Below are 85,654 nucleotides of genomic sequence, written 5' to 3' on the forward strand. Positions count from 1 at the left end.
CCGATGATGGCGATCAAGACCGTCAACGCCCTTTCCCACTACACCGACTGGACCATCGGCCACGTCCACGCCGGCGCCCTCGGCTGGGTCGCGATGATCACCATCGGCTCGCTCTACCACCTGATTCCCAAGGTCTACGGGGTCGAGAAGATGCACAGCGTCGGCCTGATCAACGCGCACTTCTGGCTGGCCACCATCGGCACCGTGCTGTACATCGCCTCGATGTGGGTCAACGGCATCACCCAGGGCCTGATGTGGCGCGCGGTCAACGAGGACGGCACGCTGACCTACTCCTTCGTCGAGTCGCTGGTGGCCAGCCATCCGGGCTTCATCGTGCGCCTGGTCGGTGGCGGGTTCTTCCTCACCGGCATGCTGCTGATGAGCTACAACACCTGGCGCACGGTACGCCAGGCGCGCCCGGAAGGAATCCTCGCGGCGGCCCGCATGGCCTGAGCCGCGACAGCGCGTCCCTTCCCTTCCCGAGCCTCGCCCGCCACGCTGCGGGCAAGGCTCGACAGCCGACGAGGAGAATCATCATGGAATTCAGCTGGAGCGAGATCCTGCTGGAGCTGCTGGCGGTCGCCGTGCTGTTCTTCGGCGTGCATTGGAGCCTGCGCCACGCCAAGACCCTGGACCAGGCGAGCATGCTGCCGTTCGCCGACGACGAGGAGGTGGCCCGCCGGGTCGAGCGGGAAACCGGCAGGAGCCGCACCGGCTGCGGCTGTCCCGGTCGCTGCCAGGGCGACTGCCGGCACTGGGACAAGAATTGGCCGGCATGACGCCGGCCAGTCGCTTCAGGGCTTTATCTTCTTCAGCTCGTTGAGCAGTTCCAGCAACTGCGCGAGCTTTTCCTCGCCGAACCGCTCCTGGATGCGCTGGTAGTTCTTCTCCATGTCGCCGCTCATGGAGACGAAGCACTGCTGGCCCTTTTCCGTCAGGTTCACGTAGACCCGCCGCTGGTCCTTGGGCGCCTTCCAGCGCCGGACGATGCCGTCGCGCTCCAGGCGCGCCAGCACGCCGGTCATGCTCGGGCGCAGGATGCAGGCCTGGTTGGCCAACTGGTAGCTCTCCATCTCGCCCTGCTGGCGCAGGATGCGGATCACCCGCCACTGCTGCTCGGTGAGGCCGTGCTGGTTGAGGGAGGGGCGGAAGAAACTCATCGCGGCTTCGCGAGCCTGCAACAGGGTCAGGGTCAGGGAGGGTCTTGGCGTTGACATAGGGTCCGAGCTTGGATGACTGGTTTCGAAAGTGCAGAAGAGTAGCGGAAAAAACACAGGCTGCATGCGGGTATGCAGAAGGAAATCAACGGTTTCCGCCGTGCAGGGCCAAGCCCAGCGCGAGCAGGCTGCCGACGCCGCAGACGGCCATCACCAGCGCCATCGGCAGCACGCCGGGCAGCGCCAGCCAGCCGACCGCCAGGCTGGCCAGGCAGCCGAGGCCGAACTGCCCGGACACCGCCACCGCCGAAGCCGCCCCGGCCTGTCCGGGATACAACGCCAGCAGGCTGGCGATGCAGTTGGCGCCGAGCAGGCCGGTGACGCTGACGAAGCACAGCAGCCCGGGCACCAGCGCCCACAACCCGCCCCGCTCGCCGAGCGCCGCATAGCCGAGGAGGAACAGCCCGGACACGCAGGCCAGCAGGCTGCCGGCCCGCAGCAGCGGCCGCGGACCGTGGCGGCGCACCAGGCGCGCGCTGCACCAGGTGGCGAGCATCACGCCGAGGATGTTCAGGCCGAAGAACCAGCCGAAGCGCTCCGCGCGCACGCCGAAATGCTCGATGAACACGAAGGGCGCGGCGCTGATGTAGGCGAACATCCCGGCGAACGCCAGCCCCATGCACAGCACGTAGCCCAGCGCGCGACGGTCGCCGAGCAGCCGCCCATAGGCGAGAAAGGCCTGGGCCAGGCTGCCGCCGCGGCGCTCCGGCGGGTGGCTTTCGGCGACCCGCCAGACCGCCAGCAGGCAGAGCCCGGCGAACAGCGCCAGGACCACGAACAACGCGCGCCAGCCGGCCCAGAGCATCAGGTAGCCGCCGAGCAGCGGCGCGGCAAGCGGTGCCAGCATGGTCACCATGTGCATCAATGCCAGCATCCGGGCGGCCTCGCCCAACGGATAGAGGTCGCGCACCATGGCCCGCGCCAGCACCGACGCGGCGCCGCCGCCGAGGGCCTGGAGCACCCTCAGCAGGACCAGTTGCCCCGCGCTGTCGGCCAGCGCGCAGGCCAGGCTGCTGAACAGGTACAAGGCGATACCGGCCAGCAGCACCGGGCGCCGGCCGAAACGGTCGGACAAGGGGCCGTAGAACAGCATGCCGACGCAGAAGCCGACCAGGAAGCCGCTGATGCTCCGCTGCACCTGGGCATCGCTGGCGCCGAGATCGGCGGCGATCGCCGGCAGGCTCGGCAGGTACATGTCGATCGACAGCGGGCCGAATGCCACCAGCGCCGACAACAGCAGCAACAGGCGTCGTTCGCCGCTTCCGAGCTGAATCCTCGATGCACTCGCAGGCACGCTCGCACTCCTCTTCTTCGCCTTTCGGTCCAGACGACACCGCCGTGCATGCGGATGCAAGTTCGCCGTCCGGGAAATCCCCACGACGCGACCTCGTTCACCCTGGCAGCGCGCGGGGCCTGGCTCCTTTCGCGGGCCGACAACGTTAACAGATTAACCAAATGCGCAGAAGGCGAAAGATTCCAGGCCGACCTCGCTCTCCAGCGCCGTACCCTCCATGATCGGCAAGCATTGAAAGGGACAGAAGCTAGCGAAGCTTCCGGGAGGATCGCCAATACTTCATTAACAAGTTAACAATATGCTAAAACTCACCGTGCAATCGGCGTCACCCATACCTACAAGAACAACAACCAAGGGAAGAATCGATGATCACGGCATGCCCCCGCCCGTGCGCCTGGCGCAGCTATGCGCTTGGCCTCGGCCTCCTGCCCCTCGCCGCGCAAGCGGAATTCCTCGCGGACAGCAGCGCCCACCTCGACCTCCGCAACTTCTACCAGTTGCGCGACTACCGCCAGCACGATGCGCCCCAATCGCAGGCCGGCAACTGGTCGCAGGGCTTCGTCCTGCGCCTGCAATCCGGTTTCACCGACGGCCCGCTCGGCTTCGGCCTGGACGCTACCGGGCTGCTCGGCGTCAAGCTCGACTCGGGACGCGGGCGTAGCAACGATGGCACGCTGCCGTTCGGAGCGAATTCGAAGGAGCCGGTGGACGACTACAGTCACCTCGGCCTGACCGCCAAGCTGCGCTATTCGCAGACCCAGCTACAGGTCGGCATCCTCATGCCGCAACTGCCGGTGGCGTTTCGCGACGACGTGCGCCTGTTGCCGCAGACCTTCGACGGCGCGCTGCTGACCTCCAGCGAGATCGAGGGTCTCACCCTCACCGCGGGGCAATTGTGGAAGTCGCGCACCCGCGAGTCGGCCGGCAGCGACGACATGTACATCATGGGCCGCGACAAGGCCCACGCCAGCGACGAGTTCAATCTCGCCGGCGCGACCTACGCCTTCACCCCTCGGCTCAGCGCCAGCTATTACTACGGCCAGCTCAAGGACATCTACCAGCAGCACTATCTCGGCCTGCTGCACACCCTGCCGCTGGGCGAAGGGCTGTCGCTGCGCAGCGACCTACGCTACTTCGACAGCGGCGAAGACGGCGCGGCGATCTCCGGGCCGGTGGACAATCGCAACCTCAACGCCATGCTCACCCTGCGCGCCGGCGCCCACGCCTTCGGCATCGGTGTCCAGAAGATGATCGGCAACGACGCCTTTCCGGTGCTCAACGGCTACACCACGCCCTACGTGGCCAACCTCATGGCCTACCAGACCTTCACCCGGCCGCAGGAGAAATCCTGGCAACTGCGCTACGACTACGACTTCGCCGGCCTCGGCCTGCCCGGCCTGAACCTCATGACCCGCTATGTACAGGGCCGCGACATCGACCGCGGCGCCGGCCGCGCCGACGACAGCGAATGGGAGCGCAACACCGACCTGTCCTACGTGATCCAGAGCGGACCGCTGAAGAGCGTCGCCTTGAAATGGCGCAACATCACCTACCGCAGCCGCTACGGTGCGGACCTGGACGAGAACCGCTTCATCGTCAATTACACGCTGAAGCTCTGGTGAAGCGCGGCCCCTTGGGGCCGCAGGCACCTCAATCCTCGAGTCGCAGTTGCAAATGCTGCTTCTTGCCCAGGCTCAGGCGCAGCCCGTCGACCTCGCCCGCCAGCGGCGCGTCCGGATCGCTGACCGGCGTGCCGTCCAGGCGCAGGCCGCCGCCGCCGGCGAGGCGGCGGACCGCGCTGCGGGAGGGCTGGATCGCGTGCTCCAGCAGCAGGTCGGTCAGCGACAGTCCCTGCGCCAGGCGCGCGCGGGATAGCTTCATCACCGGCAGGCCGCTGTCCCGCGTACCGTCGGCGAACACCCCGCGCGCGGCATCGGCGGCGGATCGCGCGGCGTGCTCGCCGTGCGCCAGGGCGGTGGCGGCATTGGCCAGGACCACCTTCGCTTCGTTCAGCTCGGCGCCCTGCAAGGCGCCCAGGCGGCGCACCTCATCCATCGGCAGTTCGCTGAACAGGGCGAGGAAGCGACCGACGTCGCGATCGTCGCAGTTGCGCCAGAACTGCCAGAAGTCGAACGGCGCCAGGCGCTCGGCGTTGAGCCATACCGCACCCTGCGCCGACTTGCCCATCTTGCGCCCGTCGCTGGTGGCCAGCAGCGGCATGGTCAGGCCGAACAGTTGGGCGCCGCCCTGGCGTCGCGACAGCTCCACGCCGTTGATGATGTTCGCCCACTGGTCGGCGCCGCCGAGTTGCAGGGTGCAGCCGCGCCGGCGCGACAGTTCGACGAAGTCGTAGGCCTGCAGCAGGGTGTAGCCGAACTCGAGGAACGACAGCGAATGCTCGCGGTCCAGGCGCTGCCTGATGGCGTCGAAGGTCAGCAAGCGGTTGATCGAGAAGTGCCGGCCGACCCGGTCGAGGAACTCCAGATAGCCGACGCCGTCCAGCCATTCGGCGTTGTTCACCAGGCTGTCGTCGTGCAGTTCGACGTAGCGCGAGAAAACCCGGGCGATGCCGTCGATGTTGGCCTGGATCTGCGCCTCGGTGAGGATCGGCCGGCTCGAATCGCGGAAGCTCGGATCGCCGATCCGGGTGGTCGCGCCACCGATCAGCAGCAACGGGCGGTGCCCGCCCTTCTGTAGCCAGCGCATCAGCATCAGGCCCTGCAGGTGGCCGACGTGCAGGCTGTCGGCGGTGGCGTCGAAGCCCAGGTAGGCGGTTGCCGGACCGGCGGCCAGGTGCGCGGCGAGGCCGTCGCGGTCGGAGCACTGGTGGACGAAGCCACGCTCTTCGAGCAGGGCGATCAGGTCTTGCTGATGGGTCGGGACGGACACGGGTATCTCCTTTGGCACGGTGGATGCCCGAGGAGACAGGTTGGGAGGGAGTTCACCGGGCAGCAACCATAGCCATATATATCAATGAGTTAGGAAGAATATATTTCCGCACCAGAAAATCAAAACAGGGTTTGCAGACGAGCAAAACCAGGGGGTATGGTTTCTGATGCGGAAACTATTTTTGACGGACGCGCCCTAATCAGCCTCCGGCAACGGATACCTGGCCTTGATCTCCTCGACCTTGGCGACCCAAGCAGAGTAGTCCGGTTCCACGCCGGCCTTGATAGCGTCGAACTCGGCCTCGGTCTTGAGCGGGTCACTCTCCAGGCGGTAGGCATTTGCCCGCGCCGCGGCTGCGGCATCGTACTCAGCCTGCCAGCGTTCTTGCGCCTGCTGTTCAGCGGTCTTTACCTGGCTCCAGTCGATCATCGCGGTAACTCCACCGGGCCGTCGGCCTCGATCAGCAACGGTTCAGGGAAGCAAGCGGCGGCACTGGCATCGACGGCAAGCGGGAACCGCAGGATCAGCTCCAACCGGCCGGCACGTCGCAGTACGGGACCAGCGAACCACTCCGACCTGATAGCCTCGGCCGGCAACTCGCCGCCCTCCGGGAGCGGAGCGAAGTCGAACGCCTGGCCGTTCACGGTGAGTACATCGCCAGCCCTGCTCAGTGACAGGCGCTCGTCGCGTCGCGGCAGCGGAGCAAACGGTGACAACTTGATGATCATCAGAACCACCTCCCCACAACCATAATGCTCAACCCGTTGGTGCCAAGGTCTTCATTCAAGTAGAAAGTAACTTGGTCCCCGCCCATGTAGCCGCCCCTAACCCCCGCCGCAGCCGATGGCCAGCCGCTGAACGGTATCCAGTTGACGATGAGGCTATATGAGGATCCTCCGATGAACTCAGCCGCCAACTGCACTGTGTTGGGCCCTGCTTGGTAGTTGCTACCAGACCCCGTGATTTGGCGTATGCAAATCTGAGTTCCATCTGCAAACCGAACGAATTCGCCGTTTGCGTTGCTACCACGTTGAATCACCGCCCCTGTCGGTATTCCGCTCGACTGCGAAACGGCGCCGAGAATGCTGTCTCGCGAGTACAAAGCCCCAGTTGAACCCAGGGCAGCTCTAATTGCAGCACTCCCAAGCCCAAGGGACGTGCGCGCGCCAGCGGCAGTTGCAGCGCCTGTGCCGCCAAGCGCAACCGGCACCGTGTCGCCGTCGGCGAACTCGCGGAGACTGCCGTAGCCGTTGCCGTCGGCCTGGAGTTTCGTCGGGCGTATATCAGCCATTGAACAGCACCTGTAGGTTGAGAGTTGCGCCGCCGGCGGTATAGGCCGGCAATTGGCCGTCAGGGTTCATCGTGAGCCGAAGCATGGAACCATCGGCGAGATACCCAGGAACAGCCGCGGGGATGCGGACGTTCATCGGGTATGCCACCACGACGCCCGCGCCGTTGGTCACGAACTGGTCGTATCCGGTGCTGCGCCGGACGAAGTAGATCGCGTTCGGCTCCAGCACCGCAGGCAACTGCGCGACGACCTTGTGGGTCTGGAGCGCAGCCATTACCAGGCCGTCCCATTCCACTCGGCCGGGATCGGCTGGCCGTTGAAGCGCACCAGGCCCGACTCCTCACCAAACTTGTCCAGCGTCGACTTGTTCGCGTGCGTGTGCGCCTGGGAAACGGCAGTGTCGATCTGCGCCGGCGTCGACGTCGGGCGCCCGTTGATCGCGTCCCAGTTGAGCTCGACGTCCATCGACTCATACTCGGCCACCTTCAGCCAGGCGCTGGTCGCAGGGTTCCATGCGTACAGCGCAGCTCCGGATTCGACTGTAGGGTCCGCGCTCGCATCCTGAACCAGGACGAAGATTGCGCCCTCAGGCTCCAGGGCGTCGCGCGCGGCGATATCCACAACGAACAGGATCGGCGCGCCGGTGCCGGGCAGGCTGGCCAACGCCTCGTTGATCAGCGCATTGATCATCGCGCTGTTGCCGATCGAGCGCGCCACACCCGCCGAGTTCGTCAAATACGATTCGGCGAAGTTGCTGTTCTCCACGAAGTAGAAGCTGTCCGGCTCCAGCGTACCCGGCAGGGTCGCCACTTTGAAAAATCGAATCTGGGCCATTTCATCACCAATCAGTCGCGCCCCATTGGGCACCGTCTACGCCATCCCTCCCGGGAGGCCCTTGGTCACCCGCAACAACCACAAGCACATCTGCCGGCGGCGTCACTGTGACCGCGTATTCCTGCATCTCGCTGAGCACAAGCGGCTCGCAATCAACATCGATCGCCAGCGCCCAGGGCTCGGCGGCGTCATCCATCGCACCCTCCCCCGCGGCTCACACTGATCGGCCCGCTGTAGTAGCGGTGGACCGTGCCATCCGGGTATGTCACGTCCACGTCGTAGACCGCCGCCGACCATTCCAGCGCCGCGGTAGCCGATGCCGATATCTCGCGCGAGATCGTTCCGGCGCCAGCGAACTCCAGGCCAGAGCCGAGCGACAGCGTCAGCAGCACCGTCCCGCCTGGCTCGGCGCGGATCTGCATCCGCACCTCGGCGCCAGTGAGGTCAACCGGTGGCTGGTAGATCAGTTGCCCGCCAACAGGCGCCAGCCCAACGGCTGACAGCAAGTTGATCTCGATCGTGTCGTCGTCGATGGACGCGACCCGGTGAGGCAGTTGCCGAAGCCGAGCGCGGTTCAGTTCGGACATGCCCTGGACGCCATCGATCCAGGCCAGCCACGTGCCAGGCAATCCGTGCCCAGGGATGGTCAGTCGGACGGGAGCGGTCGGCGCGATCTGAGTGATCGGCCGGTAGACAAGGCTCGGTTGCATGATCCGCATCGTGTCGCGGAACGTCGCCCCGCGCTCCACGCGCAGGGGTACACAGGCCGGCGTCATGCGGCGTCTCCTTTGGAGGAAATCAAACGTAGGAATAGAAGGCGTTCGGGTCGTTGCGTATAGCGTCGCCGGTGAGAGGGTTGTAAGAGCCCTTACCCCACGCCTCAAGCTGGACGGCAGAGAAGCCCCCAACATCCACGTCACTCTGACTTGTGCCGTGCACGCCATGAGGGGTGAATGCCGCGCCTGCAAATCGATATCGCTCATCAGGCGTGCCTACTGCGCTATGCCGGACTGCAACGATACCGAGCAGCTTGTTCGAGTACCTCTGGACAGGCCATGCGTACTGCACACCGAACGACGACAGGTGCCCATCCAGCCCTTGAGAAAATAGCTGGATGCGAGAGCTCCAGTTCAAACCGCGTGCATATGTGTCGCCCACATCTGGCGTGTATATGTACTGATCACTCAAAGTCACGCTCTGCGAGCCAGTGCCAACAGTCTGCCCATCAATGCTATCGGTGATGAGCGCAGTCCCAGGACCGCCAGTCCCGAAAATTGACCCCGACTGCACAACGGTATTGTGAAGAGTTACGGTCGCCTCCCCTGCCTCCGACCGCAGTGTATATACAACTGTCATATCGTCGGTCTGACTGAACGCAACGTGATCACCTGCAGCACTTGCGGCGCGCTGTATAGCTGAGACCAGATCGACCCCTATCCGCACGAACTCCAAGCCACCGGACATTCCGTACCAAGCCGTGGCAATCGCTTCAGCTTGCAGGCTAGCAGTCCAGCCTCCCTGGAGTACGCGTGTATCGACCGGTATTCCAGGGGGATCGCTTGTTCCTGAAACGTAGGAGCCGCTCGCACTGTCCCACCAGAACCGCGTATGAGTATTCGGGTCAACGTCTGGCTTACTGCTGGACAACGTTGCAAACTGAACCTGGCTCCATGTAGCCACGACAACCAACTCAGCTTTGAATCCGGCCGCTCCGCTTGCGCTAATGCGCACCTCCACCATGCCGCCGGCAATCACCGAGCCGTCAACAGTTTCTTGATAGTCGACGCGGAATACTCGGCGCGTTCCGTCGTGATTTACATCTAGGACTTGAAATGACATACCTGCTGGCTGGACGGGGATACCCAGTGCAGCAGGCGCGATAGCGTTGCTTGTGATCTGCCCAATGAATCCCGTTACACCATCCCGAACAGAGCAGGTTGCGGATGCTGTTCCGAGAAATGAATTGAACGTAACCTCAACCCCGCAACGGACGGTGTAACCACGGATGAATGCCGGCTGGAGTGATACCCCTCCGTATGCCTCGGCTAATCCGGTTCCGCGCATGATCGCTCGGTTGAGCCAGCGCTCGTCAGGATCCTCGGTTTCAACGTTCGGAACAGGCATCCCTACATTCCAGAGCGCAGTATCGTTTGCTGTCCTGACCGCAGGCATCTTCATCGTGCGCCCGCTTGGTAACGTCAAGGTCGAATCAACGGCGTTGATTGGTTGTCGTATTAGGCCGTGCCATGGCCACCCCCACACCTGCGGAGCTTCATCGAGCGGGCTATTGGGAAACATCGTTCGCGTACTCCATCACCACTTCTGCGCCTGACGCGTCGGTCATGACGATCTTCTTCACGCTGCGATACCGGAGCCACGCCAAGCCATCGCTGGTGGGGATTGTCTGCAGTTCGTAGTATTCGCGCTGGCCGGCATCCTCCTCGATCAAGGGACTAGCAATACCGCCGCCACCGCCGATCTGCTTCCCGACAGGGTTGTAGTCAGCCCGTCCGCGCTTTGCATCCAGAGCCCCGCGCGGATCGATTTTCCGCAGCGACCGCGCCTGGCGCTCCGGCTCGATCAGCCGGTTGAGTGCCGCGGTCAAGCCCTGGTCGCCACGCCGCTCCGCTTCAACCCGTTGGCCGCCGGCGCGGCGGATCGCTTCATTCCTCGCGCCGAGGCTGCGGCGCTCATCTGAAAGAGCCATACGCTATCTCCTACGCGTTCAGCACATCGCTGAACACCAGCATCGACAGGGTGAGTTCGTCAGCATCGAAATAGATGCGCGCCCACACCTCGCCGTTGAGGTCATTTGCATTGATCACGAACCCATACGACTCCTGCGCCGCCCACTGCCTGGAGGTGCCCACGATCGACATACCTCCGGGCAATTCACCCGACGTAACCCTGATTTGCAGTTGTTGCCCGCTCGGAGCCCAGGTTCTGATGTTCAGGTCGAACTGTCGGGATGTGCTGGGATCGATTCCAATTGCGGCGGTGCCAAGCTCGGGAATTGCGAACAGACGGGCATCAACAAATGAGTGTTGAGGCCCGAGGAGGAACTGGCCGTCGGTATTGACATGCAGCACCTCGCTCGGAGCGCTGCCACCGCCACTACCCAGCTTCACCCAATCGGCACCGCTCGCGGTGCCCTTCGCCAGGTATAGCGCGCCGTTGTTCGTGTTCACGTAGTGAGCACCGATGCTTGGTGGCGGGTCGAGCGGCTCCCCGGCGCCGGACAGGACGTGCGTAACAGTTGCCATCAAATGTTCTCCATGATCAGGTTGTTGCCGGCGTCGTCGACCAGCGTTGCGCCGGTTTCGTCGACAAGGGTGCCGCCAGACGCCCCGGACTCCAGAGCCTGGATGCGCGCCTGGAGCGTCATGAGGTCGCCGGCCGTGACGGCGGCATAGATCGCCGTTCCCGCCGGCCAGTTGCCGTCGGAGGTTCCTTCCTGGGCGCGCTCGATCGTCACCACCCCACCGGCGCGGGTGGTTGCTTTCACGATTTCATGCTGCGCACCGGCGTCATCTGCGAGCGTCAACAGCACCCAGCTTCCTCCGGATAGCGGCAGCAGCGCGGCGGCAGCATCAGGCACCGTCAGGCTTAACGCGCCAGGCGAAAGGCCGGCGCTCAGCGTCGTCTTCCAGTTGTTGATCCAAGCTCTCGCCATCGCTACATCTCCAATAGGTCGTCAGGCACGGACACCCGGTAAGTGGCTGCAAGCTCCGGCGAATGCTCGTCCCTGTAGGTCTCCGGAATATCTTTTGCAGTCAACGAGAAGCGCCGCGGGAACAGTTCGGCGCCGGGATCGCGATTGCTCCAGTTGCCCGAGAAACCATCCGCCTCATCGTCATACGCGGGACTTCCGTTTCGCCCCCCGAGTTGCGTCGAGAGCTGGCCGCCGCCCGACGGCGGGCTGACGGGATCGGGCGAGCCAGCCGGCGGAACAAGGGGGTCTGCTGCGCCACCGCCGCCTCGCATCACCGCGATAGAGATCGTGGTCAGGGCGCTTCCGGATGCAAGATCGAGCCGGTCGACAATGCGTCGACACTTGCCCACCGCGCGCGCGCCCTGATCATCTAGTCGGATCGTATGCACCAGGTCGATCGGTAGAACCATGCTGGTGGGCACGTCCCACGTCACAGTCGTCCCGCGGTGTGCGGAGATGAGCGTCGTTGCTCCCTGAGCGAGCAGGCAGTTCAGCGCAGCCAATCGCCGGCTGTCGTCCTTTTCATCGCTATGGCCTGTGTTGCCGCCCGTGATGGGGTCGCTTTCCCAGCGCTCGGCCCTGTCCGACTCGATCTCGAACGAGGCACGCTGCCGACCAACAATCGGACCGGTCGCCGCAACGCTCGGCTGAACCTCCATGACCAACCGATAGCGCTCGGTAACGGACTGCACCCAGCGCCGGCCAGCAATCCAATTTCCGCCGAGCAGCAGCTCGGCGAAGTTGTTGCCCCATGCCGCCGGCGGATTGCAGTAGACGCCCGTGGGCGGCAGTGGATACCAGGTCGCATAGAACAACGTCTGACCGCTGCTCTCGGTCGCCGAGGTGATCATCTCGACATCAGGTAACTCGGTGTCATCGCCGCGCCAGTTGCAAAACCCTGCCTCGCCGACCGCGTTCCCTGTGCCGGGGTGCTGCCAACCATACGAGGCGTTGAGCTGCCAGAGCCGGCTGAATCGGTAGTCGCACTCGATCTCGACCCTGTTCGTCTGCGAACTCAGGTCGGCCAGCTCGACTGCAAGCGTTCCGTACACCGTAGAGCCTGGGCCGAACTCGAAGGCAGGCGCCACAGCAAGCCATGATGTGACGCGGAGAGCACCATATGGCGAGCAGTCCAAGCTCCCGGTGACGCTGGTCAAACGCTCCTGGGCGTAGTCCCACCGCGAGCGTCCATCGACCGGCTCGAACACATCTGCGGACCAGGCGCCGGCGACCAGGGCGTCTACGGCCGCAATCTCCATGGCCTCTACACGCTGCTGCAACTGGTCCGTGCAACTGATGTCCAGGACGCGCCGAACAGGATTCCAGGCTGGCTGTGTAACTCTCCCCGTAAACCGTCGCCCCTGACTCAGTTCACCCGCGGTCTCCGTTGCGTAGTCGATGGTTACGGTACGACCGATCCAGTCCGTAGGGACAACAGGTCCGTCGCCGAGATAGATCGAAAAGGACGCGACGCCAGCCGCCCCCTCTTCACGATCGACCTCGATCTCCCCGGTCAGGAGCGGCGTAACGTCGTCATCGCCAACGCGCACGATTGGGCGCCATGTGAAAGCGTAGCCAGGGATGATCGGCTCAGGACCAGGCACAGCGGAGTGAGCGGCCGAGTTCAGCGCAGCGCTATTGAGCGGTCCACCGTTGAGCATCAGATTTCCTCAGCGACAATTTGCCAGGTCCGGCTGTTGTTCGAAGAATCAAGCGCTTCAGGAGGGATGGATGCGAAGACGTGGAACAGCGGCCACCACTCGACGCGGTAGAGTTGCGCGCCTGGGATCTCCGACACAGTTACCACCTGGCCGACGGACGACACGTCCGTTCTGACCCACTCACGACCGACCAGCGCCAGCCCCCACGGACTGGCATCGGGGCGAACCTCTCCAGGGATTGTGAATACTCGGTCGACGGCAGTGCGGCCGGAAATGCCAAGCGACGCATTGCATCGCAGCTCCAACGGGTTGTCGAAGTCGAGTCCAAGCATCCCCGTGCCGATCCATCCTGAACCGCTGATGGTGATCGCTGTCTTGCGCCAGTGCGTCATCTGTACTGCCGCACCTCCGCTGAGCCTCAATCGCTCGACGCCGCCATCTACAGCTTGGTACTGACACTGAGGGGCGCCGCCGTGTATCACGATCGGTACGCCCCCCAGCATCACGTTCGGAATGATCATTCCCAACTCCATAAAAAAGCCCGCGCTTGGCGGGCTCGGTCATTTTGGGCGTGTCCGCCCGAACTTCGAGGCGGCCTTGCGTATATCTCGGAGCGTGTCGTGTGTCCCGAAAACGGTGAAACCGGCATCGTCCCCACCCAGGTTGAGGGTCAGCGAGCCCAGGTTTTGCATGGCTGCCGACGGATTCGCCTGCTGAAGCGTCGCGGTCGGAATCTCGGGTATCTCGGGGAGAGTTCGTTGATACCTCTGCGACATCTGCAGCGACTGCACCGCGTTGAAGATGCGCTCTCCTCCGCGCATCATCATCAACTCCGGCCCACGCTCCCCAACCCACGCCATGCCAGGGGGGGCGCTCTGCGTACCAGTGGCAAACCCGGGTATCTTGGGGGTGATGCTGGGCACGCCCGGCAAGCCCATCTCCGGAGGCGGAACCAGCGTGATAGGTATCACGAGCTGCTCAGCCAGTCCGGCGGCGATGTCGGCGACCTGCTGCTTCAAGGTCTCCGCGCTTTCGAAGTCCATTCCGAACGATACCTCGACGTTTTGCACAGCCGCGATGCGCTCCTCGAGGTCGGCCAGGTTCAGGCGGTTGACGTCATCCGCAGCCTTGGCATTACCAGCCTCGACCTCTGCGGCCTTGTTGGCGATGCGCTCCACCTCCTTGGCCACGCCTTCGAAGCCGTAGCTGTTCGCGCCAGCGTCCTTCAGTTGCTGAAGGATCTGAAGCGCGCGGCGAGCCTCCTCGATCGCCTTTTGGTTGTTGCCAGCGGTCAGGGCGTTGCGAGCCGAGGCCTGGGCCGCAGTGGCATCACCGAAGGTCTGCGTTCCGGAGGTGGGCGTCTCCTGGATGCCCTTCACCAGATCGGCAAACTCCTTGCGGACATCTGCCTGCCGCGAAAGCGCGTCGTTGAGGTTCTTGGTGGACTGCTCAAGGAGGGCCTTGGTCCGAACAACCTCAGACTGGAGATCGGCGACGTTCTGTTCCCGAGCCCGCTTCAGAGCATCGTTCTGGCGCTTCACGATCTGCTCTTGTCGAGCCTTCTCGGCGGCGAGGGTGGCTGTGAGGCTGCCCTCCCCCTTTTTTACCAGCGTATTCGCCGTGTTGATTCCCTTCGCAACATCGTTCAACTGGTTCGCAACCCAGTCGACGACGCCTGTTTCCTTCGCGCGACGCCCCCAGTATTTCTGGGTTTCGGAAAAGATCCGGTTCAGCCCCGCACCAATCTCCGGGGCAAACGACGCCATCTCCTCGCGGAGCTTCGGCAGTTCCTTCCGCAACGCGATAACGATCTGCTCCGAGGTCAGTTCACCGGCGGCAGCCATCTCGCGAAGCCGGCCGACAGTCACTCCGAAGGAGTCCGCCAGGGCGCCAGCAATGCGATCCGAGGACTCCAGAACGGTATTGAACTCTTCGCCCCGCAGAACACCACTGGCGATGGCCTGGGAGAACTGGGTAATGACCGAGGCCGACTCCTCGGCAGATGCCCCACCGATTTTCAGGCCGAGCGACACCGCCTCTACGGTTTCGAGGGCGGCTCGCTGATCCATGCCCGCATCCCGAAGCGGGCGCTGCAACCGCGAATAAAGGCCGATGAGGTCGCCGACATCGCCCTGGACATCATCAGCGATACGGTCGAGTTCGATCTGCGCGGTGTTGAACTCTTCCTGCGAGCGGGTTGCCAGGCGAAGCCTGGAATCAAGCCGGCCAACAGTGTCGGCCCCGTTCGCAAGCTTCGCCGTTGCAGCGCCTACCGCGGCGGCGAGACCTGCAACCGCCAGTGCCGGGCCGCTCCCGCGGAGAGAGCCGATGCTCGACAGCCGCGAGCCGGCACCAAGCGAGTTGAGTTCGCTCTTGGTCTCCGCGATCTGCTTCTTGAGCGCCCGCTGCGCAACGGCAAGCTCCCTTGTGGATAGCGTTCCGCTGGACCGAAGCAAGCGATATTGCTGGTTCAACTGCCCGATGGCAGCCTGCAGTTCGCGCACCCTGGCTACTCCCAGGGTGCTACGCGCTTGCTCCAAGTTGTAGCGGCGCTGCTCGATCGCGCTCTGCTTGATCGCTGCGGTCTGTTGCCGGAGGCTGGTGGTGGCCGCATCATTCCGGCCAGCCTGGAGGTTTCGATCCAGCTCCCGCTGGAGCCGCTGCCGTTCGGATGTCAGGCTCCTCGTATCCAGCCCGGCCTGCTTCAACTCCCGGCGCATCGCGGAAAGCCGAGCTATCTGGACCGTCTCTGCCCGCTCCAGGCTTCGCAAGTCCGAAATGGAGTCCCGGTAAGCCTGCTGCAATTCGCGGCTCGGCCTGATCGTCGATGCCAGTTCGTTGCCGAGCGTGCGGATCTGCTCGCGCGCCGAGCGCGCCTGGCGTTGCGTGTCCTCAAGGGTGCTTTCGAGAGCAGTGAAATCGTTTAAACGCTTGAGAGGTTGCGCGACTTGCCTGACCAGTTCGGCATATTCCTTGCGGAAACCTGACACCTCGCGCAGCGCATCATCGAGGTCAGCAGTCAGCCGGATCTTTACGTCAGCCATTTCATTCAGCCTTCAGCGCGGTCAAGAACAGCGACCAGGGATATTCAAGGACTTGGTGATGCCCAAGCCTCACCAGAACGCAAATGGCGCGCTCCAAACTCCTCAAGGCTTGTCGCGGAGTTTCGTGAGACGGCCCAGCATTCCGAAAAAATGCGGGTTCACCTCTTTGCATGCATCCAGCAACTTGGCGAGTTGGCTCGGCCGGAGATCGTTAATTTGGCTCTCCGTAACCGATGTCATCAGGCAAAGATCGGACAGCCTGATATCTTCGAAGAGGACATTGCTGACGAGGTCTTGATCACTGACCTCCTGCATTAGCTTCCGAACATCCGAAACACTCAGTTCGCGGACGATCACTTCCACCTCGCCAACTTTCACAACCTTGCTTGCGGTCATCTCGGACATTTCAATCCTCCAGAAAGCACAAACCCCGCCGAAGCGGGGCTGGTTAGAATTTTGGGGTCAGTTCTTATGGCCCGACTGATAGGAGCCTCGCACACATCCATCTCGGTCAAAAGAAACCGTAGTCTGGTCAACATACTTGTCATTCCAGTAGGTGACAGCACCCGCGCCGGCGGTACTGCCGTTGCGGTTCACCTTCCCGTAGATGCTTTCCACATCCTCCCTGGACATTCCAGGGACGACCTTGCCCTGGACCTTGGCCTTGCGAAGGTCACGCTCAGACAACCCTGTGGAACACGTAGGGCTTGGCGACGAACCACCGACGACGGTCACTCCGCTGCCGCCCTGATGGCTACCTCTATAGGTACGGCCTGATGGCTGCTTGGGCTTAGCCATGACAGCCGAAGCACCTGACCCGCTTGGACGCTGGTTGGTGGCGGAGACCACATCGTCCAGGGATTGGTTTTCTGGGCAATTCTGCTGGGTAAAAGTGACTTTTCCGTCAGGGCCGACACACTTGAAGACCGTCGCCGCATGGACAGAACTGACCGCAAGAAGCAAAGCGAGAACGGGGAAAATCCGTTTCATAGCGACTCTCCATAGGAACTGCTTCACACTCTAGCACCGCCGCGCCAACACCAAAACCCAGGGCCTAGTTGGGTTTTGATAGCCCAAATGTCAGATCGGAGTCAGGGATTGCTCGCCCGGCGTCCCTGCCGGGCATGAATGGCGTCACACCGTCGCCAGTTCCTTCTTGATGTTGAAATACTTCGACTTTCCAGCGCCGACCTTAGTCGGGTCCATCAGCACCTTAGCAGTGGCCTCGGCAGCGAGGAAGTCTTCGGTATTGAGCCAGTCCTGTTGGCTCGACGGGTTCAGGCGGCACCGGAAATAGCGCGCCTGGATACGGCGCTGGGTACCGGCTGCGTTCTCACCCTCGAAGAGGCATTCGAACGTCTTGCCGCTGTTGGTCAGCGCTTCGATCACATCAACGGTGGCGGACTTGTAAGTCACCTTGATCGGCGTGGCCGCAGAGATCGCACCCCCTTCAACGATTTCGATACCGGCGCCGGTCATGTTCCAGTCGTCGAACTCTTCGTAGGTCGTGGTGCCGTCATCACTCTTCACGCTGGTGATCTCCAGCGGCATGAAGTCGAGCGCGATCGTGCCTCCTGGAACGGCGGTGTGCGCTTCGTCGGTGTGGGTGGCAGAAGGAACATTGGTGGCGTCCCCCCACACCAAGGCAGCCAGGATGCTGGTCTTGAGCTCGCGGAAGTTGATCGACAAACCGACCGAAGTGATGCGCGAAACGGCATCGTACTCACCGCCCTGCGGGGTGGTGGTATCCGGCAAAGTGATCTCGTTGGTCTCGATGGTCTGCTGGATAGTGGACACCAGGCCAGCGAACTGGAAGGGGGTGGTAGCGCCGGACTCGCGGATCTTGAAGGGTCCGCCGATCACATACGTCTCTTTCTCGATAGCCATATCAGGCCTCCTTCTTGATCACGCCTTCGCGGCGCAGGAATTCAACCTGGTCAGGGCTGACGTTGATCTTGTCGCCGGCCGCCTTCTCCTTGCCCTGGTGCCAATGCACCTTGGCCAGGGTGACCTCGACGGCCTTGTTCAGCGCAGCCGGCGGCGCGGCGTCGACCGCGGCCGGCACCTGGGGATCGCTCTTCATGGGTTACGCCTCGATGATGGTTTTCAGATAGACAGGGATTCGAATCACAGCAGCGGCCACTCCATCACCCGGCGGGTACGGCTCAGGCGCCCCCAACGTCAGCCCGGTAATGCCGCGCTCTCGGGGCAGCCAACGCAGGAAATGCCCCTTGGGGGCAGGCATCAGGCACGCCAGAAGATCTAGCTGCAGGTCCTCCAGAGCCTCCGCATAGTGGTCATACCCGCCGCGCACCGCGCCTACCACGTCGAAGCCGCGATGAAAGCGAACGCCAGCGTCGAGATGCTCCGGCGGCTGCTCCTTGCCCGGCTGAACGACGATCAGCGGAAAGCCCTCATGCCGCTCCTTGACCAGCTCGTTAAACCACCCAGAGAGCACGCGAGTGCCCGCGTCCGTCCGGTATCCCTGGTTTGGCGTGATGGTTTGCAAGCGCGCCAGCAAGGCCAAGCGGCCGATCGTGAGCACGTTCGGCTTCATGCTTCCTCCTCGATCGTTGCTGCCGTCAGCAACCAACCGTCGTTCGCAATGAGCTTTTCGACGAGATAGCGCGACGACCCGATAACGAAGAGGTCGCCACGCGATGCCGTGGGAACATCCTTCGCCAGCCAACTGATCCCAACCTTGTCCGTGATGAAAACCCCATCAGGCCCGTCGTAACTGAGGTTTCGATCGACCTGCAGAGGTATCCCCTTGATCGGGGGGCGACCGATGCCGCGGAACTCGCCCACGGCATCAGATAACCGCTCTTGCCCACGCTCGTGGAGCCGTTGGATCAGCCGGCCAAAACGGCCCGGCGCGCTCATTGTTGGATCAGCATCGCCGACGCGAAGCCGTCAACGGTGGGCTCGGTGATCTTGCCGAACGCCACCGAGTCGGCAGTGGCAGCAGCTACCAGCTCCCCATCGAGCACGCTGCACTTGGCACCCTGGGTCAGGCCAGCGGCAGCAGGCAGGCTCCAGACGCCGCCAGTTTTTCCGGCGAACGGCTCGCCCGCGGCGGCATCTACCAGCGGCACCACCACCAGGTCTCCGATCACCGCAGGTACGCCGGACTGAACGCCGCCAGCGGGCGCAATGAGAGTCAGGACGTTGCCGTCCTCCACATAGTTCTTCGCCATGGTTGATTCTCCTAATGGCAGAAACAGAAAGCCCCGCTAGGTGCGGGGCTCGGGAGTTGGCGCCGATCAGGCACCGTTGGATTTCTGCAGCCCGCGGAAGTCCAGCGGCGCCACGCCAGCGTCGATGCGCACCTTGCTGGCCACGCCGTCGACAGTGAAGCCTTCCTGTTGCTCCAGGTACGGGGTATCGACGCCGTCCAGGTAGGCCACTTCGATGGTGTCAGAGCCTTTCTTGGCAGCCATGTACCAGGCGGTCGCCGAGGCATCGTCCAGGCGCGGCTCGCCGATCACCTGCGCGAATGCGCGAATCGGGTTAACGATGCCGCTATTGACGTCGGCGCCCGGCACGGACTCGGAGTTGATGATCTGGTTGGCCTTGTCCTCGAGTGCCACCGGAGTCAGAACGAAGCCCGGACGGATGTTCAGGGTGCGCCCCTTGCCCTTCTCTACCTGGGCTTTCTGGGTGGCCATCTGGGTCTTGGCCTTGCTCAGGCTGTCGATGGAAAGCGCCGAAGCCGCGCCAGTGAGCAGGTTGCTGTGGTCGGCATGGAACAGGGCCTTGCCATCGCTCATCGCCGGGTTACCGGTCAGAACCGCATAGACCAGGTCGCCGATGGTGGCCTTGGCCGCCTGGCCCAGCTTGAACGGGATATCCGAGAGCATCTGCAGGTCGTCGTTGATGATCGCCTGACGGGTGATGCTGAACAGCTCTCCGTAGGTAGCCAGGATGATCTGCTCGCCGCGCTCGCCAAGGGTGACGTACTTGTACTCGGCGCCCTCACGCACCTGACGCAGCGAGGAAAACTCGCCCAGCCCGACGCGGCGCGCCGGCTTGAAGTCAGTGAGAATGCCGGGCTTGGTCCACAGCGGGAAGGTTTCTTCGGCCTCTTCCCAGCCCGCCAGCACCGACTTGTTGGCGACGTCCAGAAGGATCAGGCCGAAGTCGCTGGAAGTGTGGGTGAAGGCCAAGCCGACCATTTGCGGGGCGTTGAGCGAGGCCACGCCGATCCCGCGATCGACCAGCGAGGCACGGGCCAGTTCGCGGAGCGTCATGCCGTTGTAGGCGTTATCGGCCTGGCGCTCGCCGCGACCGATGCGGGCCAGCACGCTCGCGCGCACCGAGTCGCCCACCAGGTTGCCGTTGCCGGCATGGATGTGGGCGCCAGCGCCAGGGGTGGCGGCCGGCTTGGTATCGGCGCCAATGGCAGCCAGCAGCTTCTCGCGTGCCTGGTCGACGGTGATGGTCATGTCGTTCAGGCAGGTGGCGAGCAGTTCGGCGTGGCCGCTGGCAAACGCGCCGAAGGCAGCAGTGATTGCGCTGCGGCGACCAGATTCCTCGGCGAGGATCCGGGCGCGAATATCGGCCTCGGTTGGGGCGGCGGCCACGGGAGCCGCCGGCGCGGCCGGTGCCGGAGTCGGCGCGGGAGTGTTGGTCGGCGCGGCGGGGGTCTGGGCGCGCGGGGCCAGTAGAGTTTTCAGAGCTTCGGGCATGTGGGCGAACTCCTGCATGCGTTTGGAGGAAAGGTGAGCGGCCGCTTGCAGCGGCTCAGTGAGCTGGTCGGCGAAACCGGCAGCGACGGCCTCTCGGCCATTCATCCAGGTCTCCTCCTTGAGGAGCGCCTTGATGTCGTCGGAGGACTTCCCGGTCTTGTTGGCGTAGGCCATGACCAGGGTGTCCTCGACCTTGTCGAGCAGTTCGGCATAGCGGCGCATGTCGTCCGCATCGCCGCCCTGGATGCCCCAGGGCTTATGCACCATCATCATGGCGTTCTCGGGCATGTAGATGGTGTCGCCGGCCATGGCGATGACCGAGGCCATCGAGGCCGCCAAGCCATCGATGTACACGTCGACGCTGGCCGGGTGGTTGCGCAGCAGGTTATAGATCGCCGTCCCCTCGAAGACATCGCCGCCCGGGGAGTGGATGTGCAGGTTGATCTTGTTCAGGTCGCCCATTGCCTTGAGGTCTCGAGCGAACTGCAGCGCGGTGATGCCCCAGACGCCGATCTCGTCGTACAACAGCACCTCGGCGACGCCGCGACCGGCAGCCTTAATGCTGTACCAGGACTCATGCGGGGCGTTGGCCTCAGTCAACGCCGCCGCCATCGGCAGCATCAGGATTTTATGGATCAGGGTTTGATGGCTGCCCATCGGCGCCTCCATTGTTGCTCTCGTTGGGGAAATCCGGCCCAGGCACGGGTAGGCCGGCGCCGTATCTGTTGACGAGCCCGCGAGCCTCGTCGGCGGTAAGCATCTTCCCGACGCCCAGGTACACCTTCTGCACCGCCTCAACCGGGTCCATCCCGGACTTGACCAGTTGGTGGTAGGCATCCGAACTGAAGACCAGGCCGGCTGCCCGGTTCGCCTTGATCTCCGTCTCACGCGACTTCTTCAGCTCGCGCGGATCTCGACCACGAGCGCGGGCAACTTCCGCCTCATCGGCGAAGCCGGCCTTGACCAGCAACTCCCATGCGTTGGCCTCATGCATCGGGTTAATCCATGGCATGACCGGCCCCTGGTAGACCGCCGCGTAGAGAGTGCGGTGATCAACGTCGGCGGGCAGGCGCTCCTTCCGAGCCAACAGGTACATCTGCAGCCAGGACCGATAGACAGGCCGGCACCAGTAGTCGATGAACTCGTGCTGCAACAGGTCGTAGCCCAGCCAGCCCTCGACCAGTTCCTGGCGCTGTGCCGAGTAGGTGCCGTCGTAGGCCCTGGACACCGAGGAGTAGGTGCTGCGAGTGCCAGCGCCGATCATCCGCAGTTGGCCGTTGCGGAAACCTTCAAGGAAGGGGTTCGGCCGGTTGCTCTCGATCATCCCGACGTCTTCACCTGGCTCGAGGTCGTCGAAGACCATGCCGGGGGCGATGGGGATCGTTCGGTTCTTCCGGTCCTTCCCGGGCTCCACCGTGTAGCTGTCGGGGTTGCCCTTCTTGATATACATCGCCAGGGCAGCACTGATGCGCGCCGCCACCCGCTCGCTCTCCTCGTAGTCCTTCAAGTCGGCAAGGCGGATCAGCACTGCGTGCAACATCGGCACGCCTCGGTTCTGGCCGATCCGCTTGCGGTAGGCGATGTGGATGATCCGTTCCGCTTCGACGCGCTTCACCGCCAGGCTGCCGCCCAGCGTCTGCAGGTTGCCGGGGTGATCCTTGAGCAGGTGATAGGCCCTTTTCCGGCGCCAGGTGTCACGCTCGATACCCTGGACAATGCCTTTCGACAGGTTGTTGTAGCTGAAGGGCAAGTAGTCGGGCTCCAGCAGCTCCAGGGCAAAAGGCACCGACGTGGCGAACGTGTAGTTCGGGACTCGGCCCATCAACTTCTGCGCCAAGCCCTCGCCATCGCGCAACCAAGTGCGGCACATCAGCCGCTCTACCTGGGGCCGCGTCAGCTCACCAGAGGTCTCCGGCGAGAGTGACCACTCGGCCCACGCACTGCGGATTTCCATGGCCAACTCGGCATGCACCGAGCCATCCAGGCGCAGCGGCAGCGGTTCCACGCCGATGCCACTACCGCCCACCACCCTCTCCTCTAGGCGATCGAGCAAGCCGGTAACCAGATCGTGATCTTCGTCCAGTTTCCGGCACTGCTCTCGCATGGAGACCGCAGACTTCTGTAGCGAGGTGTCGGCGCCCAGCGGTTGACGCTTGGCCTTGTGGGTTCGCCCTGGCCTGGCAGCCTCATACGCCTGGATTGCCTCGCGGGCGGCCAGGCGCCGAGCCACCAGGTCGGGGGCCCAGGGTTTCAGTAGACGATCGATCAGGTTCATCAGCAGAACTCCGCCAGCGCCGGGCCTGGACGGCGACCGGCGGCGCGGTCCCGATCTGCCGCCGCGCGGCGCTCCCACTCCCGGCGTCCGGCGCGGATCTTCTCGATATCCTCCATGGTGTGGGTGCGTCCGTTGAAGATCACCGTCCGCCCTTCCAGCACGGCGGCCTCGGCCTCCAGGTATTTGTCGAGCATCTGCTGCGCTGTCAGAGCCATGGTCCGCTTCCAGTGTTGAGCCAGCCCTGAGAGGTGCTGGCATGGTTTTCGTTCGAGGGTTGCTGTTGGGCGACCTGCTCCGGCACGGGATCAACGCGCGCTCGCTCAAGTTGGTCGAGATCGAGGCCGAAGCGCTGCTGGCTGATGCGCAGCGCGGCAAGGGCGTACACGAAGCAATCCAGCGCCTCGTTTCGGCGCCCGCCGGAATCCCAGCGCAGGACGCGGACACCCTTCGCCATCACCGGCTTCTTCTTCTCGGCAGTGATCTGCTTCAGTTCGTCCTCGTCACAGATGTCGCTGTCGATCGGGAAGTGCACACAGCCAGGGGTCGGTTGCCACGGAATGGGTACATCAATACGCAGACGGCTGTAGATCAGCTCCTTCGCGTTGTCGGTGCCCAGTTCGGTCTTGTAGACCTTGCGCTTGCGTCGCTTCGGGAAGTTGGCGATTGGCTTGCCGTATGTACTGGCTCCGAAGGTCGGAACCACCCAGTGCACGCCATGCTTGACGCTCTCGGCCTCTACCTCATCGGCATAGTGGCCGCCGGCATCCCAGCACCAACGCTCGACATGCATTGGAACGCCGTCAGCCCGAGTGAACTGCCGGTGGATCTCCAAGCCGACCTTACGCCGTAATTCCTCACTGGCCGGATCGCCGGTCAGAATGAAACGGTGAACAAGCCATGCCTCCTCGCCAAGACCGAAAGCCCAAACGCGGCCCTCGTAGCGGTCATCCTGGGTGTCGATTCCACCCATCAGGACAAGCGCTTGCGGCGGCACCTTCGGGTAGTTCTCGCGGCGGGCATAGAGCGTCTGCCACTCCACGCGGTCGCCCTGCTCCTCTTCCCACACCTCGCCGCGCGTGGTGTTGATGAAGGTAATCAGCTTCTCGCGGTCGCCCTTGACCTTGAGCCACTCGTCAACCAACGACACCCAGGTCGTCCAGGTGCTGTAGATCGCCCAGCAGTAGAAGCTGACCGAGCGCGGCGTGCGGATCGGCTCGTTGTCTGGGCCGAACCAGTCGATGCTGTCGCGCGTCCAGATGCCGGTCTCGTCGCAGATCCAGCGGCCTTTAGCCTGGGCCACCACCATGTCGCGGTGTTCAAAACAGGCTGCACAGTGCTCGCAGACGTACCAGGCGCGCTCGGCCTCACCCAGCTCGTTCTTTTCCCACTTCAGGCCGAACTCACAATCCTTTCCGCCAAACTTCAGGTGCTGCTCCCGCTGACAGTGAGGGCAAGCAATATGCAGGCGCAGCCGGTGCGGAGACTCTTCCGCCGCCTTAGTGATCTGGCAACTGCCAGCGACCCCAGGCGTAGACCCCCGGATAGACTTCGGGTAGACCGCACCGTCCAGGCGCTTGTCACCTAGGAATGTCGGCGAACCTTCGCCCTCGACGTCGGCGTCGAACTTCGACAGTTCGTCGTAGATCACCTCGTCGGGCGACTTCTCCCGGTAGTTCCGGGAGGCCTTGCCACCGCGGATCCAGAGGTTGCGGCGGTTCGCGAACACCTTGTTGTCCAAGGTGTTGTCGCTGTGCTTCCGACCGAACCAGGGCGCCAGTTCCAGCATGACCGGCACGTCGCGGATCAGGCCATTGACGTGGCTCTTGCTGATGTCCTCGGCGTCCGGGTCGGTCGGACTCCACATCATCACGTTGCGGCGCTTGTGCTGGATCTTGTAGCCGATGTTGGCCAGCAACAGCTTCGTATAACCGATCCGGGCCGACTTCACGAAGTTGACCACTCGAATCAGGTCGTTGCCCATCGCGTTCAGGATCGCGATCTGGAAGGGTGCAGTCTTCCAGCGGCCCTCGTTGTAAGAGGACTCGGCCGACATGTAGAAATGCTTGTCGGCCCACTCCACCGCCGTCATCGGCGGCTCTTTGAACATTCCCTGCAAACCCAGCTTGACCGCAGTGCGCAGATCACTGATCCAGGGTTGCAAGGTACTCATCAAGGATTCCCGGGATGTCGTCGCTGAACTCAGCGGAAAGGTTTCGCGCCAAGGCGATCTCCCGCTCGAAGGACTCCATCACCAAGGGATCAGCATCCGGGTGGCGGCGACTGACCGTTTTGCAGACGGTCTCCAGCGCCGAGCCAATCTTGGCGGCGATCTTCGCCAAGGCGAAAGTGGCGAACGGGACCGGGACCAGGAGCTTGTCCTGGATCTGGTTCTTCTGCTCTTGGGCGTAGGCCTGGGCCTTGGTGAGCCGGAGTCGCTCCTGTGTCAGCTTGGCTTCAGCGTAGGGATCGAGACCTTCCGGTAGCTCCCCCTCAGGTTGTTGTTTCCGAGCGGCGTGCTGGATGCGGTTTTCGACCACATCCGCCACCGTGTAGAAGGCCTCTCGACCTATTCGCTCGATTGGTTGAACGCCCCATTTATCAAAGGCTTGCGGAGAAATCCCGAGGCTCGCGGCCATCTCGGACTTGTTCAACCATCCGCGCTGTTTGGTTGTTTCGTTTTTGCTCATGACTAAACAACAACCAACCTCCGAAAAATGGTCATACATATTTGGCGCGCGGGGCTCGAATTACCCTCTGACGGGGGCACCCCCGGGAGGACCCGCGACGCACCACTTTGGTGCACCCGTCAGCGCCTCGCGGCGAACCGAGCAGCCACGCCGCGCATCGCCACCTCGAACTCACGCGGCAGGTTCTCGTCGGCATACTGCTGCGCGATCTCGAAGAAGCTCAGCCGGCGGCGATACGAAGGGCGTGACACGAAGGCCATGATGATCGAGACGGCATCCCGGCCTCGGCCTGTGCGCTCAGCAATGCCAATGGGCTGGCCCTTGCGGGTCATGACGAAGTAGCGGCGAGCATTACCCTTCGCCCTGCTCCGTCTGCTATCGGTCGCGTTTGCGTTGTACCCAGCCTGAGTGAATCCGCGGATGCCGCTCAATGCTCTGGTGACCTGTCCGCGCTTGATGTTCCCGTAGCGATCAAGATCAGCACCGGCGCCTGGCACCACGTACTTCCCTTCGGGCAGGATCCCCTTGGCCCTGAGCTGAAGCTCGGCCGGCTTGTTCCGACGCGGCCCACCGTAGACCTCGGGGGCAATCCACACCGATGCAGGCTGCGCCCCGTCCGCTTCGTCCTTGAACCAAACCCGCGCTTCGAGCCGGTCTTTCCTGGCTGGCACCATGCGCAGGCTGTTCAGGGTGTACGGGGTCGGGCGGTCGAACACGACACGCATCTCGGCCCGCAATCGATCCATCAGGCCTTGCGCGGTCCGCGTAAGCGCAGTGGCTGTCGCGTAAGGAATCTGCCGCTGCTCAAGCTCAGTCAGGTCGGCGAGCTGCTGCTGGAACCCTTCCGGCTTGATGCTGATCATCTTCGGCAATACCTCGGCAGGCCGGCGATATGCTTACGCAACGCCGCGATTATCAGTTCGCGTCGCTCGACTCCGGCTCGGAGATCAGAAACAACTTGTCCATCAGCGGCAGCAAGGACGGCTCTTCCTGCATCAGCGCTGCCGGTGGCTCCGGGAGCCTGGTGCACTCCGCCTGCGGGGCAGCGGGCTTTGACGTACACGACGCGAGCACCAGTGCCGATAGCATCGCGGCGCAATTGGTTTTCTTCATGGGAAGCCTGTAGTGCTGCTTGGTATGTGCGGGCCAGGGCGTCGGCCTGAGCCTGGGCCTGGCTATCGCGCTTGGCCTGCTGGGCCATTGCGGTGATCGTCTCGGCGGATTGCTCGACGGCGGCCTGCAGGTCATTACGCTGGGCGGTCACGTGATCGAGGCGCCAGAACACCAGCGCAGCTACCAGGGCGACCACCAACCATGGCCGCCAGGTCACTGGTCGATCCTCCGACCAACCTTGAACATGAACGTCGGCTCTTGATCGAGCATCGAGTTGACGATGCCCTCCATGACCGAGAACAGGGAGACGACAAGTTCAAGCGGCGCCCACTTGGCGAACGCCAGCGGGCAATCGCTATCGACATCCCCCAGCCACATCGGAATGCCGTAATAGCTCCCATGGTGCGAGACGCCGATCTGTCGAGCTTCGGCTTTCGTCGTGAACCCGAGCATCATTCCCCCTTGAGCGCAGCACGCGCCCATTCGAGACGCGCCACTCGATCCTCAGCACCGTTGCAGCCGCTGTTGATCTTCAGAGTGATCCGCTCGAATCGGCCTTGGTCAGCCAGGTCATTTAAACCCCGCGACTGCCAGAACCAACCCGCGGCAATTGCTGCCCAGGTCCGTTGCTCCAGCAGTTCAGGCTGCGCCACCAGCGGCAGCGCCAGGGCGCGGGCAGCTTCGGCGTAGTTGTCGTGGCCCGTAATCATGATCAGGCCGCGCCCCCGGTATCGATACCCATCGCCCGTATCCGGCGACCCGTTGCCCATCCGGTTTGCGTACACGCGGTTCGCGATGCGCTCGGGCTGGCGGGCATACTGGCGAGCCTCTACCGGCGTGAACCGCTTCGGCCAGGTCTTGAGCAGCCCCTCGGCGGAGTAGTTCAGGTTCTCGATCAGACGCTTGAGGCTCTGGCTTTCGTGCCCAACTTGGGCCAGGAACATCGCCACGCGCTCAGCCGTGTTGATCTCGAACCGAGCCATGGCGCCGTTGATGTGCTCGACCCAAGTCGAGGCAGTAGCGGCACCGCAGCCGGTAGCGCGGTCGAGTTGATCGGCAGTGATCTTCATTCGCCAGACCCTCGACGCGGCAGCTTGATCCCAGCGTAACGGTCGGCCAGGTCACGGATCTTCTCGACGCCCAAGAAGCCGATCCAGCCACCAATGAAGGTGGCCATGCTCTGCGGCACGCCAAAGAACTCGAAGCCGCTGATGATCGTCAGCGCCAGCCCCCCGCACAGCGCGCCCTCCAAGAGCGCCTGCCGGCGCGTGCCGCCGCCGTAGATGATCCTGGCCATGGCCATGGCCCACGACAGCAGGGAGGCGTAGATGATCGGCGCATGCTGGCTCAGCCAGGCGAGCACAGCCGCCCAAGTGTCGGGTTTGTCAGGCATCTTCATCGTCTCGGTTCCCCTCGCCGGGGCGGAAATGAAAAAGCCCAGCGCGAGGGCTGGGCCAGGGATGGGTGCAGGTACGGCCTTTCAAGGGGGCCGCGCGCCCCGCAGCGCAATGCGCCACCTGCAGAAACGAAAAAGCCCAGCACGGGGCTGGGCTCTGAAATAGGTGCGGGTGGATAGGGGCCACTACCCCGTGCGCATCCTGCGCTCCACCTGCATTGATCGACTATCGTCCTCGGACAGACTCCAGCATCGATCTCATCTCTTCGATGATCTCTAGGTGCACCGCGTCTGCCACCGCCTCAGCCTCTTCCTCGGAATACAAGAAATCGCTCCTCAGCGTCAGGCCATGCATAACCACGAAACAGGCCTCATGGCCGGCATCGCGTATAGACCAGGGGACTGCGTCCCCCTCGAGCTTCACGACCTTGATATCTGGACTTCTCATAGGACCACCTCTCGGCTTCGAGATGGTCATTATCGCAAGGGTGAAGGCCTTGTGGGTCGGTAACCCGTCACTTTGATGTGGCAGGTGAGACTGCCGTCTACCGAGTTTCGACCTTCGGAAACTAAAAGGCCCGGGAGAGGGGATCTTCCGGGCCATCCACCTCTGTCGAGGAATAGCCCAGGTGGAAACCACGGCATCGGCGGGGGCCTGATGATGCCGCGCCAGACCTGACAACGCAATAAAAAAGGGTTATCGGTTTTACGTGTTGTTGCAGGCAAAGCGCAGCCTTAAAGCATATTGGCATTAGCTTCGGCTTTAAGTGTTGTTATAATGAAGACTCACCCCCATTGCAGGAGAGAGTCATGCCAAACCCCAAGGAAACCGCAATCCCGCCATCAGCTGCTCAGGTAGCGATGCTTGAGGCCTTAACAGCGAATCGGGGTAGTAGTGATTTGGCCGGCGAGATAGCTTCGCTGCGTAACGAAATCTCCGAGCTCCGTGCAGCCCTTGTCCCTGTTCCGTCACTGATCATGACTGGCCAGCACGCTCTTGATGAGTTCAAGCGGATAACGCGAGGAGCTACGCTGTGAACATGCAGACAGTCGGCGCCGACCGTTATCGGGTCGAGCCTACGGGCAGAGGGTTCTGGCCGTTCTGTGTGCGCGCCGGGGATGGAGAGCGAGAGCTATTCATAGGGCACCGAAAGGCCTGCGAACGAGTTGCCGCCGAACTTGCGACGGCGTTCGAGGATGGCAAGTTTGTTGGAAGTCGGGACGCCCTGGCCGCCCAGGGGGCGGCCGGTGCCTGAATCGCTTTCCCTTCTGCACCCATTGAACGTAAAGATCGTGGAGTTCCTTGAGGATGAACACGATCTGCAATTCAAGGTTGAGTTTCCGGCACCCGAGTTCTGCACCTCCTGCGGAGCTATCGGCCAGTCGATTCGTTTCTCCAAGAAGCTGACCAAGTACGTTGACCTGCCCATCAGGGGCAAGCGCACGGTGCTCTGGGGCATGCGTCGACGGTACAAGTGCAAGACATGCAGCAAAGTGTTCTCGCCGGCCCTGCTGGATTTCGACGAGAAGCACCGCATGACGAAACGCTGCCATGCCTACGTCATCAAGCACGCCATGACCAGCACGAACTCAGCTGTGGCGCGCGATCTCGGCGTGGATGAATCAGTGGTGCGCAGGGCCTTGCGCGACTACTGCGCCGAAAAGGAGGCTGGATACAGGCCCATGCTTCCGCGTGTTCTTGGCATTGATGAACTACTTGTCGGCGGCGAGTACAGGTGCGTCCTGATCAACCTGGAAGAAAGAACGATCATCGACGTCCTGCCTAACCGCAAGAAGATCGTGATCCATAATTACATCTCCAACATGCGCGGCCGGGACAGGGTCCAGATCGTCTGCCAGGACATGTTCCATCCGTACAAAGACGTGTCGCTAGAGCTGTTCCCTAACGCCACTGTCATCGTCGATAAGTTCCACGTTGTGCGGTACGCCAACGATGCAATGGACCAGATACGAAAGCGGATCAAGCGAGGCCTCACCGTTCCGCAAAAGCGCACCCTGAAAGGCGACCGCAAGCTAATGCTGATGCGTAGGCGTGACCTGGACGTTTGGGCGCACCTGAAGATCAAGACGTGGTTCGATCAGTTCCCCGAGCTAGGCACCGCCTACAACCTCAAGGAAGGCTTCTACAACATCTGGAATAGCAAGACCCACAATGCAGCCAGGCAAGCCTATGACGAATGGCGGCAGCGCATCCCCGCTGAGCAAGAGAAGGACTGGAAGGTCGTCACAACCATGATGACCAACTGGGGCGAGTACATCTTCAACTACTTCAGGTTCATTCCCCAGCGGTACACCAACGCGCTAACCGAGTCGATCAACCGCTATCTGCGCGACGTGAACCGTAACGCGCGCGGACTGAGCTTCGAGATGTTCCGCGCCAAGATCATGTTCACCCTAGAGCACAAAGTGAAGCCGCCAGAAACCAAGCGGCTAGCGCCGTTCCTGGCCAGGGAAATCATGGCAGTCGAGCCCATCGAGGACGAGCTGGTGGATTACGGCGTTCCGATATTCAGCATCTTGCAGCTGTACGCGGAGCCGGAGACCAGAGCCATCCGCGAGGACGACTAACAACACACTCAACCACCCAACCGTGGGGTATTCAGAAAGGGGCTAACAACACCCTTTCCCGAATACCCATAAAAAACCCGGCGCCAGGGCCGGGTTTCGAGTGCGTCACGCTGCGTTCACAGCAATTCACGCTGGTATGAAAACACCCTTCATTCCGCGCGTAAAACTATTTCTTCAAGCGCTCTCGCGGAACCGCTCCAGGGCGCTGTCGACCCAGCCCACAGCCAGCTTCAACGTCTCCCTCACCTTGGCCTCGCCGATCTGGTGTTCACGCGCGATGCGCAGGGCCGGCCACTTCGCGCCGTAGTAGAGCCACACGAAGTCGCCGGCCTGCGGCGCCCTGTCGATGAGTCGAGCAATGACCCGGTCGACGGCCAAGGCCATATCGTCAGTGACGTGGTAGGCCTTGGGGCTCGACATTGGCATGGCTTGGCTCATGATAGCGGCGGCCGGCGACACATACCCGGGAACCCCCATCCCATCCATGCGCCACCACCCCCACTGTTCGAGGAGATACTCGGTATCGCCCAGCAGCTTGTCCACGTAGGTTCGAGTTCTGCTCATGCCGCCCCCGGACCGTTCAGGCCAAACAGATCGCGCAGCAGCGTTTCCACCGCCGCGCCCTTCGCATTGCCGTCCAGCAACCAGAGCCGGCCATAGTCGTGAAAACCCAGAGTGCCGCGGTCGCCGTGCCAGTTGGCGATCATGACCAACAGCGCAGCCAAGGCAGCAGCACCGCCCACCTTGACCTGCGCCAGCTCCTGGCCGGCCACCTTGAGAAACTCCCGCTCCAGCCTGGTCATGACCTTGCGGGGTGCCATCGGTTGTACGTTGCTCATGCTGCTTGCTCCCGCGCGCCCTCGTAGTGGACCCAGTTCCGGGCCTTGTGAGTGCTCGCACTGAAATACTGGTTGGATGCCTTGTCGAACCACAGGTCCAAGATGCCTTCATCTCCGGTGAGGCGCTGCTTGCTGATGATCAGGCGCACATCGCTCTGGTCCTTGTAGTCGTCTCCCTTGGCCATCTCTTTGCGCTTGTTCCGCCAGACCGTGCACACGTTGTCGGCTAGGTCGGTGAGGATGGCGCCACCGCGAACGTCGAGCTTGCCCGGGGGCTTACCCTCGTCGTCAGCCTTCCGCGGGTGGGCGACCAGATGGACGTGGACGTTCATCTCGTGAGCGAACCCCACCAACGCCTCCATGGCCTGCTTCTGGCCGTTGTAGTCATCCTCGGCCATGCCGAGCTTCGCCAGGCTGTCGACGATGAAGTGGTTCACCCCGTACCGGCGCGCGGCATACCGAAAGTCCTCGAGCATTTCGCCCGTCTTCGCGGTGCCCAACTGGTCGTAGATCCATAGCTTGCCGTCGAGCCAGTCGAGAATCGCGTCGATGTAGCCCCTCGAAGGACAAGACATCCCGGAGGCCTGCCGGACCATCCGCTGAAGCGTTCGCCGCGCCGGCATCTCCATCGAGGCGATGCAGAACCGGTCTTGGCTGCCCTTGCGGTTCATGCCGTGGAAGGCCAGGTAGTTCAGCAACTGCGACTTCCCGTGTCCGCTCCAGCCGGTCCAGATCGTGACCTCCGAGGGCCGGAAGCGGATCTTGTTGGCGTAGGCGCTCCAGGGCAGCTCCATGCCGATAGTTTCCGGGTTCTGGTCGTAGAACTCAGCCTTGACCTCCTCCGAGTAGGAGCTCACCGACTTCAGGCGCTCCGGGTCGAAGTTCTTCGCCTTGGCGTAGCACTCCGCAATGTCGTCGGCGCTGTAGTACAGGGCATCCAGGGCTTCGTTGAAGTCCTTGCAACCCAGTTTCACCAGGCGACACCGATCACGCCCAAGGCGCCGAACGATCTCCTCGGTCGCCTGGTGGCCAGGTTCGTCGTCGTCAAGGCACAGGTAGATCACGTCGAAGCGCTGCAGGTTGTCGAACTCGTACTCGATCCAGCGTTGCTTGCCGTCCTTGCCGCCACCGAAGGGCACTGACAGCGCCGGGCGCCCGTACTGCCAGGCGGTCATCGCGTCGATCTCGCCCTCGGTTATCGTCACCTCCCGGATACCGTCCGGGATGGCCTGCCAGCCGAACAGGCAAGGTTCGGTATCCGACGACGTGGTGATTTTCTTCTTGCCGCCAGGACGTTCCACGCCGAGTTTCTTCCAGTGGATCAGCGAGCCATTGCGCAGGTACGGAAACACGATGTTCTGCCCGTCCTCGGCGATCTTGAACGCCTTGATGGTCTCCTCGGTCAGTCCACGGCCCTTCAGGTACGCCATCACCACCGAGTCCACCTTCGGCGTCGAGCACCTTGGCTTGTCCGGTCGCTGGTATGACTTCCGGCTCTCGACCGGCCGGATGAGCTTGGGCTCCTGCACGCCGAGGTAGCCCCTCGCTTCGCTCAGCGCCGTCGCCATGTCGCAGTTGCGCGCCAGCCGCCAGAGGTCCAGCAGGTCGCCAGACTCACCGGTGGCGAAGTCGCACCACACGCCAGCCTTCTCGCCGACGAGGTGAACCCCCAGACTCTTGCCCTTCTCGCCCGATGCATCGCCAGCACGCCACTCGGCGCCCTCCCGCTTGCCGCCAGGCAGCAGGTGCCGTGCAACATCGGCAGCGCGATCAGCGAGGCGCTTGGAAATATCCGACGGGGTCAGCATGCGCCCTCCCCGTCCGGCAAACGCTCAAGGGTGCTGAAGTCGTGGGTCCGAGTGGACAGCACCGTGTCCGTCATCTGCGGGTGCCAGAACTCGTGATCCTCGAGCTGGTAGCCCCTGGGCGGGATGAACGGGTAGCGCTTGCTGCCCACCGCCGGCTTCCGCGGAGTTGCAGATGGTGCGCTCTCCTTGCGCACCCAGTTGCGCCAGGTCGCCAGCCAATCGACCTTCGTGGCCCCCTTGCCGGCAGCCGAGCACCAGTAGTCCCTGAAGCCCTCCCCAACCTTACGCATGTCCGCCTCGCTGAACTCCGGGCGCTCAGTCAGCGCCCAATCCAGCCAGTCATCCGGCAAGGCCCAGTCTTCCGGCAAGCGGGAAGCACGCTTGGGCTTTTCCGTCGGTTGATCATCCCCGGCCTCAGGGGAAGGGCGACGCTGTTGCGGCGCCTGCTCTTGATCTTTTAAATATCCCTGTCCCTGTCCCTGTCCCTGTCCCTGTCCCTGTCTGTTGCGATCACTACCCGATTCGGGGTCGATTTGGGGTGTGATCGGGGGGCGATCACTACCCGATTCGGGTGGCGATCCCGTGGCAAGAGTTATTACACCCTTCTTCTTCAAGGTGCGCGATTGCGGGGCGATGCTTTTTAAAGCAGCAACCGCCTCGACCAGTTGCCCCTGAAGCCCGCTGATATCTACCTCCACACCCCAGCGACGAGCATTACCGGTGGCGCCCGAGATGGCATTCAGCAGCTTCTCAACCCAAGACTCCAGCGCCTTCTCAGCAACAACTGGATGGTACAGACGACCATCGCTGCACTTGACCCAGCCGCGAAGTACATGGGCCTTCACCTTGTCCCAACGAGCGCACTGGGACAGGTGTGCGAGCATCCGATCATTGTCGGGAACGCTGGCGGCCGGAACCTGGTGCCAACTGGCAAGCCAGAGAGTCATAGCAGCGGCGCGCTCGTCCCCAGAACCAAGCACCCAAGTCTCGGAAGTAAGCAATCGCTGAACGTCCAGTGGCATGAATGCGAATGTCGAGAGGTCGCAGTCAGTTGGGGTCAACGGCTCCGGCAGAGGGTGTAATGCATCAGGCGAGACCGAACTCATTCGCGCCCCCTTCTCAGCCGCTCAAGGTATCCCGGGCTGTGCAGTGGCTGCTCGAACCACAGCGGGTTACGTCGATCAACCTGTCCTGGGTTTCGGGCCTCCACGGCCATATCACTGTCCCATGTCGACCATGCCTCGCCATCTCCCTCAATAGCTGTGATCAGGTCTATCAGTTTGGAACAGAAGAAGCTCCTATCCGGCGAAAACCGGCTTTCGGAAAACATCTCTTCAATACGCCCCAGATAGACTTCTGGTTCCTCTACCTCCGCGTAGTAGGCCACCTCGTAATCATGAGGGGCAGCGGGCGAACTAGAGAGTTCCTCGGCAACCTTGTGCGGGGAACCATGGCTCCAACCAAGCAAGTACACACCAGGCATGATTGGGCAGTGCAGGACGAAAACAAAACCGAAATCTCTACTCATTCGCTCAACTCCCGTGCTTGAAGCAACTTCTCCATGAGCCGCTCAGCCAATACTTCATCGATATCTTCCGGGCGCCAGCCGCACAGCCGCTTCACCAACACCATCAGGGCGAAGCGCGCCTTGATGATCTCGAACTGGATATCGGCGATGTTTAGGGCAACCTCGGCTACTACAGGGGGATCGAACTGGCCCAGCAGCTCGAAGGCAGTGTCGATTGAGCACCAGATCTTGTAGGCAACCTGGTCGCTGCCGAACTGCTCGAAGGACTGCTCGTTGAGCATCACGGGATCGGACTGGTGGGCGACCTTGCTCATGCCAAGCCCTCCCTCTCCAGGCGCTGCACCAAGGTCCGCATCTTGCGCTTGAGGTGGGTGGTCAGGTTGCGCCTGCTGCGGAACTCAACGATAGGCAGGGCGTGGCGGTGAATCTGGATGGTGTTGGTCATGGCTCAGTTCACCCTATGGACTTTGAGGGTGTTCGGCTTGAGGCCCAGCTCTTCGGCTTTGCGCTTCGCCTCTTCGGGATCAATGCCCAGCCGCTTGGCCATCCCTTCCAGTTCGTAAACGGGCTCTCCGTCGTCGGTATAGCCATCCGGAACGGCAGGCATCAGCCCCATCTGCACAGCCATGTCGTGCATTTCCTGGCGGAACGACTCCGGGGCTGCGTCGTACATGCGCTGAAACGCAGTTGCGGCTTCTGGGGTATGCGACAAGCCGGACTTGCACATGCTGGTGTAGAGGCGGCCAGCGGCTAGAAACTCAGGAGTCACCTGCTCGGTGGTATTGCGCTTGCTTTTCTTGCTCATGACTTCACCTTCGGGGCCAGCCGGAACCGGCCCGGGAAATAGGGATGGGTAGCTTGGGTCTCGGTAACCCGCTCGCACTCGCTGACGAAGCGCTTGAAGACCGCAGTGATATCGCTGGTCGCCCAGACCGCGTACTGGCTGCCCTGGGCGTTCTCGTGGCCGTTGCGGACCATGCCCCAGGGCTTCGGGCTGATAGGCATCTGCCGAACCACTGCGTCCACCACGGTGGCCGACAGGCCATAACGGTCATTGATCACCTCACGGATGCGGGTGATCGGCATGCAGTTCTGCGGGCAGTGGTCCCAAACGCGGGATTCGGACAGGTCCTCGACCCGCTGCTCGACGCGCTCAATAGCGACCTGGTGCTGGGCCTGCTGTTGCTCGATCTGCTGCTGTCGGCGCTCGAGTTGCACCTGAATCTGCGCATGAGCCAGCATCTGCTCAGCCTGGGTCATCGGCGCACGCAGAGCCTTCAGCCTCTCCAGAACACTGCGGCGCACCCCCTTGGACTCCCGCATGCCGACGAGCATGCATTGGTCCAAAGTGAGCTCGTAACACTCCATCAAAACGCCGCTCTGGGGGTGTGCAATTTTTTTGCATACCCCAAGTTCATCGCCGAGCTCATCCTGCACCCGGGCGATGAACTGGTCATTCCTGACGCGGGGTTCATTCGCAGCGGCCCGCGCCTCGTTGATGATGTCCCGCAGATCGATACTGGTCATGGTGGCGGCCTGGCCGCCGATGGTGGTCAGGTTCATCGCTCTACTCCCGCCATCTGCACCAGTGCGTTTTCCGTTTCGCCGGTCAACTCGGAGAGACGGCGAAACACATCCTTGTGGAAGAACACGAAACCAGCACCTCGAACCTGGGCGGCAGTCAGGCCCATCAAGGCACCGATTGCACGCTGCGCCTGCATCAACCGCTTGCAGGGATCAGGCTCGCGCTCCACGCGACCAAGGAAATCGTCGAGAATCTGCTGCGGGCCTGGCACGTGCAGGCCGCTACTGAACGTCCCGCACAGCCTTGACGGAGTGTCCGGGACCAGCCCTCTCCTCGAGCGCAAAGACTTCTTGATATCGAGCTCAGTCATGGCCGCACCTCCCGGTAATGCCGGACAGAAGCCCGGCGAGGTCGGCGCGTGCTCGCTTGGCGTCGTGATCCAAACGATCAGGGGTGGCGTATTCCGGCGCGTACTCGCCACGGCCTACCCAGCAACGGTTGCCGGGGAAGCGGTCGTTCAGCAGATCGGCGCCACGCTGGGCCTCTTCCTCGGTCGAGAACGGGGCGACCATCTGGGCTATCGCAATCCCGCCCTTCTGAATGGCAGGCGTGGAGATGAACCAGAACAGAATTCCATCGCCTGAAGACGCACGCTGAAACGTGTCGCCGGTATCGAAGCTGCCAGGGTTCACAGGTCACGCTCCCGATAGGCGGCGCCGATCTGCTGGTTGTAGCGGTAGAGAAAATTCCCGGTGCACAAGATGATCCGCTCGATCAGGTCATGAATCTCCGTCACAACGGGGTGCCCTCGACCACCCAGAGCAGGAACGACCGAGTCCATCAGCAGAGCCCGAAGTTGCGTCATATCGCTCCGAGCGTGGTTGAATAGATCGAACTCATTACGACTGAGCTCGACCCGCTCCATCACCTCCCCGTCGACAGGAAGCGGAGGACGAGAGGCCTGTGCCTTCGAGAGATCAGACATGATCACCTCCCAGCGCATCCTTCACCTCGCGCTCACGGGCTTTCCATTCGAGGTAGCTCTCGCGATCAGTCCTTTCGACATCCTCGCGGAGCCCAGGGACCAACTCGAACAGGATGCTGTCGACCTGCTTGCGATGTGCGCTGATCTCGTCCAAGGCTTCCCGCTTGGAAAGTCCAGGGTTGACCTTGAAGAAGCTGTTCTCCGGGTCAATAGGGCGAGCTCTCAGAAGCGCGTTCATGCCGCACCTCCCGCTGCATCCAAGCCCCGCACGCAGCTACTGTGCATCGCCGCCACCACCTCGGTGAGCAGCGCGATAGCTTCCGCCTCTGAGTCGTTCATAGGGTGATCGACGTCCCTGGCCATGCGCCTGAGCAAAACGCAGAGAGCGTTGAGCGACTCCTCGTATCGCTGCATCACCTCTACGATGGGAACCCCCTCGCAGACCTGGAGCGCACAGAGCCCGCTGGGAGTCAGGAGAAAGCCGACCTCCTCGGTGGTCACGGGCTGTTGCGCCTGGCTTGACGTTTTGATATTTTTGAGTTGCATGTTTATGTCTCCCTTGAGACAAAGAAGTACCTAGGCAGTCGCTGCAACGACTACCGACTAAGGGCCTCGCGAAAGCGGGGCTTTTGCTGTCTGGAGACAGGGAATCCCTATCCTCCACACATTCTGAAAAGCGCAGCCCAGGTCAGGGCGGCTTTGAGGAAGGGGCGCGAGCGCGCGTATCAGACTTTTTCAAAGTGCAAGCTCCCGAATTTCGTTGAACAGCGCAGACAGCCTGCACCCGTTTAGAAATATCCCAAGCGCCCATGTAAACGAAGGCCCTGAAGAGGCCCTGCCGATGGTCACCCTGACCAGACTCCGCGCAGGAACGCTCATAGGAATAGTGGGTAGCCAGTGCCCCTTTTTCGGGCGCCTCACCCCGGATTTCTGTGCAGAGCTTCCGCCAGCAGAGAGCTCCTGGGCTTTTAACCGGGTTTAATGATTCGGACCGTGGCGGTTTAGCATGCGAAACTGATCCGCTTGGCAGGCATCGAGATACCCCTCGGCCGAACACCGCAGGCCAAATGCTCACGGAGCCACCTCGACACTGGATGCCTGAACAGCGGTATCAGCGCACTGCCGGATGTGGGAATCGGACGGCAGAATGGGCTCAAGGTCGGCGGAGCTTGCGGTCTTCTCAAGACTCTCGGCCAACTCAATGATCAAAGCGCCGGTGGAAAACCGGATATCCTTACCATGCGATGCCCTATTGATGGTGGATTGGCTCGATCCAACGGCTTTTGCAATTGCCTTTTGCGAGAGGCCAACTGAGCCAAGCCTCGCCAAAGCTTCGGGAATATTCATCCTGCACGACCCTATTCATCTATGCATTGACAAACATACACAAACGAATAGGGCATCGCAATACAATCTCTCATCGTCTTACAAGGGGTGACTTTCGCCATGACGCTCGCGGAGCGGCTCAGAGAGCTAATGTCAGAAAAAGGATGGTCTGAAACCGAGCTAAGCCGGCGCGCTCATGTGCCGCAGCCAACAGTTCACCGCATTGCTAGAGGTGACACCGGTCAGCCAAGAAGGGAGACCGTCACCCGCTTAGCAAAGGCGCTGGGGGTCTCGGCAGAGTGGCTTTGGTCGGGAAGCATTCCATTTACGCCAAGCGAGCAAGAAATTCTTGAAGAGAACGAACTGCGGGAACTAGATATTGAGGATAAAGAGCGCCAAGAGCTTGAGAATGAAGACCTTGAAGATTTTGATCCGCGCCAGACTGAGCTCCAGCTGAAACTGACAGACAGCAATGGCCTTCGACGCGGTTATTCAATAAGGCCTTGCATTGCTCTGGAGGGGAGCAGGCATAAGCCAAGCAGCCTCCAGCAGCTTCTGCTTAAGGTGCTCTCGGATGACCTGGGTGATCTCTTTAGCGCAGCGCAACGAAGCCGCCTAGTGAAGATCACGCTTGAGTTCGAAGACCCACTCACCCATTCAGAAAAGGTAGAGCGGATTCTCAAGATTCGAAGGCGATAGCCACCGGATACCTATCAAGCCCGCATTGCGGGCTTTTTTTTCTCTCGAAAAATTCAATAATGCATTGACATGAAATTCATATATGAATACATTGAATTGCACACACGGGAGACAGCAATGCATCCACAAACCATCACCGCACACGGTTTCACCGGCTTCCTCGGCAAAGGCCTGTCCCTGCGTGAGCTTCAGTGCGTCCTGGGCATCGCTGCGGGTCGTACCTCGAAGGAGTTGGCCCGCGACCTGGGCATGCAGCCGGGCACGGTGGGTAAGCGCGTCTTGGCGGCGACCACCAAGCTCGGGGTAACCCGACGTGCCGCCCTGGTAGCTGAAGCCATGCGCCGCGGGCTTATCTCGCCCGCCGTGATCGCCCTTGCCTTCCTCGTCGCCGGTCAGCCACTGCTCAACGATGACCACATGATGCGCAGCCGCCGTGGCGGCGAAAGGAAGATCGAAACTCGCCTGACTGCTCGCCGCGATGGCGTGGCCTGGGTGGCGTGATCATGGCCTGGGACAGAAACGACCCGCTCAACATCCTGGCGCTACAGCTCGACGGTGAACTGCGCGCCGCAGCCGACTTCTGCCATGGCTACAACGGGCCGGCACAGCGCGCTTTCGCCCGGCACATCCAGGGCCTGGGCAAGACGCTCGACGAGCTTACCGTGGCAGACCTGAAGGCAGCGGCCGCATCTGCGGACGCAGAACTGAACGACCTGCAACAGAGAGGGCTGATCTGACGCAGCGGCGAGCGCTTCAGGTGGAGTGCTGTCCGGTGCGAAGGCATCACGTGGCTTGGCCGGGTTTGGCCTGGCGTGGCAGAGAACGGCTTGGCTTGGCGTGGCAGGGGCTGGAAACCCAGCGTACAGCCGCTTCGACTGAGGCGGTTGTGCGGTGGATACCTGCAGATGGGTAAAACCGGCAAATCGCCGGTTTGAATCGCGGAGAACGAGATGAACTTGACCCTTGTTCACAGTCGGGACTATGCTCGGCCCGTCACTGCAAATTCAGTGGCCGGGTTTGGCGACCCGACAGGCTATGGCGCGACAGCGCCAACCCAACATCAGGCGCTTTTTTTGTGCCTGCCGTTTGGGCGTGCACCGGCTACCCGGTGTCTCTCTATGGCAGATCGCGTGGGGAGACCTTCGGGTCTGCCGGGTTCCATAGCCCCGGTTCGCCAACCCCGCGCGGTCTGCCACCCTATTCCGTTTGGCGACGGTCGGTGGCAGCTCCCTAATCAGCTATGGAGTTCCCCCACAATGGCAAGCCCTACCCAAGTTGCGCCCGAAGCATTCGACCTGGCCGCCAAGGCCTACGATTCCATCGAGCTCGCCGTCAGCACCCTCTACGACCTGTCCGCCATCTTCCGGGCGATCTACCAGGCCGAACAGTTCCCGTCCCACAACAAGCGCCTGGCCGGTGTTGGCCAGTATTTGGCCGACGACTGGGGAAGTCTGCTCGATGGCCAGGTAGGCGAGTTGAAAGCAATGCTCGAAGCCACTCGCGAAAGGAGGGCTGCAGCATGAGCCTGATCACCACAACCAACGCCGTCACCATGTCGAGCCGCGAGATTGCCGAATTGACTGGAAAGCGCCATGACAACGTCATTGCCGATATTCGCAAGATGCTCCTTGAGCTCGGATATCAGATCGACGCCGACGGAAGATCTCCTGACTTTTCAGGAGATGTCCCGGACGCTTATGGGCGGCTCCAGCATTGCTTCAATCTGCCCCGCCGCGAGGTCGAAATCCTCCTGACGGGCTACAGCATTCCGCTCCGCGCGAAATGCCTGGATCGACTGCACGAGTTGGAGGCACGGGCCAAGCAAACGCTCCCGGCCCTCCCCGGTGACTACATCCAGGCACTGGAGCACCTACTGGAATCCAAGCGCTCTGAGCAGAAGGCCATCGAAGAGCGCGACCACGCCATCGCCACCAAGGCAGAGATCGGTTCCCGGCGAGAGGCCACTGCAATGGCATCGGCTTCAGCCGCCGTCCGCGAGGCACGTCGTCTTGCAGATGAACTCGGGCGTGGTACCCGGCAGGCGACGGTCAAGGCAGTAGAGAACCTCACCAAGACTCAATTCGACCCGCAGGCCTGGCGCAAATTGCGTGCATGGTGCGATTCCCACGGAGTCCAGCCCAACTATGTCGAAGACCCTCTCTATGGCCGTGTCCGGGCGTGGCCTGCGGATGCCTGGAAGGAGGTGTACGACATCGACCTGGACGGACTGTTCGGTTATCACCAACACCGGATCACCGAAGGGGGTGCAAGTTCGGCATGCCCCTGACGCACCAATAAACCCATAACCCAACCGATTTTGGCAAAGCCACAAATGCCGGCGGGCCCTTGCTCGCCCTGGAGAAACTATGAAACGAGCAGCCGTTGTAACCGAACTGCCGGCCAGCACCAGCCGGGACATGGACAAGTTCGTTGTCCGACTGCCGGACGGACTGAGGGCCGAGGTGGAAGCTGAAGCCAAGCGAGACTCGCGCAGCATGAACTCCCTGATCGTCGTTGCCCTGCGCGAGTACCTGCATGGTCAGCAACAGAAGCGGGCTCTGCTCAATGCGTTGACCAAGGCAGCAGGGAGCAACTGATCATGAACTCCATCACTATCGTTCTCCGCTCGGGCATGGGCATGCAGATCGACTCGGTACGCCCATACCTGCGGAATGGAATGCCCATAGCAATCGGGCGCGCAGGTGCGGTTATCTCGCACTTTGCTGACGGGGACGCACACCTGGCGCTCCGCACCATCGCCGAGTTCCCCTGTCCCGAACAAGACAACCTGCCGGCGGCGAACATGCGACAGATCGCACTGGCGGCGCTGAGCGGGGCTGGAGCGAGTTCGGAGCCGGGCAATCCTGGCGGCGAACCTGTATCCGGACCGGGTAATGCCGGCGAGCGACCCCACCCCGCGCCGGGATCGGGCGACAGCAAACTGGCCGAAAGCCTCCAAACTCTGGTGCGCTGGCTTGATCGCGTGGCAATCGAGGACGGCTACGTCGGCGTGCCGGTGATCGAGGCCGTCGAGGTGGTGGTCACCGAGATGAAGCGCCAGCAACAACCAGTCGATCCGGCCTTCTGCCGCTGCAACCACTGGTTCGCCGGGGACAGCGTCGAAGCGGCCTTCATTCGCCAGCATGGCCAGTGCCAGGACTGCGTCGAGATGGACCAGATGCTGGAGCGGGAAGTGCAGGCCGAGAACGCCAAGCGCTACCTGTGGCTGCGCAACACGGCTCTCTACGCATCGGACCTGGCCCGCGAGGTCAATCGCATGGACAAGAGCGTCGTCAACCTTCTCCCGCGGGACAAGGACGGCAACCTCCTGGTAGAGGCTGATCTGGACGAGGCCATCGATGCTGCCATGGCGAAATGGTCGGCCGAGGTTCTGTGCGCAGGCGTTGACGTCGCTACCGACCGTGTGGAACTGGCCATTCACAATTGGACCGCGCCGGCGGAAGGCGGTGACGCATGAGCATCACCCTCAAGGGCCATGCCCTCAACCAGCGCCAGCTCGACGCTATCACCCCGGTAATGAACGACCTGATTCAGGGCCGGGTTGACCTGGCAAGTTTCGATGATGCCTGCGTCAAAGCCCTGGATAACGCCGGCTGCCCGCTGGGCTACGACACCAGCATGCCCGGTACCGGCAGCACCATCGAGGAGCGGGCCGCCAGATGGCTGAGTGACGGTCAAGTGGGAGCGTCTTCGCGGGCCATCCACGATCACATGCTCGGTCTGCCCATGGAACGCCACCACGCGGCCTATCCCCATGACCCGGACGACCTGAATCGCTGCCTGCTTCTGCTGAACTTGATCCCTGAATGGGCGCCACGCATCCGCGAGATGGCCCAGCACAGCCAGGAGTGGGCCGCACTGGCGAGCAGTTGGGGAAAGCTCACCAACCTTTTCCTGCAAGAAGCTGGGCTGGACTGGCAACGCAGCAGCGGAGCCCCCGAAACCTACGCGGCGATGCGATTCCTACTTGGTGATGCATGAGAAAAGCACTGACCGCTATCGCACTCGTCGCGCTATTTGGCCTGGCCACTGTTGCCGCCGGCGCTGCGCTCCAGCCGTTCAAGACCCTGTTCATCTGGGAGGTATGCCAGTGATGAGAGGCTCCGACATTCCACCACCACCAGGGTATCGCCCTACCCCGCTCGCCACCCTAGGCCAGCAGTTGGTCCGCCTGGGCCAGGCGATGCAGAACCCCAACACCAAGCTCGGCGAGTTGACCGAACTGGTCCAGGCCTGCGGCGTCGACCTGCGGATCTGCGACACGAACAAGGGGCGCCAGCCATGATCGGAACACTACTCCTCTGCATCGTCTGGTGCGCGGGCGGCCTCTACGTCGGATACGCGCTCGGCTCGCTGCGGACTGCGAAGAGTTACACCTGCGAGATCCAACGCCTTCAAGAACAGCTCTGCAAGGAACGTCTACTCCATAGGATGGGCGTGGACAAGGAGCCGCCATCATGCTGATGACCTACGAGAACCTGAAGCGTCTGCTCAACATCTGGGACAAGCCAGACCTCTCCGCGCTCACCCGCCTCCTGGTCGCGCGTCGCATGGCCAGGCAGTACCAGTTCGGCTGGGAGGCCGACAGGACCTGTGCTGATCGAAAGATCAAGGAGGCAAGGAAGGGCCTTCCATTCACCAGGGCCCAGTTGGAACAGGCGAAGGAGTTTCGGAGAACATCCAGCAGCTACCACGAGAAAGCCCAAGCCGCCCTTGGCGCCTGGCTCCTGCAGGCCGAGAGGTGGATCGAGGGAGAGATTGGAGTCGATCGCATCTGCGATGCCCTCGGCGTCAATCCGGTCCACCGCGCCGCCATCCAAGGCGCCAAGCCTGGGCAGATGCTCAATCACATCGCCTTCGTCGAAGGCCTTGAGGACAGCTCGAACGCTTTCAGCGGAAGGCGAGAGGCGGACCTGAAGGACGGCCCACTGTTCAACTGCATCATAGCCGAGATGCTGCGATTCGCAGAGGAGAACCCTGAGGCTCTACCCGATCCGTTCGCACCCGGCGGGCCACTTTACGGTGTACCACAGACCGTGATCCGCAACGACGGAACGATCGAGACGAGGCGGGCCGCGCTGACGCTGCACTGCCGAGACGGATCGATGCGCGTGATCGAACGGAAACCGGAGGTAGGGCGTGAGTAGGCAGATGACCGCGCGCCGGCTGACCCGGGCCGAAATGAACCACCTGCGCCGCCTGATAGGTTGGGTTCGCTGCGAGGTGGGGGCAGAGCCCGAGGAAATCGTCACCGCCACCAAAAAGGCGCTCGACCACTTCCAAGGCGTGTCGGAAGACGGTAAGCGGAGGTTGCTCGAGCACTACCAGAAATCAGCAGCCATACCGAAGTACATCCGATCTGCGATCAAGGCCCTGGAGAAGGTGTGCCTGGAAGATCCGACCGAGGTGGTTGATGGTGAGTTGGTTGCCCGCGGGCGCCACGAAGTGCCGCTACGCCTGGTCGTAGCGCGCAACGAAGAGGAGATAGGGAATGGGAAGCTCGACTAGCCCCGTATCCGAGTTCCTGTCCGAAGAGGAAGTCGCCGAGCTGACTGGGCGCAAGTACCCGAGCCAGCAGATCGAGTGGCTGAATAGGTACGGCTGGAGGTACGCCGTGACCGCGGCGAACCGCCCGATAGTTGGGCGCGTATATGCCCGCCTGAAGCTGGCGGGCGTGAAGCCGACGATGGAAGCAACCGAGAAGTGGAGCCTGGACCTGTCCAGGGTTAGATGATGAGACCGCGGAGCAACAAGAACCGGGGCCTGCCGCCTCGCATGATCAAGCGTACCCGGACGATGAAGTCAGGAAAGGTCTGGGTCGGCTACTACTACGACGGGCGGGATGCTGAGGGGAGGCGCAAGGAGATCCCGCTGGGCACGGACTTGGATGAGGCTCGGGAGAAGTGGGCGAAGCTGGAGAGAAAGGCCGTGCCGCCAACCACTCGGACCGTCGGCGATCTGTTGCGCAGGTTCGAGCGGGACGTGGTTCCGACGAAGGCGCCGAAGACCCAGAAAGAGTATTCGAAGATGATCCGCCAACTGCTGGGCGCCTTTGACGAAGCCCCGGTAGAGGACATTACGCCGAGCACCATCGCTCAGTACCGAGACGCCAGGACGGCCAAGGTTCGAGCGAATAGGGAGATCACCCTGCTTTCCTTCGCCTACAACATGGCCAGGGAGTGGGGCATCACCAGCATGGAAAACCCCTGTCGCGGGGTGAAGAAGAACAAGGAGCAGCCGCGCGATGTGTACGTCACGGACGAGGTGTGGAAGGCGCTCTACGAGAAAGCCCCGGACGATCTGCGGGTGACGATGGACCTCGCGTATTTGACAGGCCAACGCCCGGCTGACGTGAGGAAGCTGCGCAAGAACGACGTTTCCGGAGACTACCTGCTGGTCGGGCAGAACAAGACGTCTCGCAAGCTCCGGATACGACTCCGCCGCGCCGACGGACAGATGACCCAGCTCGGCCACCTGGTCGAGTCGATCGCCTCCGATTCTCCGGCGCTGGTCACCAACGAGAAGGGCCAGCCGATGACAGAGAAGATGCTTCGCACCAGGTTCGATACCGCACGCAAAGCTGCGGCCGATGAGGCGATCAAGGCGGGTGACCAAGACTTGGCCAGGGAGATCATGCAGTTCCAGTTCCGGGACATTCGCCCCAAGGCGGCCTCCGATATCGAGAGCCTGGCCGACGCCTCAGACCTGCTCGGACACACGACTCAAGAGATCACGAAACGCGTCTACCGTCGGATCGGGAAGGCCGTGAACCCCGTTAGATAGGCATGAATTGCGGAAACGACGCCAAAATCTGCGGAAGCGATCAGCCTTAAGCTACTGATGCACATAGAAAATCAAACACAAGGCAGAAGATCACCGGACCGCCGCCTCGGGCGGTTCGGGAATGCAGCGACGCATCTACCGCCTCAATGAGGGAGCAGATAGGCGTAATAGCGCTTGAAGGTCAGGGCTGCACGATTCATGCGCGGCACTCTACGCGCCTGTGCCGGGCTGTCAAGGCTGGAAAGCGCCTCGACACGAACCGAGGCACTTCCTCGCAACAGAAGCGCAGCCTGGGAAAGTTTACCCGCCAGTTATCCGCACAAATTTATGACGCCGGTTTCTCTACTTTGAAAAACAACGCCCGACCGGACGTGTACTTCAATAACTCGACCGGAAGAAACCTATCAGCAAGGCAGTTGAATTTTTTCCGAAAGCAATAATTCGATACTTTTCTGGATTGGCGCATCATCTCGTAAAAATAGCGAACCGCTTCCCAGCGCCCACGAATATCAATGGATCAGCAATATCCAGATGCTTATCGCGGCATTCGAAAAAACATCGACCAATTCCACTGACAAAATATCGGCGTCATTTGCCTAACATGGATATTCCAAGTTCACCCTATCAACTTCCCAGATTGACACTCTCGCCGGCAGATCAGTAATTTTCAGCGACCAGCCGGCAAAGTACTTTTCCAGAGCGGCTGGCAACCGATAGTCAGTCTATCTTCGCAAACCGATGTTTATGCGAGAGGGCCGGCTATCGCTCAAAACTTGATTGATGAAGGAATAGCGCCATGCAACTCGCCACACTTCAGGAACTGAGCTTCGATGAAATCGACCAGGTATCGGGCGCCGGACTCTTCAGCTTCGTCGGCGATGCCATCGTCGATGTGGTCAAGGTGTCCAACGACCTGCTCAACACGTCGGTCATCTCTTCGGTCGGCAAGGTGTTCAACGCCGTCGGCCTGACCCCCATCCATCAACTGGCCGACACCCTCGGCTACGGCGTGTTCAAGGGCGTCGCCGCGGTCGGCGGCCTGCTCGGCGGCGATACCAGCCGTATCGATTACCACTACGACACCGAGTGGACCTGATCCCAGGACCTCGGCCCGCTCCCGTCGCGGAGCGGGCCTCCCCCGTCGCCGGAGGCCTGGGCGCCCCCGGCGGCGACCAAGGACCCGGCAACCGGGAAGGGGCGACCAGCGCCCCGATCAGGAGAACCGCCATGCACGACCCCATCCAGCAAGCCGACGCCTTCGTCGACGATCCCGACCAGGAGTCCGGCGGCCTGTCGCGCCGCAGCTTCCTCGGCAAGAGTGCCACGCTCGGCGCGGTCGGCCTGGTGGCCGGCTGGACCCCGGCCTTCGTCATCCAGCCCGCCGAAGCCGCCGCCAGCAGCTGTCCGGCGCCGGCAGGCTTTCCGGCCGGTCTCGAACTTTATCGGCGGGCGTTCCGCAACTGGTCGGGGGAAATCGCCGCCGACGACCTCTGGAGTTGCGCCCCGCGCACCAACGAAGAGGTTCTCGCGGTGGTCAACTGGGCCTGGCAGAACGGCTTCAAGGTGCGCCCGCGCGGCATGGGCCACAACTGGTCCCCGCTGCTGCTGAAAGGCGGCGAGAACTGCGAGAGCCGCATCGTGCTGGTGGAAACCAGCCGTTACCTGACCCGCGTACGGATCGACGCCCAGGGCGAGTTCGGCCTGTTCAGCGCGCAGACCGGCGTCACCATGGAAGCCCTGCTGAAACAGCTGGAGCGGGTCAAGCTCGGCTTCGTCGCCACGCCGGCGCCGGGCGACCTGACCCTCGGCGGGGTGCTCGCCATCGACGGCCACGGCACCGGCATCCCGGCGCAGGGCGAAAGCCGCCTGCCGGGGCAGAGCTACGGCTCCCTGAGCAACAGCATCGTGGCGTTGACCGCGGTGGTCTGGGACGGCGCCGCCGGACAATACGTGCTGAAGACCTTCCGCCGCGACGATCCGGCCTGCGCGCCGTTCCTCGTCCACCTCGGACGCGCCTTCATCGTCGAGGCGACCCTCCAGGCCGGGGTCAACAAGCGCATGCGCTGCCAGAGCTACGTGAACATCCCGGCGAGCGAGATGTTCGCCGCGGCCGGCAGCGGCGGAAGGACCTTCGACAGCTTCCTGCAAAAGAGCGGACGCGCCGAGGCCATCTGGTTCCCCTTCACCGACAAGCCCTGGCTGAAGGTCTGGACGCCGACCCCGCGCTGCCCGTTCGGCGCCCGCGCGGTCAACGGCCCGTTCAACTACCCCTTCTCCGACAACATTCCCAAGGCGCTGTCCGACCTGCTGGCGGCGATCAATACCGGCCACCCGGAACTCACCCCGCTGCTCGGCAAGCTGCAGTACGACCTGGTAGTGGGCGGCATGGCGCTGACCCTGGGCTACGACCTTTGGGGCTGGAGCAAGGACCTGCTGCTGTACATCAAGCCCAGCACCCTGCGCGTCACCGCCAACGGCTACGCGGTGCTGACCCGGCGTCGCGACGTGCAGCGGGTGATCAACGAGTTCTACCTGCAGTACCAGACGATGGTCGCCGCCTACCGCGCCAACGGCCACTACCCCATGAACGGCCCGGTGGAGATTCGCGTCAGCGGGCTCGACCAGCCCGGCGAGTCGATCGTTCCCGGCGCCCAGGTGCCCAGCCTGTCGGCGATCCGTCCGCGCCCCGACCAGCCGGAATGGGACACGGCGATCTGGCTGGACATCCTCAGCCTACCCGGCACTCCGCAGGCCAACGCCTTCTACCACGAGTTCGAGGCCTGGCTGTTCGACCACTTCAGCGGCGACTACGCCTCGCTGCGGGTGGAGTGGAGCAAGGGCTGGGGCTACAGCCCCACCGCCGCCTGGGCCGAGCCGACGGTGGTCGACCAGTTGGTGGCGCAGTCGCTACGCCAGGGCCTGGTCGCAGACAACGATTGGGACAGCGCGGTGCGCCAGTTGAACGAAGCCGATCCGCATCGGCTGTTCAGCTCGCCGCTGCTCGACCGGCTGATGCCATGAAATGCCGCTATGCGAGGCCGTACTGTCTCGGACGAAGAGCGGTTGGCCGGAGCCGATATGAATGAGCCCTCGATACGGCGTTGACTTGTTCAACAGGTCTTATCGAGGTGTCGCACGAACCGGCCTTAATCATTCGCAAAGTTTACCCGGAGTGGCAAACCTTCATCCGCCGAATATTGAAACTCATTGTCAAACGAATTATCGAGCCCATGAAAAACCGCTAATCCTGGCAGTTCATCCCACTCTTTCGGATTAGTACCATCGAATGGCTTTCCAGACTCACGGGAAGCCTAAAGGAGATATATGAAATGAAAGAACTCAATGACATTGAAGTCACCTGCGTTTCGGGTGGAACTCTTTCCGGCATGATCGTAGGCGCCGTCGACGGCGCCGCGACGGGCATGGCAATCGGCGGGAAATGGGGCGGTGCCGGCGGCTTCGGCTTCGGCGCTCTTTCCCAGTTGGTCGGCCTGGTCGTGCCAACCGCGATGGGCGCTATTGCCGGGGGCACGGTCGGTCTCTTCACCAATGCAGAGACGGCTGTCGGTTACTTGGGCCAATACCGGGAAAACTTCGGTCCCGGTGATGTAGGCCGCACCACCATCTAATTAGAAAAGTCGCACTCCGGCACTTCATGCGTTTGAACTTTCGCAAGGGTGTCGGAGTGTCATGCAAGTATTATTCGAATCCAGGATCCAGCCACCATGTTTCGCCAGAAAGCCCTCGACGCCCAGCATGCCGGCGGCCTGGGCGAGATCGTGCTGATCCGCCCGGTCTCCTTCACTTTTCTCACCCTGCTGGCCGCGGCGATGGCGCTGCTGGTGGTGGGCTTCTTCCTGTTCGGCAGCTACACCAAGCGCAGCACCGTCAGCGGCCAATTGGTTCCCGCCAGCGGCCAGGTCAAGGTGCACGCGCCGCAGGCCGGCATCGTGCTGCGCAAGTTCGTCCAGGAAGGCCAGGCGGTACGACGCGGCGAGCGCCTGATGGTGCTTTCCAGCGAACGCTACGGCAGCGATGCCGGGCCGGTGCAGGCCGGCATCAGCAGGCGCCTGGAACAACGCCGCGACTCCCTGCGCGACGAACTGGAAAAGCTTCGCCGCCTGCAAGACGACGAGCGCGACAGCCTGACCAGCAAGGTCGCCAGCCTGCAGCGCGAACTGACCACCCTCGCCGCCCAGACCGACAGCCAGCAACGCCTGCTGGCGCTGGCCAGCGACGCCGCCGCGCGCTACCAGGGGCTGATGGACAAGGGCTACATCTCCATGGACCAGTTGCAGCAGCGCCAGGCCGAGCTGCTCGGCCAGCGCCAGACCCTGCAAGGCCTGGAGCGCGAACGCACGTCGCTGCGGCAGCAGTTGACCGAGCGCCGCAACGAACTCGCCGGGCTTTCCGCGCGCCAGGCCAACCAGCTCGCTGAAACCCGCCGCCAGCTCAGCGCGGTGGAGCAGGACCTGGCCGAAAGCGAAGCCAAGCGCACCTTGCTGGTCACCGCGCCGGAGAGCGGCATCGCCACCGCCGTGCTCGCCGAAGCCGGGCAGACCGTCGACAGCTCGCGTCCGCTGCTGAGCATCGTTCCCGCCGACACCCCGTTGCAGGCCGAACTCTACGCGCCGAGCAAGTCCATCGGTTTCATCCGGCCGGGCGACGCGGTGCTGATCCGCTACCAGGCCTATCCGTACCAGAAGTTCGGCCAGTACCACGGCAAGGTGCAGTCGATCTCCCGCGCCAGCGTCTCCTATGCCGAGCTTTCCAGCATGGTCGGCGGCGTACCGGGGCTCGGCCAGGATGGCGAGCAGCTGTACCGGCTGCGGGTAACCCTCGACGACCAGGCGGTGACCGCCTACGGCCAGCCGCGTCCGCTGCAGAGCGGCATGCTGCTGGACGCCGACATCCTCCAGGACACCCGGCGCCTCTACGAATGGGTGCTGGAACCGCTCTACAGCCTGACCGGCAAACTCTAGGAACGACCCATGGCCTTTCTCGACGCTCTCGCCCTGCGCCTGGGCCGCCGCCTGCCGCTGGTGCTGCAGACCGAAGCCACCGAATGCGGCCTGGCCTGCCTGGCGATGATCGCCGGCTACCATGGCCACCATACCGGCCTGATGGAACTGCGCCGGCGCTTCTCCGTATCGCTCAAGGGCATCTCCCTCAAGCAACTGATCCAGACCGCCCACCGCCTCGGCCTGGGCACCCGCGCGGTGAAGCTCGACCTCGGCGACCTCGGCAAGCTCAAGCTGCCCTGCGTGCTGCACTGGAACTTCAACCACTTCGTCGTGCTCAAGGCGGTCGACGGGCGCGGCGCGGTGCTCCACGACCCCGCCCACGGCCAGCGCCGGCTGGGCCTGGAGGAAGTCTCGCGGAGCTTCACCGGGGTAGCCCTGGAACTCTGGCCGGAGAGCGGCTTCGAGAAACAGGAGGCGCCGCCGCGGATCAAGCTGCTGGGCATGCTCGGCAAGGTCACCGGGCTGTACCGCTCGCTGGCCCAGGTGCTGCTGCTCGCCGGCGCGCTGGAAGTGTTCTCGCTGATCAGTCCGTTCTTCCTGCAATGGACCATCGACAACGTCATCGTCAGCGAAGACCGTGACCTGCTCAGCACCCTGGCCATCGGCTTCGGCCTGTTGCTGCTGATGCAGCAGGCGGTCAGCGGGGTGCGCGCCTGGGTGATGATGCACATGAGCACCCTGCTCGGCGTGCAGTGGCAGGCCAACGTCTTCAGCCACCTGCTGCGGCTGCCCGCGCAGTATTTCGAGAAGCGCCACCTGGGCGACGTGGTGTCGCGCTTCGGCGCGGTGAACAGCATCCAGCAGACCCTCACCGCGGCCTTCCTCTCGGCGGTGCTGGACGGCCTGATGACCGTCGCCACCCTCGGCATGATGCTGCTCTACAGTCCGCCGCTGGCGGCCATCGCCATCGCCGCCATGAGCCTCTACGCCCTCGGCCGCTGGATCTGGTACCGGCCGTTGCGCAACGCCACCGAGGAGCAGATCGTCCACGCCGCGCGGCAGCAGAGCCACTTCCTCGAGACGGTGCGCGGCATCCGCCCGCTGAAGCTGTTCCAGCGCCAGGACGAGCGCCGCTCGGTATGGCTCGGCCTGCTGGTGGAACAGATCAACGCCGGCCTGCGTACGCAGAAGCTGCAACTGTTCTACCAGCAGCTCAACGGCCTGCTGTTCGGCGTGGAGAACCTGCTGGTGATCTGGCTCGGCGCGACCATGGTGATGGACGGCCAGTTCAGCGTCGGCATCCTGATGGCCTTCAACGCCTACAAGTCGCAGTTCGACAGCCGCGTCGGCAGCCTGATCGACAAGTTCTTCGAGCTGCGCATGCTCCAGTTGCAGGGCGAGCGCCTGGCCGACATCGTCCTCCAGGCCCCGGAGGTCAGCCACGGCGACATCCTCCCGGAGAACCTCCGCGAGCGCGAGGCGAGCATCGAGATCCAGGGCCTGCGCTACCGCTACGCGGAACAGGAGCCCTGGGTCCTCGACGGCCTCGACCTGCGCATCGCCGGCGGTGAGTCGGTGGCCATCGTCGGCCCCTCGGGCTGCGGCAAGAGCACCCTGTTCAACGTCCTGCTGGGCATCCTCCCGCCAGTGGAGGGACAGATCCGCATGGCCGGCCTGGACCTTGCGCAACTGGGCCTGGACGGCCTGCGCGAACTGGTCGGCACGGTGCTGCAGGACGACGTGCTGTTCGCCGGTTCGCTCAGCGACAACATCAGTTTCTTCGACCCGCAGCCGGACATGCCCTGGCTGCTGCAGTGCGCGCAGATGGCTGCCATCCACGATGACATCCAGGCCATGCCGATGGGCTACAACACCCTGGTCGGCGACATGGGCACGGTGCTCTCCGGCGGCCAGAAGCAGCGGGTGATGCTGGCCCGGGCGCTGTACAAGAAGCCGCGCATCCTGTTCCTCGACGAAGCCACCAGCCACCTCGACGTACACTGCGAACAGCGGGTCAACGCCGCCATTCGCGCGCTGCGCATCACCCGCATCATGGTCGCCCATCGGCCCGAGACCATCGCCTCGGCGGACCGCGTGATAGTCCTCGGCCAGGGCAAGGTAAGCCTCGACGAAAGCACCGCGCGCCTGGCCGAACGCCAGGCCGCCGCGGCGCGGGAGCAGGCCTGATGCGTGCCCTCGCCGGCCTGTTGTGCGGCCTGCTCGGCCTGGTTCCCGGCGCCGCCGCCTACGAGCCGGACGTGTTCGGCACCGCCGGCCAGGTCGCCGGCCAGGCGGTCTACGACCTCGGCGGCAGCGGTTTGCCCTGCCGCGGCGGGCCGCCACCGACCGAGCTGAGCCTGGAGGAAGCCATCGAGCGGATCCTCTGCCACGACCCGCAGACCCGCCTCGCCTGGGCCAATGCCAAGGCCCAGGCGGCCCAGGTCGGGATCGGCAAGTCCGCCTACCTGCCGCGCCTGGACGGCCGTCTCGACGCCAGTCGCGGCTACAGCGACATGGATTATCGCGATGCCCCCTACCTCTCCGGCGACGGCCATCGCCACCGGCGCGGCGCCAGCCTCCAATTGAGCTGGGTCCTGTTCGACTTCGGCCGCCGCAGCGCCGCCCTGCGCAACGCCCAGCAGTTGCTGCTGGCGGCCAACGCCAGCCAGGACGCGACCCTGCAGAACACCTTCGCCCTCGCCGCCCAGGCCTACTACGACGCCCTCGCCGCCCAGCGCAGCCTGGCCGCCTCGCGGCAGGTCGCGGAGCTGGCGGCGCAGAACCTGGAAGCCGCCGACGCCAAGTACCGGGCCGGCGCCGCCGCCCTTTCCGATCGCCTGCAGGCACAGACCGCGCTGTCCCAGGCGAGCCTCGCCCAGGTCCGCGATGAAGGCGCCCTGAGCAACGCCCTCGGCGTCATCGCCCTGCGCATGGGCCTGGCGCCGGATACCCCGCTGCGCCTCTCCGGCGAGCTGGAGGCGCAACCCGACACCGGCTTCGTCAAGGCCATCGACGAGATGCTCGCCGAAGCCCGCCGCGAGCATCCGGCGCTGCTCGCCGCCCAGGCGCGGCTGAAAGCCGCCGCCGCCTCGGTGGAGGAAAGCCGCGCCGCCGGCCGGCCGAGCCTGGCGCTGAGCGCCAACCTGGCACGCAACCATAGCGACCAGGCGATGGCCTTCAACGGCGATACCCGCGAACGCGACCGCAGCATCGGCCTGCAACTGAACATCCCGTTGTTCGAAGGCTTCGAACGCACCTACCAGGTCCGCAACGCCCTGGCCCGCCGCGAAGCCAGCGAAGCGGAGCTGGCCGACACCGAGCAGCAGGTTTCGCTGGAGGTGTGGAGCAACTACCAGTCGCTCAGCGTCGAGACCCGCAGCCTGGCGCGCACCCGCGAACTGGTCGAACAGTCGCGGCAAAGCCTGGAGGTGGTGCAGGGCCGCTACCGCTCAGGGGTCGGCAGCATGATCGAGCTGCTCAACGCCCTGACCGCCTACGCCAGCGCCGAGGACCAGCACATCCGTGCCCTCGGCAACTGGCAGACCTCGCGCCTGCGACTGGCGGCCAGCCTCGGTCGCCTGGGCTTCTGGAGCCTGCGCTGAAAAGCCCGGGAAGCGCCGCTGCCCTCTACCTCTCGCGCTTGTCCGGCTGGCCGCCATCGCGCAGGATGCACCCAGCCCCCGCGACGAGAGACCGCATGATCGACGACATCCGCTACCTGATCGTATTCGCCAAGATCGCCGAGACCGGCTCCGTCTCCGGCGGCGCCGAGGCGCTGGGCCTGAGCGCCGCGACCGCCAGCCTGCACCTGTCCAGGCTGGAACGGAACCTGGGCCGTGCGCTGCTCTACCGCAACAGCCGCAAGCTGTCGCTGACCCAGGACGGCACGCAGTTGCTGGACACCGCCCGCTCCATGCTGGAACTCTACGAGAAGGGCTTCATCGAGTTCCGCCAGCGCGCCGTCTCGACCCGCAACAGCCTGCGCATCTCGATGCCCGCGGTGTTCGTCAACGGCGACTTCACCCGTCACCTGGCAGCCTTCATCGAGGAGCATCCCGACCTCGACCTCGGCATCGCCTGCGACGACAGCCGCCACGACATCATCGGCGACGGCATCGACATCGCCTTCCGCATCGGCGACCTGCCGGACAGCTCGCTGAAGGCCCGTCACCTGTTCCTGCTGCCGCGCCAGGTAGTGGCGGCGCCGGCATTCCTGGCCCGGCACGCGCCGCTGGAACACCCGCGCGACCTGCAGCGGCTGGAATGGATCGGGCTCGGCATGCGCCCCGACAGCCGGCTATTCCGTCATGCGCGGGACGACGAGGAGGTACGCGTCGACTACACCCCGCGGGTGCGCGTCGACAGCGTCGAAGCCTCCTGCCGCCTGGCCCGCCTCGGCGTCGGCCTGGCCGCGCCGCCGACCTACCTGAGCGACGAGCCGATCCGTCGCGGCGAGTTGCGCGCGGTGCTGCCGGAATGGCGCCTGGAGCCGTTGAAGGTGTATGCGGTGTGGCCGCCCAACGTACCCGCCAGCAGCATCGCCTATACCCTCATCAATCGCCTCTACGAGGCCTTCAATCCGGGCTAGCGGCGAGCTGCAGGTAGAGCATGTAGCCGGCGGTCAGCACCAGGGTGCCGCCCATCGCCCGATTGAACAGGCGCACCCGCCGAGGGCTGTCAAGCAGCAGCGCCACGCGGTCACCGAGCAGCGCCCAGGCGGCCAGCGAGAGGTAGCAGACCACCAGGTAGATGGCCATGAAGACCAGTAGCGGCGCGTGCGTGCTCGGGCTGGCGAACAAGGCCACGCCGGAAGCGCAGGCGATCCAGGCCTTGGGATTGAGCCATTGCAGGAGCACGCCCTGGAAGAACCCGGGGACCCCGTTTTCCTCCAGGGCCAGGCGTGGATCCGCGGTGGCGATGCGGTAGCCCACATGAGCGATGAACGCCGCGCCGGCCATCCCCAGGTAGTCGAAGAAGCGCGGGTAGGCCTCGATCGCGCGGACGAACCAGAAGCCGACGAAGGCCAGCAGCAGGACGAAGCCGAGGGTGGCGCCGGTGACGAACGGCAGGGTCCGGCGGAAACCATGGTTGGCGCCGGAAGCGACGATGGTCAGGTTCACCGGACCGGGGGAAATCGACAGGCTCAGGGAGAACGCGCCCATGGCAAGCAGCAGGGCTAGCGGCATGGGTCGAACTCCCTGGTCGGGTTGCGGGCTGGCTGGTGCGGGGCGGGCATGGGTTTCCTCCGTAGGCTCCTGGCGGGGCGCGACCGAACGGGTTGCGCCGCTGCCCGGAACGCTACAGGGAAAGCCCACCGGCATTAACGGGGCAAGGCTCAAGGCTGGTTTTGATTTTCCGCGCTTGACGACTGCGCCGGCCGCCGGCGCACCTCAGTCGTCCGCCTGGCCCGGCATGCGGATGCCATGCCGGCGCACCCGCCGATACAGGGTCGCTCGCGAGATACCCAGTTCCCGCGCCGCGGCCATGGGTTTCCAGCGATGCCGCACGAGGGCGTCGAGCAGGGCGTCGCGCTCCGGACCGCCGCCGCTCTCGCACGCACTGGCCGGTGTCCGGCCTTCGCCACGCAGCTCTGCCGGAAGGTCGGCGAGTTGCAGGGTGGCGCCGCCGCACAGCGCGCAGGCGTAGCGCAACACATGCCGCAACTGGCGGACATTGCCCGGCCAGCGATAGCCGAGCAGGCATTCCAGGGCTGCCTCGCCGAGTTCGATGCGTACGCCGCAGTGCGCGGTTTCCTCGTCGAGGATGCGCCGGATCAGCGCCAGCCGGTCGCTGCGTTCGCGTAGCGGCGGCAGTTCGAAGCGGGCGCCGCCGAGGCGGAAGTAGAGATCCTCGCGGAAGCCGCCGGCCGCCACCAGCGCCGCCAGGTCGCGGTGGGTGGCGCAGATCACCTGGATATCCACAGCCTGCCGGCGCGCAGCCCCCAGCGGCGCCACCTCGCCCTCGGCCAGCACGCGCAGCAGGCGGGTCTGCAGGCCCAGCGGCATGTCACCGATCTCGTCGAGGAACAGGGTACCGCCATCGGCCTGCTGCAGCAGGCCGCGCATCCCTTTCGCCGCCGCGCCGGTAAAGGCTCCGCCAACGTAGCCGAACAGCTCGCTCTCGATCAGGCTTTCGGGAATCGCCGCGCAGTTGAGCGCGACGAAGGGTTTGTCGCGACGGGCGCTGGCCTGGTGCAACTGGCGGGCGAAAACCTCCTTGCCGGCGCCGGTCTCGCCCTGGATCAGCACCGGCAGGTTGCGGTCCTTGACCCGCACCGCCAGGCGCAGGCTTTCGGCGATGCGCGGGTCGAGCACAGCGTCGTCGGGCACCTCGCGCTCCAGCCGCCGCGCCTTGGCCCGCGGCGCGCTGAGACGCACGTGCAGCTCGCCGGCCTGGCCGCGCAGCAGGCACGGCGCCTGGTCGGCGGCGGCGTGCAGGGCGTCGAGGTCGAACACCTCGCCGATGTGGCTCGGCACCTGCCCCAGGCGCTGCCGCAGGTAGTGCCGCGCCGCCGGGTTCAACGCCAGCAGGCGCCCATCGGCGTCCCAGGCGAACAGGTAGTCCGGCTGGCTGTCGACGTAGCCCGGCGCACGGTGCGCGCGCAGCACCCAATGGCCCTGGGCGCTGTGCATGAAGAAGGCGTTCTCGATCTCCCGCGCGCTCTGCGCCACCATCTGCCGGATCAGATGCTGGCTACGGCGGTCGTCCGGCGATTGCACGGCGGAAACGTCGAGCACACCGAGCAACTCGCCCTGCGGATCGAAGACCGGCGCCGCGGAACAGGTCAGGTCGATGAAGGCGGCGCGGAAGTGATCGCGCTTGTGCACCGTCACCGCAGTCCTGTCGGTGAGTACGGCGGCCACCCCGCAGGTGCCCTCCTCGCCTTCCGACCAGCAGGTGCCGAGGTACAGCCCGGCCTTGCGGCAGTCGTTGCGGATGGTCGACTCGACACGGTAGTCGATGGTCCGCCCCTGGGCATCGGTGAGCAGTACGCAGTAGTCGGCATCGCGCACCCGTCCATGCAGTCGCGCCACCTCTTCGCTGGCGATGCGCAGGAACAGTTCGGAACGCTCGCGACATTCGTCGAGGAGGGTCTGCGAGAGAATCCGCGGCCCTTGCAGGGACCCCGGGTCGAGACGGTGCTGCTCCATGGAGCGGCGCCAGGAGTCGAGGATCGGCGTCGGCACCGGCGCCTGCGGCAGGCGCGCGGCGTTCCTCAGGACACGGCTGACACAGTCCACATGGTCCTTCGAGTGTGCGGAAAGCATGGGGCCTCCGTTGCTCGGCATCTTGTTGTTGTGCCGCCCATTAAGCGCCCATCGGCGACCCTCGACAAGCGCCGGGCCGCCACAGCCGACGACTGAGACGGAGCGTCTCAGCGTCTCGCCGGGAACCCGTGCGCGATGACATGGGTTGTCTCGCCGGACGTCGCCCCGGCGGTCGCCGGCCTTCCCATGCCGGCGCTCTACGACGGGCCTTCCGGCCGCCACGCCGCAACCTGGCATCGGCCTTGCTCCAGCCACGGCGACGGCAGGGCGGACTGTCCGCTCCTCCCAACGCCCTGCCGCATACACCTACAAGAACAATCAGAGGTGAAGCATGCACGCTACGTCGTCCGACGATTTCTCCCTTTCTTCCCGGGTCGCGCTGGTGACCGGCGCCGGACGCGGCATCGGCCGGGGCATCGCCCTCGCCCTGGCGCGCGCCGGCGCCGACGTGGCGGTGGCCGACCTCGATCCGCAGGTCGCCGAGGAAACCGCCGCCGCGATCCGCAGCCTCGGTCGCCGCAGCCTGGCCCTTGGGGTCGACGTCAGCGACGGCGACAGCGTCCGGGCGATGGTCGAGCGGGTCGCCACGGAGTTCGGCCGGCTCGACGTGGCGGTGAACAATGCCGGGGTGATCAGCATCCGCAAGGTCGCCGAACTCAGCCTCGCCGACTGGGACCGGGTGATGAACGTCAACGCCCGCGGCGTGTTCCTCTGCTGCCAGGCCGAACTGCCGCTGATGCAGGCGCAGCGCTGGGGGCGGATCGTCAACCTGTCATCGATCGCCGGCAAGGTCGGTCTCCCCGACCTCGCCCACTACTGTGCCTCGAAGTTTGCCGTGATCGGTTTCAGCAATGCCCTGGCCAAGGAGGTCGCGCGCGACGGGGTGACGGTCAACGCGCTCTGCCCGGGAATCGTCGGCACCGGAATGTGGCGCGGCGAGGACGGCTTGTCGGGCCGCTGGCGGCAGGCCGGCGAAAGCGAGGCGCAGTCCTGGGAACGCCACCAGGCCAGCCTGCTGCCCCAGGGTCAGGCGCAGACCGTCGAAGACATGGGCCAGCTCGTCGTCTACCTGGCCTGCGCGCCGCACGTCACCGGCCAGGCCATCGCCGTCGACGGCGGATTCTCGCTATGACCCCGCCCTCGCCGATCGTCGGCATCATCGCCAACCCGGCCTCCGGTCGCGACCTGCGTCGCCTCACCGCCCATGCCGGGCTGCACTCCAGCACCGACAAGGCATCGGTGGTGCAACGCCTGCTCGCCGCCTTCGGCGCCACCGGCATCCGCCATGCGTTGCTGCCGCCGGACATGACCGGCATCGCCGCCGCCGTGCTCCGGTCCAGCCAGACCCGCCAGGCCCGCGACGGCCACTGGCCGTTCCTGGAGTTCCTCGACATGCCGCTGCGCCAGAGCGTCGAGGATACCCGCCTGGCGGCGCGGCGCATGGTCGAGCGCGGCGTGGCGCTGATCGCCGTGCTCGGCGGCGACGGCACGCACAAGGCAGTAGCCGCCGAGGTCGGCGACGTCCCCCTGCTGGCGCTGTCCACCGGGACCAACAACGCCTTCCCGGAGCTGCGCGAAGCCACCGGCGCGGGGCTCGCCGGCGGCCTCTGCGCCAGCAACCGGGTGCCGCCGGAGATCGGCCTGCGACGCAACAAGCGCCTGCTGGTGCGCGAGCCGCGCCGCGGGCTCTGCGAGTGGGCGCTGGTGGACGTCGCGGTGTCGCCGCAGCCGTTCATCGGCGCCCGCGCCATCAGTCGCGCCGAAGACCTCGCCGAAGTCTTCGTCAGCTTCGCCGAACCCCACGCCATCGGCCTTTCGGCGCTTTGCGGACTGTGGTCGCCGGTGAGCCGCGAGGAGCCCCACGGCGCGTGGATGCGCCTGCATCCGGACGCCCGCGAGAGCCTGCTGGTGCCGCTGGCGCCGGGCCTGCTGGTGGGCTGCGGGGTCTCTGCCGCCGGCTACCTGCAACCCGGCGTGGCCCACGCGCCGAGCCTGTCCAGCGGGACCCTGGCGCTGGACGGAGAGCGCGAGATCGAGTTCAGCACCACCGACCGCCCGAGCATCACCCTCGACCCTTCCGGCCCGTTCAGCGTCGATGTGCCGGCCACCCTCGCCTACGCCGCCCGCCATCGCCTGCTGGCCGGCCAGCGAACCCCGATGACCCCGTGAAGACAACCTGGAGAACAACAAGATGTCCACTCTGAGCACCGACCAACTGCTCCATGCCTACCGCGTGATGCGCACCATCCGCGCCTTCGAGGAACGCCTGCACGTCGAGTTCGCCACGGGCGAGATACCCGGCTTCGTCCACCTCTACGCCGGCGAGGAAGCCTCCGCCGCCGGCGTGATGGCGCACCTGCGCGACGACGACTGCATCGCCTCCACCCATCGCGGCCACGGCCACTGCATCGCCAAGGGCGTAGACGTGCACGGCATGATGGCGGAGATCTATGGCAAGAAGACCGGGGTCTGCCAGGGCAAGGGCGGCTCCATGCATATCGCCGACCTGGAGAAAGGCATGCTCGGCGCCAACGGAATCGTCGGCGCCGGCGCGCCGCTGGCCGCCGGCGCCGCGCTGGCGGCCAAGCTGAAAGGCAGCGATGCGGTGGCGGTGGCCTTCTTCGGCGATGGCGGCTCCAACGAAGGCGCGGTGTTCGAGGCGATGAACCTGGCCGCGGTGTGGAACCTGCCGTGCCTGTTCGTCGCCGAGAACAACGGCTATGCCGAGGCCACCGCGGCCAACTGGTCGGTGGCCTGCGACCACATCGCCGACCGCGCCGCCGGTTTCGGCATGCCCGGGGTGACCGTCGACGGCTTCGACTTCTTCGCCGTCCACGAGGCTGCCGGCGCCGCCATCGAGCGCGCCCGCGCCGGCGAGGGGCCGTCGCTGATCGAAGTCAAGCTGACCCGCTACTACGGACACTTCGAGGGCGACGCACAGACCTACCGCGATCCCGACGAAGTAAAGCACTACCGGGAAACCCGCGACTGCCTCAAGCAGTTCCGCGAACGCACCTGCCACGCCGGCCTGCTCTCCGCCAGCGACCTGGACGCCATCGACGCCGAGGTCGAGGCGCGCATCGAGGATGCCGTGCAGCGCGCGAAGAACGATCCCAAGCCGGAGCCGGACGACCTGCTGCGCGACGTCTACGTGTCCTATCCCTGAGCCGCCCGAAAACAAGAACGAGGAGAACCATCATGGCGAGAAAGATCAGCTACCAGCAGGCCATCAACGAGGCGCTGGCCCAGGAAATGCGCCGCGACCCGAGCGTCTTCATCATGGGCGAAGACAATGCCGGCGGCGCCGGCGCGCCCGGCGAGGACGACGCCTGGGGCGGCGTGCTGGGGGTCACCAAGGGCCTCTACCACCAGTTCCCCGGCCGCGTGCTGGACACCCCGTTGTCAGAGATCGGCTATGTCGGCGCCGCGGTCGGCGCCGCCACCCGCGGCATGCGCCCGGTGTGCGAACTGATGTTCGTCGACTTCGCCGGTTGCTGCCTGGACCAGATCCTCAACCAGGCCGCCAAGTTCCGCTACATGTTCGGCGGCAAGGCGGTCACCCCGCTGGTGATCCGTACCATGGTCGGCGCCGGCCTGCGCGCCGCCGCCCAGCATTCGCAGATGCTCACTTCGCTATGGACCCACATCCCCGGCCTCAAGGTGGTCTGCCCGTCGTCGCCCTACGACGCCAAGGGCCTGCTGGTCCAGGCGATCCGCGACAACGACCCGGTGATCTTCTGCGAGCACAAGCTGCTCTATTCGATGCAGGGCGAGGTACCCGAGGAGCTGTACAGCGTACCCTTCGGCGAGGCGAACTTCCTCCGCGACGGCGACGACGTCACCCTGGTGACCTACGGCCGCATGGTCCACCTGGCGCTGGACGCCGCCGCCAGCCTGGCGCGCCAGGGCATCTCCTGCGAAGTACTGGACCTGCGCAGCACCAGCCCGCTGGACGAGGACAGCATTCTCGAAAGCGTGGAAAAGACCGGCCGCCTGGTGGTGGTCGACGAAGCCAACCCACGCTGCTCGATGGCCACCGACATCGCCGCGCTGGTCGCCGAACGGGCCTTCTCCGCGCTGCGCGCGCCGATCCGCCGGGTCACCGCGCCCCATACGCCGGTGCCTTTCTCCGACGCCCTGGAAGACCTCTACATCCCCGACGCGGCGAAGATCGAGGCAGCCGTGCGCCAGGCCCTGGAAGGGAGGGACGCGGCATGAGCCGGATCCATACACTGACCATGCCCAAGTGGGGCCTGTCGATGACCGAGGGTCGGGTGGACGCCTGGCTCAAGGAAGAGGGCGCGCATATCGAGAAAGGCGACGAGGTGCTCGACGTGGAGACCGACAAGATCTCCAGCAGCGTCGAGGCGCCCTTCTCGGGCGTGCTGCGGCGCAAGGTGGCGCGCGAGGACGAGACCCTGGCGGTCGGCGCGCTGCTCGGCGTGGTGGTCGAGGGCGAGGCGAGCGACGAGGAGATCGACGCACTGGTGCAACGCTTCCAGGCCGAATTCGTACCCGCCGACGAGGACGCTGGGGATAGCGGACCGGCACCGCGGAAAGTCGAGCTGGACGGGCGCCTCCTGCGCTATTTCGACCGCGGCGAGGGCGATCCGGCGCTACTGCTGATCCACGGTTTCGGTGGCGACCTGAACAACTGGTTGTTCAACCACGAGGCGCTGGCCGCCGAGCGGCGGGTGATCGCTCTAGACCTGCCGGGCCACGGCGAGTCCGGCAAGGCCCTGGTGCGCGGCGACCTCGATGAACTCAGCGGCAGCGTGCTGGCCCTGCTCGACCACCTCGACCTGGAACAGGTACACCTGGCCGGTCACTCCATGGGGGGAGCGGTGGCGCTGAACTGCGCGCGCCTGGCGCCGCAGCGGGTGCTGTCGCTGAGCCTGATCGGCAGCGCCGGCCTCGGCGAGGAGATCAACGGCGACTACCTGCGCGGCTTCGTCGAGGCGGCCAACCGCAACGCGTTGAAGCCGCAACTGGTGCAGTTGTTCTCCGACCCCGCGCTGGTCACCCGGCAGATGCTCGAGGACATGCTCCGCTACAAGCGCCTGGAAGGCGTCGATGTGGCCCTGCGCCAGTTGCTGGACAACCTGTTCGCCGACGGTCGCCAGCGCAACGACCTGCGTGCCGTGGCGAGCGAGGGCCGCCAGCCGGTCCTGGCGATCTGGGGCAGCGATGACGCGATCATCCCGGCGCGGCATGCCGAGGGCCTGCCAGCCCAGGTGGAGATCATTCCCGGACAGGCGCACATGGTGCAGATGGAGGCCGCCGAGCAGGTCAACCGCCTGCTGCTCGACTTCCTCCGCCAGCATTGAGGAGACGACCGACATGAACAGTTCCCCGCAAGCCAACGCGGCGATGCGCGCCGCCGTCTGGCACGGCCGCCACGATATCCGCGTGGAAGACGTGCCGCTCCCGGCCGAGCCGCCGCCCGGCTGGGTGCAGATCCGCGTGCACTGGTGCGGCATCTGCGGCTCCGACCTGCACGAATACCTGGCCGGCCCGGTATTCATCCCCGTGGAGGCGCCGCACCCGCTCACCGGCCTCAAGGATCGGTGCATCCTCGGCCACGAGTTCAGCGGCGAAATCGTCCGCCTCGGCAACGGCGTGACCGGCTTCGCCCTCGGCCAGGCGGTCGCCGCAGACGCCTGCCAGCATTGCGGCACCTGCTACTACTGCCGGCATGGGCTGTACAACATCTGCGAGAACCTGGCCTTCACCGGGCTGATGAACAACGGCGCCTTCGCCGAATACGTCAACGTACCGGCCAACCTGCTCTACGCCCTGCCGGCCGGATTTCCCAGCGAGGCCGGCGCGCTGATCGAGCCGCTGGCGGTGGGCATGCACGCGGTGAAGAAGGCCGGCAGCCTGCTCGGGCAGAACGTGGTGGTGGTCGGCGCCGGCACCATCGGCCTGTGCACCATCATGTGCGCGCGCGCCGCCGGCGCGGCACAGGTGATCGCCCTGGAGATGTCCTCGGCGCGCAAGGCCAAGGCCCTGGAGGTCGGCGCCAGCCAGGTGCTCGACCCCTCGCGGTGCGACGCCCTAGGCGAAATCCGCGCCCTCACCGGCGGGCTTGGCGCCGACGTCAGCTTCGAATGCATCGGCAACAAGCACACCGCCAAGCTGGCCATCGATGCCATCCGCAAGGCCGGCAAATGCGTGCTTGTGGGAATCTTCGAGGAGCCCAGTGAATTCAATTTCTTCGAGCTGGTTTCCACCGAGAAGCAGTTGCTCGGGGCCCTCGCCTACAACGGCGAGTTCGCCGACGTGATCGCCTTCATAGCCGACGGCCGCCTCGACATCGCACCGCTGGTGACCGGTCGCATCGGCCTGGAAGAAATCGTCGAGCGCGGTTTCGAAGAGTTGGTGAACAACAAGGAGCACAACGTGAAGATCATCGTCTCGCCGGGCGGCTGACGCTTCAGCCCTTGTCGCGCTTGCGACACAGCCCCGCGGCCGGCGGGGCTTGCTTTACGAAACGCAGAGACGCGGGCGGAGGCTCAGAACCACTTGTCGTTGCGCTTGCGCCGCACCCGCAGCAGCGACGGCAGGATCAGCCCGGCGAACAGGCCGGCGCCGGCGATGCTGCCGCCGTAGACCATGTAGCGCATCAGCACCTGCTTGTTCTCGTCGCCCAGTTGCGCCTGCACCGCCCGCAGGTCGGAGCGGGCCTTGCCGAGCTCGGCGTCCAGGTTGCTGCGCGCCGCCTGCAATTCGTCGATCAGCTTCTTGCGCGTGTCGAGGGTTTCCTGCATGCCCTGCACGCGGGTCTTCCAGGTGTCGTTGATGCCGTCCAGCTCGGCGGTCAGGGCGGCCACCTTCTGTTCCAGTTGCGGCAGGCGCTCGGCCTGGCCGGGAACCTCCTGCAAGTCGCGGCTGGGAATCCACACGGTGCTGCCGTTCTCGCCGCGCACCTGGCTGTAGTTGCCCTGGGTGCCAAGCAGCTCGACCTTCTGCCCGGAGGTGAGGGTGCCGACGATGCGATAGCCATCGGTGGGGCCGCTGCGCACGAAAGTGGTCAGGCTGTCGCTCACCCAGCGCGCGCTGCCGGTCGCCTCCTCGGCCTGCGCCGGGGCGCCGGCCGCCAGCAGGCCGCCGAGCAGGCAGGCTCCGATGACGCGGTTCTGGAACGGGGAAAGAGCGGCGGGGATGCGACGGGATAGGGACATGGCAATCTTCACATGGCGAGAGAACGAAACCCGCAAAGGGGAGCGAAAAAGCCGGCCAGTCGAATTGTTATGGACAAGCGCGCGACCGGGGCGGGGCTACCGCATGGCCAAGGGCCATGCGCCCGGCCCGGTTGGGCCGACGGCTGACAGACAGCGCTCGGGGCGATTGAGTTCACTCGTTTCCGCAGGAATGGATGGATGGTTGTAACAGCAGAATGCCAGGCCTGCCGACGGCCAGCGCTGCCCAGGCTGCGACCTGTCCGGATGATCCCCGGGGTACGACGGTATCTACGCCAAGGCAGAGGCTCCCTCGCCTGTACCACGCCCCACCGGTCGGATGGCGTGCTGCGATACAGCGGGCCCGTCAGGCGGCCAACCGCAGGCGGTCACTCGCTCGCCATCGCCGCCAGGTCGCGGCCGTCGCCGGCCCTTTCCATCATTCCTCTGCCAGGTGCCCGGCGAAGGTAGTGGCGCTGTAGCGCTCGCGGAACAGCCCCTTCTCCACCAGGCGCGGCACCACCTGTTCGAGGAACAGCCGCAGCGAGCCGACCGAGCCTCCCGGCGCGGCGATGAAACCGTCCATGGCGCCGGCGGCGGCCCAGTCGACGATCTGCTCGACGGCATCGTCCACCGTACCGATGACCTGCCAGTGCGCCGCGGAAACCACCTCGGGGCGCAGCAGCAACTGGTCCAGGCGTAACGTCTCGCGCTCGATCAGGCGCCGCAGCAGGTCGGTGTGGGTGCGGCTGCCGGGGTTGGCCACCGGCGGCGGCAGGTCGGCCGCGGAAATCGGCCGGTCCAGCGGCCAGTCGCTGAGGTCGAGGCCGAGCATCTGCCTGATCGTGGCGAACTTGCGCGCGCGGTCCAGGCGCGCGTGGGTCTGCATGAAGATTTCCCGCGCCTCCTCGCGGCTCTCCGCCAGGTACAGGCTGAAGCCCGGCAGCAGGCGCACGTCGCGCGGCGAGCGACCGTGGCGTTCGGCGCGGCGGGAAAGGTCGCGGCGCAGTTCCAGGGCAGCCTCCTTGTCCGGGGTCGGCGCGAACACCAGGTCGGCCACCGAGGCGGCGAAATCGCGCCCGCTCTCGGAGGCGCCGGCCTGCACCAGGGGAATCCGCGCCTCGCCGAAGGCCGGCAGGTTGAGCGGTCCCTTGACCTTGAGGAATTCGCCGTCGTGGTCGACCGGGCGCACCCGGGAAACGTCGGCGTAGCGGCCGCTCTCGCGGTCGACCAGGAGTGCCTCGCGGGGGAAGCTGTCCCACAGGTCGTGCACCAGCCGGGTGAACTCGGCGGCGCGCGCGTAGCGCTGCTCCGCATCGGGCATCGCGTCCAGGCCGAAGTTCTCGTGGCCCTGCAGCGCGGTGACGATGTTCCAGCCGGCGCGGCCGTTGCTGATCCAGTGCAGCGATTGCAGCTGCCGGGCCACCACGTAGGGCGGATAGAACGTGGTGGAGACCGTCGACACCAGGCCGATCCGCGAGGTTTCGCGGGCGACCGCGGCAAGCAGTACGGTGGGATCCAGGCTGGCGAAGCCGGAGCCGGTCTCCAGCACGTCCAGTGGCAGGCTGCTGACGTCCGGGCGAAACACGAAGTCGAGGTGGGCGGCTTCGGAGCGCCTGGCGATGTCGACGGCGAAATCGCTGCCGAAGATGCCTTCGATGTTGCTGTCGGGGCGCCGCCAGGCATCGCCGCTGAGCCAGGTGGGGGCCAGCGACATGCCGATGTGCAGGCGTTTCGGGGTACTCATCGTGCCAATCTCCTGTATGGGCTCTGGGGCTGGGCCGGCCCTGCGCGGGGCCGGCTTCTCGGGGTGCCTAGAAGGTGCCCTTGATGCCGATGCCGAGGGTCCGCGGCTGCGTCATGCTCGCCTCGATGCCGCCGATCCCCCGGTTTTCCTGCATGTAGGTGGGCGAGCGGTCGTCGAACACGTTCTTCACGTAGCCATAGAGCTGCACCTGGTCGTTGAAGCGGTAGCTGGCGCGGGCGTCGGTGAGGGTGTAGGCCTTGATCGAGTAGGCCTTGGTGTTGGCGGTGTCCGAGTAGTAGCCGTCCAGGTAGCGCACCTGGGCGTTCAGGTTGAGGCGCTCGGTGACGTCCCAGCTCGGTCCGAAACTGAGGGTATAGCCCGGCGAGCGGGCGAACTCGTTGTGCTCGTAGCCGGTATTGCCGGACATCTCGTCGATCCGGGTGCGTAGCACGCCGGCGCTGGCCTTCAGCCGCAGGTCGTCGCGCAGGCGGTAGTCGAGGTCCAGCTCCATGCCGTAGGCGTGGGCCTTCTCGGCGTTGATGGTGTACGACTGCGCCACCCCCGGCGAAACCACCACCGGGATGTTGTACTGGGCGTCCTTGAAATCCATGAAGAACAGGTTGCCGTTCAGCAGCAGGCGGCCGTCGAGCAGGCTGGCGCGGGTGAACAGTTCGTAGTTCGAGATGGTTTCTTCCTTGAAGTAGGCCCAGTTGCGGGTAGTCAGGTTGAGCGACACGCCGCCGGGGTTGTAGCCGCGGCTGACCAGGCCGCCGACGGTCCAGTCCGGGGTTGCGGCGAAGGCCAGGGAGACTTTCGGCAGGAAGGCCGAGAAGGTCTTCTGGTAGTCCAGCGGACGCGGCGCCAGCACCGAGTTGCCGCTGCGCTCGATGCGGTCCTCCTGGTAGCGCAGGCCGGTGGTCAGGGTCCAGCGGTCGCTCAGGCGGTAGTTCAGCTCGCCGAACACACCGAGGTTCTTCTTCGTGTCGTCGAAGGCCGACAGCCCGCGCAGGTGCAGCGTCTCGTCGGTGCGGGTGCGGGCGTAGTAGACCCCGCCCATGCCGCTGATCCGGTCCTCCTGCTCGCCGAAGCTGATCCGCGATTCGTTGGAGGCGTTCTTCTGGCGGATGTCGGCGTCGCCCTCGCCGCCCGCGCCGGTGGTGCGGTGCACCGAGGACAGCGAGTACTGCGCCTGGTTGAACAGGCGGATGCCGTTGTCGAGGTCATAGGCGACGTCGAGGATGCTGGTGTTGGTGTCCTGCTCCCAGCTGGGCATGGTGGTCGAGCGATGGTCGAGCTTGTCGAACGGGCGGGTCGCCGCTTCCTGGGTCGGGCGGTTGCTGTCGTTGTGGGAGAAGGTGAACTTGCTCTCCAGGCCCGGAATTCCGCTGGGCAGCCAGAGCAGCTTGGCGCGCGCGTTGAGGGCGCGGAAGTCCTGGTCGGTGCCGCTGTCCTGGAACTTCGGGTTGTCGTAGTCGATGAAGGTGTCGCGGCCCGCGTAGTCCACCGCCAGGCGCCCGGCGAAGTCCTGCGCCAGCGGGCCGGACACTGCGATCGAGCTGCGCCGCGAATGGTAGCTGCCGATCTCCGCCTGGTAGGCAGCCTCGGGGCTGAAGGTCGGGTCCTTGGTGTTGACGATGATCGCCCCGGCGATGGCGTTGGCGCCCTGGGAAGTGGTCTGCGGGCCGCGGAACACCTCGATGCTGTCGACGTCCCAGACCGAGGTCGCGCCGAAGAACATCTCGTTGTAGTTCAGGTAGTGGCCATCGAGGTTGATCGTCGCCCGCGGCACGGTGCCGCCCCAGAACACGTTCTGCCCGTTGTTCGGGCCCTGGGTGTCCTGGCCGCGGATGATCGGCGCGCCCACCGAGTCGGTGTAGACCACGTTGGGACTGCCATTGATCACCTCGGCGACCGAGGCGTTGCCGGTCTGCTTGCGGTCGATGTCGCGGGCGCTGGTGAGCGATACCGAGGACGCCGTGTCCTTCAGCGAGCGTTCACGTTTCTCGCCGGTCACGACCAGCGCCTCGAGGGCGGCGGGTTCGTCCTCGGCGGGCGGGTTTTCCCGGGCCAGTGCCGATGGCGAGGCGAGCAGGGTGGACAGCGTGACGACGCCGATTCCCCGGTTGAGCGTGCGGTGCGTGCGGGCGTTCAAGGATCTTCTCCAAATGGGAATGACTCTCTTTTCCATTCAGGCTATCACGCCACCAGATCATTCCTCAATGGGGAATAAATTCCTCATTGCGAAATATGGAATCTCCTACGCCCGTCCCTTCCGCGGCGCCCCACCGCCCCGGGGAATCGGTATCATGGGCGCCGCCCGCGCCACCGCAGCGCGGACCGAAGCCTATGGATCAACCGTGGTGAGGAGACCGAGCCGTTGAATACTTCGCAGCCCCCGGCGGACGAGATGCCGGACGCCCCGGGCGAAAAGCGCTCCGGCACCATCCAGTCGGTGTCCATCGCCGCGCGCTTCCTGAAGACCCTGGCCAACGCCGAAGGCGAGCTGGCCCTCGGCGAAGTGGCCCGGCGCACCGGCACCGGCGGCTCCACCGCGCACCGCTACCTGCAGAGCCTGGTGAAGGAAGGCCTGGCCCGCCAGGACCCGCTCAGCGGTCTCTACGACCTCGGGCCGGCGGCGCTGAGCATCGGCATAGGCGCGCTGAAGCGGATCGACGCGGTGGATATCGCCGCCCGCCACATGAAGGCCCTGGCCCAACGGCATGCCGCCAGCGGCGGGGTGGCGATCTGGACCGAGCGCGGCCCGACCCTGGTGCGCTGGTACCGCAGCGCCTATTTCTCGATCAACCCGCTGGCCCTGGGCGATATCCTGCCCATCGACAATACCGCTTGCGGCCTGGTGTTCCAGGCCTTCCTGCCGAAGGCCGTGGTCGACGCCGCGCGCAAGCAGCAACCGGCGCACTTCCGCGGCAGCCCGCCGAGCCGCGCGCTGCTCGACGAGGTGCGCGAGCGCTGCTGGGCCGAACTGACCAGCCACCTGCTGTCGAACGTCACCGGCCAGGCGGCGCCGGTGTTCGACGCCCAGCAGGAGATCGTCTGCGCCATGACCACGGTGACCGATCTCGGCCAGTTGCAGTCGGCGGAAGACCGCGACGCGCTGTTCCACGAGGCGCTGCAGGTCAACCAGTCCACCGGCGGCCTGGTCCTCCATCCCGGCATGCGGCCGCCGCCGCGCTGAGCCACCTCAGCCCGGCGCGTCGGCGGCGATCCCGCGCGGCACCAGCAGCGGCGTGCCGCTGACCGGGTCGGCGATGATCAACGAGCGCAAGCCGAACACCTCCTCCACCAGACGCTCGGTGAAGATATGCGCCGGCGCGCCCTCGGCGAGGATCGCGCCGTCACGCATGGCGATCAGGTGCGAGGCATAGCGGCAGGCCTGGTTGAGGTCGTGCAGCACGGCGACGATGGTGCGCCCCTGGCGATTCAGCTCGGCGAGCAGTTCGAGCAATTCGATCTGGTGGACGATATCCAGGTAGGTGGTCGGCTCGTCGAGCAGCAGCAACGGGGTTTCCTGCGCCAGCACCATGGCGATCCACACGCGTTGCCGCTGGCCGCCGGAGAGCGCGTCGAGCGGTCGCTCGGCCAGGCCGTCGACCCGCGTGGCGCGTAGCGCCGCCGCTACCGCGCGCTCATCCGCCGGCGACCACTGGCGCAGGAACGACTGGTGCGGATAGCGTCCGCGCGCCACCAGCTCGGCCACCGTGATGCCATCCGGCGCCAGCGCGCTCTGCGGCAGCAGGCCGAGACGCCGCGCCACTTCCCGCCCCGGCAGGCTGTGGATATCCCTGCCATCCAGCACCACCCGGCCCTCGGCCGGCGCCAACAGACGCGACAATGCCGCCAGCAGGGTCGACTTGCCGCAGGCGTTGGGCCCGACGATCACACTGAACGAACCCTCGGGGATGGCCAGCGAGAGATTCCGCGAAACGGTCCGCGCGTCGCGGCGCAAGGTCACGGCGTCCGCGTGCAGGCGATGGGTCATGGGAGGTTCCTGGATAAGAATGGCTCGAATATGTGGAATCGATTCTACATTATGGAATAGACTGCATGAGAAGCATTATCATATGAATCCGTCCGCCCGGCTTCCCCTACAGCGAAAACAGCCTTCATGCCGACCCGCCGCCGCTCCGCCCTGCCGTTACTCGCCCTCGTCCTGAGCCTGTTCGCCACCCTCGCCGCGGCCGGGGAGCCGAAGCCGGCGCGGATCGTCTCCACCACCCCGAGCGTCACCGGCATCCTGCTGGCGATGGACGCGCCGCTGGTGGCCAGCGCCGCCACCACGCCAAGTCGCCTGACCGACGCCAAGGGCTTCTTCTCGCAATGGGCGAAGGTCGCCGACCAGCGTGGCGTCGAGGTGCTCTACCGCAACCTGCGCTTCGACATCGAAGCGGTGATCGCCCAGGATCCGGACCTGCTGGTCGCCTCCGCCACCGGCGCCGACAGCGCCGCGCCATACCGTGCGGAGCTGGAGGCGCAGGGCGTACCGACGCTGGTGGTCGACTACTCGAAACACAGCTGGCAGGAACTGGCTACCGAGCTGGGCCGGCACACCGGCCTGGAACGCCAGGCGCAGGCCGCCATCCAGCGCTTCGACGCCTACACCGCCGAAGTCGCCGCGGCCATCGCGCCGCCGCAGGGCCCGGTCAGTGTGGTCGGCTACAACATCGCCGGCAGCTATTCCATCGGCCGCCAGGCCAGCCCCCAGGCACGCCTGCTCGAAGCCCTCGGCTTCCAGGTGGCGGAACTGCCGGAGGCGCTGGCGGGCAAGGTGACGCGCGCCTCGGACTTCCAGTTCATCTCGCGGGAAAACCTGCCCGCCGCCATCGCCGGCGACAGCGTGTTCCTGCTCGGCGCCAGCGACGACGACGTGCAGGCGTTCCTCGCCGACCCGGTGCTGGCCAACCTGTCGGCGGTGCGCGAAAAGCGCGTGTACGCCCTGGGCCCCAGTTCCTTCCGCATCGACTACTACTCGGGGCGGCAGATGATCGACAACGTCGCCCGCCATTTCCGCTGAGCCATGCGCCCGTTCGCCGGAAGTCCGCTCATGCAGGCGTCCCCGATGCGCCGCCGGCGCCTGCGCGCCTGGGGCCTGCTCGCCGGCGCGCTGCTGCTCGCGCTGGCGGCCCTGGCCAGCCTGGCGCTGGGCTCGCGGCCGGTGCCCCTGGCGGTCACCCTGGATGCCCTGCAAGCCGTCGATCCGCACGATGATCGCCACCTGGTGGTACGCGAACTGCGCCTGCCGCGCACCCTGGTGGCGCTGCTGGCCGGTGCGGCACTGGGAGTGGCCGGCGCGCTGATGCAGGCGCTGACGCGCAATCCGCTGGCCGAACCCGGCCTGCTGGGGATCAACGCCGGCGCGGCGCTGGCGGTGATCGTCGGGGTCGCGCTGTTCGACCTGGCGAGCATGGGCCAGTACCTCGGTTGCGCCTTCCTCGGCGCCGGCCTGGCCGGCATCGCCGTATTCCTTCTCGGCCAGGCCCGCGAGACCGGCACCAACCCGGTGCGCCTGGTGCTGGCGGGTGCCGGCTTGTCGGTGATGCTCGCCTCGCTGACCGGAATCATCGTGCTGAACGCCCCGCCGGAAGTCTTCGACCGCTTCCGCCACTGGGCCGCCGGCTCGCTTTCCGGCAGCGGCTTCGCCCTGCTCGGATGGCCGGGCCTGGCCATCGGCGCCGGGCTGGCCGCCGCCTTCGCCCTCGCCGCCAGGCTCAACGCCCTGGCCCTGGGCCAGGAGATCGGCCGGGCGCTCGGCGTCGACCTGCGCCTGACCTGGTTGCTCGCCTGCCTGGCGGTGATGCTGCTGGCCGGCGCGGCCACCGCCCTGGCCGGGCCGATCGCCTTCGTCGGCCTGGTCGCCCCGCACCTCGCGCGGTTGCTGGCCGGGCCGGACCAGCGCTGGATCCTGCCTTTCTCGGCGCTGATCGCCGCCGGCCTGCTGCTCGGCGCCGACATCCTCGGGCGGCTGCTGGCGGCGCCGGCGGAGATCGCCGCCGGAATCGTCGCGTTGCTGCTCGGCGGGCCGGCCTTCATCGTCCTGGTCAGGCGCTTCCGCCTGAGTCGCCTGTGAACGGCCTCCACGCCCTGCGCCTGGGTTCCCTGTCGCTGCGTTGGCGGCCACGGGCGGCGCTGGCCTGCCTGGTCCTCGCGGGGATCGGGCTGGCGCTGGCGGCGGCCCTGCTGGGGACCGGCAGCCTGGCGCTGGGCCCGGCAGAGGTGTTCGCCAGCCTGCTCGGCCAGGGCCAGGACCCCACCGCCCAGCGCATCGTCCAGCGCGTGCGCCTGCCACGGGTGCTCACCGCCTGCCTGGTTGGCGCCGCGCTGGGCATGGCCGGGGCGATCTTCCAGTCGATCTCGCGCAATCCGCTGGGCTCGCCCGACGTCATCGGTTTCACCACCGGCGCCGCCAGCGGCGCCATCGTGCAGATCATCCTGTTCGATGCCGGCCCGCTGGCCACCTCGCTGGCGGCGCTGGCCGCCGGCCTCTGCACGGCGCTGGCGGTGGTGCTGCTGGCGCGCCGGGGCGCCACCGCCGGCGGCTACCGCCTGGTGCTGGTGGGCATCGGTGTCGGCGCCAGCCTGTCGGGCCTGAACAGCCTGCTGCTGGTCACCGGCAACCTCGACCAGGCGATGTACGCCCAGCTCTGGCTGGCCGGCTCGCTGAACACCCGGACCTGGTCGCACGTCGTCCCGGCAGCGCTGGGCCTGCTCGCCAGCGTGCCGCTGGCGCTGTACCACGGTCGACGCCTGGAGGTGCTGGAGCTGGGCGATGCCAGCGCCGCCCAGCTCGGCGTGGCGGTGGAGCGCGTGCGCTTGCAGATGGTCCTGGTCGCCGTCGGCATGACCGCCATCGCCACCGCCGCGGCCGGCCCCATCGCCTTCATCGCCCTGGCCGGCCCGCAACTGGCCCGGCGCCTGACCCGCTCGGCCGGGGTGCCGTTGCTGTCCGGCGCATTGATGGGCGCGGTCCTGCTGCTGGCCGCCGACCTGCTCGGCCAGCGCCTGGCATACGTCGCCAACCTGCCGATCGGCCTGATGACCGGCCTGCTCGGCGGTTTCTACCTGCTCTGGCTACTGCTGCGCAGCCGCCGGATCTGAGCCCCGGCCTCAACGACCGCCCAGGCTGCCGTTGCCGCGCCCCCGCCAGGGAAGCCGCGAACGCCGGCCAGGATGTACACTGCATCCCCTGTATCGACCCGGCCGCCTCGCGGCCCCCGTCGCATCGAGCAGAGAACAAGAGGAACGATGATGAGCGTCGCTAACGGTCTCCCCGTCTCCATTCGCCAGGCGGTGACAGCATGATCGAGGTCACCGAGGTTTCCATCGCCGAGCTGCGTGACGCGCTCGAGTCCGGTCGTACCACGGCGGTCGAACTGGTCCAGGCCTACCTGGCGCGGATCGACGCCTACGATGCACCCGGCACGCCCACCGCGCTGAACGCGGTGGTGGTGCGCAATCCCGATGCGCTGGCCGAAGCACAGGCCTCCGACGCCCGCCGGGCGCGTGGCGAGACCCTCGGTCCGCTGGACGGCATTCCCTACACCGCCAAGGACAGCTACCTGGTCAAGGGCCTCACCGCGGCTTCCGGCAGCCCGGCGTTCAAGGACCTGGTGGCCCAGCGCGATGCCTTCACCGTCGAGCGCCTGCGCGCCGCCGGGGCGATCTGCCTGGGCAAGACCAACATGCCGCCCATGGCCAACGGCGGCATGCAGCGCGGCGTCTACGGCCGCGCGGAGAGCCCGTACAATGCCGCCTACCTCACCGCGCCCTTCGCCTCGGGGTCCTCCAATGGCGCCGGCACCGCCACCGCGGCCAGCTTCGCCGCCTTCGGCCTGGCCGAGGAAACCTGGTCGAGCGGGCGCGGCCCGGCGTCGAACAACGGCCTGTGCGCCTACACCCCTTCGCGCGGGGTGATCTCGGTGCGCGGCAACTGGCCGCTGACGCCGACCATGGACGTGGTGGTGCCCTATGCGCGGAGCATGGCCGACCTGCTGGAAATCCTCGACGTGGTGGTCGCCGACGATCCCGATACCCGCGGCGACCTCTGGCGCATGCAGCCCTGGGTGCCGATCCCCAAGGCCTCCGAGGTACGCCCGGCGAGCTACCCGGCCCTGGCCGCAGGCGCCGAGGCCCTGGCCGGCAAGCGCTTCGGCGTGCCGCGCATGTTCATCAACGCCGACCCCGATGCGGGCACCAGCGAGTCCCCCGGGATCGGCGGCCCGACCGGCCAGCGCATCCATACCCGGCCCTCGGTCATCGCCCTCTGGGAACAGGCGCGCAAGGCCCTGGAAGCCGCCGGCGCCGAAGTGATCGAGGTGGACTTCCCGCTGGTGTCGAACTGCGAAGGCGACCGACCCGGCGCGCCCACCGTGTTCAACCGCGGCCTGGTGTCGAAGGAATTCCTCCACGACGAGCTGTGGGAACTCTCGGCCTGGGGCTTCGACGACTTCCTGCGCGCCAATGGCGATCCGAAGCTGAACCGCCTGGCGGATGTCGACGGCCCGCAGATCTTCCCCCACGACCCCGGCACCCTGCCCAACCGCGAGGGCGACCTGGCCGCCGGCATGGACGAATACGTGCGGATGGCCGAGCGCGGCATCAAGCCCTGGGACCGGATCGCGACCCTCCCCGATGGCCTGCGCGGCCTTGAGGAAACCCGGCGGATCGACCTCGAGGAGTGGATGCGACGCCTGCGCCTGGACGCCGTGCTCTTCCCCACCGTCGCCGACGTCGGCCCGGCGGACGCCGACGTCAACCCGGCCTCGGCCGACATCGCCTGGAGCAACGGTGTCTGGGTCGCCAACGGCAACCTCGCCATCCGCCACCTCGGCGTGCCGACGGTCACCGTACCGATGGGGGTGATGGCCGACATCGGCATGCCGGTGGGCCTGACCTTCGCCGGCCGCGCCTACGACGACTCGGCGCTGCTGCGCTTCGCCGCGGCCTTCGAGTCGACCGGCTCGCGGCGTATCGTGCCGCCGCGTACTCCACCGCTGGCAAGCAAGTGAAAGGCGTGGGCGGAAGGCTTCACGTCTTGCGCCCACGCTGTTCCGTTCAAGGGAGTTATCGATGCAGCGACTCTTCGTCTACGGCAGCCTCGGCCCCGGCCGTCCCAACGAACACCTGATGCAGAAGATCGGCGGGCAGTGGCAGGCGGCCAGCCTCCGCGGTCGCCTGCTGGAAAAGGGCTGGGGCGCCGGGATGGGCTTTCCGGGCCTGGCGATCGACGCCGACGGCGAGGAAATCCACGGCCATGTGTTCGTCTCCGACCGCCTCGCCGAGCACTGGCCCGCGCTGGATGAATTCGAAGGCACCGAATACCGGCGCGTGGCGACCCGGGTAACGCTGGCCGACGGCGCCCAGGTCGATGCCTACGTCTACGCCCTGCGCGACTGAACGCTTGCCGGCGACCTAGGGATTCGCACGCAAACCGCGCAGGGTCTTCGCGAGGACCCCGACCGCCGCCTCCAGCTCGTCCGTGGTGTAGGCGGCGAAGCCCATCAGGAAACCCGCTCGCGGTGGCGCGGCGAGATGCAGGGCGCTGAGCCCGACCAGCTCGACACCGGCGCGGTATGCCGCCGCGATGGCGCGCGTTTCGTCGATTTCCGCGCAGAGCAGCCCGGGCATCTGTAGCCCGCCGGCCGGCACGCGCGGCTCGACCAGGCCGCCCAGACGCTTGCCTACCCGCTCCGCGAGGAATCCCAGGCGCTCGCCGTAGAGGTTGCGCATGCCGCGCACGTAGGCGCCGAAGTGGCCGCCGGCGATGAAGCGCGCCAGGGTCAGTTGCGCCAGCGAGGCGTTGTGCCCGTCCTGCAGGGAGCGGGCGACGGTCATCGGTGCCACCAGCGCCGGCGGCAGGACCATGTAGCCGATGCGCAGGCCGGGAAACAGCGACTTGGTGAACGTGCCGATGTAGAGCGTCCGCTCGTGGACGTCCAGGCCTTGCACGCAGGCGGTGGGCCGGCCGGCGTAGTGGAACTCGCTGTCGTAGTCGTCCTCGATGATCCATGCCTGCTGCCGCTGCGCCCATTCGATCAGCGCCAGGCGACGCTCCAGCGACAGGGTCACGCCGGTCGGGTAATGGTGCGACGGGGTCAGGCACAGCGCCCGCGCCGCCTGCGGCTGGGCGAGGATCGGCTCGGGCCGCAGGCCCTGTTCGTCGACCGGGACCGGCAGGCACTCCAGGCCTGCGGCCTCGAAGGCCTTGCGCGCGCCGTAGTAGGCCGGGTCCTCGACGAATATCCGCTCGCCGGCGTCGAGCAGCACGCTGGCGCAAAGACCCAGCGCCTGTTGCGAACTGGTCAGCACCAGTACCCGGTCGGCCGTGGCGCGTGCGCCACGCTCCAGGTTGACGTAGTCGGCGATCGCCTGGCGCAGCGGTTCGGCGCCCTGCGGGTCGCCGTGGGTCAGGGCGCGCGCGCCATATTCCTTGAGGACCTGGCGCTGCAGGCGCTCCCAGGTCGCCAGGGGAAAGGTGCGGGTCTCCGGCACGCCGGGAGCGAAGGGGCGCGGGACGAGCTGCTCGCGAACCCCGCCGCCAGCCTGCATCGCCTCGCCACGCCGGCTCAGTCGCGGCGCGCCGCCGACCCGTCGTGGAGCGCCCGCACCGCGCCGGCCGGGGGACAGCCGGGTAGCCGCGGCCACCACGCTGCCGCTGCCGACCCGACGCTCGATGAAGCCCTCGGCATGCAGGTGCGAATAGGCCGCTTCGACGGTGTCGCGGGATACCCCCAACGACTGCGCCAGCGCCCGCGAGGCCGGCAACGGATTGCCCGGCGCCAGGGCACCGTCGAGGATCAGTTGGCGGATCGCGCGCTGGATTCGCGCATGCAGCGGCAGGGCCTGGAGCTGTGGATGGAGGAGTCGCGCCTTGACCGATTCGAGCAGTGATTGCCTGAACAAATGGTCTGCCCTCGATCATCTAATTGGTGGGATATGGCAAGCCATTAGGCGGCTATAAAAACACCCGGGTCAAGACCCTCGGTCCCGGCCTCCGCCGGATCGCCCCATCAAGCCAAAGAAGGAAGCACTGGATGCAATCCCTGCACACACTGGTATCGGTACGCCCCGTGGCACACGAGGACTTCGAGCAGTGGCTCGAACACTGGAAGGCCTACCAGGCGTTCTATGAAGTCGAACTCTCGGCACAGACCACCGAGGCCACCTGGCGGCGCTTCTTCGACGAGGGCGAACCGATGCACTGCGCGGTGGCCAGCGACGGTCGCCGCCTGCATGGCATCGTCAACTTCCTCTACCACCGCTCGACCTGGGCGGCACAGGACGTCTGCTACCTGGAAGACCTCTATGTCTCGCCCGACGTGCGCGGCCAGCAGATCGGCAAGCAGTTGATCGAGTACGTCCGCCGGCAGGCCGAGGAACGTCGCTGCGCGCGGCTCTACTGGCATACCCAGGAAAGCAACCACAGGGCGCAGCGCCTGTACGACTGGGTGGCGGACAAGCCGGGCGTGATCGAATACCGCATCGAGCTCTGAACCGACCGCGCGACCGGAGCCTCGGCGCGGCGGACCCTCGACGCGGTTCTCAGTCCCAGGCCGGCGCCAGGCCCTGCGGACTGACCTCGCGGCCGTTACGCTCGAGGCCGGCGATGCGCGCCATGTCCTCGGCGTCCAGGCGCAGGTCGCGCGCCAGCAGGTTGCTGGCGAGGTTCTCGCGGCGGGTCGAGGACGGGATCACCGCGTAGCCCAGTTGCATCGCCCAGGCCAGCGCCACCTGGGCGACCGTGGCCCGGTGCCTGGCGGCTATCCCGGCCAGCGTCGGGTCCTTCAGCACCTTGCCGTAGGCCAGGGTCATGTACGAGGTGACCGCGATGCCCTGCTCCTCGAGGAAGGCGGTCAGCGCGCGGTTCTGCAAGTAAGGGCTGAGTTCGATCTGGTTGGTGGATATCTCGCCCGCACCGACCGCGGCGATGGCTTGGCGGGTCAGCTCGATGTTGAAGTTGGAGACGCCGATCCGCCGGGTCAGGCCCAGGGACTTGGCTTCCGCCAGCGCCGCCATGTACTCCGCCAGCTCGACGCCGTTGCCGGCTGCCGGCCAATGGATCAGGACCAGGTCCAACCGGTCGGTGCGCAGTTTCTCCAGACTCTCGCGCAGGCTGGCGAGCAGCTTTTCGCGGGCGTAGTTGTCGACCCAGACCTTGGTGGTGAGGAACAGCTCGGAACGCGGTACGCCGCTCTCGGCGATCGCCCGGCCGATATCCGCCTCGTTGCCGTAGATCTGCGCGGTATCGATGGCGCGATAACCCAGCTCGAGGGCGCTGCGCACCGAGTCGACGACGACCTGGCCGGTGAGGCGGAAGGTGCCGAGACCGAAGGACGGGAGGGGGTGGATGGTGGAAGACATGGCTGCGCTCCGTGGGCGGGATGACTCGAAGGAAGCGCAGTGTGGCGGCTTACATCTCTTCGATTAAGACCCGAATCGAGCAAATTCATTTGCGCTGGAATCACGAATCCAGGCGGCCTTCACGGGAGGTATCCAGCGGAAATCCCCGTCAGCCGCTGGCAGGACGCAGTTCATCGGATTTCTACGAATACTACTGATAACGATAATCTCTATCATTTACTCCATTTTTACATTTACATACACTTGCCCCGCCGCGAATTCCTACGCCGGTTTCCCACATAAACAAGAAACGCAGCCGGTCGCGCCAACGGCCTGCCTGCGCCGCCATCCAGGACACTGCAGATGAAACACGTCGTTTCCAGTGCGTTATTGCTCGGTCTCTCCTCGCTTTCCCTGGCCGCCCAGGCCGCTCCCATCGCCCTTGACCTTCCCGCTCAGCCCCTGGCCGCATCCCTCGAGCAATTGCAGGGCGCCAGCGGCCTGCGCATCCGTTTCGACCGCGCGACCGTGGCCGACCGGCGCGCACCGGCCCTACGCGGCACGCTGGAGCCGAGCGAGGCACTGCAGCGTCTGCTCGCAGGTTCCGGACTGAGCGGGGAGGTACGGGGCGGCGACGCCTGGGTCGAGGCCGCGCCGACAGGTGCCGGCATCGCCCCCGGCGACAGCGTCGACCTCGGCGCGCTCAGCGTGGTCGCCACCCAGGACCCGGCCACCGCCGCCATCACCGAAGACAGCGGCTCCTACACCACCCGGGCGATGCGCACCTCGACCAAGCTGGCGATGTCGATCCGCGAGACCCCTCAGTCGGTCAGCGTGGTCACCCGCCAGCGCATGGACGACCAGGGCATGCGCGACCTCAACGACGCGGTGAAGGGCGTCACCGGCCTCACCGTGCAACAGTACGGGCCGGCCCGGGTGAAGTACGCGGCGCGCGGCTTCGACGTCGACAACATCATGTACGACGGCCTGCCGACGAGCATTTCCACCTATACCCAGGACGTCATTTCCGCCGCCGACCTGGCCATGTTCGACCGCGTCGAAGTGGTGCGCGGTGCCACCGGCCTGATGCAGGGCGCAGGCAACCCGGCGGCGGCGATCAACATGGTGCGCAAGCGTCCGACCCAGGACTTCCGCGCCTCCCTGCAAGGCAGCGTCGGCTCCTGGGACCGCTATCGCAGCGAGGCCGACGTTTCCGGTCCGCTGAACAGCGAAGGAACCCTGCGCGGCCGCGCGGTGGTCGCCTACCAGAAAGGCAACAGTTTCCAGGACCACGTCAGCAGCGAACGCGGCGTGTTCTACGGGATCGCCGAAGCCGACCTGAGCCCGGACACCACCTTCGCCATCGGCGCCTCGAACCAGAACGACAACCGCAACGACAACTGGGTAGGCCTGCCCAGCCCGCTGGGCGGCCGCCACCTGGACCTCAAGCGCTCGTCCTACTACGGCGCCGACTGGTCCTACTGGGATACCGACACCACCCACCTGTTCAGCGACCTGACCCACCGCTTCGCCAACGGTTGGCAGATGAAGCTGGCCGCCGACAAGCTGTGGGCGCGAATCAACATGCTCGGGCTGTACAACGACTGCTACTACTCGACCACCGGCTGCGCCAGCATGACCCAGAACCCCGGCGACTACAGCTACACCGACGACCACGACAGCTATGACGCCTATGCCAACGGTCCCTTCCAGTTGCTCGGCCGCGAGCACGAGCTGGTGGTCGGCGCCAGCTATCGCCAGGAACGCTTCGACGGCCACGGCGGCTGGGGCAGCCTGTTCAACAAGGACGGCACCCCGACCGGGCCGATGGACCCGACCCAGTGGGACCCGAGTTCGACCCTCAAGCCGAGGCTGAACACCAGCCTGTGGGGCATGAAGCTCGACCAGGAACAGAAAGGCGCCTACCTCACCACCCGGTTGAACCTCGCCGACCCGCTGAAAGTGATCCTCGGCGGGCGCCTGGACTGGTACAAGGCCGACGCCGATACCGACAGCTACAAGGTCACCCGCAACGTCACCCGCTATGCCGGGGTGATCTACGACCTGAACCAGACCTACTCGGTCTACGCCAGCTATACCGACATCTTCAAGCCGCAGAGCAACTTCGACGCCGGCGGCGGCCTGCTCGACCCGATCACCGGCAAGAACTACGAGATCGGCCTGAAGGGCGAACACTTCGGCGGCGCGCTCAATTCGCAGATCGCGCTGTTCCAGATCGACCAGGAAAACCGCGCCACCGAGGACGTCGGCGGCCCCTCGCCATGCCCCTTCAGCCCCACCTCGCGCTATTGCTCGCGCGCTTCGGGCAAGGTCCGCAGCCAGGGCGTCGACCTGGAGCTGAGCGGTGCGCTGAGCGACGACTGGCAGATGATGGCCGGCTATACCTACGTCGACGCCAAGTACAAGCACGACAGCAACAAGGCCAACGAGGGCAAGCCATTCGACGCGGCCAAGCCACGCCACCTGTTCAAGCTCGCCACCAGCTACACGCTGCCCGGCGAACTGCACAAATGGCGCGTCGGCGGCGACCTGGCCACCCAGAGCAAGACCGAGGACAGCAGCACCGGTTTCCAGCAGGGCGGCTACACCGTGGTCAACGCCATGCTCGGCTACAAGGTCAGCGAACGGATCGACACACGGCTGAACTTCAACAACCTGTTCGACAAGTACTATTACAGCGGCATCGACTTCGGCAACCTCAACTACGGCGAGCCGCGCAACCTGATGTTCACGGTGAAGTACTCGCTCTGAACCCGGACCGCCGGCGTGCCTCCGCAGGCGCGGCGGCGGTGTCCGAACGGCCCTTCCAGGCGCCTCAGCAGGGCCGATAGCGGCGCTCGAACTCGCTCGCCAACTGCTCCAGCGTGACGCTCCCCAGGCGCTCCAGGAGCAACGCCTGCGCCGCCTCGAACGCCTCGCCGAGCGCTTCGTTGACCGCCTGCTCGACCAGGCATTCCGGATGATCGGTAGACAGGCCGATGGCGAAGATCGAGGATGCTCCCAGCGCCTGGTGGATATCCAGCAAGGTGATGTCCGCCAGCGGCTTGGCCAGCCGCCAACCGCCGCGATGGCCCTTCTCCGAACTCACGTAGCCTTCGTTCTTCAGCAGCGCCATGGTCCGCCGCACCACCACCGGGTTGGTGCCGAGCATCTGCCCGATGGCTTCGGAGGTCGCCGGCCCTTCGTGGCGGGCCATATGGATCAGCACATGGAGCATGCGCGAGAGGCGGGTGTCGTTTCTCATGGACGGCGGACTCGTGGAGACGGAAAAGCCATGAGTATCTCTCGCTACAGAAAAAGTTACGAGAGCGTTGACAAGCGCCCATCATGAAACTTACGTTGTTGCGTGACTATCCGAATGGGAGATACGCCATGACTTTCGACGTGATCATCGTGGGCGGCAGCTACGCCGGCATCTCCGCGGGCATGCAACTGGCGCGGGCGCGGCGCAGGGTGCTGGTGATGGACACGGGACTGCGGCGCAACCGCTTCGCCCGGGCCTCCCACGGCTTTCTCGGCCAGGATGGCCGCGACCCGGCGGCCATCGTCGATGACGCCCGCGCCCAGTTGCTGGCCTATCCCAGCGTCGAGTGGCTGTCCGAAGCCGCCGTCGCGGCGAAGAAGGAGGCTGACGGTTTCGTGGTGAAGGCCGCCAACGGAGAACGCTTCACCGCGCACCGGCTGATCCTCGCCAGCGGGGTCGCCGACGACCTGCCGGAGATCCCCGGTCTTGCCGAGCGCTGGGGACGGCACGTGTTCCATTGCCCGTATTGCCACGGCTACGAACTGGACGGCGGGCCGATTGGCGTACTGGCGGCCTCACCGCTGGCCATCCACCACGCCCTGATGTTGCCCGACTGGGGAGCGACCACCTTCTTCCTCAACGGCGTCTTCGAACCGGATGCCGAGCAAATGTCCAGGCTGGACCGGCGCGGCGTGGCGATCGAGCGCGACGCCGTGGTCGCGCTGGGCGGCGCGCGCGCCGACGTGACCCTGGCCAGCGGCCGCACGATTACGCTCGCGGGGTTGTTCACCCAGCCGCGTACGCGCATGGCCAGCCCGCTGGCGGCGTTGCTCGGCTGCGAGTTCGAGGACGGCCCGAGCGGGCCGTTCATCAGGACCGACGGCATGCGCGAAACCAGCGTTCCCGGCGTCTTCGCCTGCGGCGACGCGGCGCTGGCGGCCGGCAACGTCGCCATCGCGGTGGGCGACGGCGCGCGCACCGGTGGCGCGGCGCATCATTCGCTGCTGTTCCGCTGACGCCGGAGGCTGACAGGCCAAGGATCCGGCCCACCGCCCGGCAAATCTTTCGAACTCCCCGGCGCTCCAGCTTTCCACTCTCCTGCATGTCACGCCACGGCGCCCGCCACGGGCGCCCCAGCAGAGGAGAAAACCATGACCGCGAAGCTGCAAGGCAAGAACGTCCTGGTCATCACCGCCAACACCGGCATCGAGCGCGACGAGCTGCTCGAACCGCTGAAGACCCTGAAGCAACAGGGCGCCACGGTCACCCACGCGACCATCGAGGGCGGCGAAGCGCAGACCTGGGTGCACGACAGCGAGAAGGACCTGATCGTCAATTCCGACGCCAGGCTGCAAGGCCTGCGCGCCGAGGACTACGACTTGCTGCTGGTCCCCGGCGGCACGGTGAATGCCGACACCCTGCGCCAGGACAGCGAGGCCCAGCGCCTGGTCAGGGAATTCAGCGACGCAGGCAAGACGGTCGCCGCCATCTGCCACGGCCCCTGGCTGCTGATCGACGCCGGTGTCGCCCGCGGCAAGACCCTGACCTCCTATTCCAGCGTGCGTATCGACCTGACCAACGCCGGCGCGGACTGGGTCGACACGCGGGTGAAAGTCTGCCCGGCGAACGGCTGGACCCTGATCACCTCGCGCAACCCGGGTGACCTGCAGGCGTTCAACGAAGCCATCGGCGAAGCCCTGCAGGCGGCCGCCTGATCCTCATTCGCGGAGACAAGCGGTGGACACCCTGAAGATCGCCACCTTCAACGTCAACGGCATCCAGACCCGGCTGGCCGCGCTGCTGGCCTGGCTGGAGCGGGAAGCGCCGGACATCGTCTGCCTGCAGGAACTGAAGACGCCCGACGCGCGCTTCCCCGCCGCGGCGCTGGAGAGGGCCGGATACGGCGCGATCTGGCAGGGCCAGTCGGCGTGGAACGGCGTCGCCATCCTCGCCCGCGACAGCCAGCCGCTGGAGGTACGCCGCGGCCTGCCGGGCAACGCCAGCGATCCCCACAGCCGCTACCTCGAAGCGGCCGTCGACGGCCTGCTGGTGGCCAGTCTTTACCTGCCCAATGGCAATCCCCAGCCGGGACCGAAGTTCGACTACAAGCTGGCCTGGTTCGAGCACCTCATCCGCCACGCCGCCGAGCTGATGGAGAGCGGCCATCCGGTGGTGCTGGCCGGCGACTTCAACGTGGTGCCCAGCGACTTCGATATCTACGACACCCGCTCCTGGAAAAAGGACGCCCTGCTCCAGCCGGAGTCCCGCGAGTGCTTCGAGCGTCTCCTGCGGCAGGGCTGGGTGGACGCGCTACGCCAGCGTTTCCCCGACCGGCGCATCTATACCTTCTGGGACTACTTCCGCCAGCACTGGCAACGCGACGCCGGGCTGCGCATCGACCACCTGCTGCTCAGCGCCAGCCTGGCGGACCACCTGGAAGACGCCGGGGTGGATCGCTGGGTGCGCGGCGAGGAGCACGCCAGCGACCACGCGCCGGCCTGGGTAAGCCTGCGCCTAAGCTGAAAAGCCGATGGCTGCCTCGCGACGCCAAGCCGGGAACAACGCAGGACCGACAGGCCCTGCGCCTCCACCGCTATACCACTTCAAACCACGCCTTGCCGCTGACAGGCGGCGCAATACAGGGCAATCGCATGAACGCCTGCCGATTTGA

General features: G+C 65.2%; 100 protein-coding genes. 42 read left to right on the plus strand and 58 right to left on the minus strand.

Annotated elements, in window-relative coordinates; translation table 11 throughout:
* Positions 1-453 (plus strand): cbb3-type cytochrome c oxidase subunit I (locus tag HMPREF2924_RS08215; RefSeq protein WP_177344129.1); only part of this gene is annotated, 453 nt, incomplete at its 5' end.
* An 83-nt stretch (positions 454-536) separates the two neighbouring features.
* The gene (locus tag HMPREF2924_RS08220; RefSeq protein ID WP_003093468.1) at positions 537-779 is read left to right on the plus strand and encodes a hypothetical protein; all 243 of its coding nucleotides are present in this window, start codon (positions 537-539) and stop codon (positions 777-779) included.
* A 15-nt stretch (positions 780-794) separates the two neighbouring features.
* On the opposite strand, the gene hpaR is transcribed toward HMPREF2924_RS08220, so the two are convergent.
* Together hpaR and HMPREF2924_RS08230 are read right to left on the minus strand one after the other, a co-directional pair.
* Positions 795-1,217 carry a homoprotocatechuate degradation operon regulator HpaR gene (hpaR, locus tag HMPREF2924_RS08225; RefSeq protein WP_003093470.1) on the minus strand — a complete coding sequence of 141 codons (423 nt, stop codon included), beginning with the start codon at positions 1,215-1,217 and terminating at the stop codon, positions 795-797.
* A gap of 85 nt (positions 1,218-1,302) precedes the next feature.
* Positions 1,303-2,511: a Bcr/CflA family multidrug efflux MFS transporter gene (locus tag HMPREF2924_RS08230; RefSeq protein WP_003093473.1), complete on the minus strand. Its 1,209-nt coding sequence runs from the start codon at positions 2,509-2,511 to the stop codon at positions 1,303-1,305.
* 365 nt (positions 2,512-2,876) lie between these two features.
* On the opposite strand from HMPREF2924_RS08230, the gene HMPREF2924_RS08235 reads away from it, so the two are divergent.
* A complete protein-coding gene (locus tag HMPREF2924_RS08235) occupies positions 2,877-4,133 on the plus strand; it encodes an OprD family porin (protein ID WP_003093475.1) in 1,257 nt (418 codons plus the stop codon).
* 28 nt (positions 4,134-4,161) lie between these two features.
* On the opposite strand, the gene tyrS is transcribed toward HMPREF2924_RS08235, so the two are convergent.
* The 32 genes from tyrS to HMPREF2924_RS08390 all read right to left on the minus strand — a co-directional run bounded on the left by tyrS (position 4,162) and on the right by HMPREF2924_RS08390 (position 28,104).
* Positions 4,162-5,400, minus strand: coding sequence for a tyrosine--tRNA ligase (gene tyrS, locus HMPREF2924_RS08240; RefSeq protein WP_003132273.1), 1,239 nt, complete (start codon positions 5,398-5,400; stop codon positions 4,162-4,164).
* 195 nt (positions 5,401-5,595) lie between these two features.
* Entirely contained in the window at positions 5,596-5,829 is a 234-nt protein-coding gene (locus HMPREF2924_RS08245) for a hypothetical protein (protein WP_003119067.1), read from the minus strand.
* The gene (locus tag HMPREF2924_RS08250; RefSeq protein WP_023124666.1) at positions 5,826-6,128 is read right to left on the minus strand and encodes a hypothetical protein; all 303 of its coding nucleotides are present in this window, start codon (positions 6,126-6,128) and stop codon (positions 5,826-5,828) included. Before HMPREF2924_RS08250 ends, HMPREF2924_RS08245 begins: the two co-directional genes overlap by 4 nt.
* A complete protein-coding gene (locus HMPREF2924_RS36370; protein WP_003159085.1) occupies positions 6,128-6,691 on the minus strand; it encodes a hypothetical protein in 564 nt (187 codons plus the stop codon). Before HMPREF2924_RS36370 ends, HMPREF2924_RS08250 begins: the two co-directional genes overlap by 1 nt.
* Positions 6,684-6,965: a hypothetical protein gene (locus tag HMPREF2924_RS08260; protein WP_003159084.1), complete on the minus strand. Its 282-nt coding sequence runs from the start codon at positions 6,963-6,965 to the stop codon at positions 6,684-6,686. Before HMPREF2924_RS08260 ends, HMPREF2924_RS36370 begins: the two co-directional genes overlap by 8 nt.
* Positions 6,965-7,525, minus strand: a complete 561-nt coding sequence (locus tag HMPREF2924_RS08265; protein ID WP_023124665.1) for a hypothetical protein — start codon at positions 7,523-7,525, stop codon at positions 6,965-6,967. Before HMPREF2924_RS08265 ends, HMPREF2924_RS08260 begins: the two co-directional genes overlap by 1 nt.
* A gap of 4 nt (positions 7,526-7,529) precedes the next feature.
* Entirely contained in the window at positions 7,530-7,721 is a 192-nt protein-coding gene (locus HMPREF2924_RS08270) for a hypothetical protein (RefSeq protein ID WP_023103657.1), read from the minus strand.
* Positions 7,714-8,301 carry a hypothetical protein gene (locus HMPREF2924_RS08275; RefSeq protein WP_070700446.1) on the minus strand — a complete coding sequence of 196 codons (588 nt, stop codon included), beginning with the start codon at positions 8,299-8,301 and terminating at the stop codon, positions 7,714-7,716. The genes HMPREF2924_RS08270 and HMPREF2924_RS08275 overlap by 8 nt, the downstream gene beginning before the upstream one ends.
* A gap of 22 nt (positions 8,302-8,323) precedes the next feature.
* Entirely contained in the window at positions 8,324-9,649 is a 1,326-nt protein-coding gene (locus tag HMPREF2924_RS08280; protein WP_223198359.1) for a hypothetical protein, read from the minus strand.
* A gap of 160 nt (positions 9,650-9,809) precedes the next feature.
* Positions 9,810-10,232 carry a hypothetical protein gene (locus HMPREF2924_RS08285; RefSeq protein ID WP_031630436.1) on the minus strand — a complete coding sequence of 141 codons (423 nt, stop codon included), beginning with the start codon at positions 10,230-10,232 and terminating at the stop codon, positions 9,810-9,812.
* Between the two features lie 10 nt (positions 10,233-10,242).
* Positions 10,243-10,788: a hypothetical protein gene (locus HMPREF2924_RS08290; protein ID WP_023092530.1), complete on the minus strand. Its 546-nt coding sequence runs from the start codon at positions 10,786-10,788 to the stop codon at positions 10,243-10,245.
* Complete coding sequence (locus HMPREF2924_RS08295) at positions 10,788-11,198, minus strand: hypothetical protein (RefSeq protein ID WP_023103823.1); 411 nt, start codon at positions 11,196-11,198, stop codon at positions 10,788-10,790. Before HMPREF2924_RS08295 ends, HMPREF2924_RS08290 begins: the two co-directional genes overlap by 1 nt.
* Before the next feature lie 2 nt (positions 11,199-11,200).
* On the minus strand, positions 11,201-12,898 hold the full coding sequence (locus HMPREF2924_RS08300; protein ID WP_070700449.1) for a hypothetical protein: 1,698 nt from the start codon (positions 12,896-12,898) through the stop codon (positions 11,201-11,203).
* Positions 12,898-13,419 (minus strand): hypothetical protein, encoded by a 522-nt coding sequence (locus HMPREF2924_RS08305; protein WP_003159076.1) that lies wholly within the window; start codon positions 13,417-13,419, stop codon positions 12,898-12,900. Before HMPREF2924_RS08305 ends, HMPREF2924_RS08300 begins: the two co-directional genes overlap by 1 nt.
* Positions 13,420-13,458: 39 nt before the next feature.
* Complete coding sequence (locus HMPREF2924_RS08310) at positions 13,459-15,942, minus strand: tape measure protein (protein WP_070700452.1); 2,484 nt, start codon at positions 15,940-15,942, stop codon at positions 13,459-13,461.
* A gap of 102 nt (positions 15,943-16,044) precedes the next feature.
* Positions 16,045-16,347, minus strand: a complete 303-nt coding sequence (locus tag HMPREF2924_RS08315) for a hypothetical protein (protein ID WP_003129708.1) — start codon at positions 16,345-16,347, stop codon at positions 16,045-16,047.
* A gap of 57 nt (positions 16,348-16,404) precedes the next feature.
* Entirely contained in the window at positions 16,405-16,932 is a 528-nt protein-coding gene (locus HMPREF2924_RS34125; RefSeq protein ID WP_071534551.1) for a DUF4124 domain-containing protein, read from the minus strand.
* Positions 16,933-17,076: 144 nt separating this feature from the next.
* Entirely contained in the window at positions 17,077-17,829 is a 753-nt protein-coding gene (locus HMPREF2924_RS08320; RefSeq protein WP_003129705.1) for a phage tail tube protein, read from the minus strand.
* 1 nt (position 17,830) lies between these two features.
* Positions 17,831-18,025: a DUF7210 family protein gene (locus tag HMPREF2924_RS08325; RefSeq protein WP_003129703.1), complete on the minus strand. Its 195-nt coding sequence runs from the start codon at positions 18,023-18,025 to the stop codon at positions 17,831-17,833.
* A 3-nt stretch (positions 18,026-18,028) separates the two neighbouring features.
* Complete coding sequence (locus tag HMPREF2924_RS08330; protein ID WP_003159074.1) at positions 18,029-18,499, minus strand: hypothetical protein; 471 nt, start codon at positions 18,497-18,499, stop codon at positions 18,029-18,031.
* Complete coding sequence (locus HMPREF2924_RS08335) at positions 18,496-18,825, minus strand: hypothetical protein (protein WP_003159073.1); 330 nt, start codon at positions 18,823-18,825, stop codon at positions 18,496-18,498. The genes HMPREF2924_RS08330 and HMPREF2924_RS08335 overlap by 4 nt, the downstream gene beginning before the upstream one ends.
* The gene (locus HMPREF2924_RS08340) at positions 18,822-19,139 is read right to left on the minus strand and encodes a DUF2190 family protein (RefSeq protein ID WP_003129701.1); all 318 of its coding nucleotides are present in this window, start codon (positions 19,137-19,139) and stop codon (positions 18,822-18,824) included. Before HMPREF2924_RS08340 ends, HMPREF2924_RS08335 begins: the two co-directional genes overlap by 4 nt.
* A gap of 66 nt (positions 19,140-19,205) precedes the next feature.
* The gene (locus tag HMPREF2924_RS08345; protein ID WP_023103828.1) at positions 19,206-21,287 is read right to left on the minus strand and encodes a ClpP-like prohead protease/major capsid protein fusion protein; all 2,082 of its coding nucleotides are present in this window, start codon (positions 21,285-21,287) and stop codon (positions 19,206-19,208) included.
* Positions 21,259-22,905 (minus strand): phage portal protein, encoded by a 1,647-nt coding sequence (locus tag HMPREF2924_RS08350; protein ID WP_021205303.1) that lies wholly within the window; start codon positions 22,903-22,905, stop codon positions 21,259-21,261. The genes HMPREF2924_RS08345 and HMPREF2924_RS08350 overlap by 29 nt, the downstream gene beginning before the upstream one ends.
* Positions 22,905-23,120: a hypothetical protein gene (locus tag HMPREF2924_RS08355; RefSeq protein ID WP_003159069.1), complete on the minus strand. Its 216-nt coding sequence runs from the start codon at positions 23,118-23,120 to the stop codon at positions 22,905-22,907. Before HMPREF2924_RS08355 ends, HMPREF2924_RS08350 begins: the two co-directional genes overlap by 1 nt.
* Positions 23,111-25,075 (minus strand): phage terminase large subunit family protein, encoded by a 1,965-nt coding sequence (locus HMPREF2924_RS08360; RefSeq protein WP_023103829.1) that lies wholly within the window; start codon positions 25,073-25,075, stop codon positions 23,111-23,113. The genes HMPREF2924_RS08355 and HMPREF2924_RS08360 overlap by 10 nt, the downstream gene beginning before the upstream one ends.
* Positions 25,047-25,592 carry a terminase small subunit gene (locus tag HMPREF2924_RS08365; protein WP_003159067.1) on the minus strand — a complete coding sequence of 182 codons (546 nt, stop codon included), beginning with the start codon at positions 25,590-25,592 and terminating at the stop codon, positions 25,047-25,049. Before HMPREF2924_RS08365 ends, HMPREF2924_RS08360 begins: the two co-directional genes overlap by 29 nt.
* A gap of 119 nt (positions 25,593-25,711) precedes the next feature.
* A complete protein-coding gene (locus HMPREF2924_RS08370) occupies positions 25,712-26,455 on the minus strand; it encodes a hypothetical protein (protein WP_033996808.1) in 744 nt (247 codons plus the stop codon).
* Positions 26,452-26,922: a lysis system i-spanin subunit Rz gene (locus tag HMPREF2924_RS34130; RefSeq protein WP_071534556.1), complete on the minus strand. Its 471-nt coding sequence runs from the start codon at positions 26,920-26,922 to the stop codon at positions 26,452-26,454. Before HMPREF2924_RS34130 ends, HMPREF2924_RS08370 begins: the two co-directional genes overlap by 4 nt.
* Positions 26,919-27,158 carry a hypothetical protein gene (locus HMPREF2924_RS08380; protein WP_023094546.1) on the minus strand — a complete coding sequence of 80 codons (240 nt, stop codon included), beginning with the start codon at positions 27,156-27,158 and terminating at the stop codon, positions 26,919-26,921. The genes HMPREF2924_RS34130 and HMPREF2924_RS08380 overlap by 4 nt, the downstream gene beginning before the upstream one ends.
* The gene (locus HMPREF2924_RS08385; protein ID WP_033940606.1) at positions 27,158-27,775 is read right to left on the minus strand and encodes a glycoside hydrolase family 19 protein; all 618 of its coding nucleotides are present in this window, start codon (positions 27,773-27,775) and stop codon (positions 27,158-27,160) included. The genes HMPREF2924_RS08380 and HMPREF2924_RS08385 overlap by 1 nt, the downstream gene beginning before the upstream one ends.
* Entirely contained in the window at positions 27,772-28,104 is a 333-nt protein-coding gene (locus tag HMPREF2924_RS08390; protein WP_003123976.1) for a phage holin, lambda family, read from the minus strand. Before HMPREF2924_RS08390 ends, HMPREF2924_RS08385 begins: the two co-directional genes overlap by 4 nt.
* An 807-nt stretch (positions 28,105-28,911) precedes the next feature.
* Here HMPREF2924_RS08390 and HMPREF2924_RS35450 point away from each other — a divergent pair.
* Positions 28,912-29,139 carry a hypothetical protein gene (locus HMPREF2924_RS35450; protein ID WP_123906748.1) on the plus strand — a complete coding sequence of 76 codons (228 nt, stop codon included), beginning with the start codon at positions 28,912-28,914 and terminating at the stop codon, positions 29,137-29,139.
* A 159-nt stretch (positions 29,140-29,298) separates the two neighbouring features.
* Positions 29,299-30,690, plus strand: coding sequence for an ISL3 family transposase (locus tag HMPREF2924_RS08400; RefSeq protein WP_070700455.1), 1,392 nt, complete (start codon positions 29,299-29,301; stop codon positions 30,688-30,690).
* Between the two features lie 174 nt (positions 30,691-30,864).
* Here the strand turns inward: HMPREF2924_RS08400 and HMPREF2924_RS08405 are convergent, their stop codons facing one another.
* The 15 genes from HMPREF2924_RS08405 to HMPREF2924_RS34140 form a co-directional block, all read right to left on the minus strand.
* On the minus strand, positions 30,865-31,254 hold the full coding sequence (locus tag HMPREF2924_RS08405; RefSeq protein ID WP_004353175.1) for an antiterminator Q family protein: 390 nt from the start codon (positions 31,252-31,254) through the stop codon (positions 30,865-30,867).
* Positions 31,251-31,529, minus strand: a complete 279-nt coding sequence (locus HMPREF2924_RS08410; protein WP_015648203.1) for a hypothetical protein — start codon at positions 31,527-31,529, stop codon at positions 31,251-31,253. The genes HMPREF2924_RS08405 and HMPREF2924_RS08410 overlap by 4 nt, the downstream gene beginning before the upstream one ends.
* Positions 31,526-33,337, minus strand: a complete 1,812-nt coding sequence (locus tag HMPREF2924_RS08415) for an AAA family ATPase (protein WP_003119041.1) — start codon at positions 33,335-33,337, stop codon at positions 31,526-31,528. Before HMPREF2924_RS08415 ends, HMPREF2924_RS08410 begins: the two co-directional genes overlap by 4 nt.
* Entirely contained in the window at positions 33,331-34,443 is a 1,113-nt protein-coding gene (locus tag HMPREF2924_RS36180; protein ID WP_023099115.1) for a DUF1376 domain-containing protein, read from the minus strand. Before HMPREF2924_RS36180 ends, HMPREF2924_RS08415 begins: the two co-directional genes overlap by 7 nt.
* On the minus strand, positions 34,440-34,865 hold the full coding sequence (locus HMPREF2924_RS08425) for a hypothetical protein (protein ID WP_019486507.1): 426 nt from the start codon (positions 34,863-34,865) through the stop codon (positions 34,440-34,442). Before HMPREF2924_RS08425 ends, HMPREF2924_RS36180 begins: the two co-directional genes overlap by 4 nt.
* Complete coding sequence (locus HMPREF2924_RS08430; protein ID WP_003119039.1) at positions 34,862-35,179, minus strand: hypothetical protein; 318 nt, start codon at positions 35,177-35,179, stop codon at positions 34,862-34,864. Before HMPREF2924_RS08430 ends, HMPREF2924_RS08425 begins: the two co-directional genes overlap by 4 nt.
* Entirely contained in the window at positions 35,176-35,310 is a 135-nt protein-coding gene (locus HMPREF2924_RS36375; protein ID WP_019486508.1) for a hypothetical protein, read from the minus strand. Before HMPREF2924_RS36375 ends, HMPREF2924_RS08430 begins: the two co-directional genes overlap by 4 nt.
* A 3-nt stretch (positions 35,311-35,313) precedes the next feature.
* Positions 35,314-35,670 (minus strand): hypothetical protein, encoded by a 357-nt coding sequence (locus tag HMPREF2924_RS08435; protein ID WP_019486509.1) that lies wholly within the window; start codon positions 35,668-35,670, stop codon positions 35,314-35,316.
* Entirely contained in the window at positions 35,667-36,428 is a 762-nt protein-coding gene (locus tag HMPREF2924_RS08440) for a hypothetical protein (protein WP_023093235.1), read from the minus strand. The genes HMPREF2924_RS08435 and HMPREF2924_RS08440 overlap by 4 nt, the downstream gene beginning before the upstream one ends.
* Entirely contained in the window at positions 36,425-36,760 is a 336-nt protein-coding gene (locus tag HMPREF2924_RS08445; protein ID WP_023099117.1) for a hypothetical protein, read from the minus strand. Before HMPREF2924_RS08445 ends, HMPREF2924_RS08440 begins: the two co-directional genes overlap by 4 nt.
* Positions 36,753-37,082: a hypothetical protein gene (locus HMPREF2924_RS08450; RefSeq protein WP_023099118.1), complete on the minus strand. Its 330-nt coding sequence runs from the start codon at positions 37,080-37,082 to the stop codon at positions 36,753-36,755. The genes HMPREF2924_RS08445 and HMPREF2924_RS08450 overlap by 8 nt, the downstream gene beginning before the upstream one ends.
* Positions 37,079-37,375, minus strand: a complete 297-nt coding sequence (locus HMPREF2924_RS08455; protein WP_033869214.1) for a hypothetical protein — start codon at positions 37,373-37,375, stop codon at positions 37,079-37,081. Before HMPREF2924_RS08455 ends, HMPREF2924_RS08450 begins: the two co-directional genes overlap by 4 nt.
* A complete protein-coding gene (locus tag HMPREF2924_RS08460) occupies positions 37,368-37,613 on the minus strand; it encodes a hypothetical protein (RefSeq protein WP_023099120.1) in 246 nt (81 codons plus the stop codon). Before HMPREF2924_RS08460 ends, HMPREF2924_RS08455 begins: the two co-directional genes overlap by 8 nt.
* Positions 37,610-37,921 carry a hypothetical protein gene (locus HMPREF2924_RS08465; protein WP_023094539.1) on the minus strand — a complete coding sequence of 104 codons (312 nt, stop codon included), beginning with the start codon at positions 37,919-37,921 and terminating at the stop codon, positions 37,610-37,612. The genes HMPREF2924_RS08460 and HMPREF2924_RS08465 overlap by 4 nt, the downstream gene beginning before the upstream one ends.
* 525 nt (positions 37,922-38,446) lie before the next feature.
* A complete protein-coding gene (locus HMPREF2924_RS34140; protein ID WP_174484980.1) occupies positions 38,447-38,722 on the minus strand; it encodes a hypothetical protein in 276 nt (91 codons plus the stop codon).
* Positions 38,723-38,821: 99 nt separating this feature from the next.
* Here HMPREF2924_RS34140 and HMPREF2924_RS34145 point away from each other — a divergent pair, with 99 nt between their 5' ends.
* The 20 genes from HMPREF2924_RS34145 (at position 38,822) to HMPREF2924_RS08565 (ending at position 55,756) form a co-directional block, all read left to right on the plus strand.
* Positions 38,822-39,400: a helix-turn-helix domain-containing protein gene (locus tag HMPREF2924_RS34145; protein ID WP_071535011.1), complete on the plus strand. Its 579-nt coding sequence runs from the start codon at positions 38,822-38,824 to the stop codon at positions 39,398-39,400.
* Between the two features lie 117 nt (positions 39,401-39,517).
* Positions 39,518-39,901, plus strand: a complete 384-nt coding sequence (locus HMPREF2924_RS08470) for a response regulator transcription factor (RefSeq protein WP_023099082.1) — start codon at positions 39,518-39,520, stop codon at positions 39,899-39,901.
* Positions 39,902-39,903: 2 nt separating this feature from the next.
* Complete coding sequence (locus HMPREF2924_RS08475) at positions 39,904-40,137, plus strand: hypothetical protein (protein ID WP_023124649.1); 234 nt, start codon at positions 39,904-39,906, stop codon at positions 40,135-40,137.
* A gap of 519 nt (positions 40,138-40,656) precedes the next feature.
* Complete coding sequence (locus HMPREF2924_RS08480) at positions 40,657-40,923, plus strand: hypothetical protein (RefSeq protein WP_021205287.1); 267 nt, start codon at positions 40,657-40,659, stop codon at positions 40,921-40,923.
* Positions 40,920-41,687, plus strand: coding sequence for a Rha family transcriptional regulator (locus HMPREF2924_RS08485; RefSeq protein WP_021205286.1), 768 nt, complete (start codon positions 40,920-40,922; stop codon positions 41,685-41,687). Before HMPREF2924_RS08480 ends, HMPREF2924_RS08485 begins: the two co-directional genes overlap by 4 nt.
* A gap of 79 nt (positions 41,688-41,766) precedes the next feature.
* Positions 41,767-41,997: an Arc family DNA-binding protein gene (locus HMPREF2924_RS08490; protein WP_031637080.1), complete on the plus strand. Its 231-nt coding sequence runs from the start codon at positions 41,767-41,769 to the stop codon at positions 41,995-41,997.
* Between the two features lie 2 nt (positions 41,998-41,999).
* On the plus strand, positions 42,000-42,878 hold the full coding sequence (locus HMPREF2924_RS36050) for a hypothetical protein (protein WP_169311278.1): 879 nt from the start codon (positions 42,000-42,002) through the stop codon (positions 42,876-42,878).
* Complete coding sequence (locus HMPREF2924_RS34150) at positions 42,875-43,402, plus strand: hypothetical protein (protein ID WP_023099129.1); 528 nt, start codon at positions 42,875-42,877, stop codon at positions 43,400-43,402. The genes HMPREF2924_RS36050 and HMPREF2924_RS34150 overlap by 4 nt, the downstream gene beginning before the upstream one ends.
* Positions 43,403-43,514: 112 nt before the next feature.
* Positions 43,515-43,706, plus strand: coding sequence for a hypothetical protein (locus HMPREF2924_RS08505; protein WP_010792000.1), 192 nt, complete (start codon positions 43,515-43,517; stop codon positions 43,704-43,706).
* Between the two features lie 172 nt (positions 43,707-43,878).
* Positions 43,879-44,568 carry a hypothetical protein gene (locus HMPREF2924_RS08515; RefSeq protein ID WP_003158847.1) on the plus strand — a complete coding sequence of 230 codons (690 nt, stop codon included), beginning with the start codon at positions 43,879-43,881 and terminating at the stop codon, positions 44,566-44,568.
* Positions 44,561-44,929 (plus strand): hypothetical protein, encoded by a 369-nt coding sequence (locus tag HMPREF2924_RS08520; RefSeq protein ID WP_023465185.1) that lies wholly within the window; start codon positions 44,561-44,563, stop codon positions 44,927-44,929. The genes HMPREF2924_RS08515 and HMPREF2924_RS08520 overlap by 8 nt, the downstream gene beginning before the upstream one ends.
* On the plus strand, positions 44,913-45,155 hold the full coding sequence (locus HMPREF2924_RS08525; protein WP_031640221.1) for a DUF4224 domain-containing protein: 243 nt from the start codon (positions 44,913-44,915) through the stop codon (positions 45,153-45,155). The genes HMPREF2924_RS08520 and HMPREF2924_RS08525 overlap by 17 nt, the downstream gene beginning before the upstream one ends.
* A complete protein-coding gene (locus tag HMPREF2924_RS08530) occupies positions 45,155-46,204 on the plus strand; it encodes a tyrosine-type recombinase/integrase (protein ID WP_003129398.1) in 1,050 nt (349 codons plus the stop codon). Before HMPREF2924_RS08525 ends, HMPREF2924_RS08530 begins: the two co-directional genes overlap by 1 nt.
* A gap of 796 nt (positions 46,205-47,000) precedes the next feature.
* On the plus strand, positions 47,001-47,300 hold the full coding sequence (locus tag HMPREF2924_RS08535) for a hypothetical protein (RefSeq protein ID WP_003093477.1): 300 nt from the start codon (positions 47,001-47,003) through the stop codon (positions 47,298-47,300).
* Positions 47,301-47,431: 131 nt separating this feature from the next.
* A complete protein-coding gene (locus tag HMPREF2924_RS08540; protein ID WP_003129396.1) occupies positions 47,432-49,225 on the plus strand; it encodes a cholesterol oxidase substrate-binding domain-containing protein in 1,794 nt (597 codons plus the stop codon).
* 308 nt (positions 49,226-49,533) lie between these two features.
* Positions 49,534-49,833, plus strand: a complete 300-nt coding sequence (locus tag HMPREF2924_RS08545; RefSeq protein ID WP_003111247.1) for a type I secretion effector TesG — start codon at positions 49,534-49,536, stop codon at positions 49,831-49,833.
* A gap of 96 nt (positions 49,834-49,929) precedes the next feature.
* Positions 49,930-51,186 (plus strand): HlyD family secretion protein, encoded by a 1,257-nt coding sequence (locus HMPREF2924_RS08550; protein ID WP_003129393.1) that lies wholly within the window; start codon positions 49,930-49,932, stop codon positions 51,184-51,186.
* A 9-nt stretch (positions 51,187-51,195) separates the two neighbouring features.
* Positions 51,196-53,355, plus strand: a complete 2,160-nt coding sequence (locus HMPREF2924_RS08555; protein WP_003105688.1) for a peptidase domain-containing ABC transporter — start codon at positions 51,196-51,198, stop codon at positions 53,353-53,355.
* Entirely contained in the window at positions 53,355-54,770 is a 1,416-nt protein-coding gene (locus HMPREF2924_RS08560) for a TolC family protein (protein ID WP_003129392.1), read from the plus strand. The genes HMPREF2924_RS08555 and HMPREF2924_RS08560 overlap by 1 nt, the downstream gene beginning before the upstream one ends.
* A gap of 95 nt (positions 54,771-54,865) precedes the next feature.
* Complete coding sequence (locus HMPREF2924_RS08565) at positions 54,866-55,756, plus strand: LysR family transcriptional regulator (RefSeq protein ID WP_003093500.1); 891 nt, start codon at positions 54,866-54,868, stop codon at positions 55,754-55,756.
* Here HMPREF2924_RS08565 and HMPREF2924_RS08570 read toward each other — a convergent pair.
* Positions 55,743-56,354, minus strand: coding sequence for a LysE family translocator (locus HMPREF2924_RS08570; protein ID WP_003104796.1), 612 nt, complete (start codon positions 56,352-56,354; stop codon positions 55,743-55,745). The two genes, HMPREF2924_RS08565 and HMPREF2924_RS08570, sit on opposite strands and share 14 nt — an antisense overlap.
* Positions 56,355-56,558: 204 nt before the next feature.
* On the minus strand, positions 56,559-58,436 hold the full coding sequence (locus tag HMPREF2924_RS08575) for a sigma-54-dependent Fis family transcriptional regulator (RefSeq protein ID WP_003129389.1): 1,878 nt from the start codon (positions 58,434-58,436) through the stop codon (positions 56,559-56,561).
* Between the two features lie 331 nt (positions 58,437-58,767).
* Here HMPREF2924_RS08575 and HMPREF2924_RS08580 point away from each other — a divergent pair, with 331 nt between their 5' ends.
* Genes HMPREF2924_RS08580 through HMPREF2924_RS08605 form a run of 6 tightly spaced genes read left to right on the plus strand, consistent with a single transcriptional unit; the run spans position 58,768 to position 64,868 of the window.
* On the plus strand, positions 58,768-59,568 hold the full coding sequence (locus HMPREF2924_RS08580) for an SDR family NAD(P)-dependent oxidoreductase (RefSeq protein ID WP_003123973.1): 801 nt from the start codon (positions 58,768-58,770) through the stop codon (positions 59,566-59,568).
* A complete protein-coding gene (locus HMPREF2924_RS08585) occupies positions 59,565-60,605 on the plus strand; it encodes an ATP-NAD kinase family protein (protein WP_003129388.1) in 1,041 nt (346 codons plus the stop codon). The genes HMPREF2924_RS08580 and HMPREF2924_RS08585 overlap by 4 nt, the downstream gene beginning before the upstream one ends.
* Before the next feature lie 22 nt (positions 60,606-60,627).
* Positions 60,628-61,602, plus strand: a complete 975-nt coding sequence (locus HMPREF2924_RS08590; RefSeq protein ID WP_003093507.1) for a thiamine pyrophosphate-dependent dehydrogenase E1 component subunit alpha — start codon at positions 60,628-60,630, stop codon at positions 61,600-61,602.
* Between the two features lie 32 nt (positions 61,603-61,634).
* Entirely contained in the window at positions 61,635-62,654 is a 1,020-nt protein-coding gene (locus HMPREF2924_RS08595) for an alpha-ketoacid dehydrogenase subunit beta (protein WP_003104786.1), read from the plus strand.
* A complete protein-coding gene (locus tag HMPREF2924_RS08600) occupies positions 62,651-63,763 on the plus strand; it encodes an acetoin dehydrogenase dihydrolipoyllysine-residue acetyltransferase subunit (protein WP_003129387.1) in 1,113 nt (370 codons plus the stop codon). Before HMPREF2924_RS08595 ends, HMPREF2924_RS08600 begins: the two co-directional genes overlap by 4 nt.
* Before the next feature lie 43 nt (positions 63,764-63,806).
* Positions 63,807-64,868, plus strand: a complete 1,062-nt coding sequence (locus tag HMPREF2924_RS08605) for a 2,3-butanediol dehydrogenase (RefSeq protein WP_223681893.1) — start codon at positions 63,807-63,809, stop codon at positions 64,866-64,868.
* A gap of 83 nt (positions 64,869-64,951) precedes the next feature.
* On the opposite strand, the gene HMPREF2924_RS08610 is transcribed toward HMPREF2924_RS08605, so the two are convergent.
* From HMPREF2924_RS08610 to HMPREF2924_RS08620, 3 genes are all read right to left on the minus strand, one after another.
* Entirely contained in the window at positions 64,952-65,620 is a 669-nt protein-coding gene (locus tag HMPREF2924_RS08610) for a TIGR04211 family SH3 domain-containing protein (RefSeq protein WP_003129383.1), read from the minus strand.
* Positions 65,621-66,056: 436 nt separating this feature from the next.
* Positions 66,057-67,364: an NtaA/DmoA family FMN-dependent monooxygenase gene (locus HMPREF2924_RS08615; RefSeq protein ID WP_003129381.1), complete on the minus strand. Its 1,308-nt coding sequence runs from the start codon at positions 67,362-67,364 to the stop codon at positions 66,057-66,059.
* 67 nt (positions 67,365-67,431) lie between these two features.
* Positions 67,432-69,516 (minus strand): TonB-dependent receptor, encoded by a 2,085-nt coding sequence (locus tag HMPREF2924_RS08620; RefSeq protein ID WP_003129380.1) that lies wholly within the window; start codon positions 69,514-69,516, stop codon positions 67,432-67,434.
* Positions 69,517-69,771: 255 nt separating this feature from the next.
* Between HMPREF2924_RS08620 and HMPREF2924_RS08625 the strand changes: the two genes are divergently transcribed.
* Positions 69,772-70,560, plus strand: a complete 789-nt coding sequence (locus HMPREF2924_RS08625) for an IclR family transcriptional regulator (RefSeq protein WP_003119004.1) — start codon at positions 69,772-69,774, stop codon at positions 70,558-70,560.
* 6 nt (positions 70,561-70,566) lie between these two features.
* On the opposite strand, the gene HMPREF2924_RS08630 is transcribed toward HMPREF2924_RS08625, so the two are convergent.
* On the minus strand, positions 70,567-71,364 hold the full coding sequence (locus HMPREF2924_RS08630) for an ABC transporter ATP-binding protein (RefSeq protein ID WP_003093530.1): 798 nt from the start codon (positions 71,362-71,364) through the stop codon (positions 70,567-70,569).
* A 126-nt stretch (positions 71,365-71,490) separates the two neighbouring features.
* On the opposite strand from HMPREF2924_RS08630, the gene fepB reads away from it, so the two are divergent.
* From fepB to HMPREF2924_RS08655, 5 genes are all read left to right on the plus strand, one after another.
* A complete protein-coding gene (gene fepB / locus HMPREF2924_RS08635; RefSeq protein ID WP_003129379.1) occupies positions 71,491-72,396 on the plus strand; it encodes a Fe2+-enterobactin ABC transporter substrate-binding protein in 906 nt (301 codons plus the stop codon).
* Between the two features lie 30 nt (positions 72,397-72,426).
* Positions 72,427-73,449, plus strand: coding sequence for a FecCD family ABC transporter permease (locus HMPREF2924_RS08640; RefSeq protein WP_003118181.1), 1,023 nt, complete (start codon positions 72,427-72,429; stop codon positions 73,447-73,449).
* Positions 73,446-74,477, plus strand: a complete 1,032-nt coding sequence (locus HMPREF2924_RS08645; RefSeq protein ID WP_003129378.1) for a FecCD family ABC transporter permease — start codon at positions 73,446-73,448, stop codon at positions 74,475-74,477. Before HMPREF2924_RS08640 ends, HMPREF2924_RS08645 begins: the two co-directional genes overlap by 4 nt.
* Before the next feature lie 200 nt (positions 74,478-74,677).
* On the plus strand, positions 74,678-76,387 hold the full coding sequence (locus HMPREF2924_RS08650; RefSeq protein WP_003112050.1) for an amidase: 1,710 nt from the start codon (positions 74,678-74,680) through the stop codon (positions 76,385-76,387).
* Between the two features lie 61 nt (positions 76,388-76,448).
* Positions 76,449-76,775: a gamma-glutamylcyclotransferase family protein gene (locus HMPREF2924_RS08655; RefSeq protein ID WP_003093540.1), complete on the plus strand. Its 327-nt coding sequence runs from the start codon at positions 76,449-76,451 to the stop codon at positions 76,773-76,775.
* Positions 76,776-76,790: 15 nt separating this feature from the next.
* Here HMPREF2924_RS08655 and HMPREF2924_RS08660 read toward each other — a convergent pair whose 3' ends face one another.
* Positions 76,791-78,281, minus strand: coding sequence for a MocR-like pyridoxine biosynthesis transcription factor PdxR (locus tag HMPREF2924_RS08660; protein WP_003129375.1), 1,491 nt, complete (start codon positions 78,279-78,281; stop codon positions 76,791-76,793).
* Between the two features lie 131 nt (positions 78,282-78,412).
* On the opposite strand from HMPREF2924_RS08660, the gene HMPREF2924_RS08665 reads away from it, so the two are divergent.
* The gene (locus HMPREF2924_RS08665; RefSeq protein WP_003110534.1) at positions 78,413-78,871 is read left to right on the plus strand and encodes a GNAT family N-acetyltransferase; all 459 of its coding nucleotides are present in this window, start codon (positions 78,413-78,415) and stop codon (positions 78,869-78,871) included.
* A 49-nt stretch (positions 78,872-78,920) separates the two neighbouring features.
* Here the strand turns inward: HMPREF2924_RS08665 and dkgB are convergent, their stop codons facing one another.
* The gene (gene dkgB / locus HMPREF2924_RS08670) at positions 78,921-79,739 is read right to left on the minus strand and encodes a 2,5-didehydrogluconate reductase DkgB (RefSeq protein ID WP_003129373.1); all 819 of its coding nucleotides are present in this window, start codon (positions 79,737-79,739) and stop codon (positions 78,921-78,923) included.
* A 342-nt stretch (positions 79,740-80,081) separates the two neighbouring features.
* Here dkgB and HMPREF2924_RS08675 point away from each other — a divergent pair, with 342 nt between their 5' ends.
* Positions 80,082-82,490, plus strand: a complete 2,409-nt coding sequence (locus HMPREF2924_RS08675) for a TonB-dependent siderophore receptor (RefSeq protein ID WP_003129372.1) — start codon at positions 80,082-80,084, stop codon at positions 82,488-82,490.
* 64 nt (positions 82,491-82,554) lie between these two features.
* On the opposite strand, the gene HMPREF2924_RS08680 is transcribed toward HMPREF2924_RS08675, so the two are convergent.
* Positions 82,555-82,983 carry an Rrf2 family transcriptional regulator gene (locus HMPREF2924_RS08680; RefSeq protein WP_003115857.1) on the minus strand — a complete coding sequence of 143 codons (429 nt, stop codon included), beginning with the start codon at positions 82,981-82,983 and terminating at the stop codon, positions 82,555-82,557.
* A gap of 83 nt (positions 82,984-83,066) precedes the next feature.
* On the opposite strand from HMPREF2924_RS08680, the gene HMPREF2924_RS08685 reads away from it, so the two are divergent.
* The 3 genes from HMPREF2924_RS08685 (at position 83,067) to xth (ending at position 85,506) form a co-directional block, all read left to right on the plus strand.
* Entirely contained in the window at positions 83,067-83,999 is a 933-nt protein-coding gene (locus HMPREF2924_RS08685) for an NAD(P)/FAD-dependent oxidoreductase (protein ID WP_003129359.1), read from the plus strand.
* Positions 84,000-84,134: 135 nt separating this feature from the next.
* Positions 84,135-84,698, plus strand: a complete 564-nt coding sequence (locus HMPREF2924_RS08690) for a type 1 glutamine amidotransferase (protein WP_003129358.1) — start codon at positions 84,135-84,137, stop codon at positions 84,696-84,698.
* A gap of 22 nt (positions 84,699-84,720) precedes the next feature.
* Positions 84,721-85,506, plus strand: coding sequence for an exodeoxyribonuclease III (gene xth / locus HMPREF2924_RS08695; protein WP_003129357.1), 786 nt, complete (start codon positions 84,721-84,723; stop codon positions 85,504-85,506).
* Positions 85,507-85,654 lie beyond the last annotated feature (148 nt).

Source organism: Pseudomonas sp. HMSC063H08 (assembly GCF_001813645.1).
Taxonomy (GTDB): Bacteria; Pseudomonadota; Gammaproteobacteria; order Pseudomonadales; family Pseudomonadaceae; genus Pseudomonas; species Pseudomonas aeruginosa.

Excerpts from the sequence above, each read along its gene's own strand:
- HMPREF2924_RS08220 (WP_003093468.1), top strand. The coding sequence starts at position 537 with ATGGAATTCAGCTGGAGCGAGATCCTGCTGGAGCTGCTGGCGGTCGCC.
- hpaR (WP_003093470.1), bottom strand. The coding sequence starts at position 1,217 with ATGTCAACGCCAAGACCCTCCCTGACCCTGACCCTGTTGCAGGCTCGC.
- HMPREF2924_RS08235 (WP_003093475.1), top strand. The coding sequence starts at position 2,877 with ATGATCACGGCATGCCCCCGCCCGTGCGCCTGGCGCAGCTATGCGCTT.
- HMPREF2924_RS08245 (WP_003119067.1), bottom strand. The coding sequence starts at position 5,829 with ATGATCGACTGGAGCCAGGTAAAGACCGCTGAACAGCAGGCGCAAGAA.
- HMPREF2924_RS08250 (WP_023124666.1), bottom strand. The coding sequence starts at position 6,128 with ATGATCATCAAGTTGTCACCGTTTGCTCCGCTGCCGCGACGCGACGAG.
- HMPREF2924_RS36370 (WP_003159085.1), bottom strand. The coding sequence starts at position 6,691 with ATGGCTGATATACGCCCGACGAAACTCCAGGCCGACGGCAACGGCTAC.
- HMPREF2924_RS08260 (WP_003159084.1), bottom strand. The coding sequence starts at position 6,965 with ATGGCTGCGCTCCAGACCCACAAGGTCGTCGCGCAGTTGCCTGCGGTG.
- HMPREF2924_RS08265 (WP_023124665.1), bottom strand. The coding sequence starts at position 7,525 with ATGGCCCAGATTCGATTTTTCAAAGTGGCGACCCTGCCGGGTACGCTG.
- HMPREF2924_RS08270 (WP_023103657.1), bottom strand. The coding sequence starts at position 7,721 with ATGGATGACGCCGCCGAGCCCTGGGCGCTGGCGATCGATGTTGATTGC.
- HMPREF2924_RS08275 (WP_070700446.1), bottom strand. The coding sequence starts at position 8,301 with ATGACGCCGGCCTGTGTACCCCTGCGCGTGGAGCGCGGGGCGACGTTC.
- HMPREF2924_RS08280 (WP_223198359.1), bottom strand. The coding sequence starts at position 9,649 with ATGCCTGTTCCGAACGTTGAAACCGAGGATCCTGACGAGCGCTGGCTC.
- HMPREF2924_RS08285 (WP_031630436.1), bottom strand. The coding sequence starts at position 10,232 with ATGGCTCTTTCAGATGAGCGCCGCAGCCTCGGCGCGAGGAATGAAGCG.
- HMPREF2924_RS08290 (WP_023092530.1), bottom strand. The coding sequence starts at position 10,788 with ATGGCAACTGTTACGCACGTCCTGTCCGGCGCCGGGGAGCCGCTCGAC.
- HMPREF2924_RS08295 (WP_023103823.1), bottom strand. The coding sequence starts at position 11,198 with ATGGCGAGAGCTTGGATCAACAACTGGAAGACGACGCTGAGCGCCGGC.
- HMPREF2924_RS08300 (WP_070700449.1), bottom strand. The coding sequence starts at position 12,898 with ATGCTCAACGGTGGACCGCTCAATAGCGCTGCGCTGAACTCGGCCGCT.
- HMPREF2924_RS08305 (WP_003159076.1), bottom strand. The coding sequence starts at position 13,419 with ATGATCATTCCGAACGTGATGCTGGGGGGCGTACCGATCGTGATACAC.
- HMPREF2924_RS08310 (WP_070700452.1), bottom strand. The coding sequence starts at position 15,942 with ATGGCTGACGTAAAGATCCGGCTGACTGCTGACCTCGATGATGCGCTG.
- HMPREF2924_RS08315 (WP_003129708.1), bottom strand. The coding sequence starts at position 16,347 with ATGTCCGAGATGACCGCAAGCAAGGTTGTGAAAGTTGGCGAGGTGGAA.
- HMPREF2924_RS34125 (WP_071534551.1), bottom strand. The coding sequence starts at position 16,932 with ATGAAACGGATTTTCCCCGTTCTCGCTTTGCTTCTTGCGGTCAGTTCT.
- HMPREF2924_RS08320 (WP_003129705.1), bottom strand. The coding sequence starts at position 17,829 with ATGGCTATCGAGAAAGAGACGTATGTGATCGGCGGACCCTTCAAGATC.
- HMPREF2924_RS08325 (WP_003129703.1), bottom strand. The coding sequence starts at position 18,025 with ATGAAGAGCGATCCCCAGGTGCCGGCCGCGGTCGACGCCGCGCCGCCG.
- HMPREF2924_RS08330 (WP_003159074.1), bottom strand. The coding sequence starts at position 18,499 with ATGAAGCCGAACGTGCTCACGATCGGCCGCTTGGCCTTGCTGGCGCGC.
- HMPREF2924_RS08335 (WP_003159073.1), bottom strand. The coding sequence starts at position 18,825 with ATGAGCGCGCCGGGCCGTTTTGGCCGGCTGATCCAACGGCTCCACGAG.
- HMPREF2924_RS08340 (WP_003129701.1), bottom strand. The coding sequence starts at position 19,139 with ATGGCGAAGAACTATGTGGAGGACGGCAACGTCCTGACTCTCATTGCG.
- HMPREF2924_RS08345 (WP_023103828.1), bottom strand. The coding sequence starts at position 21,287 with ATGGGCAGCCATCAAACCCTGATCCATAAAATCCTGATGCTGCCGATG.
- HMPREF2924_RS08350 (WP_021205303.1), bottom strand. The coding sequence starts at position 22,905 with ATGAACCTGATCGATCGTCTACTGAAACCCTGGGCCCCCGACCTGGTG.
- HMPREF2924_RS08355 (WP_003159069.1), bottom strand. The coding sequence starts at position 23,120 with ATGGCTCTGACAGCGCAGCAGATGCTCGACAAATACCTGGAGGCCGAG.
- HMPREF2924_RS08360 (WP_023103829.1), bottom strand. The coding sequence starts at position 25,075 with ATGAGTACCTTGCAACCCTGGATCAGTGATCTGCGCACTGCGGTCAAG.
- HMPREF2924_RS08365 (WP_003159067.1), bottom strand. The coding sequence starts at position 25,592 with ATGAGCAAAAACGAAACAACCAAACAGCGCGGATGGTTGAACAAGTCC.
- HMPREF2924_RS08370 (WP_033996808.1), bottom strand. The coding sequence starts at position 26,455 with ATGATCAGCATCAAGCCGGAAGGGTTCCAGCAGCAGCTCGCCGACCTG.
- HMPREF2924_RS08380 (WP_023094546.1), bottom strand. The coding sequence starts at position 27,158 with ATGCTCGGGTTCACGACGAAAGCCGAAGCTCGACAGATCGGCGTCTCG.
- HMPREF2924_RS08385 (WP_033940606.1), bottom strand. The coding sequence starts at position 27,775 with ATGAAGATCACTGCCGATCAACTCGACCGCGCTACCGGCTGCGGTGCC.
- HMPREF2924_RS08390 (WP_003123976.1), bottom strand. The coding sequence starts at position 28,104 with ATGAAGATGCCTGACAAACCCGACACTTGGGCGGCTGTGCTCGCCTGG.
- HMPREF2924_RS35450 (WP_123906748.1), top strand. The coding sequence starts at position 28,912 with ATGCCAAACCCCAAGGAAACCGCAATCCCGCCATCAGCTGCTCAGGTA.
- HMPREF2924_RS08400 (WP_070700455.1), top strand. The coding sequence starts at position 29,299 with ATGGCAAGTTTGTTGGAAGTCGGGACGCCCTGGCCGCCCAGGGGGCGG.
- HMPREF2924_RS08405 (WP_004353175.1), bottom strand. The coding sequence starts at position 31,254 with ATGAGCAGAACTCGAACCTACGTGGACAAGCTGCTGGGCGATACCGAG.
- HMPREF2924_RS08410 (WP_015648203.1), bottom strand. The coding sequence starts at position 31,529 with ATGAGCAACGTACAACCGATGGCACCCCGCAAGGTCATGACCAGGCTG.
- HMPREF2924_RS08415 (WP_003119041.1), bottom strand. The coding sequence starts at position 33,337 with ATGCTGACCCCGTCGGATATTTCCAAGCGCCTCGCTGATCGCGCTGCC.
- HMPREF2924_RS36180 (WP_023099115.1), bottom strand. The coding sequence starts at position 34,443 with ATGAGTTCGGTCTCGCCTGATGCATTACACCCTCTGCCGGAGCCGTTG.
- HMPREF2924_RS08425 (WP_019486507.1), bottom strand. The coding sequence starts at position 34,865 with ATGAGTAGAGATTTCGGTTTTGTTTTCGTCCTGCACTGCCCAATCATG.
- HMPREF2924_RS08430 (WP_003119039.1), bottom strand. The coding sequence starts at position 35,179 with ATGAGCAAGGTCGCCCACCAGTCCGATCCCGTGATGCTCAACGAGCAG.
- HMPREF2924_RS36375 (WP_019486508.1), bottom strand. The coding sequence starts at position 35,310 with ATGACCAACACCATCCAGATTCACCGCCACGCCCTGCCTATCGTTGAG.
- HMPREF2924_RS08435 (WP_019486509.1), bottom strand. The coding sequence starts at position 35,670 with ATGAGCAAGAAAAGCAAGCGCAATACCACCGAGCAGGTGACTCCTGAG.
- HMPREF2924_RS08440 (WP_023093235.1), bottom strand. The coding sequence starts at position 36,428 with ATGAACCTGACCACCATCGGCGGCCAGGCCGCCACCATGACCAGTATC.
- HMPREF2924_RS08445 (WP_023099117.1), bottom strand. The coding sequence starts at position 36,760 with ATGACTGAGCTCGATATCAAGAAGTCTTTGCGCTCGAGGAGAGGGCTG.
- HMPREF2924_RS08455 (WP_033869214.1), bottom strand. The coding sequence starts at position 37,375 with ATGTCTGATCTCTCGAAGGCACAGGCCTCTCGTCCTCCGCTTCCTGTC.
- HMPREF2924_RS08460 (WP_023099120.1), bottom strand. The coding sequence starts at position 37,613 with ATGAACGCGCTTCTGAGAGCTCGCCCTATTGACCCGGAGAACAGCTTC.
- HMPREF2924_RS08465 (WP_023094539.1), bottom strand. The coding sequence starts at position 37,921 with ATGCAACTCAAAAATATCAAAACGTCAAGCCAGGCGCAACAGCCCGTG.
- HMPREF2924_RS34140 (WP_174484980.1), bottom strand. The coding sequence starts at position 38,722 with ATGAATATTCCCGAAGCTTTGGCGAGGCTTGGCTCAGTTGGCCTCTCG.
- HMPREF2924_RS34145 (WP_071535011.1), top strand. The coding sequence starts at position 38,822 with ATGACGCTCGCGGAGCGGCTCAGAGAGCTAATGTCAGAAAAAGGATGG.
- HMPREF2924_RS08470 (WP_023099082.1), top strand. The coding sequence starts at position 39,518 with ATGCATCCACAAACCATCACCGCACACGGTTTCACCGGCTTCCTCGGC.
- HMPREF2924_RS08475 (WP_023124649.1), top strand. The coding sequence starts at position 39,904 with ATGGCCTGGGACAGAAACGACCCGCTCAACATCCTGGCGCTACAGCTC.
- HMPREF2924_RS08480 (WP_021205287.1), top strand. The coding sequence starts at position 40,657 with ATGGCAAGCCCTACCCAAGTTGCGCCCGAAGCATTCGACCTGGCCGCC.
- HMPREF2924_RS08485 (WP_021205286.1), top strand. The coding sequence starts at position 40,920 with ATGAGCCTGATCACCACAACCAACGCCGTCACCATGTCGAGCCGCGAG.
- HMPREF2924_RS08490 (WP_031637080.1), top strand. The coding sequence starts at position 41,767 with ATGAAACGAGCAGCCGTTGTAACCGAACTGCCGGCCAGCACCAGCCGG.
- HMPREF2924_RS36050 (WP_169311278.1), top strand. The coding sequence starts at position 42,000 with ATGAACTCCATCACTATCGTTCTCCGCTCGGGCATGGGCATGCAGATC.
- HMPREF2924_RS34150 (WP_023099129.1), top strand. The coding sequence starts at position 42,875 with ATGAGCATCACCCTCAAGGGCCATGCCCTCAACCAGCGCCAGCTCGAC.
- HMPREF2924_RS08505 (WP_010792000.1), top strand. The coding sequence starts at position 43,515 with ATGAGAGGCTCCGACATTCCACCACCACCAGGGTATCGCCCTACCCCG.
- HMPREF2924_RS08515 (WP_003158847.1), top strand. The coding sequence starts at position 43,879 with ATGCTGATGACCTACGAGAACCTGAAGCGTCTGCTCAACATCTGGGAC.
- HMPREF2924_RS08525 (WP_031640221.1), top strand. The coding sequence starts at position 44,913 with ATGGGAAGCTCGACTAGCCCCGTATCCGAGTTCCTGTCCGAAGAGGAA.
- HMPREF2924_RS08530 (WP_003129398.1), top strand. The coding sequence starts at position 45,155 with ATGAGACCGCGGAGCAACAAGAACCGGGGCCTGCCGCCTCGCATGATC.
- HMPREF2924_RS08535 (WP_003093477.1), top strand. The coding sequence starts at position 47,001 with ATGCAACTCGCCACACTTCAGGAACTGAGCTTCGATGAAATCGACCAG.
- HMPREF2924_RS08540 (WP_003129396.1), top strand. The coding sequence starts at position 47,432 with ATGCACGACCCCATCCAGCAAGCCGACGCCTTCGTCGACGATCCCGAC.
- HMPREF2924_RS08545 (WP_003111247.1), top strand. The coding sequence starts at position 49,534 with ATGAAAGAACTCAATGACATTGAAGTCACCTGCGTTTCGGGTGGAACT.
- HMPREF2924_RS08550 (WP_003129393.1), top strand. The coding sequence starts at position 49,930 with ATGTTTCGCCAGAAAGCCCTCGACGCCCAGCATGCCGGCGGCCTGGGC.
- HMPREF2924_RS08555 (WP_003105688.1), top strand. The coding sequence starts at position 51,196 with ATGGCCTTTCTCGACGCTCTCGCCCTGCGCCTGGGCCGCCGCCTGCCG.
- HMPREF2924_RS08560 (WP_003129392.1), top strand. The coding sequence starts at position 53,355 with ATGCGTGCCCTCGCCGGCCTGTTGTGCGGCCTGCTCGGCCTGGTTCCC.
- HMPREF2924_RS08565 (WP_003093500.1), top strand. The coding sequence starts at position 54,866 with ATGATCGACGACATCCGCTACCTGATCGTATTCGCCAAGATCGCCGAG.
- HMPREF2924_RS08570 (WP_003104796.1), bottom strand. The coding sequence starts at position 56,354 with ATGCCGCTAGCCCTGCTGCTTGCCATGGGCGCGTTCTCCCTGAGCCTG.
- HMPREF2924_RS08575 (WP_003129389.1), bottom strand. The coding sequence starts at position 58,436 with ATGCTTTCCGCACACTCGAAGGACCATGTGGACTGTGTCAGCCGTGTC.
- HMPREF2924_RS08580 (WP_003123973.1), top strand. The coding sequence starts at position 58,768 with ATGCACGCTACGTCGTCCGACGATTTCTCCCTTTCTTCCCGGGTCGCG.
- HMPREF2924_RS08585 (WP_003129388.1), top strand. The coding sequence starts at position 59,565 with ATGACCCCGCCCTCGCCGATCGTCGGCATCATCGCCAACCCGGCCTCC.
- HMPREF2924_RS08590 (WP_003093507.1), top strand. The coding sequence starts at position 60,628 with ATGTCCACTCTGAGCACCGACCAACTGCTCCATGCCTACCGCGTGATG.
- HMPREF2924_RS08595 (WP_003104786.1), top strand. The coding sequence starts at position 61,635 with ATGGCGAGAAAGATCAGCTACCAGCAGGCCATCAACGAGGCGCTGGCC.
- HMPREF2924_RS08600 (WP_003129387.1), top strand. The coding sequence starts at position 62,651 with ATGAGCCGGATCCATACACTGACCATGCCCAAGTGGGGCCTGTCGATG.
- HMPREF2924_RS08605 (WP_223681893.1), top strand. The coding sequence starts at position 63,807 with ATGCGCGCCGCCGTCTGGCACGGCCGCCACGATATCCGCGTGGAAGAC.
- HMPREF2924_RS08610 (WP_003129383.1), bottom strand. The coding sequence starts at position 65,620 with ATGTCCCTATCCCGTCGCATCCCCGCCGCTCTTTCCCCGTTCCAGAAC.
- HMPREF2924_RS08615 (WP_003129381.1), bottom strand. The coding sequence starts at position 67,364 with ATGAGTACCCCGAAACGCCTGCACATCGGCATGTCGCTGGCCCCCACC.
- HMPREF2924_RS08625 (WP_003119004.1), top strand. The coding sequence starts at position 69,772 with ATGCCGGACGCCCCGGGCGAAAAGCGCTCCGGCACCATCCAGTCGGTG.
- HMPREF2924_RS08630 (WP_003093530.1), bottom strand. The coding sequence starts at position 71,364 with ATGACCCATCGCCTGCACGCGGACGCCGTGACCTTGCGCCGCGACGCG.
- fepB (WP_003129379.1), top strand. The coding sequence starts at position 71,491 with ATGCCGACCCGCCGCCGCTCCGCCCTGCCGTTACTCGCCCTCGTCCTG.
- HMPREF2924_RS08640 (WP_003118181.1), top strand. The coding sequence starts at position 72,427 with ATGCAGGCGTCCCCGATGCGCCGCCGGCGCCTGCGCGCCTGGGGCCTG.
- HMPREF2924_RS08650 (WP_003112050.1), top strand. The coding sequence starts at position 74,678 with ATGATCGAGGTCACCGAGGTTTCCATCGCCGAGCTGCGTGACGCGCTC.
- HMPREF2924_RS08655 (WP_003093540.1), top strand. The coding sequence starts at position 76,449 with ATGCAGCGACTCTTCGTCTACGGCAGCCTCGGCCCCGGCCGTCCCAAC.
- HMPREF2924_RS08665 (WP_003110534.1), top strand. The coding sequence starts at position 78,413 with ATGCAATCCCTGCACACACTGGTATCGGTACGCCCCGTGGCACACGAG.
- dkgB (WP_003129373.1), bottom strand. The coding sequence starts at position 79,739 with ATGTCTTCCACCATCCACCCCCTCCCGTCCTTCGGTCTCGGCACCTTC.
- HMPREF2924_RS08675 (WP_003129372.1), top strand. The coding sequence starts at position 80,082 with ATGAAACACGTCGTTTCCAGTGCGTTATTGCTCGGTCTCTCCTCGCTT.
- HMPREF2924_RS08680 (WP_003115857.1), bottom strand. The coding sequence starts at position 82,983 with ATGAGAAACGACACCCGCCTCTCGCGCATGCTCCATGTGCTGATCCAT.
- HMPREF2924_RS08685 (WP_003129359.1), top strand. The coding sequence starts at position 83,067 with ATGAAACTTACGTTGTTGCGTGACTATCCGAATGGGAGATACGCCATG.
- HMPREF2924_RS08690 (WP_003129358.1), top strand. The coding sequence starts at position 84,135 with ATGACCGCGAAGCTGCAAGGCAAGAACGTCCTGGTCATCACCGCCAAC.